Origin of the sequence: Hymenobacter metallicola, from assembly GCF_004745645.1 — a bacterium.
GTDB classification, from domain to species: Bacteria; Bacteroidota; Bacteroidia; order Cytophagales; family Hymenobacteraceae; genus Hymenobacter; species Hymenobacter metallicola.
Genome location: NZ_SRMB01000002.1, coordinates 1 through 115343, shown reverse-complemented (window position 1 = coordinate 115343; position 115343 = coordinate 1). Strand labels below are relative to the sequence as shown.

The following is a 115343-nucleotide window of genomic DNA, read 5'->3' as shown; positions in this document are numbered from 1 at the left end:
CGGCCGTTAATGCCGCGGCTCAGCCGACCGCAGTAGTTGATGGCAATGGCTGGACGCTGGTGCACACCATAGCGTTGCCCAAGCCCGGCCCGGCGTCCTTGGACCGGCGCGGCAACCTGTACGTGGCCGACAACCAGGATAATATTCATCAGTACGGGCCCGATGGACAGGCGCTGAATACATATTCGCCGCCCCAGCCGGGGCATACCGCTCAGCTTGAAGCCTGGAATACGACCAAGGTGCTCCTATTCTATGACGACCGGCAGGAAATTGTGGTGCTCGACCGATTTATGGCGCCCCTGACCCAAGTACGGCTTACCGATCTGCTTGACGGCATGGTGCGCACGGCCACGCTGGCCCCCGACGACCGGCTTTGGCTGCTGGATGAAAGTGACCTGGCCCTGCGACAGTACGACCCCTCCGGCCAGCGCATGGCGCTTTCCACCCCGCTGGATATTCTCATTGGTCGTTCCCGGCCCGACTTCCGCTTTCTGCGCCAGTACCAGAACAACCTCTACCTGGTGGACCGCACCAGCGGCATCTTCGTGTTCGACAACCTGGGCAACTACCGCAAGAAGCTGCCTTTTACCGGGCTTACCACTCTGGGTTTCCGGGGCGACGAACTGTATTACCTGGCGGACAAGACGGTGCGGTTTTTTCAGCTCTACACGATGGCCGAGCGTAGCTTGCCGCTGCCCGTCACGGCCAGCCCGGCCCAGCAAGTACTGCTGGGGGAACAATATGCTTACGTTATAACAGCAGCCGGCGTGGCCGTGTATCGGCTCTAAACAGAGCTGACTTATGCTGCCTCGCACTGGTAGGACCTTTCTGGAGTTTCTCCGGAAGGGTTTTTTTATGCCTTCCCCGCAGCTGGCAGTAGAAGTAGCGCTTACAAGAGTCGTAAGCAACGGAGCTTAAGCTCAGCGGTAGAACCCCTAAGCCCACTAGAGGTAACCCGACTGTAAAGCTGCGCGTTAGCGTAAGTCAGGGTGCTTGCCACTCTACGCCGTGCCTCATTTTCCCAACCAAACCCTATCACTATGAAAGCCTTAGTATATCATGGCATGAAGGATGTCCGCGTCGATACAGTGGATGATCCGGAAATTCAGGAATCCCGCGACGCTATTATTCGCGTCACCAGCACCGCCATTTGCGGCTCCGACCTGCATATCTACAACGGCAGTATCCCGCAGCCCCGGCCCATGGTGCTGGGGCACGAGTTTATGGGCATTGTCGAAGAAGTGGGCAAGGGCGTAACTAACCTCAAACGTGGCGACCGGGTAGTGGTGCCGTTTCCCATTGCCTGCGGTACGTGCTACTTCTGCAACCACGAGCTGCCCGGCCACTGCGAAAACTCCAACCCCGACCATTACGGCCCCGAAGGCGGGCTGCTGAGCGAGAAAGGCGGGGCCCTGTTTGGGTATACCGACATCTATGGGGGCTACAACGGCGGACAGGCCGAATTTGTGCGGGTTCCCTACGCCGACTTTGGCCCCCGCGTGATTCCCGACAGCCTCACCGACGAGCAGGCCTTGTTCCTGACCGACATCTTTCCTACCGGTTACTCTGGCATCGACTGGGGTGAAGTGAAGGGAGGAGAAACGGTAGCCATCTTCGGCGCCGGCCCGGTCGGTATTATGGCGGCTAAGTCGGCTTGGCTGCGCGGAGCGGCCCGGGTCGTTGTTGTTGATACGCTGCCTTACCGCCTCGATAAAGCCAAAGCCTCGGCCAACGTGGAAACCATCCTCTGGGAAGATGCCAAGTCGACGATAGAACAAATCAGGGCTCTGAGTGGCGGCCGGGGCGCCGATGTCTGCGTGGAGTGCGTGGGCTTCGAGCCCGACCGGGATTTGCTGGACCGGGCCAAGGCCGTTATCAACCTCGAAAAAGGCTCCGACAAGGTATTGCTGGCGTGTATGAGCGCCGTACGCCGTGGCGGTATCGTTTCGGTGCTCGGCGTGTATAGCTCCCCCTTCGACAACTTCCCCATCCATCAGTTTTTCGACAAGGGTATTACCCTGCGTGGCGGCCAAGCTCCGGCCCAGAAGCACATCGACAAGCTGCTGCAATACGTGGTGGAAGGCAAAGTCGTCCTCGACGACATCATCACCCACCGCCTGCCCTTGGCCGAGGCCGCTCACGGCTACGATATTTTCCGCAATAAGAAGGATAACTGCGTGAAGGTTGTGCTCAAGCCCTAGCCTGAACCGCTGCGTTGCAGAACGCAAAAGAGCCTGCCTGGTGCAGGCTCTTTTTTGTCCTGCTCCGCCCAGGCTTTGAAATGTTTTTAAAATAGCAGCGCCAATATTGCGAAGTATCCCGCTGCCGTCGGAATGCTGCCGCTGATTTTTCTATCTTTATCAGGACCACCTGCGTAAGGCCGGGCATTTCTTTTCGATTCCTTTAGCTTGCTTGATGCGCCACCCTGCTGAGTTGTTTTCCCGCTTATTCATTTCTCCCATAGTCATTACTGCTGCTGCTCTACTAGGTTCCTCGTTGGGAGCAGTAGCCCAGCAAGACCGGCCAGCGCCGCAAAAAATAGCCCCACTGGTGCGCCGGGCGGCTCCCGGACGTGTCCAAACTGTGCGGGTAAGCGTCCGGCAAAAAGAGGCTTTTTTAGCCTGGGCCCGGCAGACAATGCCAGCCAACATTATTAAGACGGTGCCAACGGCCGATGGGGCGGTGCTGCAGGTAGAAAACCTGACGGAGGCCCAATTACAGCAGCTTAGCGCTTCGCCCTACGTCAACTTTGTCGATGCCCCCAACCGCCGGGCCTACGAGGAGCGGCAACTCAACCAATCCGACTTGTCGGTCAACCGGATTACTACTGTCCATAGCCGGTTTCCTCAGTTGGCCGGCCAAGGACTGACACTTTCCATCAAAGAAGACTCCTTCGACCCAACCGATATTGACTTTAAGGGACGAGTAATACCCAGCAACCTGTTTAAAGAAGCAGCTTCGCCCCATGCCACGGCCATTGCCACCTTGGCCGGAGGAGCGGGCAACTCGGCCCCCTCCGGCAAAGGAGTCGCCTGGCAGGTGCGGCTCGCTACTGCCAGCTACGACAACCTACTGCCCGACAACGGGGCCATGCTGACCCAAACCGGCGTTTCGGTGCAGAACCATTCGTATGGCGTAGCCGCTATTGAAAATTACTACGGGCTGGAATCCCAGGCTTACGACCAGCAGTGCCAGCAATTCCCAAGCTTGTTGCATGTGTTTTCGTCGGGCAACGTCGGCACCCAAACCGATACGCAAGGCCGCTACGCCGGTATTCCCAACGTGGCCAACCTGACCGGACAGTTCAAGACCTCCAAAAATACGCTGAGCGTAGGCGCCACCGACTTGCTGGGCCAGGTTGCCCCGCTCAGTTCCCGCGGCCCGGCGTATGATGGTCGGATAAAGCCCGAGCTGGTAGCTTTCGGAGCGGGCGGTACCTCCGAATCGGCGGCTCTGGTATCGGGAAGCAGCGTGCTGGTGCAGCAGGCGTATCAGCTTCAGAACAACGGAGCCTTGCCGCCGTCGGCGCTGGTTAAGGCGGTGCTGCTCAACAGTGCCGATGACACCGGCCGCCCCGGTATCGACTTTGAAACCGGATTTGGGCAAGTAGATGCCGCTGGAGCCGTACAAACCGTGCGCGACCAGCATTTCTTCCAGGGCTCGGCCGCAGCAAACACGCTGCGGTCCTTTTCGCTCACGGTGCCGGCCGGGCAGCAGGAGTTGAAAGTAACCCTCGCCTGGACCGACATTGAAGCTTCGCCCACGGCGGCCCAGGCTCTGGTCAATGATTTGGACCTGGAGCTGGTGCATCTGGCTTCTGGCCGCAGCTGGAAGCCCTGGGTGCTGAGCGCCTACCCGCACGCCGACTCGCTGGAGCAGCTGCCCAAGCGCCGCGCCGACCGTCTCAACAACGTAGAGCAAGTTAGCCTAGCAGCCCCCGATGCCGGCGAATATGCGGTACGGGTACGGGGTGCGGCCGTAACCGGTAGCCAATCGTTTAGCCTAGCCTATGAATATAGTGGGGGCTTTGAATGGGTGCGCCCCGGCGCAGCCACCAACCTCCGGCCGGGGGCTACCAATCTTCTTCGCTGGCAATGGTCGGGGCCCGCTGTTACGGGCCAGTTGGAGTATCAGCCACTGGGCTCTACCAAGTGGCGCCTGCTTCAGGCTAATGTACCGCTGAAACAAGCCGCCTACGCCTGGGCCCTGCCTGATACGACTACTCTGGCCCGGGTGCGGATGCTAACCGGAAACGGTACGTTTCTCTCCGATACCTTCTCTATCAGCCAGCCGCAAATGCTGACCGTAGGCTACGCCTGCGAGGAAGAAGCGCTGCTTTTGTGGCGACGAGTGCCTGGCGCCACGCAGTACCAGGTGTACCAACTCGCTCAGGATTATCTGGAGCCTTACCTCGTAACCACCGATACGGCCTTGGTGCTCAGCAAAGCGCAAATGCCGATTCACTACTACGCCGTAGCGCCCGTGTTTGGCAAGATACTGGGCGAACGGGGCAATACGATTGAGTTTACGGAACAAGGCACGGCCTGCTACGTCAAGAGTTTTCTGCCGCGTACCGTCGTAACCGATACGGTTCTTCTTGATCTGGAAATCGGTACTACCTACGGGGTGAAAGCCATTACCCTGGAAAGACTCTCAACTCAAGGGCCCCAGGAAATCCAGACGATTTCGCCGGTACCCGACAGGCAAGTAGTCTTTGTGGATGATACTCCTGAACCAGGGCGCAATGAATACCGGGTGCGGCTTGACTTAGCCAACGGCCAGGTTGTATACAGTCAGGTCGAAGCCGTCCAGTTTACGCGCTCTGGGGAAGTACAAGCGTATCCCAACCCAATTGTGGCCGGCAACCTGCTTCAAGTACTAGTAACCGAGAGCGGTCCGGCACGGGTACAGCTCTATGATATGACGGGCCGCATCGTTCGTGAAACTACCGATGAAGGCACCGTGCGCACGTTATCGACGAATGGGTTGGCAAAGGGAATGTATCTGTTACGCGTGCAAACAGCAAGCAACGCTGCCTTAACAACCCGGGTAGTAGTACTCTAACAGGCGCCGGCCCCGGCGGAGAACAGCCACTGCTACTGTCGTGTTTGGCCGGGGTCGGTGCCTGTTCAGGGTATTGTCTGATTGATTAGTACAGACTTGGCGCTGTGTTGGGCCCCTGCTGCCTGTTCAGCAAAGTGCTGCCTACCCCCAAGTCCACAAGTAGAAGGCGAGATACCAGCCGGGCAGAGGTGGGATGCATGGGTATCAAATACCAAAAGAAAAGGCCTGGCTCCTCACGGAACCAGGCCTTTTAAGCTAGGTACTCGACCTACTAATATACGTAGCGCAGAGCCGTTACGTCGTTCGTGTTGAACGGACGGTTGCCGCCCGAGCCAATGCAAGCCAGCATCCACGAGCTTGGATCAGCCGTGGTAGGCGTGCCGGGGATGTGTACGGCGCCAACCGTGCTGGCACCTTCGTTGGTGTAAGCACCACCGCAGCTGTAAGCGCGGTTCATGTAGTCGGTGTGACGGAAGCCGATGCAGTGACCAACTTCGTGCGCCAGGATAGTGGCAATGTACGTGCTGGCGTTAGCCGTGCCGATAGCGCCTACGTTTACCAGTACTTGGCCGTAAGGATTGCCGCCCGAGGGGAAGCCAGCAGAAGCCAGGTAGCCCGAGCCCGATGGAGCAGGGTTAAAGACGATGTTGCCACCCGAGGTTACGCGGCTGAAGCGGATCAGCAGACCTTGGGCATTGTAACGACGGATCAGCTCGTCGGTAGCTGTTACATAAGCAGATGGCAGCGAGGTCGATACGCGGATGGTTACGGTACGGCCCGAGCCTACGCTCACCAAGTTGTTGGTGCGGTACTGCTCACCCTCGGCTACGCGCATCAGCTTGTAGTCAGGCTTGCTGTTCAGAGCTTCCTCAGTCAGCAGGATGTCACCTTCCACGAGGTAGCCATCTTCAACTTTTTGGGCATCCTTGGTAGTGAAGCCCAGCTGCTGAATCTTGCTCAGAGCATCTGCCGAAATTTCGTTTTTGGCAGTGACCTGCTCCGACTCTTTCGAGCATGACGACAGGGCGGCTACCGAGCAAGCGCAAATGGCTACTGCGGAAAGTACTTTGTTGATTTTCATAAAAGGTTTGGTTTGGTAGGGTTGGTGATGGAAGGATGAATTGTGGGCTTAAATAGGGGATAAAAATTATTAATGTCAACAGTATTTTAATGAAACTTTAAAATAATTGCAAAGTATGCGGGTGCGCATGGGTGTGATTCGTAATATAGAACAAGGTGTGTTTATAGCATATTAGCAATACTATGTAGGAATCAGTGGTGGTTGATGCCTACTTTCGGCAGCATGGTGCAGAGGTATTCTGGCCCGGTCTGATCGTGCGTATTTTGCGGCCATGCTTACTTCTACCCATCAATGCCTAGAGCACTTAAGCGTCAGCCGCCCCTTAAAGCATGGGGCAATACGTGGCACTAGGGGCTAGTCGGAGGTCGTCGACGTGGTCTGCGTTGCGAAAGCAAACCTTTCGGCAATAGATTGTTGTTAGGCAATCTGGCCCTAGAAAAGGCCATAAATGGGCAGAATCGGCCGTTTTTGCCTAACTCTGGGCATGGGGCCGAAATGCTTATCTTTGTTCAAAACCGATTCCGTGTGAACCCTGAGTTCACCTCACGATATAACCTTCCAAGCCGTGGCTTGCACTTCTTGTTCCTCCGGGGGCTGCTCTACCTCTGCCAAGGGCTGCGGCTCCAAAGGCAGCTGTAGCTCTGGCGGCTGCACGCGTCTGAACGTATTCGACTGGTTGCAGGACGTCGACCTGCCCGTTGATTTCAAAGAGTTTGATATAGTTGAAATCCGCTTTAAAGGCGGACGAAAAGAATTTTTCCGCAACACCAACCGGTTGCCGCTGGTAACAGGTGATGCCGTCGTGATTGAAGCCGGCGGCAATGGCTGGCACCTGGGCCACGTTTCCTTGAAAGGGGAGCTCGTGCGCCTGCAGATGCGCAAAAAGAAAGTCCCCACCGACTCCAGGGAAATCAAGAATATCCTGCGCGTGGCCACGGAGCAGGATGTGGAACGCTGGAATGCCGTGCGTGACCTTGAAACCGGCACGATGTTCCGGGCCCGCTCGGTAGTGGAGGAGCTGCGGCTGAAAATGAAGCTTTCCGACGTAGAATACCAGGCCGACCGAACCCGCGCGACTTTCTTTTACTCCGCCGACGACCGGGTCGACTTCCGGGACCTGATTAAGCGCCTAGCCGATGAGTTTCGGGTGCGCGTAGAAATGCGGCAGATTTCCCTGCGCCACGAAGCCGGCCGCCTCGGTGGCATTGGCTCCTGCGGCCGGGAGCTGTGCTGCTCCACCTGGCTCACCGATTTTAAGAGCGTGAGCACAACAGCGGCCCGCTACCAAAACCTGAGTTTGAACCCGGCCAAGCTCTCGGGCCAATGCGGCCGCCTGAAATGCTGCCTCAACTATGAGCTCGATACGTATCTGGATGCCTTAAAAGACATTCCGCAGGTATCGCGGCCTTTGCAGACGGAAAAAGGCGACGCCTTCCTGCAAAAGACCGACATCTTCAAGCGGCGCATGTGGTTTGCTTTCCGCGGTGATAACAACTGGGTGATGCTGGCCACGGATCGGGTGCGCGAGATTCAGGATATGAATAAGCGCGGCGAAAAGCCCGAGAATCTGCTAGCTCCGGTGCTGGAAGCCGAACGTGAGCCAGAAGTGTCGACCCACGTAGAAGGCAACCTCGACCGACTCGACGATAAAATTAAGGGCAGCAAGCGCTCCAAGCGGAAAAAGAAAAAGGACGGAGCCAGCAATAGCAATCAGCCGGCTACTTCGTCGCCGCCTTCCGCACCGCGTGCGGGCGTGCGCACCGATGGCGCCGCTAAGGCTCCGGCGCCCATGCCTGCTGACAGCACCACTGCCAGCGAAGCTCCGGGTAGTGAAGCGCGGCGCCCGCGCGGCGCGGCGGCGCGGCCACTAAATCGGCGTAACAACCGGGGGCGGGGCGAAGGCAGCCGAAGTGCAGACGGTGCGAAGCCGGAAGTGCGTGAAGGTCGCCGCCCCGAGGCTTCACGTCCGGAAGGAGAGGCCCGCCCGCCCCGCGGAGAAGGCCGCCCGCCCCGCCCCAATGCTGGTACGCCCGCCCCAGAGGGCGCCGCAGGCCGCCCACCCCGCGACGAGAATTCGGAGCGTGGTAGCCGGGGCGGCCGGTCGTCGCGCCGGGGCTCGCGCCCACCCCGCCAGAGTGGGAGCGAAGGAGGTAACGCCGGTTCAGCACCAGCAAATTCCTAAGCTATGCGGAAGAGCGTACAGTTGCTGGTAGCACTAGCCCTGCTTTTTATCCTGCCCGCTTGCGATGCAAACCAGGTGTATGAGAAAAACCTGGACCTCGACAAAGCTGTCTGGACAGTGCAGGAAAAGCCTACTTTCGAGTTCGAGGTGCTGGATACCACTCAGCGCTACGACATTTACTTTAATATCCGCAATGCTTCCCTGTATGGGTACTATAACCTCTACGTGAAGCATACCCTGCTCGACCCAAGCGGGAAGCGCGTCTCGCAGTTGCTACACCAGATGCTACTCATGGATCCGCAGACCGGCGAGCCACGCGGGCAGGGCTCCGGCGACATCTTTGACCACCAGTTTTTGGCCTTACCTCAACAGCAATTTCACCAAACGGGTACCTATAAGGTGGTTTTGGAACAGTACATGCGCCAAGACCAGCTGCCGGGTATTATGGCCGTTGGGGTACGAGTAGCCAAAACCGCAAAATAAGCGCTAATGCCACCATAAAAAAGACCTTCCCTGCCGTAGCAGGGAAGGTCTTTTTTATGGCTCAAGCCGGGGGCTGTAGCCAGGATACTTTAGCCAACCAAACGCACGCTAACGGCGTTCAGGCCTTTTTTACCCTGCTGTACTTCGAATTCTACGCGGTCAGCATCACGCACAGGCTGCTTCAAGCCCGTAGCATGTACGAAGATGTCCTCACCACCGCCGTCCGGCGTGATGAAGCCAAAGCCCTTGGCTTCATTGAAAAATTTGATGGTACCGGTACTCATGTTGGAAAGTGGTGAGATGAAAGAATGTGGTAAATGTAAGAGGATTTTCTGCTAATCAAAGGAAGCGCGGCAGTGAATGAATAACGGCCTGTGCCACCAACGGCGCCCAATGGCTGCTAATATCAGAAATATCAACCAAAAAAGCTGCCGCCCCATCTGATCTACAATGCAGAGGTGGCGGCAGCTTTTTAGTCCGGCAAAAAGCAGGGGGGCAACGTATTAAATACGCTCGACTTTAACGGCGTTCAATCCTTTCTTGCCTTCGATTACATCGAAAGTAACCCGGTCATTTTCACGAATTTCATGAATCAGACCGGTCTGGTGGACAAAAATATCCTGGTTGGTGTCATCCTGTACGATGAAGCCAAAGCCTTTGGACTCGTTAAAAAATTTCACTTTGCCAGTTTTCATAACTAGGGCCTGGTTGTGTGGGGAAAAGGTTGATTGTTAAAGAATGCAGTAAAACTAAGGGGATTTTTTAATCTACCGCAAGCTGTAATAAGAATATCGGGGCAGAAAATAATACGAGTTAAAAGACCTTTGCACCGGCTCAGCGCAGCTGCTTGTGCAAGCTATGCAAACCGGCCACAGCGCTACAGGGCCCGGTTTGTGGCCTTACAGTTACGTGCAAAAGGGTAGCGTTCTGTTATTTACTAGCAGGCCTTTCTGCTTTTCTGTCGTAGCATGACTCAGGCAGATAAACCCTCTACGATAGACTCGCCGCTTGCCCATCCGAGTTCATGAGGGTCACTCAAAATTTAATATTGAACACAGTTGCTGCCTCCCAGTTCGAGTTGGAAATGCCGGCCCAACACAGCGGGGCAGCCGTATTTGTGGGAAACCAGCGGTTTGCTAAAAAGGGCCCCCACCACACGGTGAAGGCCCTTTTGGGAGTTGAACTTTTGCGGAGCAACCCCTTAATTCGCTTTGAAATGCTGGCAATAGTCGTGAGCAAACTGCTCAATGGTGCGTGGGGGGCAGCCCGTAATGGCCTCTACGGCGGTGGTGATACCAGCGGCGTAGCCCGCTTTCGAAATGCCGTACAACTCCATCATTGCGTCGCGCATCCAGGCCGGCGACTGGCTCATGGCTTGCCGAGCCGCTTCTTCGGATACGTCTACGTAAGCAATCGGCCGTCCAGTGGCCTGACTCAGGGCGGTGGCTACCTCTGTCAGGCTTACTGCCTGTGGGCCCGTTAGCTCATAAGCCTTGCCGTGGTGCTCGGAACTATCGGTGGCTAATAGCTGGGCCGCCGTAGCAGCAATGTCGCGCACGTCGATATAGCTGACTTTCGCCTCTCCCAAGGGCATATACAATTTCCCTTCGCGGCAAATAGAGTCTGCATTGTAATTGACAAAGTTCTGCATAAAGCTACCCGGTCGCAGAATGCTGTAGGCCAGGCCGCTTTGCTCCAGATATCGTTCTACTTCCCGGTGCCAGCGGCCCAGCTGAATGCCAGGTTCAGCGTCGGCTCCGGCGGCCGACAGCCGCACAATGTAGTTTACGCCCACGTGCTTGGCTGCATCAAGCAGGCGTTTCCCCACCGCTACCTGATCTTCCGAAAAAGGAGTAATCATCAGCACCCGGTCGACGCCGGTAAGGGCCACGTGCAGGGTTTCGGGCTTGCTGTAGTCCATCTCAACAAGTTGAATATCGGGGTAGAGCTGCTTGAGCCGGTCGCCCTTGATGACGGAGTGCACCCCGGCCCGCACCGTCAGGCCGCGGTTGGTAAGGGCTTTTATTACTTCGGTGCCCACGTTGCCAGTGGCGCCCGTAATCAGAATGGTGTGTGGCATGATAAGAACAGTTAAGGGGAGAATAGGCTAGGCCCCGATCAACAAACGGGCTTACTGGCGGAAGGTGGCCCGGTAAATCTTGCCTTTCTCGTTGCTGAACACAAAGTCGTGGTCGTTGACGAAGACCAGGGCCTCGGCTTGCCCGCTCGCGGAAATCGGTAGGCAACTTTTGGCCCCATCGAACAATTTCCGTCCGGAAGCTACTTCGATCAGATATACGTGGCCGTAGCCCAGCAAGGCCACTGTGCGGCCGTCGGGGCTGATGTCGGCGCTGGTTATCCAGGTGTTGATCCGCACGCTGTCGACGAGGCGGGCCGTATGATTTCCGGGCCGGGCCGGTAGCACGTACTGCTTCACCCAGTCGCCTTCCCCACGGTTCTTGGTAAACAGATACAGGCTGTCTTGGTGGTAGAAGAAGGCTTCGCAGTCGAAGTTGCGGCGGGGTTTCTTCGGCGGGAACTGGTGCTGGTCGGGGTAGCGAAACCGGATGGTATCTACATCCTGCAGGTTGGGGCCCGCCAAGCGGTAGATGGCCAAGTTGCGGCGCTTGTTCTGATTGTTGCCAAAATCCCCGATGTACACGTGGTTTTGGTCGTCGCGGGTCAGGTCTTCCCAGTCAATATTGGTCAGAGGATCCAAATCCAGGGTCTGGAGCAGGTCACCCTGGGGGGTTACTTTGTAGAGCTTGGCCGTATTACCCCCGTCGCCGTGGGTCCACAGGTCGCCGGCGGAGTTGGCTAGTTCCAGGCCGGAGCTTTCCACAACCTCGTTTTTGTTCAGCCGCCCTATCTGTTTTACCTCGTAGGCCTGGCTTACTTTGTCAAAGTTACCGCGCGCCTCATCCTTGGCGCAGCCGCAGAGTACAGACTGGAGAAATACCAAAACCGGAAACAGCTTGTCGCGCAGTAGAAACAACATTACAGAAGAAAATTAGCGGGAAAACAAGCCCAGTTAAGCACAACAGGGAGTATCGTCCATACGCAGGCGGGCTTGGGAAAGGCCAGCTGCCCAGAAAAAAATATTCCTCTAGTACAAGTCTGTGTTTTTTTAAGCGTCAGATTAGCAGTATATTGCTACGATATACGCACCTCATTTCTGCTTTCTTAATGGGTTTTCGCTTCGTTTTGCTGCTGGTTGGCAGCCTGCTCAGCCTGCCAGCTGCAGCACAAACTCCAACGGCTCCTATTACGCCCGATTCCACGGTTGCAACGGCTCCTGCTCCCGCACCCCTGCAACTGCTGTATCCGGCGCGCCAACGCCCCCAACGCCTCTGGACCCAGCCAGCTACCTTGCGCGTCGCGGTGCCGCTCACCCTTGTTGGCGTAGCTTGGCTTAGCAGCCAGGACAATGCGCTGCGCCGGATGAAGCTGGAAATTCAGGAAGAAACCCAGGAGGCTTTTCCCGCTTTCAATACCCACGGGGCCGACGACTATACCCGCCATGTGCCCGTGGTGGCGGCTTATGCGTTGCAGGTAGCCGGCGTAAAAGGGGAGCGGGGCATTGTGCCGTTTTCCTTGATTTATTTGCTGGCGCACCACTTAAATATGGGCGTTACGAGCAACTTGAAGCGGCTGTGTCAGGAGCAGCGGCCCGACAACCCCACGGATTTCAGTTCTTTTCCTTCCTCTCATACCAGTGAGGCGTTTATGACGGCGACGCTCCTGCACGAGCAGTACGGCAAGGTGAGTCCCTGGATTAGCGTGGGCGGCTACGCCGTGGCTACGGCCACGGGCACCATGCGCGTACTGCGCAACCGTCATTGGGTAACGGATGTGGTAGCCGGGGCCGGTATCGGGTTCTTATCGGCCGAGGCGGTATGGCGCCTTTATCCGGCCATGACGCGGCTGTTACCTTCCAAGTTGGCCCACAAGCTGCTGCTCGTGCCCACGTATGCGCCTGGTGGTGGCCTGGGCGTATCCATGGCCATTCGGCACTAGGCAGCCGGTTTTCCTACTTCAGAATCGGAGGTAGGGCCGGAGCTTATCCAGGGTTTCCGCGTCCAGAATGCGGATTTGGCGCAGGTCGTCGGGCTGGCGAAAAGGCGGGTGCTGCTGCCGGAAAGCTACCACCACGCGTGCCAGCCGTTTGCCCAGGTACGGATGCGCCTGCAACTCTTCAAACGAGGCCGTATTGATATTAAGTAGCGCCGGGCCAAAGCCGGGAGCAACAAACGAGTACTTGCGCAGGCTGTCGACTAGGTCGGGGGCGTCGCGCAGGCTGTAGATTTCGGTGAGCTGCTCTTCCCGCAAAAAGCCGCCCAACCGCGCCCGGTATTCAATGACACGCTTCGACAAGCCGCGCCCGATGCCCCGAATCTGCATGAGCTGAGTGGTGTCGGCCGTATTCAAATCGAACGGAGCTAGGTGGGTAGGCTTGCGCGGGTATTTACTCGTTGGGCGAGCTTCACCGCCCGTATTTGCGGTGGCGTAAGCCGGGAAAGTTCGTTTCTCCCGGGGCGGCAGTTGGTCGGGCAGCTGGATATAGGGCGCCAAGCGGGCATACACGGAATCGGGCAGGCCGTAGGTCCGACGAATTTGCTCCTTGGCTTTGAACCCACCAATAACGTCACGAAAGTGCACGACGCGCTGCGCAAGGTAGTGCGAAAGCCCGCGCGCTTCCCAGTCGGGGGCCGACAGCGCGTTGGGGTCGAAAGGGGCAAGGGGTACCTGGGCCACGGCGGGGCGCCGGGGGTAGGCGCGTTTGGTAAAGCGCGGAGCATAGGTCCGGGGCTGGCGCTGGGCAGCCAGTTGCGCCGCCAAAGCATTAAGACGCTGCTGGTCGGGGGCCGGATCATAGGTGGGCAGCGCCGGGCGCAGCAGGGCTGGGCCGACGAGCAGCACGAGCAAAAGCAGCAGCAGCACCACGAAGCCAGACGTTTCCCGGCGCGAAAAGCCGAACTTGCGACGTATCCACCGCTGCCAGCCCGGACCGGCGGGTGTTTTCTTACTCTTATGTTTCACGTAGGATAGGATAATTAGCGCCGCAGTATAGATATTTTGCCGCAGAGCGCCCAGGCTTCATAGCCGTAAATTTGGGGGCGGCGACAGTTGGTACGACAAAAAAGGAAGTGCTAACCTGAACCGTAACCCCAGGGCAGAGTATACCCCTACGGCCGCGCAAATTCAGTATCTAAAGCCGCGGCAGCGCGTAATTATCAATAAACCGGCGCCAGCACGTAATATTACGTTCAGTTGCCAGCTACCCGTCTTTTCTTTGCCTGCCATGAGTAAGTCCGCCCCGCGTACTCCCGACTTTCTTGACCAACTTGCTGCCGATCTGCAAACCCTGCGGGAAATTACGGTACGCCGGTTTCGGCCGCTTTCTGATGACCAGCTCAACCGCCGCCCCGCCACCGATAAGTGGAGCGTAGGCCAGTGCCTGGAGCATCTCAACATCGTGGGCGGTCATTACCTGCCTACCATTAACCGCAAGCTTAAGCAGGCGCAGGAGCGGGGGAGCCGGCCGGCCGACGTAGTGAAATCAGGTTTTTTCGGCCGCAAGCTGATTGAGGCGATGCGGACGCCGGCCAGCGAAAAACCGTTGAAGTCGCCCCAGCAATATGCCCCTAGCGGCAGCCGCCTGCCCCGCACGGTGGTTGAGGTATTTGGCCGTCAGCTCGATGAGTTGATTAACATTGTGCAGCAGGCCCGCGGCGTCAATGCCAATGCCATCCGCATTCCCAACCCCATCATCCCGCTGCTCTACTTGCGCCTGACTGACCAGCTGGAGTTTATCGTTGCTCATCTGCAACGCCACGTGGCCCAGGCCGAGCGGGTACTAGACGGCAGCACCCGGTAGAAGCTTTCGACAGTCCATAAAAAAAGCCTCTCCTACCCAGGAGAGGCTTTTTGCTTAGCAGTCAAAGCTATTACTCGCCGAAGAAGTACGACAGGCTCAGCTGGAAAACCCGGTTCTTCACCTTGGACTCAGGCTCCTTATCATCCTCGCTGTTCGGAATCAGGTTGGAAAAGCCCAGGCCGTAGCCCAGCTGTGCCTGCACCGGGCCGGCTTTGTAGCCGACACCCGCATTCAGGCCCAAGTCCAGTGTGCGCACATATTCTGTGTCGTCGTCACCGTACTTGTTGGCAAACTTGATTTTGTCATCACCGCTCTCGTTGATGCCGCCGCCGGAGTACTCATACTTGTACTTGCCCCCGATGCCGATGCCGATGTAGGGACCCGCAAAAATCTGGAAGCCTTCGGTTTCGCCGGTGGTGTAGACGAGGTTCACTGGAATTTCAGCGTAGCTTAGGCGCAGGCTCGTTTCTGACTTGAACGTGGTGCCGCTAAACGTCTCTTCTTCTTTGGTCTGAAATCCTTTCTGCGAGAAAAGCAGCGAGGGCTGGATCGACAAGTTGCCGAACTGCGCATTCAGCGTCAGGCCAACCTGAGGGCCGAAAAGCATTTTCGTGTCTGCTTTCTCGTCGCCGTCGCCGGGGTCCTGAGCAATGTCAGCGACGTTCAGGCCCACGCGCGGACCAAAAGTAACTTGTGCTTGTGCCGTAGTGGCACCTGCCACAACTAATGCGGCGGCCAGCAGGCCATTCTGTAGATTCTTTTTCATAGTACTCTAGAAAGAGATGATGAATAATAAATGAAGCGTTGTGATTGAGCTGACAAATATAAGGTAGGCCAGGTTACGCCACCTCATCTTTAATAGGGTGCCGCGAAGAAGTGCCGCCCCTACTTTCGGCACTGAAATGCCGGCAACGCGACGCATAAAAAAAAGCCCCTCTTAAATAGGAGAGGCTTTTTTTATGTCATTGCCGGAGCTATTACTCGCCGAAGAAATACGACAGGCTGAGTTGGATAACCCGGTTCTTTATTTTGTCTTTGGGCTCTGTGTCATCCTCATCGTTCGGAATCAGGTTAGAGAAGCCCAGGCCGTAGCCCAGCTGTGCCTGCACCGGGCCGGCCTTGTAGCCGACACCCGCATTGAGGCCCAAGTCCAGCGCGCGCACGTAGTCCGTGTCGTCCTCGTCGCCGTACTTGTTGGCAAACTTGATTTTGTTTTCGCCTTCTTCGTTGATGAAGCCGGACAGCTTGTACTTGCTCTTGCCACCCAGACCGATGCCGATGTAGGGACCCGCGAAAATCTGGAAGCCTTCGGTTTCGCCGGTGGTGTAGACGAAGTTCACTGGAATTTCAGCGTAATTCATCCGCTGGGTTACTTCGTACTTGAGAGAAGCACCGCCGCTGGTTTCTTCTTCTTCAATTTTGAAGCCTTTCTGCGAGAAAAGCAGCGAGGGCTGGATCGACAAGTTGCCGAACTGCGCATTCAGCGTCAGGCCAACCTGAGGAGCCAACAAAAACTTGGTGTCAACTTCATCATCCGAGTCCTCCAAATCCTGCGAGATGTTGGCCAGGTTCAGGCCCACGCGCGGACCAAAAGTAACTTGCGCTTGTGCCGTAGTGGCACCTGCCACAAGCAAAGCGGCAGCCAGCAGGCCGCGTTGTACATTCTTTTTCATAATACTCTAGGGAGAGATGATGAAGAATAGGTGAAAAATTTGTGCGTTTAACTATGCAAATATAGGATTATGAGAAGGATTTAATTTCACACTCAGGGATAGGTTGTTGTTAAAATCTTGTAAAATTTTATATTCATTATATAAAATGCTTATAGTCAATGTAATACTAGCTGTGAAAACGAGTGTGGAATTGAGAAGCTGGGAGCATCATAACTTGGCAAACCATTCGTTGCTCTCCACATGCGTGCATTCCCCGTATTTATCTTAGCTAGCTGTATCCTTTTTTTTGCGCTGGCCGCGCCCATAATGCCTCCCAAACCGGACCCTCGAACCTGGAAGCAGATCGACGAATTGCTGGCCAAAAACCAGACAACCTCGGCTGCTAAGCTGCTCGAGCCCCTCTACCAGGCCGCTCGCCGTAAGCAGGATACGCCGGAGTACCTCCGGACCTTATTGTATAAGTTGCGGCTACTGGAAGCCAAAGAAGAAGAAGCCAACGCCAACGCCATAGCCTTGGTGGAGGCGGAGTTGAAGACTGCCAAATTTCCGACCCGCGCTATTCTTCATAGTCTGCTGGGGCAGCTCTACACGCAGTATTACGAAGAGCACCGCTACCAGCTATACGACCGTACCGTCGCTGCCGCTGCTGGCAGCGCCGATATACAGACCTGGGATGCGGCCCGACTCGGTAGCGCCATCATTGACCACTACCAAGCTTCACTGGCCGACGAGCCCGGGCGCCAGCAGCAACTACCGCTGGCCAGCCTGGGCTACGCCGTGCGGGGCGGCGACCAAACCGGCCGCGCCCAGCGCCCCACGCTCTACGACTTGCTGGCGCACCGGGCCATCGATGCGCTGGGCAACGACGAGTTCTACCTCACCACACCCGCCGCCCAGTTTGAGTTGAACTCGGCCGCGTTGTTTGGCCCGGCTGCCGACTTTGGGAAGCTCCCGCTCGAAGCGCCCCGCGCCGACTCCCTAAACGGACAGTTCTATGCGTTGCGGGTACTGCAACAGCTGACGGCATTTCGCTTGGCCGAGTCCCAGAACCCGGCCGCGCTGGCCGATGTAGACCTGAAGCGCCTGCGCTTTGTGTATGCCCACGCGGCGCTGCCCACGAAAGACTCACTCTACCAAGCGGCCCTGGCCCGGGCAGCCGAAACTTACCGCACGCTGCCTATTTCCACCGAGTTTCTGTTTGAGCAGGCTGCCAGGCTGGAAGGCCCCAATCCGGCGGCCGCCCGGGAGCTGGCCCTGCAGGCTGAAAAACGGTTTCCGAAGTCGTTGGGAGCCCAGCAGGCCCAGGCCCTGCGGCAGCGCCTGGAGGCCGTAGAGCTGAGCTTTACCACGGAAGAAGTGGTGCTGCCCGCCCAGCCCTGGCTGCTGAAACTGCAGGTGCGCAACGCGGCGCGGCTCTACGCCAAAGCCTACCGGGTCAGCAACGCCTACAACTTACGGCTTACGCAGCCCGGCCAGAGCGACGAAGCGTATAGCTTCCAGAAGACTCATGCCCAAGCCCTGGCCGCCAAGCCAGCTGCCGCCTGGGAGCTGAATACCGGTATTGCCACCGATTATCGGAGCCACCAGGTGCAGCACGCCGGCCCCGCCCTGCCGTTGGGGCACTACCTTATTATAATAAGTACCACCGCCGAGAAAGCCACCACCGAGCGTCCGGGCGTTACTACTGCTTTCGGCTTCGTGTCGGTCAGTGAGCTGAGCCACGTGCAGCGCGGTGCTACCGAGGGCACTGATGCCGAAGTATTGGTGCTGCACCGGCAAACCGGAGAGCCGCTGGCCGGGGTGAGCGTGCTGCCGCTTTACATGTATTATGATGCTAAAACCCGGACGACCAAACAACTGCGCGGGAAAACGCAGCTGACTTCGGCGGAGGGCAGTGCCCCCCTTGTGGCGCGGGGCACTGCCGAGCAAGACCGGTATTTGCAGCACGTCTTTCTCACCAAAGGCCCCGACTCTTTGGTGGTGGAGAATTTCAACCGCGTGTATTCGCCCCGCCGGAACCGCCGGGCCGAGCCCGAGCAGCCCCAGCGGCGCACCTTTCTCTACACCGACCGCGCCATTTACCGACCCGGCCAGACGCTGTACTTTAAAGGCATTCTGACGGAAACCAACGCCGGCAAGTCCCGGCTGCTGACCAAACAGCCCGTTTCGGTAAACCTGATGGATGTGAACGGCCAGACCGTGCAGACGCTGCCTTTTATAACCTCGGAGTTTGGCAGCTTCCACGGCTCGCTCGTGTTGCCAACGGGCTTACTCAACGGGGCCATGAGCCTACAAACGGAGTATGGCGTGGCCGTATTCGACGTAGAAGATTACAAGCGCCCTACTTTCCAAGTGACTTTTGAACCGGTAAAGGACACCCCGGTACTGGGGCAGGAAGTAACCGTGCGCGGGAAAGCCACTGCCTATGCCGGGCAGCCTATTGATGGAGCCGCGGTGCAGTACCGCGTGGTGCGGCGCACTTTCTGGCCCATGTTCGGGCACGGTATCTATCCTCCCGGGCCCCGGCCGGGTCGGAATGGAGAAGTAGAAATTCTCAACGGCACCGTCCAGACCGGCCCGGATGGAAGCTTTGCGGTCAAGTTTCGGGCTCAGGCAGAGGAAGCCAGCCAGAACAAGCGCGGACCCTGGCAGCCGGGCTACGTGTTTGAACTAACGGCCGACGTAACCGATGCCGCCGGCGAAACCCGCAGCGGACAGCAAAGCCTAAGCCTGGGTACCGATGCCCTGACCCTGCGCCTAACGGTGCCCGAGCTGCTAAACCGTGAAAAGCTGCCGAAGCTGCAGCTGCTGAGCACCAACGCGGCGGGCGAGGCCTTGCCCGCCCGCGGGCAGCTGCGCCTGTACCGCCTGACCCCGCCCGCCCGGGCCCTGCGCCCCCGCCCCTGGGAGCGGCCGGAGCGCGAAGCCCTGAACCAAGACGAGTTTAAGCGGCAGTTTCCGCTGGATGCCTACGGCCGGGAAGACAACGACTCTACCTGGGCCCGGACCTTGGTGCTCACCCAGGAGTTTGACACCGAAAAAAGCCCCGTGCTAACGGCATTGCCCGCCCAACTGGCCCAGCAGGCTCCCGGCCGCTACGTGCTGGAAGCTACAGCGCCGGCCGCCGGCGGCAGTACGGAGCCGGTGAAAACCGAGCAGGCCTTTACCCTCTATTCAGCTGCTGCCACGACGCTGCCTATGCCCACGCCCAGCTGGTTTGTGGCCTTACAAGACAGCGTAACGCCCGGCCAGTCGGCCCGGTTTTTGGTGGGCAGCTCGGAGGCGGGAGCCCAAATCCTGCTGGAAGCGGAAGTAAAGGGGGAAAGTCTGCGCCGGGAGCGGCTCACGCTGGCCGCCGGCGAGCAGCGGCTGGTTGAAATTGCGGTACCGGCCTCCCTCGATGGAAGTCAGCTCTACGTGCACTTGGTGCAGGTGCGCGACAACCGCCTCTATACCCGCACGGCCGTGGTGCAAGTGGCTACGCCGCCTGCTCCGCTGGTATTCAGCTTTGCCACGTTCCGCGACAAGCTGCAGCCCGGGCAAAAGGAAACCTGGCGTATCACCATCCGTCAGGCCGACGGCAAGCCCGCCGCGGCCGAGCTGCTGGCCACGCTCTACGACCAGTCGTTGGATATCTTCCATCCGCATTCTTTTACAGCGCTGGATTTTTCGCCCTCGTATTATTCGGCAACCCTGGCTTGGAACGGACGGTTTGGGACGGAAGAATCAATCATTCTAATTGAAGCTGCCACGGCTACAGATGATGCTTTGCGGCTTTATCCTCATTTGAACTGGTGGAGTTATTCGCTTGGTGATGAGGAAAGCAGCCAGGATTATCGACTCTTGCCGCCTAAATCAACTACCGTCCGGTTTACGTCGCCAGTTGTGAAGCAAGATGAAGAAATGGCCGTGGCTGGTGCAGTAGCAGCTCCGCAGATGGCTATGGCGCGCAAGATGGCGGCCCCAGCAGCTCCTTCCGCAGCCGGAGCTGCTGATTCAGCCGAACGACCAGCAGTGCCGGACCAGCCCCGCAACATTGACCTCTCCGCCGTGCAGGCCCGCAAGGACTTCCGCGAAACTGCCTTCTGGCTGCCCGAGCTGCGCACCAACGCCCAGGGCGAAACCGTACTGGAGTTTCAAATGCCCGAAGCCGTGACCCGCTGGCAGCTGCTGGCCCTGGCCCACGACCAGCAGCTGCACAGCGGCCTGCTGCGGCGGGAGCTGGTTACGCAAAAGCAGCTGCAGGTGACGCCCAATGCCCCGCGTTTCTTCCGGGAAGGCGACCAGCTGCGCTTCTCGGCCAAAATCAGCAACCTCACCGACCAGCCCATGCGCGGCACAGCCCAGCTGTTCTTGCTGGATGCCCGCACCCAGCAGCCCCTGGAAGGCCGCCTGTTGAAAGGGGCGGCCCAACAAGGATTTCAGCTTGCGGCCAAGCAGAGCAGTGCCCTGGAGTGGGAGCTGACTATCCCCGAAACGGCCGAAGGCCAGCTGCCCCTCGAAGCCGTGACCTACCGGGTGGTGGCCCAGACGGAGCCCGCTCAAAAGCCCAAGCGCAAAGCCAAGACGCCGGTGGCAACTTTCTCCGACGGGGAGGAAAACACCGTGCCGGTGCTGTCCAACCGTCTGCTCATCACCGAAAGCTTGCCGCTGCCCATAGTAGGGCCGGCCACCCGGGAGTTTGAGCTGACCAAGTTGACCAGCACGACGTCGGCCACCCGGCGCAACTACTCGCTCACGCTGGAAATGACGCCCAACCCGGCCTGGTACGCCGTGCAGGCGCTGCCGTACTTAATGGAGTACCCCTACGAGTGTTCCGAGCAGGTATTCAGCCGCCTCTACGCCAACCTGCTGGCCACCCGGATTCTGCAGCAAAACCCTCGCCTGCAAACGGTGCTGGCCGAGTGGAAGCGCGCTGCCCAGGCCGGCAACCCGGCTGCGCTGAGCAGTAAGCTCGAGCAAAACCAAGAGTTAAAGGCGCTGTTGCTGCAGGAAACGCCCTGGGTGCGCGACGCCCAGAGCGAAACCGAGCGGATGCGCCGCCTCGGCGAGCTGCTCGATGCGCCCCGCCTGCAGGCTGAAACGGCAAAGGCCCTGACCAAGCTGGCCCGGATGCAGCAGCCCGATGGTGCTTTCCCCTGGTTTGAGAAAATGCCCGCCGACCGCTACATCACCCAGCTGATTGTGGCTGGTTTTGGCAAGCTGCAGAAGTTGGGGGCTTTCGATGCCAGCCAGAATGAGCAGGCCCGTCCGCTGCTGCAGAACGCCCTGCGCTACCTCGACGAGCAGCTGCAGCGCGACTATACCGAGCTGCGCAAGTTGAAAGGCGTAGACCTCAAGCAAAATCACTTGGCCGATGTGCAAGTGCAGGCCTTGTATGCGCGCAGTTTCTGGCCCCAGCCCGCCGTAGCCACCGCGGCCCAGCCCGCCCAGGCTTACTATCAGCAGCAGGCGGGCAAGTTCTGGGTGGGGCAAACCCGCTATGTGCAGGCGCAGATAGCCCTGGCTTTGCAGCGTCGAAAAGTGCAGCCGACGGCCGTAAAAGACATCCTGACGGCCCTGGTGGAAAATGCTCTGCACTCGCCCGAGCTGGGCATGTATTGGAAGGAAGTGCGCGGCGGCTACTACTGGCGCGATGCCCCCACCGAAACCCAGGCCACGATGATTGAGGCTTTTGACGAAATCCGGGACGACCAGAAAGCCGTGGACGAAATGAAGCTCTGGCTGCTCAAGCAAAAGCAGACCCAGAACTGGGAAAGCACCCGCGCCACCGCCGATGCCTGCTACGCCCTGCTGCTGCGCGGCTCCGACTGGCTCCGGCCCACCCAGGCGCTGGAGGTGCAGGTAGGAGGCGAACCGGTGCGCCCCACAGCCCAGCAAGCTGGCACGGGTTATTTCAAAACAATGTGGGCCGCAGCTGCCATCAAGCCCGCGCAAGGCAAAGTAAAGGTTCAGAAAACGGATGCCGGAGTGGCCTGGGGTGCGCTCTACTGGCAGTATTTTGAGCAACTGGACAAGGTGACCCCGGCCACGACATCCTTGAGCCTGGAACGGCAGCTATACCGGGAGCAGCGTACCACGGGTGGGCCGGTACTCGTGCCCCTCACTGCCGCTACGCCGCTACGCGTGGGCGACGTGCTGGTGGTGCGCCTGGTGCTGCGCGCCGACCGGGACCTGGAGTATGTGCACGTGAAGGATCAGCGCGCCGCTGGCCTCGAGCTAATCAGCCAAACCAGTGGCTACCGCTACCAGGGGGCGCTAGGCTACTACGAGAGTCCTCGCGACGCGGCCACCAACTTCTTTATCAGCTACTTCCCCAAAGGTACGCATACCTTTGAGTACCGACTACGGGCAGCGCAAAGCGGTAATTTCTCGGGGGGGCTGAGCCAGCTGCAGTGCTTGTATGCTCCCGAATTTACGACCCACTCGGCGGGCATCCGCCTCCACATTGACCCAGTAGCAGGGAGATAATGAGAAATTGTATTTTTTAGGATAAAATCGGGGCTGAGGCCGCTGAAAAGGGCTTTGCCATAGGTTAAAAGCGAAACAGGTTTGCTATTCGAATAGGGCAATAGTAATTTTGCCATTTCCTAGTCCTTTGCAACGATGCTTATGCGTACTCTATATGTTCTGGCTAGCCTGCTCCTGTGCAGTGCTTCAGCTTTTGCTCAAGGAGGAAAAAAGACAGCTCCTGCCGATCATAAAGGCCAAGTAGCACTACCCGTTACCGCCACTCTGCCGGGAGAAGAAAAGCTCTCAGCCCAGGAGCGAGCCGAGCGGGATTTCCTGATGCCAGTGCGCCGCAAGCAAGCAGCAGCCCTTAAAGCGGCGGCTCAGGAAGAAGCCGCTACGCAGCAGGCCGCCTCTACTGCTGAAGCCACGGCCCGCAACTTTATCGGCCCGGAGGAAGCTAAGGTGGAAGAAGCGGCGGCCCCAGCTGCTAAGCCCGCCAGCCGCCCGCACACCACTCGCCGGCGCCATACCACGCACCGTCGCTCCTCGAGCTCATCGGCCCGCAAGCATACAGCCAAAAAGAAATCCAGCTCGACCAAGAGGAAGTCTAGTTCCAGAAAGCGCCGGCGCTAAGACCGAGCGGGCACTAACCCAACAAAAAAGGAGAACCAGCTACTGGTTCTCCTTTTTTGTTGGAAAGCTACGGTGGCCGCTTGCCTAGGTGTTCTGGGGCATCAAACGTACCACCAAGCCGTCGAGGCGGTTGGTGATGCGAATCTGGCAGGAAAGGCGGCTACCCTGAGTCATAATGGGCAGACTTTCGAGCATAGCCAGTTCATCGTCGCTGGGCTCGTCGAGGGCGGGGCCGGCCAGTACTTCCACGTGGCAGGTACCGCACAAAGCCATGCCACCGCAGGTAGCCTGAATGTCGTAGCCGCTGGCTTTGAGCACCTCCATCAGGCTCAGGGCCATGTCGGTGGGGGCTACTACCTCACGCCGCTGACTGGGCGCTTCCTCTACATATACGCGTACTTCGTCGGTCATATTCTTAAGTTAGAGCTTTCTGTTTGGCGGTCTGGGCGGTTGCAGTAAGTCTACTCTGTATCAACCGCCCAGGCTGCCAAATCAAAAACTACAGCGTAGGTACCCCGTTCACAGTGGTGTATTTCAGCACGTACTTTTTATCAGGGTTGATGTATTTGAACGCGCCCTGGGCCATCAGAGCTGCTTCGTGGAAGCCGCACAGAATGAGCTTGAGCTTGCCAGGATACGTATTTATGTCGCCGATGGCGAAAATACCGGGTACGGAAGTCGAGTAATCCAGCGTGTTTACCTTCACCGCATCGTCTTCCAACTCCAGACCCCAATCCCCGATCGGGCCTAGTTTGGGCGTGAGACCAAACAACGGAATGAAGGCATCCACGGCCAGGGTTTCGGCCGTGCCGTCGTTGGCGGTAATCGTCACCGCTTCCAGGCCATCTTCGCCGTGCACGTGCGTCACGTTCGACGATAGGACCAGGCGGGCCCGGCCGGCTTCGTGCAGGTTTTTTACTTTTTCGGCCGAATCGGCCGCGCCGCGGAAGGTCGTGCCACGGTGCACCAAGGTCACTTCCTTGGCTACATCGGCCAGGAACACGGTCCAGTCGAGGGCCGAGTCGCCGCCGCCGGCAATGACGATGCGCTGGTCGCGGAAGGTTTCCGGGTCGCGCACCATGTAGTATACGCCCCGGCCGCCTTCGTAGTTTTCCAGGCTTTCAATGGCGGGCTTGCGGGGTTCAAACGAGCCCAGGCCGCCGGCAATGGCAATGGCCTTGCAGAAGATTTCGGTGCCGTCGGTGGTGAAGAGCTGAAAAGAGCCGTCTTCCAGCTTGGCCAGCCGCTCTACCCGTTCGCCCAGCGTGAAGGTGGGGTGGAAGGGCTCGATCTGCCGCATCAGATTCTGGACCAGGTCGCCAGCCAGGATGTCGGGGAAGCCGGGAATGTCATAAATCGGCTTCTTAGGATAAATCTCGGAGAGCTGCCCGCCCACTTGGGGCAGCGCGTCAACCAGATGGCAGCGCAACTTCAGCAAACCGGCCTCAAATACCGCAAATAAGCCCACCGGGCCCGCTCCGATAATGCAGATATCGGTCGAAATGGAATTGGTCATGAACAAAGCAATAAAATGAGCGGCCCAGGGCCAGCAGGTTAACAGTTAAACCCCTGGAAACGTTGGAATAAACGCCCGCTAAGCGCTAAAAAAGCGGCGCCAAACGAGCCCAGGCCTTGGTGGCTTTACGCTTCGTGCAAAAGCCTAACGGGCGGCAAAGATACAAACAAGCGGCCCGTTTTCGCAGCCTTGCTTAGGCTTTGGTCAGCCAAGCGGCGGCCTCGGATAAGTCGTTGAAGAATTGAAATTTGAGTGGCACCGCTACCTCGTCGCCTACGGCCCGGGCGGCTAGGCGACCCAAGGGCGTCTGGTTTTCGATAATAGCGCAGTGGCTGTAACCGGCTTCGCGCACGGCCTGGGGTATCCACTGCTGGGAAATCCAGTGCTGAGCTGTCAGGGGCAGGGGCTGGCGCAGGCGGTGGTCGGTGAGGAGCCGGCCGGTGCGGTGGTGCTTCAGGACTTGCAGCGTGTGGCCATAAAGTGCCTGTAGCTCATCGGCAGTAGCAGCAGCTTCCGACCAGACTAGTTGCACGTAACCGGCCTCGTAGTAAGAAATGGTGCAGAGGGCATTGCGGAAATAAATAGAGGAGGCAGCGGAGAGTAGCATGGGGTAAAGAAACAACGACTAGCTGAAGAACCCATGAGGAATCTTACGGGTTGGCTTGCCAGTTGCCAACCACCGCTTCCTATGGCGCTGCTGCCCACTCTATCCGGAAAGTTTTTGGACGCTAACCGGGGCAAATACCGCCAGCTGCCCGAAAAACTGTTAACCCTGTCAAACTGTTTCTGCCCGTCTTTTCGCTGCTACTCCTACCTTATCCGGAGTGGGGGAGGCCCGGCAGGAGCCCTGGTGGACGGGTGCCAACGCTGAAACAACGCCTCTCAAATTCCCTGGATGTAGCCAAGGCCTGGTCCTTGGCTACAGCTTGGCAAACATACCCACCGCGTCTTTGCTAGGCAGCGCCGATTTGCCCGTCAGCAGGGCATCGACCTTGCGGGCCACTTCCCGCCCTTCCGAAATGGCCCACACCACCAACGACTGACCCCGGCGCATATCACCGGCCACAAATACCTTCGGCACGCTGGTCGAGTAGGCTCCTTTCTGGGTTCGCACGTTGCCCCGGTCATCCAGTTCGACGCCCAACTGCTGGAGCATGCCCTCATATTGGGGTGCGGCAAAGCCCAACGCCAGCAGCACCATAGTGCACGGAATTTCGCGCTCCGAGCCTTCTATTTCGGTAAAGCGCAGGCGGCGGCCCAGCACGTCGGTTTCCCAGGTAATATCCGTCACCAGCAGGGCCCGGAGCCGGCCGTTTTCGTCGCCCAGAAAGGCCTTGGTGTTGATGCCCCAGTAGCGCTGGCAGCCTTCCTCGTGGGAGGTGCTGGTCCGGAAAATGGCGGGTTCCTGGGGCCAGGGCGTGTGGGCGGGCCGCTCGGTGCCGGGTTGGTGCATGAGGGCAAACTGCGTGATGGAGCGGGCCTGCTGCCGATTGGCCGTACCCACGCAGTCGGAGCCCGTGTCGCCGCTGCCGATGACTACCACGTCGTGGCCTTCTGCCCAGATGGCCTCACCGGCCACGTCCAGGTTGCTTACGCGGCGGTTGTGCTGGGTGAGGTAGTCCATGGCGAAGTGAATGCCCAGCAGCTCCCGGCCCGGCAGGCTTAGGTCGCGGGGGAGGGTAGCGCCGCCGGCCAGCACCACCGCGTCGAAGGTGCGGGTTAGCTCTTCGGCGGCTACATCTTTGCCTATTTCGGTATTGCAGCGAAACACAACTCCATCTTCTTCTAAGAGCTGAATGCGCCGGTCAATTACCCATTTATCGAGCTTGAAGTCGGGGATGCCGTAGCGCAAAAGGCCACCGGGCCGGTCGTCGCGCTCAAACACGGTGATGCTGTGGCCGGCCTTGGTAAGCTGGGCTGCCGCGGCCAAGCCGGCCGGACCAGACCCCACCACCGCCACGGTTTTGCCCGACTTGAGCACCGGAGCGGTGGGCTGCACGTAGCCCTTGCTGAAGGCAATTTCGATGATGTGCTTCTCAATTTCCTCGATGGCCACCGGGGTGCTGTGAATGCTCAGCACGCAAGCCGATTCGCAGGGCGCCGGGCAGATGCGGCCCGTAAATTCCGGGAAGTTGTTGGTCGACGACAAAATCTGGTAGGCTACCTGCCAGTCTTGCTGGTGCACCGCGTCGTTGAACTCGGGGATAATATTGCCCAAGGGGCAGCCGGCGTGGCAAAACGGAATGCCACAGTTCATGCAGCGGGCCGCCTGCTGGTTGAGCTGGGGCTCGGTATACATAGCCACAAACTCGTGGTTGTGCTGCACCCGTTCCTGGGGAGCCGCCTTGGCGGGCAACTCACGGCTGAATTCCTTGAAACCGGTAATGTGTCCCATGTGCTGGTATATTGTGGCTGTCATGCTGAGCGCAGCGGCGCACCTTGCTTTCGGTCGTTGCAGCAACCGAAATTCAGCTTCGCCCGAAGGGTACCACCGCTGCGCTCAACATGACGTTCTTGTTGCTGTGAGGTATAACTTAGCTGGCCGTGGCGTACTGCGCCTGCTGGAGCACTTTCTTGTATTCGGAAGGGAATACTTTCACGAAGCGCCCGGCTTCCTCCGGCCAGTTGCCGAGCAGGTAGTCTGCCAGTTGGCTGCCCGTAAGCTGCTGGTGCTTGCGCAGCAGGGCCTGAATCTGGGATTCGTCGGCGGCATCGAGTGGGTCGAGTTCCACCATTTCCTGGTTGCAGTTGTCGGGAAACGTGCCGTCGGGGTCGTAGACCCAGGCAATGCCCCCGCTCATGCCGGCGGCGAAGTTGCGGCCCGTGCGGCCCAGAATCAGGGCCCGGCCGCCGGTCATGTACTCGCAGCCATGGTCCCCGACGCCCTCCACCACGGCGGTGGCCCCGGAGTTGCGCACGGCAAACCGTTCCCCGGCCTGCCCGCGCACAAACAGCTCGCCGGAGGTGGCTCCGTACAGGGCCACGTTGCCGATGATGATGTTGTGCTCGGGCACAAACTTGCCGTCGGCGGCCGGGAAAATAGCCAGCTGGGCCCCGGACAGGCCTTTACCTACGTAGTCGTTGGCTTCACCCTCCAGGGCAAACGACAAGCCCTTCACGCTGAAAGCCCCGAAGCTCTGGCCCGCCGAACCGTGGAAACGGTAGTTGATGGTATTTTCGGGTAGGCCGGCGGCGTGGTAGCGCTTGGCAATTTCGTTGGAGAGCAACGTGCCAATGGTCCGGTCGGTGTTGCGCACCGGGAATTCGGCAAACACGGGAATTCGCTCCTGCAGGGCCGGCTGGGCGTGCGCCAGCAGTTGCCAGTCCAGGATGTTGTCGAGGCCGTGGTCCTGGTTTTCGCTGTGGTAAAGCGTGCCACCGGAGGGGTTGGCGGCCGGTTGGAGCACCCCCGACAAATCGAGGTGGCGGGCTTTCCAGTGCGTGATTCCTTCGCACACCTTCAAAAACTGCGCGCGGCCCACCATTTCGTGAATGGTGCGAAAGCCCAGTTCAGCCATGATTTCGCGCAATTCCTCGGCCAGAAAGCGGAACAGATTCACGATGTGCTCGGGCTGCCCGCTGAAGAGCTTGCGTAACTCCGGGTCCTGGGTGGCTACGCCTACTGGGCAGGTGTTGAGGTGGCATTTGCGCATCATCACGCAGCCGCCCGCTACCAAGGCTGCCGTGGCTACGCCCCATTCTTCGGCCCCTAGCAAAGCGGCTACGGCCAAGTCGCGGCCGGTTTTGAGCTGCCCGTCGGCCTGCAGCACTACCCGGCTGCGGAGCTGGTTGCGCAAGAGTGTCTGGTGGGCTTCGGCCAGGCCCAGTTCCCAGGGCAGGCCGGCGTGCTTGATGGAGCTGATGGGCGAGGCGCCGGTGCCCCCGTCGTAGCCGGCAATGAGAATCACGTCGGCGTGGGCTTTGGCCACCCCGGCGGCAATGGTGCCCACGCCCGCCTTGCTCACCAGCTTCACGTTGATGCGGGCGGCGCGGTTGGCGTTTTTCAAATCGAAGATGAGCTGGGCCAGGTCCTCAATGGAGTAGATGTCGTGGTGGGGCGGGGGCGAAATCAGGCCTACGCCGGGCGTGGCGTGGCGGGTTTTGGCAATCCAGGCGTCGACCTTGTGGCCCGGCAGTTGCCCGCCTTCCCCCGGCTTGGCGCCCTGAGCCATCTTGATTTGCAGCTCGTCGGCGTTGGTCAGGTAGTGGGCCGTGACGCCGAAGCGGGCGGAGGCAATTTGCTTAATGGCCGAGCGCATGGAGTCGCCGTTGGGCAGCTGCTCGTAGCGCATGGGGTCCTCGCCGCCTTCGCCCGTGTTGCTTTTGCCCCCGATGCGGTTCATGGCAATGGCCAGGGTGCTGTGGGCCTCGTGCGAAATCGAGCCAAACGACATGGCCCCGGTGGCAAAGCGCTTCATGATGTTTTCGGCCGGCTCTACCTCATCCAAAGAAATGGCGGGCCGGTGATGGGCAAAGTCGAGCAGGCCGCGCAGGGTAAACATCCGTTCGGGCTGCTCATTGACCAGCTTGGCGTAGCGGCGGTAGGTGTCGTAGTTGCCGGTGCGGGTAGCCAGCTGCAGCAAGTGCACCGTTTCGGGGTTGAACATGTGGGCCTCGCCCCGGCGCCGCCACTGGTACACGCCGCCGTCGGGCAGGAGCTGCTGCTCCTCGGGCGTGCTGCTCTTGAACCCCTGAAAGTGCTTGTAGAGCGTTTCGCGGGCAATTTCATCCAGGCCCAGGCCACCAATGCGGGTCACGGCCCCGGTGAAGTAGTGGTCTACCACTTGCTGGTTCAAGCCCAGAATCTCGAACACCTGAGCCCCGTGGTAGCTTTGCAGGGTGCTGATGCCCATTTTGGAGAAGATCTTCAACAGGCCGTCGCACACGGCCTTCACGTAGTTTTTGACCAGCTGCGGCGCATCCTGACTGGTGTTGAAGCTGCCGTCCTGCTGCATGGTCTGGATGGTGGCCAGGGCCAGATACGGGTTGATGGCCGTGGCCCCGAAGGAAAGCAGGCAGGCAAAGTGGTGCACTTCCCAAATATCCCCGGCTTCCACGACCAACCCCACCGAGCCCCGGTGTCCTTTGCGGATCAGATGGTGATGCACGGCCGACACGGCCAGAAGCGACGGAATCGGGGCGTGCTTGGAGTCCAGGCCCCGGTCCGAGAGAATCAGCACTTCGAATCCGTCGTTTACGGCGTCTTCGGCGTAGCGGCACAGGCGCGACAGACCATCCTGCAACGAGCCCGGCTTGCCGTCGGCCTTGAAGTAGGAGAGCAGCGTCTTGGCGTTGAACATCCCCGTGTCGATGCTGCGCAGCTTTTCCAGCTCGTGGTTGGTTAAAATGGGCTGGCGCAACGCCACGCAGTGGCAGTGCATCTTGTTCTCGTCGAGGATGTTGCCGTTGTTGCCGATAAAGGTGGCCAGGCTCATCACCAGCCGCTCCCGAATGGGGTCAATCGGCGGGTTGGTGACCTGGGCAAAGAACTGCTTGAAGTAGCTGCTTAGATGCTGGGGCTGGTCGGAGAGAATAGCCAGGGGCACGTCCACGCCCATCGAGCCGATGGGTTCCTTGCCCTCCAGGGCCATGGGCGTAATAATCGTGTCGATATCCTCCCGGGTGTAGCCAAATACCTGGTGGTACTTAAACACCGAATCGGTGGCCAGGTCGGTAAACACCTGCCGGGGCTCGGGCAGCTCTTCCAGTCGAATCTGGTAGTCGGTGAGCCACTCGCCGTAGGGCTGCCGGGCCGCCGCCTGGGCCTTGATGCCCTGGTCGGTGATAATCTGGCCGGCCACGGTATCAATCAGCAGCATTTTGCCCGGCTGCAAACGGCCTTTCTGCAGCACGGTCGACTCCGGAATGGTCAGCACGCCGGCCTCGGAGGCCACCATTACCCGGCCGTCGTCGGTGACAACATAGCGCAACGGGCGCAGCCCGTTGCGGTCCAGCATGGCCCCGATCTGCTGGCCGTCGGTAAAAATCAGCGCCGCTGGGCCATCCCAGGGGGCCATAAAGGTGGCGTGAAACTCGTAAAAGGCCTTTTTCCACGGGTCCATCTGGGTGTTGCCGTCCCAGGCTTCGGGTACCAGCATCATCATCACGTGCGGCAACGACCGGCCCGAGTGCAGCAGAATCTCCACGATGTTGTCGAGGCAGGCCGAGTCCGACTGCCCCTCGTCGATGACGGGCAGCAGCATGTCCATTTCCTCGGCCGAGAAGTACGGCGACGCGTAGCTGCGCATGCCGGCGTAAAACCAGTTCAGGTTGCCCCGCAGCGTGTTGATTTCGCCGTTGTGGGCCAGCAGCCGAAAGGGCTGAGCCAGCTTCCACGACGGAAACGTGTTGGTTGAGAAGCGGGAGTGCACCATGCCAAAGGCCGAGGTGACCCGCTCGTCGCTCAAGTCGGGGAAGTAGCCCCGCACCTGATAGGTGGTAAGCTGACCCTTGTAGACGATGGTTTTGCAGGACAGGGAGGCCACGTAAAAGTCGGCGCCGGCCTTGAGGTTGGCTTCCAACACCAGTTTGCTGATGTAGCGGCGCAGCACGTAAAGCTTCCGCTCGAAATCCTCGGGGCTCGAAACGCCTGCGGGCCGGCCGATAAAGACTTGCTCCATGTCGGGCTCGGCGGCCAGGGCCGTGGGGCCAATGCCACTGGGGTTGACGGGCACCGGCCGGAAGCCCAGCACGGCCATGCCCAGCTTGCTGGCCGCCTCGTGTATCAGCTGGCGGCAGGCTTCTTTGGTGGAGTGCTTTTTGGGCAGAAACACCAGGCCCACCCCGTAGCTGCCCGGCTCGGGCAAGCGGATGCTCAGGGCGGTGCATTCTTCCAGGAAAAACCAGTGGGGCACCTGCAACAGAATGCCGGCTCCGTCGCCGGAATCGGAGTCGCAGCCACAGGCACCGCGGTGCTCCATGTTTTCCAGCATGGTCAGGGCGTCGGCAATAATCTGGTGCGACTTTCGACCGTTCAGATAGGTTAGAAAGCCGGTGCCACAGGCGTCGTGCTCAAACTCGGGACGATACAGACCCTGCGCGCTAGTTTCGGGATTCATCGTAAATCGGTGTCGTGGGGAGTCTGTCGGCCTTGCGGACAAGGCCGAAATGGCAAGATATTCCCCTGCCCGACCCAGACGCGCCACGCTTGCCCGTTTCTACGATTTCCAAACCGGGAATACGAGGCCCCTGAGGCTTGTGAAAAGCTTGTTCCTGGCCCGTTAAGCTGGTTTTGCGAAGGTGCCTCGTTACGACGGCCGATGCGGCCTGCCGGCTGTAGGAGCCCTGCGTCGCAGCAGCTGCCGTTGGGTAGGGCCGCAAAAGCGTCAGCCCGTAGCTCCGTCGTGAAAGCAACCGGGTTTGCAGCCCCGAATTGCGCAACGACGAAGGCTACGGGCTGAAATCCGCGCCACAAGTCACTAACTATAGCGTCTGTATAAATCTATTATCAAACCGCCCGGTCCTCGAGAATGTAGCCGATACCGTTGAGGGTATGAATCAGCTTGGGCGTAAACTCCCGGTCAATCTTTTTGCGCAGATAGTTGACGTACACGTCTACCACGTTGGTGCCGGTGTTAAAGGACAGGTCCCAGACCTTGTGCACGATTTCTTGGCGGGTTACGGCCCGGCCCTGGTTGTGCATGAAGTATTCGAGCAAGGCCAGCTCCCGGCCCGTGAGGTCGATGCGCTTGTCGCCCCGCTTCACAATCTTGCTGCTGCCGTGCAGTTCGAGGTCGGCCACCTTCAGCACTTTTTCCGTGTGCACAACGGGGTAGCGCCGGTGCAACGCCCGCAGGCGGGCCAGCAACTCGCCAAACTCGAAAGGCTGAACCAGGTAGTCATCGGCGCCGGCCTCGAAGCCCTGAAGCTTGTAGTCCGTCGAGGTATTGGCTGTAAACATCAGCACCGACAGTTTTTCCGAGTGTTGCCGAATAAAACGGCACAGCTCAAACCCGCTGCTTTCGGGCAGGTCCACTTTCAGAAGCACGGCCGTGTAGGTGGCCGAGGTCAGCATCTGCTGGGCGGAGGGCACGTTCAGGGCCACGGCTACTTCCAGGCCCTCTTGCTCGAGGCGGCCCTTCAGCAGAGCCGCCGCCATCAAGTCATCTTCTACTAGCAATAATTTCATCCTCGCGTAAGCCGTTGGGGTTGCGGCTGCCAGTAGCCAAAGTGGCCGGTCGGCAGCCGCAACGGGGTTAAGAGTGGGTACTTAGGGTGGGATGGGGTGGGTGGGGCAGAAAGGAGAGCGTCGCTATGGCACACCCAGAGCCGCGTCGCCGTCGAAGGGCGGAATGGCAATGATGGGGCCGCGCCCGGCGCCGGTACTAACCGAGTAAATCGAGGGCGCCTGCGTTAGGTTGCCGGCCAGGCGGCGCAGTCCGTCGGGCGCTACTTGGTAGCGGAAAATAGTGTCGTATTCGGCGAAGTCGCGGCGCACATCCACTTCCAGGTCCCGGATGACCCCGCCGTGGATATCGTACACCCAGCCGTGGAGGTGCAGCGGCCCGGCGGCGTTCTGTACCGTGGTGGTTTGCTGCAGATTGTAAACCTGCTCAATGACGTTGAGCTCAACCAGGCGGCGGTACCGTTCGTCTTCCGTTTCCAACTCGCCCAGCTCGTGGTTGTGCTTCTGCATTACCTCGCGCACCGTGTTCAGCCAGCTGCTCACTACCCCCTCGTCCTCGTTCTGCATGGCCGCTTTCACGCCCCGGCAGCCGTAGTGCCCACACACGATGATGTGCTGGATCTGAAGCTGCTCGACGGCGTATTCCAGTACCGAGGCCAGGTTCAGGTCGGTGCTGACGACCAGGTTGGCCACGTTGCGGTGCACAAATACTTCCCCGGGCGCCGTGCCGGTCATCTCACTTACGGATACGTGGTTGTCGGAGCAGCCGATGAAGAGGAACTTGGGCGTCTGCTGGGCGGCGGCTTCGAAAAAGCGGGGGTTGCGGCGCAGCTTTTCGGCTACCCAGTTACGGTTGTTCTCGAAGAGCTTGTAGTAGGCTTCGAAGTCGGCCTCCTTGCTGCTGACGTGGGGCTGCCCGGCAATGTTTTGGGCGTAGTCGTCGCCTTTGCGCAGGAAAATCAGCCGGATGTTGCGCTGCCGGGCCGTTTCGCGGAAGTTCTCAATGGCACCCAGCACGTCCCGGTCGATGTAGGCCGAGTTGGTACCATCAATTTCCACGGTCGTATTCACCGGAATGTCCTTGAGCACAGTCATGATGCTGGCCTTGTTCAGAAACGAGACATGCTCGCCCAGGCTGATGCGCAGGTGCTCTTCGCCCTGCACTGTGTAGGTCTGGAAAAAGTGGGCATTCTTGTAGGTTTCGCGCAGCACGAAGAACAGGCCCACGGCCGCCCCGATGCCGATGCCGATGAGCAGGTCCGTGACTAGAATGGCGGCAATGGTCACGATGAAGGGCAGAAACTCGGTAATACCGGCCTGGAAATGCTGCTTAAAGATGCTGATACGGGCCAGCTTGTAGCCCGTCACGAGCAGAATACCGGCCAGGGCCGCCCACGGAATCAGGTTGAGCAGGCTCGGAAACAGCACCACGCTCAGCAGCAGCAAGCTGCCGTGCACCAGGGCCGCCAGCTTGGTACGGCCCCCGGCATTGATACTCACCGAGCTGCGCACAATCACCGACGTCAGGGGCAGGCCGCCCACCAACCCACTCACCATATTGCCCACACCTTGGGCTTTGAGTTCGTGGTTGGTAGGGGTTTTGCGCTTCAGCGGGTCCAGCTCGTCGGTGGCTTCCACGGCCAGCAAGGCTTCCAAGCTAGCCACCAGCGCAATGGAAAAAGCCGCCGAGTACACCTTCAGATTAGCCAGCTGGGAGAAGTCGGGCAGGGTAAAGAGGCCTACAAAATCGGCGGCGCTCTTGGGTACGGGCAGCTGCACCAAGTGGGTGCCGCCCAGGGCGTAAGCCGGGCTCAGCAGGCCCGCCAGGAAATTCAGCGTGATGCCCACGATAATGACAATCAGGGCGGCGGGCACGGACGATAATACCGGGTTGCGTTTGAAAGCAGGCTGTTCCCAGGCAATCAGGATGCTCAGGCTGACTAGGGCAATAACCAGGGCAGTGGCGTTGAACTCGCGCAGGGCGTGTTCCAACAAGGTTTCCAGGTTGCCGCCGTTCCAGGAGAACAGGGCCAGGGACTCCACCGCGTCGGCATCGTAGCCCAGTACGTGGGGCAGCTGCTTTAGAATCAGAATGATGCCAATGGCCGCCAGCATGCCTTTGATGACCGATGAAGGAAAGAAATTGCTGATAATGCCGGCTTTGGCCAGGCCCATAATCACCTGCAGTACGCCCGCCACGCAGATAGCCAGCTGCAGGGTCTTAAAGGAGCCCAAAGACTCCAGGGAGCTAACCACGACCAGAATCAGGCCGGCTTCGGGCCCGGAAATACTCACGGCCGAGCGGCTCAGCGCCCCTACTACCAAGCCCCCAACGATGCCAGCAATGATGCCCGAAAACAGGGGGGCTCCCGAGGCCAGCGCAATGCCCAGACACAGCGGCACCGCTACCAGAAACGACACAAGGCCCCCTTGCAAGTCGCTTTTGAAGTAGGAAAAGTCCCAGGTTTTGGAACCAACGGATGGAATAGACATAGGCTTACGAAAAGGCATGACGGGTCTGGCACTGCTCAAAAGCAGCGAAGCGCAGGACTAGAAAAAGGCACTAAAAAGCAGAGCTGGTACTGAGGCCAGTTGCGCGTAGAGCAGAACTAAAAAGGAGTTGTTAGAAGGGTTGGTCTGCTAAAGGGATGCGGGAATCAGATGCTTAAATGTTCATTGCAAAAGTATAGTCCTTGTACGGGCACTGAATTAAAGGAATATTATAAGGTGATTAGATCTTTATTAAAAGCGTATTAGAAAACGATAAGAAATTTATAGCGAGGTTATAAGGCTAAATATCGGGATAAGATAAATTTAAGGGTAATTTAACCTCAACAATAAAGTAATGTAATGATTTTATAATCAATGTGTTGAAAATGTATTGCGTTGGTCTGTTACACAAGTGCAACGTGTTTGTAAAGTGTTTATAGTAATATATGAAAGCGTTTTAATCAGGTCGTTTTGCCAATTAATGCTGGCTTTTGGCTCTAATTATCGTGCTGGTTTTTGGTGAGAATAGCTGCTGATTAGAGAAAAATTAATTTGTGGTAGGGCCACGGGTAGTAGCTTTTTTGTCTTTGAAGGATTGCTTAACAGCTGGCTTGTAAATAGGTTTGCTATAGTCATAAAAAAACACCCCGCTACACTTTTTTAAAAGTGGCGGGGTGTTTTGCGAAGCGAAGCTGCCTAAACCTGCTGCTTACGGCGACCTTCCAGAATACGGAAGAAAGAGCGGGTGTGAATCTCTTCCAAAGTGAGGCCGGTAGCTAACACTTCCTCTTCGGTAATGGCCCCGCAGTTCATGGCTTTGAGGAAGAAGTTGAGCAGGCCCTGGCCCGTGGCGGCATCGTCGAAAATGTCGCCGGTGAGGGTAGAAATGGCGGCCCGCTCCACGAAGGTCTTCAGGCGGTGCACCGCGTCGTCGTAGGCGCTGAGGAAGAAGTTGTAGGTGGCCGCGTAGCGCATCGGCAGCTGGGCCGGATTCAGGTCCCAGCCCTGGTAGAGGCCGTTGATAAGGGAGTGGGTGGTGTGGTGGAAGCCCTGGCGCCAGGCGTTGTGCACCGAGTCGCGGTTTTCCTTGAGCTGCTCAAACGTGAGGTTGTCGCCGCGGTGCGGGCCGATGGGCATTACGTTGGTAGCCCCGTCGGAGAGGAAGATACCGGTGCCGCCCAGCGCTACCTTGGTCATGTGGTGGGCAAAGTCGCAGACGGGGTGGGCCATGGTCTGGTACTTGGCCGTAATGCCGGCCGAGGCCGTGTAATCGTAGGTGCCGAAGTGGGCGGCTACGCAGCGGCCCTCACTGGCCCGGATAATGCGCATCAGGGGGTTGCGGCCTTCCTCATCCATAATGATCTGGGTGGCTTCCACCATGGTTTCCATCTTCAGGGTGCCGGGCGCCAGGTTGTTGGCTTGCTCAATCAGCTCAAACAAGCGTACCAGGGTGGTCATCTGCTCCGGAATCGTCACCTTGGGCAGCATCACCACGAAGTTGTCGGGCAGCTTGCCGCCGGTAGCTTCGAGCAGGGTCGTCAGGAAGATGTCGAGGGTGCGCACGCCCCGGGCCTTCAGATCTTCGGTGAAGGGCTTGATGCGGATGCCGATGAAAGGCGACAAAGTGCCGTTCTGCATACCCTTGGCTACTTCCTGGGCGGCGCGCACGGCGGTTTCGTCTTCTTCCGCATCGGGGCGGTTGCCGAAGCCGTCTTCGAAATCGACCCGGAAGTCTTCCACGGCTTCGCGCTGCAGCTTCTTGATAATCTTGTTGTAGACGGAATAGGCCAGCCAGGCGTGTTCCTGCTTGCGCTCGGCCTCGCTCATGGTATCGAGGCGCTCGGTCAGGGCCTGGATGTCTTTTTCGAGCGTGGGCAGGTGCTCGTAGCCCTTGAGCTGCAGCACGCGGGCCAGCTCGGTGAAGTTGGGAGCGTAGGTTTTGAGGTTGTTGAGGGCGATTTCGCCCATGCGCACGCAGGTATCTGCCTTAAACAGGTTGGCGCCGCCGTACACGGTGTGCACCGGCTGCCGGTCGGGCTTGTCGCCAGGGTATGTTTGCTGGAAGTGGCGGTTGGCCACGCCGAGCTGCTCGAGCAGCTGGCTTTTGTCGGTGTCTTGTAAGCTGAGTTTCATATGGGAAGAGAAGGCGGGAATTCTGAAGAGTGGGGAGAGTGTTTTGCCCGTGATGCTGAGCCCAAGCCAGGCATGACGTAGTTATGGATAACGCTGGTTAAGAATCATGAGCCGCGGTAGGTGCTGTAGCCGAAGGGGTTGAGCAGCAAAGGGATGTGGTAATGCTCGGCGGCCAGCACGTTGAAGACGATTTCCACGAAAGGGTAGAAGATGGTGGTGCCGTGCTGCTCGAAGTATTCCTGGGTGAAAAACTTCATTTTGTAGGTGCCCAGCGGCAGCTGCTGGTCCTTGGCCAGCAAGTCGGGGATGCGGCCATCCTGATTGGTGCGGCCCCGGGCCAGCTCCTGCCAGGTGTCGCCTTCGAGCAAGCCGGCAAGGGCAATGGTGACGCCCTGGGCCGGGCGGCCCAGGGTAGTGTCCAGGATATGGGTGGTAATCTGGCTCATGCGGCTAAGAGTTTTTCGAGGCGGATACGGGTAATTTTGTCCTGTTCGGCCATGGCCACGTGGATTTCCTGCGTGGGCGAATTTGGCAGGCGGGCCTGCAGCAAAGCCAGCATTTCGTCGGCCGACTTGCCCGTGGCGCAGACGATAAAGATGTAGCCGAACTTTTGCTCGTACGCGTCATTGCCGGCCGCCAGGGCTTCTAAGGTTGCCTGGGAAGCCTGCTTCACTGCTCCTTGTTCCCCCTCGGCCCAGGTGCTGGTGCTGGCAAACTTTTCCTTGAGCGAATTTACATCCCCGATTTTGGGGTGGTGGGTAAACGCCTCGCGCCAGTCGGCTTCCGCGAGGCGGTACCAGATGTCGTGGGCCTGCTGAAACAGTGTGTCGGCGTCGGCTACCGGGAAGGCGGCGTTCAGCTGCTGCACCCAGGCCGTGGCCCCGCAGCACTTGCCCAGGGCTTCGGCCCGGGAGGGGGTAGGGAGAGAGTTGAGTTCGGAAAGAGTCATGAATAGTTATTCCAGCAAACAGAGCGCTAAAAAACGTCTGTCATCCTGAGCAACGCGAAGGACCTTATGCTAGTTGAACGACTTGTGCCAGCGTAGTAAGGTCCTTCGCGTTGCTCAGGATGACCACTTTACTATAAGAAACGCCAACTCACTGCACCGTAGGGAAGCGGTTCACGTTTTTGTAGTAGATGTACACCGAGGGCTCCTTGCCCAGGGTAGTGGCCCACTGCTGGCAGTAGGGCGCCATCCAGATAGAGTCGCCCTTTTTGACTGGGTACCACTGCTGGTCGAGCACGTAGATGGCCTGGCCTTCCAGATACAGCAGGCCGTGCTCCATGATGTGGGTTTCGACCATGGGCAGGTGGCCACCTAGGTCGTAGGTGAAGATGTTGACGGCCATATCGAAGCCCAGCTCATTGGGCAGCAGCTCCTGAATCCGCAGGGCCTCGTCGTTCATGTAGATGGGCGCCTTGGCCAGGTCGCGGGCCCCGAACAGCACCCCGGGCGTTTCGTACCCCGCCAGCGGCTCGTACACTTTGTGGAAAGTCAGCACCTGCGTGCCTTCCGAGGGATTGTGAAACAGGTAGGTCTTCTCCACCGGCACGTACACGTAGTCGCCCTTGCGCAGGGTTTTTTCCTGGCCGTCGATGCTGACTTGCAACTGGCCTTCCACCACGTAGAAGAAAATCTGGGCAGCCTGGGTCTGGCCTTTCAGCTCCCCGCCTTCGCGCAGCGTAATCAGCGTCTGGGCCAGGCGGGCACCCATCTGCTCGTTGATGATGACGTTGACCGTGCAGCCCGTCCAGCCGGGCACGTTGCTGTTGATATAGCCGTCGGGGGCAATAATGGCGTGGTTGTGCTTAACCACGGAGCGGGTCAGGGCAGAAATTTCCATCAGTTCTATTCGGAAGGGGTGGTTTGGTAATGAGAGAAAAGCAGCTGCAAAAACCGCTCGGCCACCTGCACGGCAGCAGCCACGTCGGCCAGCTCCACGTTTTCGAGCGGGTTGTGGCTGATGCCCTTAAAGCAGCGGATAAAGAGCATGGTAGCCGGCGAAACGGCCGAAATCGGTACCGCGTCGTGCCCGGCCCCGCTCACCAGCTTCACTACCTCGTAGCCTGAGTCACGGATAGCCTGGCCGAGCAAGGTATTCATTTCCGGGGCGCAGGCGACCGGAGCCGTGTACTGAATCAGGTTCCAGTGCAGCGTTAGGTTGCGCTTTTGGGCAATGCTGCGCGCTTTTTGCTCCAGCTCGGCGTAGGCCGAGGCCAGGCGGGCCGCGTCGGCGCTGCGCAAATCCAGGCTGCAAACCACCTCGCCGGGAATGACGTTGCTGGCCGCGTGGCGCACGTCGAGCTTGCCCACGGTGGCTACCAGCTCGTGCTTATACGTTACGCCAAACTGCTCGGCGGCCAGTACAAATTCGGCGGCCCCGGCCAGGGCATCCTGGCGCATGTGCATGGGCACGGTGCCGGCGTGGCCCGCCATGCCCTGCCAGGTGAGCTCCACGCGCTGCTGCCCGGCAATGGCTGTGACCAGAGCCACCGGAATTTGGTTTTCCCACAGCACCGGGCCCTGTTCAATATGCGTTTCGAAGTAGCCCAGCCACTGGTCGGCGGGAATAGCTTCGGCGGCCAGCAGTTGGGGCGTGCCGCCCATGGTTTCAATGGCCTGGGTTATGGAAATACCCTGAGCATCGGTTTTGGTCAGCAAGCCGGGGTCGAAAGAGCCGGCCACGACTTTGCTGCCCAGGTAGGTGGTGTGATACCGCACACCTTCCTCGTCGCTGAAGGCAATGAGCTCGACGTGAAACGGCAGCTCGGTTTGGCCCAGCACGAGCTGCTCCAGCAAATCCAGACCCATAAGCACGCCCAGGGGCCCGTCGTATTTCCCGGCGTTGACCACCGTATCGATGTGAGAAGCCATGACGAAGGTCTTGGCCGCGCTGTTGCGACTCACCAGCCGCCCCCGCACGTTGCCGACACTGTCGACGCGGGTGCTCAGCCCGGCCGCGTCCATCCAGGATTTGACTAAGGCGCTGCCCTGCAGGAAAGCCGGGGTGCCGAAGGTGCGCGTCACGGCCTGGGGGTCTTCGCTAATGGCGGCCAGCGCCTCGATACGGCGCAGAATTTTCTCGGCCCTTGAAGTGTAGTTGTCGTCCACTAGGTGGGAGTGGGTTAAGTTGTAGTGAATATTGACCGATGTAGAGACGCATACTCGCGTCTCAATTGTTGTTTGGCAGGGGCGTGAAGATGTCGTTCAAGCCGGGAACGCAAGTATGTGCCTCTACATCGGTCGGCTCAGCAGCAGCTGCCCTTGATTCAGGGCCCGAAACTCCGGCCGCTCATACACCAGCTGCCCGGCCAGCCAGGTCTGCTCCACCACGCCGCGCAGCTGCTGCCCCACGTAGGGCGACACTTTGTGCCGGTGCTGAATCAGGTCGGTTGTGACGTCAAACGTCTGCTCGGGGTCCAGCACCAGCAGGTCGGCGTCGAAGCCCGGGGCAATCTGGCCTTTTCTGGAGCTTTGCCCAATGAGCTTGGCGGGGTTGGTGCTGAGCCAAGTGGCTAAGTCGTTAAGCGAAGCGCCCCGTTGTTGGGCGGCGGTCCAGAGCACCGGCAACGCCAGCTGCAAGGAGGCAATGCCGCCCCAGGCCGTGGTGAAGTCGCCGGATTCAATCTGCTTCAGGTCGGGTGGGGCGGGGGAGTGGTCGGTGGCTACAAAGTCGATGATGCCCTGCTGCAAGGCCCGCCAGAGCTGGTCGTTATTGGCTTTTTCCCGAATCGGTGGGGCGCACTTGAACTGGGTTTGCCCGTCGGCAATGTCCTCGGCGTTGAAAAACAGGTAGTGCTGCCCGGTTTCCACCGTCAGCGGCAACCCCTGGGCCTTGGCCGCGGCAAGGGGCGCAATAGAGTTGGCCGACGATAAGTGTACGATATGTACCGGGCAGCGGAATTCCGCGCACAGCCGGATCATCAGCTTTACCGCGTCGTCTTCCCAGTGTTTGGGCCGCGAAGCCAGGTAGTTCTGGTAGGAGCGAGGGTCGCGCTGCTTCCACTCCGCGTCGTCGGTGGTCAGCTCGCAGTGCACCAGCAGGGGCAGGCCGTGACGGGCCAGAATAGGCATTATCTGCCGTAACTCGTCTTCGGTTGCGTTCGGGAAATCGTCAATGCCGGAGTGAGTCAGGAAGGCTTTGAAACCCAGCACGCCCCGGGCAATGAGGCCCTCTACTTCCGCCGCGTTGCCGGGCACAATGCCGCCCCAGAAACCTACGTTGGTGTGTAACTGCCCCTGGGTAGCGGCCAGCTTAAGCTCGAAATTGGCTACCGACGTCGTGACCGGGGCCGAGTTCAGGGGCATATCTACCAGCGTGGTGAGGCCGCCGGCCACCGCGGCGCGGGTGGCCGTATTGAAGCCTTCCCACTCGGTACGGCCCGGCTCGTTGATGTGCACGTGCGGGTCGATGACGCCGGGCAGCACGGCCCGGTTTTGCACGTTTACCACGGGGCAGTTTACCACGGCGTCAATCGGCAGAATCTCGGCAATCCGACCGTTTTCGATAAGTACCACGGCGGGCTGCTCACCCTGGGGCAACACGACACGCTGGCTTTTTATGGCTACCTCTGGCATACGGAAGGGACTTTCTCTTTAAATTGGAGGCTTTTCCAAGCCAGGTTTCCACGACTTTCCCCTCGCGGCACGGGTATTCTGCTCAAGGCCATGCGACCGGAAATCAGCTGTAGCGAGGTGCTGGAGCTGTTTTTTGCCGGAAAGCAGTCTGCTGGAAAGAAAAATCCAATTTCTCCCACTTTCTCAATGGTTTCGCCCCGGCGGCCGGCTTTCTGATTGCATGACCCAAATTTTACTGTTTTCTGCCTTCCTGCTGGGCCTCGTGCTGTTGCTGGGAGCAACGTATGCCCTGCAACGTTTCGCCAAAGTCGACAAAAGGGGCGGTAAGCTAGGAGAAAATGGCCTGACGATGCAAGGCTTCTCCTATCTTCTTATTCTGCTGACGGTTATTTACGTGCTGGCCGTGTTCTACATTCTCATCAAAGGCACCCCCTGGGAAGGCCACCTGATGGAGTGGCTCAACATTGTGGTGCGCCTGATGCACATCACCTTCGGCATCGCCTGGATTGGAGCCTCGTTCTACTTCGTCTTCCTGGAAAACGCCCTCAACCGCACCGACAACGTGCGTGAGGAGCTGGCCGGCAACCTCTGGGCCGTGCACGGCGGGGGCTTCTACTACCTCGAAAAGTACAAGCTGGCCCCCAAGGAAATCCCCCGCGACCTGCACTGGTTTAAGTACGAGGCCTACTTCACCTGGCTTTCGGGCTTCAGTCTGCTGTTTGTGGTCTATTACTTCAACGCCGGCTCCATGCTCCTCGACCCTAAGGTGCTCGACGTGGCCCCGCTCACGGGCGTAGCAATTGGCGTGGGCTCGTTTATCGTGGCCTGGCTGATTTACGACCTGCTCTGCAAGTCGCCGCTGGTGAAGAATATGACGGCCTTTTCCCTGCTGGGTTTTCTGGTGATAGTGGGCTTTGCCTTCTTTTACTGCCAGGTGTTCAGCGCCCGGGCGGCCTACATTCACTTCGGAGCCATGCTGGGCACACTGATGGTGGGCAACGTGTTCTTTACCATCATTCCGGCCCAGAAAGCCATGGTGAAGGCCGCCACCCTGGGCCAGCCCCTGGACCCGACCCTGGGCAAAAATGCCCTGACCCGCTCCCTGCACAACAACTACTTCACCCTGCCGGTGCTGTTTGTGATGGTCAGTAACCACTTCCCCAGCACCTTCGGCCACAGCCAGCCCTGGCTGATTCTGGCCGCCATTTCCCTGGGCGTGGCCGGGGTGAAGCACTGGCTCAACCTGCGCGAAAAAAAGCAGGCCACCACCTGGATTCTGCCCGCCTCAGTGGTGTTTCTGCTGGCCGTAGCCTTTGTGTCGGCCCCGCCGCAAGCTGCCTCCACGGGGGCCGCCGCCTGCACGCCCAACGTGAGCATTGCGCAGGTCAACGCCATTGTACAGAACCGCTGCGTGCGCTGCCACTCGTCTAACCCCACCGATGAGGTGTTTAAATCGGCGCCGAACGGGGTGAAATACGACACGCCCGAGGACATTATCCGCCTCCAGGACAAGATCATGCAGCGCGTAGTCGTCACCAAAACGATGCCCCAGAACAACAAAACCAATATGACCCAGGAGGAGCGCGACCTGATCCGCTGCTGGATCGAACAGGGCGCCCCAAACAAATAATGCTTTTGTCGCAGTAGCAGACGGATTTTGGTTACCCCAGATCGAGCAGCCAGCGAGGTGGCTCGGCTTCCAGCGCCAGGGCCGCCAAGTTGAGCCAGCTGCCGGCGCGGTCGAGTACGGCCGAGTCGGAGGTAACGATGATATCGGTGGTTTCGGCCAGGTTCCGGTCGGGGTTCATGACTACTTCCGCCGTCCACTCTAAGCCCAACTCCAGGCCCAACTCGCGCAGGCGGGCTGCCAGTCGGCCGCTGTTGGATACTGGCTGATCGAGAAGCCACCGCACGGGCCCGGGTGCAAGGGGCTGCAAGGCTGCTGCCGCTAGCCGGATGGCCCGGTCGGTTTCCTGCACCGCCCGGTACGTGCCGTGAATGCTCGACAGGTCGCGCAAGGCCCCGTCGCGCCCGCGCAGCACTATGCCCCCGCTCAGAGCTGTTTCAAGCGTGATGAGTAAATTAAAGCCGTCGATAGCCACGCGGCGGCCGCCCAGGCTGGTAGCCGGCCGCCGCGTGGCCGCGCGACGTGCGTACTGTTCTTCGGTACAGGCGGCGCGGCCCACCGCCCAGCGTTGGCGCTCAGTTAGCGCATACCGGTCGCCGACCAGCTTTAGGGTGGCCGCCGGTGGGTAGCCACGCGTCAGCAACCAAGACAACTCTACCACGGCGCCCCGTAGCACTGGCACCCACTCGGGCGAGAATAATCGGGTATCGTTGGGGTGGGGGCCACGGTGGCGGGTATCGGCTGGGCGCATAAGCAAGGTGGGGAAGAGTGGCGAAGGTAAACCGGGCTGTAAAAGCAGGTAACGCTAGTCGGTAGGGAGGGGCTACGGCTTCCCGGCCGCCCGGGCTGTTTGCGTGGGATGTGGATGTCACAATTAGGCCTATACTGACCTTGTTTGGTGCTGTACATAGAGTGAGTTTTGCCTATCCATTCTACTTCCTCCTTTCCACAACCTCTTAGAGAAGCCCCGACCCTCCGGCCGGGGCTTTTTCGTGCCCAGTCCAACCCAGGCATACGTATGGTTTAAACCCGTATAATGCTGAGGAAGAATACGCCACGCCCACCGCCAACGACTAATGCCGCGGCCAATGCGAAAATTCCCAATCTTTGGGTACGACTTCACTAGCGGGCTAAGCCTGACTGGCCAGGCCGCGACACCTAACCCGCTTATCCGGAAAAGAAACCCAGATTGCCAGCATGAAATTGCCAGGTGCTCCTCCGCAAAGAATTACTTTACTACGCTCAAGCCGGCGTTGGCTCGGGCTGGAGGACCAGAATAAATCAATATGAAATGGAGCACCGCGGAGGTCGCGCAGGTGCGGGGGCAAAGCCGCCTTATCACCTGCCACAACCTGCAACCCCTGAAGCTGCTGAACCCCAAGTCGCCGACCCGGGCCTGCCACGTGGTGCTGAGCAGCTACGGCGGCGGTATGGTGGCCGGCGACGCTATCCGGCTGCGCATCAACGTGGGAGCCGGGGCTCGGCTCTTCGTCAGTACCCAGGCTAATACCAAGATTTTTAAGTCAACCAGCGGGGCCGTGGCCGAGCAGCTCGTGGCCGGCACGGCGGGCGAAGGGGCGCTGGCTGTGGTGTTTCCTGACCCCGTAGTGCTGCAGGCCGCGAGTCGCTACCGGCAGCAGCAGCATTGGCAGCTGCATCCCGAAGCCACCCTGCTGCTCGTCGACTGGTTTCACTCCGGCCGCATGGACCAGGGCGAGCAGTTTGTTTTCTCCAGCCTGCACTCCGAGCTGCGGGTTAGCCGGGGCGACCAGCTGGTGCTGCTGGACCGGCTCAGCTTCGAGCCCGAGCACCACATTGCCGCCTCGCCCGCCAACTTTGCCGGCTACCAGACCTTCTTTTCCCTGTACCTGGTCGGCAACCCGGATAATGCCCTTTTCCAGCGCCTGGGCGCCTGCCTGGAGCGGCAGAGGATGCCCGGCAGCACGGGCCCCCACTTCCAGATCAGCAGCCAAAACTGTTTAGTAACCGTGTCCAGGGCCAAGAACGACGTGCACCTGCTACGGGCCGCGGCCCACAGCCGGGAAGCGTTGCAGCCGCTCTGCGAGGCTCTCCTGCAGGAACTGGCTTCGGAAGAAATGCTGGGCTACAACCCGCTGCTGCGCAAGTATTAGCCCGGGAGCAGGGTAGTACCCTCCCTACTTGTTATTCCGAGTGCTGCGCTGCCAGGCCCGGTCATCCTACTCAGCTGCCAATATTGATTTCGGTCAAAACAGAACGTCATGGTACGCGCAACGCAGCCGAGCCGAAGCATTTCTACCGCTTCATTGGAGCGCTACTCATTCACCATTGCGGTGAAGAGGCTTCGACTGCGCCCAGCAGGACGTTGGTATAGACCTTACTGCTTAGAAACACAGGTTTTAAGCCCTGAAGACATTCATGCCTTACCGCCGGTCTTCGCGCACCGAGGCCAGGGCCCGGGCTTTGGCGGCTTTAATGTGGGCAATGATGTCGTCGAGGCCGTGGCCGTCGATGGCGCGGGCGAAGAGGAAGGGACCTTCCCCGCGCATTTTGAGCGAGTCGCGCTCCATCACACCCAGGTCGGCACGCACGAGGTCTTTAAGGTCGATTTTGTTGATGACCAGCAAATCGGACTGGGTAATGCCCGGGCCGCCCTTGCGGGGAATTTTGTCGCCGCCCGATACGTCGATGACGTAGATGGAGTAGTCGACCAGCTCCCGGCTGAAGTGGGCGGCCAGGTTGTCGCCCCCACTTTCGACAAACAAAAAGTCCAGTTTGTTGTCGAAGCGGGCCATGAGGCCTTCCAGGGCGTCCATGTTCAGGGAAATATCCTCCCGAATGGCCGCGTGGGGGCAGCCCCCGGTTTCGACGCCCACAATCCGGTCTTCGCTCAGGGCGCTGTGGCGGATCAGAAAGTCGGCGTCTTCGCGGGTGAAAATGTCGTTGGTGACCACGCCCAGCTCGTGCTCGTGGCGCATCCGCTCGCAGAGGGCCTTGAGCAGGGCCGTTTTGCCCGTGCCCACCGGCCCGCCGATGCCCACGGTAAAGGCCCGCTGGCGGAAGTTGCGGTAGGAGGGCAGGCGGCGGGTTTCGCGCTGGGCAAAGTCGCCCGGCGACTCGTAGGCTTCGTGGGTGTGCCCGTGCAGCAGCAGGGCCAGCTTATCGACAAAGGCCATTTTGGTTTTTAGTTGTTGGTTTTTAGTTGTTGGTTGTTCGTTGGCAGTTGTGTGTCAGTGAGAACGACCTAACAACGAACAACTGACAACTAATTCTGAAACAGTTTGGAGTAGATGTCGTCGTGCAGGACCTGGGCCGCGTCGAGGACGAAGGCCGAGCGGGTAGCTTGCAGGTAGGTTTTGCCGGCCTGGGCCGAGAGGATGTGTTCGAAGACGGCGTAGAAATCGTGCTGAAGCTGGTGCCCTTCCAGGGGGCCGAGGAAGCCCAGGCGAATGGCGGCGCTGAGCTGGTCGCGCAGGAGCATGTGCAGAAACATGGTCTGGACCTCGGCCAGGGCAAAGCCCACCTGCTGCAAGCCCAGGGCGAACACCAGGGTGAAATGCAGCGGTACTTGCTGCTCGGCGAACCACGTCTGGATTTGGGACAGGGTGGCTTCCGGGTAAAAGGAGACGAGCAGCTTGAGCCAGTTGCGGCCTTGTACCGTGCTGGCCTTGTGCATAGCCGGCACCAGCAGCAGGGCCTCGTATTCCTGGGCTACGGGTTGCAGCTCAGGACTCAAGCCTAATTCGAAGCAGGAGCGCATAAACGGCAATTCCAGGCTGCCGATTTGCTGTAAATGAGAGTACAGAAAGTTGCGCAGCCCACTTTGCGACTGAATCAGCCCGAACGTAATACTGCTTTCCAGCCCGTAAGAATAGGCAAAGGCCCCCGTCGGGATGGACGAGTCGACGAGGTGGAGCAGGCGGGCAAATTGCATTTGGGTTGGTCGTAGAGACGCATAGTTGCGTCGCACTCGTTGCTGAAGTTGTTTATTACAGGAATGCCGGCCGTTCAACGACGAGACGCAAGTATGCGTCTCTACATCTTGCTAGAACAGGCTATACAGCTGGGCCAGGGGCAGTTTCGTGGCCGGCTCACAGGTCAGGTGCACGCCGTCGACGGTGACGCGGTAGGTTTCGGGGTCCACCTGAATGTTGGGCAGGTAGTCGTTCAGGGCCATGTCTTTCTTGCCCACGGTGCGGCAGCCCTGCACGGCTACCACCTGCTTTTGCAGGCCGTAGGTGGTGCGCACTTTTTCGACTGAAGCCTGGGACACAAACACCATCGAGGCCTTGCCGATGGCCGCGCCCAGGGAGCCGAACATAGGCCGGGAAAAGGAGGGCTGGGGCGTGGGAATGGAGGCGTTGGCGTCGCCCATCTGGCTTTGCACGATGATGCCGCCCTTAAGAATCATTTCGGCCCGCACCCCGAAAAACTGCGGTTTCCAGAGCACCAGGTCAGCCAGCTTGCCTACTTCAATGGAGCCGATTTCGTGGGAGATGCCGTGGGCCCGGGCCGGGTTGATGGTGTACTTGGCCACGTAGCGCCGGGCCCGGAAGTTGTCGGCAGTACCGGCGGCGTCTTCGGGCAAAGCGCCGCGCTGCTGCTTCATCTTGTGGGCCGTTTGCCAGGTGCGGGTAATGACCTCGCCCACCCGGCCCATGGCCTGGGAGTCGGAGCTGATGATGCTCAGCGCGCCCATATCGTGCAGGATGTCTTCGGCGGCAATGGTTTCCTGCCGGATGCGGCTTTCGGCAAAGGCCACGTCCTCGGGAATGTTCTTATCCAGGTGGTGGCACACCATGAGCATGTCCAGGTGCTCGTCGATGGTGTTCACCGTGAAGGGCCGCGTGGGGTTGGTGCTGGAGGGAATAACGTTGGGCTCCCCGCAGATTTTGATGATGTCGGGGGCGTGGCCACCGCCGGCGCCTTCGGTGTGGTAAGAGTGAATGGTGCGCCCCTTGAACGCCGCCGTGGAGGTTTCCACAAAGCCACTTTCGTTGAGCGTATCGGTGTGGATGCAGACCTGCACGTCGTATTCCTCGGCAATGGTCAGGCACTGGTCGATGGCCGCGGGCGTGGTGCCCCAGTCCTCGTGCAGCTTAAAGCCCAGGGCCCCGGCCTCGACCTGCTCGCGCAGGCCCTCGGGCTTGGAGGTGTTGCCCTTGCCCAGAAAGCCGAAGTTCAACGGGTAGGCCTCGGTGGCCTTGAGCATCATTTCCAGGTAAAACGCGCCGGGCGTGCAAGTGGTGGCCGTGGTACCGGCCGCCGGGCCCGTGCCCCCGCCGATCATCGTGGTCAGGCCCGAGGCCAGGGCTTCGGGAATCTGCTGGGGGCTGATGAAGTGAATGTGGCAGTCGATGCCGCCGGCCGTCAGAATCTGGCCTTCCCCGGCTATGACTTCGGTGGTCACGCCCACGGTCAGGCCGGGCGTTACGCCGGGCATAATGTGGGGGTTGCCGGCCTTGCCGATGCCGCTGATGCGCCCGTTTTTGATACCGATGTCGGCCTTGTAGATGCCGGTGTAGTCGAGCACCAGGGCGTTGGTGATGACCAGGTCCAAGGCCTCGTCCTGCCCGATGCCGGCGGCCTGGCCCATGCCGTCGCGCAGCACCTTGCCGCCCCCGAACTTGCATTCCTCGCCGTAGACGGTGTAGTCCTGCTCAACCTGAATCAGCAGGTCCGTGTCGCCCAGGCGGACTTTGTCGCCGGTGGTGGGGCCGTACATATCGGCGTAAGCGCGGCGGGAAATGGGGAGGGACATAAGCTGTATTTAGTCTTGACCGAGGTAAAGAAAGGCACCGGTTTTCTTGCTGATAAGGCCGAATACCGTGTTGTTATAAGCTACGCTGATGACTTCGTCGCCTTTGCGAAATGCTGGCTTTTCATCGTGGTCTGATTTGCTGAGCGAGAAGTGCACAATTATCGGCCTTTGCACTCGATAAGCTTCCACTTTGGCAGCAGTGTAAGGATCGGTACGCCAGAGCTTCTTTCCGTTCTTATCAATTGCGGTGATATACACTCTAGATGAGTCCAGTAAGAATCGGGTGCCGGTTTCTTCATCAACGAGCGTGTGACTCTTAAGGCGACTTTTTAGTGTGTAATGACCAACGTATTGGGCCTGTGCACGGCAAGCACCGACGCTCATAGCAAAAATGATGAGTACACTAGCTGATAGGTGCTGCATGAGGTTGCGCTTAAATAGAGGCAATTGTACCCTAGGTTAGGGCCGAACCCCTGCCGCCTTCTCTATAGCAGCACTTCGCCTAGAATCCTCACTCAACCGCCCATCAATCCACCCATTCCCCCCGTACACGATTCTCTCGCCGCCCAGGGCTACCAGCATCACCCGTTTCCGTTCGCCGGGCTCGAAGCGTACCGCCGTGCCGGCCGGGATGTTGAGCCGGAAGCCGTAGGCCTTGGCGCGGTCGAACTGCAGGGCGGCGTTGGTTTCGGAGAAGGGGTAGTGGGAGCCCACCTGCACGGGCCGGTCGCCCATATTCACGACGTCCACTTCCACCGTGTCGCGGTTTTCGTTCAGGATCAGCTCGCCGTCGGTTAGCTGGTACTCGCCGGGCGTGTCGTTGATGTGGTTGTCGGGCTGAGTTACGGCGGCCACGCGCGTCATGCCGGAGCCGTAGAGGGCCAGGGCCGGGTCGCCGGTTTCGCGGCAGATGGGGTGGTGCACCGTCACGAGCTTGGTGCCGTCGGGGAAAGTGCCTTCTACCTGCACCTCGTGAATCATTTCGGCCACGCCGGGCATCACGTCCTGCAAACCTAGCAGCAGTTTGCCCTTGTTCATGAGCGTCGTCACCGATTCCCCGTCGCGGATAAACTCCAACAGCTGGGTCGCCAGCAGGGCCAGGGCTTCAGGGTAGTTCAGCAGCAGGCCGCGGGCGTAGCGCTTCTGGGCCACGAAGCCAGCCTGGTGCAGCACCAGTTTGTCGAGGTCTTTCGGAGTTAGGTGCATGGGTCGTTGTCAGTTGCTAACTGTTTGCGTTGGGATAAAAGTTGTTCGGCGCCTATTTAAACCGCCGACAATCAGCAGTCACCAGCTTACATTCTCATAAATCATCCAGGTGCCGTAGCCCACGCACAGCCCCGAGGATAGCAGGATGCTGGTGAACTTGAGGGCCCGGTTGATTTTCATGCGCCGGGTAAAGGGAATGCTGCATAAGCCGGCCACCACAAACATGCCCAGAATAGAGCCCACGCCAAACACCAGAATATAGAGGATACTGGGCAACGGGCGCCGGATTTCGCTCATTACCAGCAAGACCAGGGCGCCGCTACCGGCCAGCCCGTGCAAGAGCCCCACCGTGTACGCAAAGCTGTGCTGATACCGCGAAGGCCGCACTTGAACGGGTTTGTTCCACTTCGCCAGCCGGCTCAGGCCCATGGCAATCAGCAGTACCCCCACGGCCGCCTCAAAGTAGCCGGAAGTCAGAAACGTGGCTCGACTCAGAATAATAACCGAGCCCACCAGCACGAGCATGGTCGTGTGGCCCAGGCCCCAGTAGAGTCCGTCGCGTAGGGCCAGGGCCGTACTGTCGCGGCGCGACACCATGTTGCCCACGGCCAGCAGATGATCCGGCTCGAACGCATGGCCCATGCCCGCCACGGAGGCAAACATAATTGGAACTAAAGCTTCCATTTCAGCAGGCGCATAAGTCAGGCTTGAGGGCTCAATATAGAAGGTAGCCCGGTTTTTCAAGAATAATGAAGCTGTTTTTCCCGTCCTAAGCAGGCTGGCAGGGCAAACCAACTGTCTATATAGCGGACTATCAATGCCCTGACGGTCGGGCAAGCCTAAGTTGCGGCGGCGTTCAACCAGCCTTGGCCGTCGTTGGCACGGTGCCAGGACGCATTCAGCCAAAAATCCCCTTTGCTGTCTGTAAACTCTATTTCTTGCATAGTTGCCCCATGTCCAGTGCCCATCATGTCCGAATTATCTTCTCGCGCCGCTACCCCTTCCCTCACCGATTTTACCCAGGCCCAGGCGCGTATTGCGCAGCTGGAAGAGGAGCTAAATCGAGCCCATGCTGCCAAGCGTGTTGCCGATGAGCGCATGGCTTACTACGCCGACTATCTGACCGAAGGCGTGGTGTTGCTTAATTCGGCAGGGAAGATTCTACTGCTGAACGAACCCTACTGCCGCTTCTTTGGCGTACCGCTGCCCGCCAGCCAGTGGCTGCAGCGCCCCGTCACGGAGTTGAGTGCCGCCATTACTCTGTGCAGCGACGACACTCAGCAGCTGGCCCAGGAGTTTGCGCAGGCTGTGCTGCAGGGGCAGCCCTCGCACAACGTGCAGATATGCCTGACCAGTGGCCGGGTCCTGGACCGCGACGTAGTGCCCCTGCAGGCTTTGGAAGTAGGCTCTACCAATGTGCTGCTGCGCTACCGCGACGTGACTGCCCAGCACCAGGCCGCCGCCGAGTTGCAGACGATGTCCCGCATTCCGGAGCAAAATCCCAACCCGGTGCTGCGCTTCAAAAAATCGGGCGAAACGCTGTTTGCCAACGCTGTTATACGCGAGTTGCGGGATGGGCTGCCCGCCGCCGAGCAGGAGCAGGTGTGGGCCACCATGCGGGAGGCCGCCTTGTCGGCCCTGACGCACAACCAGCCCCAGAAGCTGGAAGTGACCTTTGGGGAGCGTTTATTTCGGGTGGCCGTAATGCCTTTCCCGACGGAGGAATACGCCAACCTCTACCTGCAGGAAATTACCGAGCAACGCCAGGTAGAAGCCCAGCTGGCCAGCCAGCGGCAGTTTTATGAAACCATCCTGGATGAGCTGCCGGTGGAGGTTGTGGTGCTCGACGAAGACCAGCGCTACCTCTACGCCAATCCTAGCGCCGTACCCGACGCCGAAGCCCGAGCCTGGCTGCTGGGCCATACGATTACCGAGTTCTGCCAGCGCTACAACTACCCGCTGGCGTTGGCCGAGGCCCGCCACCGCATGTTCGAGCGGGCCCGGCAGCAGACGGGCCTGGTCATATGGGATGATATTACGCCCTATCCTGAAGGCCAGCGCTGTCATCAGCGCCATTTCAAAGCTATTGCCGGCTCAGACGGAGCTTTGCAGTTTATGCTGGGCTACGGCCTCGATATTACGGACCGGGTGCAGGCCGAGCAGCAACTTCTGGATCAGCAAAAGTTCACGCAGCAGGTGCTCGACACGGCCCCCAGCCTGATTTATGTGCGCAATGCGGCGGGCCAGCTGGTCTTCACCAACCACGCCATGCAGCAGCTGCAAGAATTCAGGCAGTACCGGTCGCGGGCGGCCCAGGAGCCGGGCAGCATTATTGCCCGCGAAGAGCAGGAGTATACCGCCGCCGATGCTCACGTGCTGGCAACCGGCGAGGAAATCAAAAAGGAGGACCCCTACACGCTACCTACCGGCGACGTGCTGTGGTTTCAGACCATCAAACGGCCCTTGCGCCGGCCCGATGGCTCCGTCGAAGTACTGGGCGTGAGCACCGACATTACGGACTTGAAGAAAGCCACCGAGGCCGCTCAGGCTGCTGCCACGGCCCGGGAAAACTTCCTGTCCAACATGAGCCACGAGATTCGCACTCCGCTCAACGGGGTGCTGGGCATGGCCGGGCAGCTGGCCAAAACCCGTTTGGATGCGCGGCAGCAGGACTTACTGAAAGTGATTCGCTCCTCGGGCCAGCATTTGCTGGGAGTACTCAACGATGTGCTGGATATGGCCAAAATCACCTCGGGCAAGCTGGAATTCGAGCAAACGGCCTTTAATCTGTGCGACTCGATGGGACAGGCCGTGGAACCGCTGGCCTTGCTGGCGGCTGAAAAAGGCTTGGCCTTCTCCGGTACGCCGCTCCGGGAAAGCTGCCCCAACTCCTGGGTTGTTGGCGACCCATTCCGGCTCAATCAGATCCTGATCAACTTAGTTTCCAACGCCATTAAGTTTACCGAGCGCGGCAGTATCAAAGTGGGTGGCTACTACGTTGGCGAAACCGATACGCACCTGACCACCGAGTTCCGCGTGACCGACACTGGCATCGGCATCGCCCCCGATAAAATTGCGCGCATTTTTGAGGGTTTCACCCAAGCCTACGCCGATACCACCCGCCGGTTTGGCGGCACAGGCCTGGGCTTAAGCATCAGCCGGGCCCTGGTCGAAAAACTGGGTGGTATGCTGAAAGTAGAAAGTGAAGTAGGCCGTGGCAGTACCTTCTCGTTCACGCTCACACTGCCCAAAGCCGAGGCACCGCGTACAAAAAAAGAAGACGTGATTGATAATGGCTCCCTGGCCGGTCGTCGGGTGCTGCTGGTCGAAGACAACGAAATCAACCGCGAGGTAGCCCGCCTGATGCTGGAAGAGTGGCAGGTGGAGGTCGACGAGGCGGCCGATGGGCTGGAGGCTGTGCAGTTGCACGCTGAAAAGCCCTACGACGTGATTCTGATGGACATTCAGATGCCCAACATGAACGGCCTAGAGGCCACGGCCCGCATTCGGCAGCATCCGGAGTGGCAGCGCGCCCAGGTGCCCATCCTGGCCCTAACCGCCAATGCCTTTCGGGCCGACAACGAGCTGTACTTGGCGGCCGGTATGAACGACTGTCTGGCTAAGCCCTTCGAGGAGGATATGTTGTACCAGAAGTTGGCAAACCTGGTGGCTTCGGCCTCGGCCGGAGCTGCGCGCAGCTACAACCTGACCAGCCTGCGGGAGCTGGCCCGGGGCAAGCAAGCCTTTATCGACAAGATTATCCGTTCCTTCCTGCGCAATATTCCCGACTCTGTGCAGGAAATTCGAGTGGCGGCGGCCGAGGGTCACTGGGCCCGCGTAGCCGAACTGGTGCACCACATCAAGCCCAATCTGGTGCAGTTAGGGGTGGAGGGCGTCGATGAAGCCGTGAAGCAGTTGGAACAGGCGCGGCAGGGCATTGGCTCCTCCGAAACGCGCACGGCGGCCGTAGCTCATCTCACCACCTGCCTCGACCGGGTAGTGCAGGAGCTTCCCCAGGAACTGTCGCTGGAATCGGAATAAGCGGCGCTACAAGCTGCGGAGCTTGCGGAAGAAGTCATCCTGGTAGGATTTGCCTACCGGGACTTCATATTCGCCCAGAAGCAGCTGATTATCTTCCACGGCCTCGATACGCTTGGTATTTACAATGAAAGAGCGGTGTACCCGCACAAAGTGCGCAAACGGCAACCGCTCTTCCAGGGCCTTGAGTGTGATATAGACAATGTGCTTGTGTTTGGCGGTTACAAACACGGAATACGTCGACATGGCCTCGATGTATAGCACATCATTGAAATCAAGCTTCACCAGCTTGTTATTCACCTTTACGAAGAGCTCCGAACCCTCCACGGCCGTAGTGGTGTCGGCTGCGGCTGGCGCGGGCTCGGGGCGTTGGGCCAGTACCCGGGCGACGGCCTTGCTGAAGCGGGCAAAATCGACGGGCTTCACTAAGTAGTCGGCAACGGCTAGTTCGAAGGCCGCCACAGCAAAATCCGCGTGGGTGGTAACTAAAATCACCTGGGGCTGGGGTTGGGGCAGGGCCCGCACCAGATCCAAACCACTGAGTCGGGGCATCTCAATGTCCAGAAACAGCAAGTCGACGGCCGTGTCGTTGCGCAGCAGATTCAGGGCCTGAACCGCATCGGGCAACGAAGCCACCAGCTCCAGGGCATCAGTCATTTCCACGAAATGCTCAAGCGTCAGACGATTGATTTCATTGTCGTCAATGATCAGACAGCGCAGGCGAGCAGCAGGGGCGGGCATAATAAGAGCAAGAAAAGAGAATACGGAACAGGGCAAAAAAGTCCGTTGGCATAGCCAAGGCTACTGTTCAGAAAGCCAGGGGTTGGGTTGGGCTAAAAATGCCAACTTCAAGATTTGGTACAATTTACGTTTGTGCAGTTTAGTTACGCAACAACTTCTCGCTAACCTCTTTCTGCCACCCGATGAAAAACGTATTGCACCTGTTGATTGGATTTACCTGCACTGTATTTAGTGGAAACCAGGCCCAGGCCGCTACGTGCGCAGTGCCGGATACAGACGAGCAAACTAGCCCGGCGCCCAGTGCTGAATGCTGGGCCCGTTCCCTGAAGCTGACCTGCTACTACACAGACGCCTTACGCCTGAACAGCATCCAGGCCGCGGCCGTGAAGCAGGCCACTCTACAGGAACTGCAGCAACTGGAGCAATTAAGCCAAGCTGTTCTGGCACCCTCCGACTTAAGCAAGTCGCTGGCCTTTACCGAGTCGCAGGTAGTTGCCCAGTACGATGCGGCGATGCTGCGGATTCTTACCCCGGGTCAGTACAACACATTTCATCTGTTGCAAGAGCGCCAGGCAGGCCTGAAGCTACAGCCGACCGACCATATCGCCCGAAAGTAAACACCTGTCCAGGTTGGGTCTTCATGGGGGTGAGCAAGAGGGATAGCACCGGCCGCTACCATTTTTTACCTCTGCCCAGTCAGAGACAGGCTTGGGAGCTGAGCTACAGCTCTTAAGAATAGAGAAAATAGTTTTTATTATTATTTTTTCTTAATCTTAAGGGCCGCTTTCTTCAACCCGCGCCCATGAAATACCTGGCTGTATTCTCGCTTCTGCTGGCCCTGGCCGGACCCGCCAGTGCTGCCACTGGCAAACAACCCAGCCGCATTCTGGAGCAGCGCCAAGCCGCTTTGGGCACGGATATCCGCAAATTCCGGCATTTGGTGCCCGAGCGGGTAGAACCCAGCACCCAAACGGTATACTACACCAACAAGCGGGAAAACCTGCGAGTAGGCGCCTACACCGTTACCGGAATTAGCTATGGTTTCTACAAAGACAAGCTTTGCTCGATTGAGTTGCGCGTCATGGGCGACGGAAATTGCAAAGGCATTCATAACCTTTTGCTGGCCGAGTACGGCCCCAGCCAGCGCGTAGCGGCCAAAAGCGAGAACTGGACCGATCCGCAGGTAACGTTGCGCTACACGGAAGTTCCTCAGGGCTTTGCCACCATTGTGCTGGCCAGCAAGACCCTGATGGAACAACGCCTAGCTGAAAGCAAGCTGCCCGCCTTTCACAGCGCCTAAGCAAACCGGATTTTCAGCCTTTACCAAAAAAGCAGGAGCTCCTTTCGGGGCTCCTGCTTGCGTTTTTAACGCTGGGCTTACTTCAGGTGACGAAACTTGCGTTGCATGATTTCCTGCACCGAGACATTCTCAATCTTGCTTTCCAGCCAGGAAATAATGTCCAGGTACAGAAAAGGGCGCCGCTCGAATGGCTGACTGGCAATGCTGATGAGCTTCTCTTTGAGCTTGATAAACGCCTCTTTCAATTCGTCGGGGGCAATGTCGCCGACGCTGCGCAGAAACTGGAAAATGGCCACTTGCATCTGCTGCTGGTCGTTCATTTTGCCCAAGAAGCGGTACACCGATTTAATCTGGTATTCGAGGGCTTCGTCGCGGCCGGCTTCGTAGTGGGCAATCAGGTTCAGAATCCGGGCGAAGCACTGGATGTCCTCGCGCAGGCTTACATCCCGAAACTGGATAATCTTGGTCAGATACTCAATGGCCTTGTCGTTGTTGCCGCTGCCAAAGTAGAGGCTGGCAATCTTGTAGTAAAACACCAGCCGTCGGTGCGAATCGAGCTGTATCTGAAACCGGTCGAGGTTATGGAGCAAATCGGGAATCAGGGTGAGGCCGGCCGTGAAACGGCCCTGCAGGAAGTAGGCATTGATGCGGTTGGTGTAGATGTACAGAAACAGCAGCATCTCCGTGTTGGGGTTGGTGCGGCGCTCCGGGTCGGCGGCAAAGGCTTCCAGGGTTTCCAGTACTTCAATAAACTTGCTGAAATAGAGCAGGTTGTAGAGTGAAATCAGCAGGTTGTGCAGGCCTTTTAGGTAGAGCATGGTTTGCTGCTCTTTCATGACTGGGTTCTGCTCAAACAAGTCGACCCACTTTTGGGCATACCGGAAGCAGGCCGGGAAATTCTGGGTGATAGTATGGTACCACACGTGGGCCTGGTAGTAGTAGAGCTGCTCGTAGAAACCAGCCTGCTGCAAGGCTACTACCGGCAGCGCCGCCTGGAAGTAAGCGGTAATAGTGTCGTAGTCTTCCTGGTTGCGCACGTGCCCGATTTTCAAATACAGGCCGTACATGCGCAGGGCCACGTTCGACAGCTCATGCATCTGAGCGACGTGAGCGGCCGTATCCGATGCTTCAGCTGATAATACTTCGGCCCGGTCGCGCAGGCTGCGAGTGATGTACTGGGCTTCAATCAGCTTCTCAAAATCCAGGGCCAGCAGGGCAATGTGGGGCATTTCGGCCTGCTGCGCCGTTTGCTTTACTTTTTCCAGCATTCTGAGGCTTTGCTGGTAGAGGCCCCGGTTGTAGAGCACCCGGGCGTAGTCGAGCTGTTCGTGGAGCTGAATGTCCAGGTTCTGGCCCGAATGGTACATGCGCAGGCTGGCCAGTAGCTGCTTATAGAGGTTCGCCTTGAGATTGGCCACTTGCACTTTTTTGATGGCCGGCACCTGGGCCAGCACCCGCTCCTCGTCGTAGGCCATTTGGCCGTCGAGGGCATCGAACAGCTGCAGGAACTTCAGGCCCTCGTTGGAGCCCTGGCGGTTGGTAAACAGCCGGAAGTGGCGCTTTTCGGAGCGGGTTAGGGACTTAATTAACTGAAAAACAGGGTCAATGCTTTCGTTAGGCATTGTAGAAGCAGGTTTGGTAAAAATCTGTATTTCAGTGACTTGTGGAATGTGTTACCACAATTGGAAATAGTGATTAAAAGAGATATTGTTTTTCATGGGGCAAAGCAAGGTCACTACTTGCGTGCAGCTTCGGGCAATAACCAGTTGCTTCCAGGCAAGTTACAACTACTTCTGATTTTGGCTGCCGACCGGCAAAAAGTTCTTTAGCAGCGGTACCACCTGCACTGAAAGCCGCCCCTGGATATTGTCAGCAAGTGGGAGTAGCTGACTGCCAATTTATACGAAACCAAGTGGATTGTTGGGCTTCTGAAATTTGTAAACATTCATTTTGTCGTCGACCAACCCGTTTTCATGTTTTCTACTTCGCTACTCGTCATTCAGGTCATTATTCCGCCGCCGCTGGGCTGAAGGAACTGCTTCTGTTTGCCAAAACAAGCCTTTCTAAGCCCCGCGCTCAGGAAGGCTTTTTACTACCCACTACTTGCATCTGCTTCCACTTAACGCCACCGTTCTATGTATTTTAACAGTAATACCGTCGCCTTCCTGGATGGTGAATTCGTGCAGGCCAGTGAAGCTACCTGCGGCGTGTATGCCCAGTCGCTGCACTACGGGTACGCGGTTTTTGAAGGCATCCGGGCCTACAATACGCCCCAGGGCTCCCAGATATTCAAAGCTGAGGAGCACTTCGAACGGCTCCACTACTCCTGTAAAGCCGTTGGCTTGCCTTTGGACTACTCGGTGGCCGAGCTAACGCAGATCAGCTACCAGCTGCTGGAAAAAAACGGATTGACCGACGCCTACCTCCGACCCCTGGTGTACGCGGCCACGCCCAACATGAGCCTGAAGCATGCCGCGAGTAGCAACCTGCTGATGGCCGTGTGGGAATGGGGCAAATACCTCGGCGACCAAAGCCTGCGCCTGACCATCTCGCCCTACGAGCGGCCCAACCCCAAGGCTGTGCCGATTGAAGCCAAAGTAGCTGGGCACTACGTTAACTCCATCATTGCCAGCTCCGAAGCGAAAGGCCGGGGGTACGATGAGGCTTTGCTGCTGGATATGCACGGCTACGTGGCTGAAGGGCCTGGCGCCAACTTTTTCTTCGAGAAGAACGGGGAGCTGTATACGGCCCCGGCCGGCAGCATTCTGCGCGGTATCACCCGCAATACCATCATCGATTTGGCCCGGGAAGCCGGTATCACCGTGCACGAGCAATTCTTTACCCCAGCCGAGCTGCAAGGGGCCGAAGGAGCTTTCATGACGGGCACCGCCGCTGAGGTTATCGGCGTGTCGTCGGTAGATGAGCTGGTGTTCGAAAAACCCTTCGCCGAAACCATCGGCGCCCAGTTGGCCAGCCGCTACCACGCCCTCGTAACCGGGCAGCCAGCTAGAGCGCAGAGCTTAGAACTCAGAGCTTAGCTCGTTCTACGTTGGCCTGAGCCCCCCATTCCATTCACTTCTAAGCTCTGAGTTCTCAACTCTGAGCTCTTTACAACCATGGCGCTGAACCCGTATAGCCGCATTTACACCCAGGACGACAGCCTGCCGGCCTCCCAAGCCATGCTCATTGGCTCGGGTTTGTCGGAAGCCGATTTGCGCAAGCCCTTCGTGGGTATCTGCTCCACGGGCTTCGACGGCAACACCTGCAACATGCACCTCAACGGCCTAGCCGACCATGTGAAGGAAGGCGTGCAGACGGCTGGCTTGGTGGGGCTGCGGTTCAACACGATTGGCATTTCGGATGGTATTACCAACGGCACGCCGGGCATGCGCTACTCGTTGGTGTCGCGCGAAATCATTGCCGACTCTATCGAGGCCATGGCCGGGGCCCACAACTACGACGCCCTGGCCTGCGTGGTGGGCTGCGACAAAAACATGCCCGGTTCGCTCATGGCCCTGGCCCGCCTCAACCGGCCCGGGCTGATGGTGTACGGCGGCACAATCAAGGGCGGCTCGTTTAAGGGGCAGCAGCTCAATATCGTGTCGTGCTTCGAGGCCTACGGCAAAAAGCTGCAGAACGCCATTTCCGACGAAGACTACCGTGGCATCATTCAGCACGCCTGCCCGGGGCCCGGGGCCTGCGGAGGCATGTACACGGCCAACACCATGGCTTCGGCAGCTGAGGTGCTGGGCATGTCGGTGCCGTTTTCGTCCTCGGCCCCCGCGGTGAGTGAGCAGAAGCGCGAAGAGTGCCTGCGGACCGGCGAGTACCTGCTGCGCCTGCTGGAAAAAGACCTCAAGCCCCGCGACATCATGGTGCGCGAAGCCTTCGAAAACGCCCTGGTGCTCATCACCGTGCTGGGCGGCTCCACCAACGCCGTCATTCACCTAATGGCCATTGCCGACGCGGCCGGGGTGAAACTCACGCTCCAGGACTTCCAGGCCGTGAGCAACCGGGTGCCCCTGCTGGCCGACCTCAAGCCCAGCGGCAAGTACCTAATGGAGGACTTGTCGGCCCTGGGCGGGGTGCCCGCGGTAATGAAAACCCTGCTCAATGAGGGGTTACTAACCGGCAACCTACCCACCGTGACGGGCAAAACCCTGGCCGAAAACCTGGCTGGCATTGCCGCCTTGGGTGAGGAGCAAGACCTGCTACGGCCGTTCTCCAATCCCATCAAAGCCGATGGCCACATCCAGATTCTCTACGGCAACCTCGCTCCGGAAGGCGCGGTGGCCAAAATCACCGGCAAGGAAGGCTCCCGCTTCGAAGGCCCGGCCAGCGTGTTCGACTCGGAAGAAGAGCTGAACGAAGGCCTGAGCCGCATTGAACCGGGGCAGGTAGTCATCATCCGCTACGTGGGGCCCAAGGGCGGACCGGGCATGCCCGAAATGCTCAAGCCCACCTCGGCTATCATCGGGGCCGGGCTGGGCGACAAAGTGGCGCTGGTCACCGACGGGCGCTTTTCGGGCGGTACCCACGGCTTCGTTATCGGCCACGTGAGCCCCGAGGCCTACGACGGCGGCCCCATTGCCCTGGTCCGCAACGGCGACCAGGTGGTACTCGACGCGGCCAACAACACGATGAGCGTGCTGGTGGACGAGGCCGAGCTGGCCGCCCGCCGGGCCCAGTGGACGCCGCCGGCCGTGAAGGCACCCCGGGGCGTGCTACGCAAATACATCCGCACCGTGGGCTCGGCCAGTGCCGGGTGCATCACCGATTCTTGAGCCAAAGAAAACGCACGAGTATGCTGACCCAGGAAAAAACAACCCCGCTGGCGCCCGATACGGCTCGGCAGACCCTTTCGGGGGCGGAAATGACCCTGCGGGCCCTGCTGGCCGAAGGCGTGGACACGATTTTCGGCTACCCCGGCGGGGCCATCATTCCGATCTACGACGCCCTGTACGACTTCGAAGGGCAGCTCAACCACGTGCTGGTGCGCCATGAGCAGGGCGGTATTCACGCCGCCCAGGGCTACGCCCGGGCCTCGGGCAAAGTCGGCGTCGTGTTTGCCACCAGCGGGCCGGGCGCTACCAACCTGGTCACGGGCCTGGCTGACGCCCAGATTGACAGCACCCCGCTGGTGTGCATCACGGGCCAGGTGTTTGCCCACCTGCTCGGTACCGATGCCTTCCAGGAAACCGACATCATCAACATTACCACGCCGGTAACCAAATGGAATTTTCAAGTCACCGAGGCCAGTCAGCTGCCCGAGGCTCTAGCTAAGGCCTTTTACCTGGCCCGCAGCGGCCGGCCCGGCCCCGTGCTGATTGACATTACCAAGAACGCCCAGCTGCAGCAGTTCAACTTTGCGGAGTACCAGCCGTGCACCCACATCCGCAGCTACCGGCCCGCGCCCATCGTGCGGCCCGAGTACGTGCGGCAGGCAGCTGAACTAATAAACCAGGCCCGGCGCCCCTTCGTGCTCTGGGGGCAGGGCGTGACGCTGGGTCAGGCCGAAGCAGAATTCCGGGCTTTCATCGAGAAAAGCGGCATTCCGGCGGCCTGGACGATTCTCGGCGCTGGTGCTTTGCCCACCGACCACCCGCTGAACGTGGGCATGCTGGGCATGCACGGCAACTACGGTCCCAACGTGCTGACCAACGAGTGCGACGTGCTCATTGCCGTCGGCATGCGCTTCGACGACCGGGTCACGGGCCGCCTCGACAAGTACGCCAAGCAGGCCCAAGTCATTCACCTCGACATCGACCCCACGGAAATTGACAAGAACGTGGCCACCACCGTGCCGGTGTGGGGCGACTGCAAGCAAACCCTGCCGCTGCTCACGGCGCTGGTCGAGGCCAAAACTCACCCGGAATGGCGGCAGCGTTTCGAGCAGTTTCAGGCCGAGGAAGTGGCTGCCGTTATCCAGGACGAGCTGTTTCCGACCTCCGACGAGCTGACCATGGGCGAGGTCATTCAGCAGCTCAACGAGCTAACCCAGGGCGAGGCCATTGTGGTGACCGACGTGGGTCAGCACCAGATGGTAGCCTGCCGCTACGCCCGGTTCAACCACTCGCGCAGCAATATTACCAGCGGGGGCCTGGGCACCATGGGCTTTGCCCTGCCCGCGGCCATCGGCGCCAAGTTCGGCCGCCCCGACCGGCCCGTGGTAGCCATCATCGGCGACGGGGGCATGCAGATGACGATTCAGGAGCTGGGCACTATCATGCAAACCGGCGTCGAGGTGAAAATTATCATTCTCAACAACCAGTACCTGGGCATGGTGCGGCAGTGGCAGGAGTTGTTTCACGAGCGGCGTTACTCCTTCGTCAACATTGCCAGCCCCGACTACGTGACCGTGGCCAGTGGCTACAGCATTGCCGGCCGGCGGGTTTCGGAGCGGCAGGAACTGCAAAACAGCCTACGGGAAATGCTGGACCACCCCGGCTCTTTTCTGCTGGAAGTCATGGTGACCAAGGAAAACAACATCTTCCCCATGGTGCCCCAGGGCTGCAGCGTGAGCGAAATCCGACTGCGGTAGCGGTGAGATAGTGAGATGGTGAAATACTGAGTTGTCGTTCGGCTGACCTAAGCTGTGCGGAACCGCGCCACCAGAACATCAAACTCACCAATTCACCATCTCACCATTTCACTATCTCAGCTATGACCCGGCAGGAATACAACATCACGGCCTATACCGAAAACCAGATTGGCTTGCTCAACCGCATTGCCATCATCTTCTCGCGCCGCAAAATCAACATCGAAAGTCTGAACACCTCGCCCTCGGAAATCGACGGAATTCACCGCTTCAACATCGTGATGCACGAAACGGAAGAGGTGGTGCGCAAGATTGCCAAGCAGATCGAGAAGCAGGTGGAAGTGCTCAAGGTCTACTACAACACCAACCAGGAAGTTATCTGGCAGGAAATGGCCCTCTACAAAGTGCCCACCGACATCATTGCCGAAAAAGCCTCCGTGGAGCGCCTGCTGCGGGAGCACGGGGCCCGGGCCGTGGTCATCCGCAAGGACTACACCGTGTTTGAAACCACCGGGCACCGCGAGGAAACCGATACGCTCATCAAGGTTTTGCAGCCTTACGGCCTCATTGAGTTCGTGCGCTCGGCCCGCATTGCCATCATCAAGCACAGCGACGGGTTCAACCGCAAGCTGCGCGAGTTTGAGCGTACCGAGCCCGGCTCGGAAGTCGTGGAAAACGAGTTTCTCAACCGCCGCGACGAGGTGTTTGAGATGTAGGTCGGTGTCAGAATACACCATGGGAACGTCATGCTTCGCCAGGCCCAGCATGAGGGCCTTTTCCCAACAACGTCAGCACGCGAGATTCCTCGGCAAGCTCGGAATGACGTGCTGATTAGCAAGAAACATTCACCTCTCATCATTCACCCTTTACCCATTTCCATTATGGCAACCATCAACTTTGGCGGCGTAGAAGAAACTGTAATCACCCGCGACGAGTATCCGCTATTTAAGGCCCAGGCCTACCTGAAGGACGAAGTCATTGCCGTGATTGGGTACGGGGTGCAGGGGCCGGGGCAGGCGCTCAATCTGCGCGACAACGGCTTCCACGTCATCATCGGCCAGCGCCAGGACTCGCCTTCCTGGGAAAAGGCCCTGCAGGACGGCTGGGTGGAAGGTGAAACCTTGTTCTCTATCGAGGAAGCCGCCGCCCGGGGCACTATCATTGCCAACCTGCTCTCCGACGCCGGCCAGATTGCGCTGTGGCCCACGCTGAAAGCTCACCTGACGCCGGGCAAAACGCTGTACTTTTCCCACGGCTTCGGCATCACCTTCAACGACCAGACCAACATCATTCCCCCCGCCGACGTGGACGTGATTCTGGTAGCGCCCAAGGGCAGCGGCACCAGCTTGCGCCGGCTATATCTGCAGGGGGGCGGGTTGAACTCGTCGTACGCCGTATTTCAGGATGCTACCGGCGAGGCCCTGGAAAAGGCCATTGCCCTGGGCATCGGCGTGGGCTCGGGCTACCTGTTCGAAACCGATTTCAAGCGCGAAGTATACTCCGACCTCACCGGGGAGCGGGGCGTGCTGATGGGGGCCTTGGCCGGCATCATCGAGGCCCAGTATCAGGTGCTGCGCCAGCGCGGCCATTCGCCCTCCGAGGCCTTCAACGAAACCGTAGAGGAGTTGACCCAGAGCCTCGTGCCGCTAGTGGGCGAAAACGGCATGGACTGGATGTTCAGCAACTGCTCCGTCACGGCCCAGCGCGGCGCCCTCGACTGGAAAGGCCGTTTCCGGGAAGCTACGCTACCGGTGCTCAATGAGCTCTACGACAGCGTGGCCTCGGGCAAGGAAGCCGAGCGCACCATTCAGCGCGGCTCTACGCCGAATTACCGGAAAGAATTGGAAGCTGAGTTAAAAGAAGTGCGCGAGTCGGAGCTGTGGCAAACGGGCGCCACCGTGCGCCAGCTTCGCTCCCTGAAGAAAACTGCCGAAGCCGATGCCTAGCGAAACTATAGCCCCAGCGGCCCCCGTCGTGCGGCTCGCCAACGTGGAGCAGGCCGCCCGCACTCTGCAAGGCGTGATTTACGAAACATTGCTTCAGCAGAATCTGGGCCTCTCGGCTGCCTATGGCGCGTCGGTTTACTTGAAGCGGGAAGACTTGCAGGTAGTGCGCTCCTACAAAATCCGGGGTGCCTACCACAAGATTTCCCAGCTGGCAGAGGAGCAGCAGGTGCCGGAAGTAGTGTGCGCCAGTGCCGGCAACCACGCCCAGGGCGTGGCCTACGCCTGCCAGCTGCTGGGGCTGAAAGGCTATATTTTCATGCCGGCCAACACGCCCGCCCAAAAGGTGAGCAAAGTGCGGCTGTTTGGTAAAGAGCAGATCGACGTTATCCTGACCGGCGCCACCTTCGACGACACGTTTCAGGCCGCCAAGCTGTTCTGCGACGAGCGAGGCAGCGCCTTTGTGCATCCGTTCGACGACCTCGCTATTGTGGAAGGCCAGGCAACCGTCGGGCTGGAAATCCTAAAGGCCGCCCCCCAGGCTATTGACTACGTGTTTATGCCTATCGGCGGGGGCGGTTTGGCCTCGGGCGTGGGCAGCGTGTTCCGGCAGCTCAGTCCCCAGACCAAGCTGATTGGCGTCCAGCCTTTGGGCGCGCCCTCCATGCAGCAGGCCATTCGGGCCGGCCGGCGGCAGGCCTTGGAGCACATCGAAAGCTTCGTGGACGGCGCCGCCGTGAAGTGCCCCGGCGCCCTGACTTTCGAGCTGTGCCGCGAACTACTCGACGACGTGGTGCTCGTACCGGAAGGCCAGGTCTGCGAGGATCTGCTGCGCATGTACAACGAGGAAGGCATTGTGCTGGAGCCGGCCGGTACGCTCAGCATCTCGGCCCTGCGGCAGTTTGCCGACGAAATCCGGGGTAAGACAGTAGTCTGCGTGCTCAGCGGCAGCAACAACGACATCACCCGCATGGAGGATATCAAGGAGCGGGCCATGCGCCACCAGGGCCTCAAGCATTACTTCATGGTGACCTTCAACCAGCGTCCCGGGGCCCTGCGCCGCTTCGTTAACAACGTGCTGCACCCCGACGACGACATCATTCACTTCCAGTATATCAAGAAGAACAACAAGGAAAAAGGCCCGGTCTTCGTCGGTATTGAAGTTAAAAAGCCGCACGAAATCATGGGAATCCAGCAGCGCATGCAGGATGAGGGCTTCGCGTACGAGTACCTGAATGAGAAGCAGGATTTTTTGAGCTTGCTGGTGTAGGAATTGCTTAACAGAACCGCAAGCCGAGCCCGCACAAGCACTGCGCAGGTCAGCTTGTCGACTATCCCAAGCCACAGAACGTCATGCTGAGCTTGTCGAAGCATCTCTACCGCAGTAATAAGCATGATTACTACTGCAGGCGTGATGACTCGCCGGGCTCGGCTTGGCGTTCTGTTTTTGCAATGAAGTAGTAGAGTTGTTTCGGTCGGCTCAGCATGAAGTCCTTTGTGCAAGCGCATACGCAACAATTTATCCGTTAGCCGTTGTATTTCAGTAAATAATAACTAACTGTTTATTAATAACTTATGAATTAAAAACCCATTATTGGAAATAGTAGGCGTGCCGAGAAGTTGTTTTCCTGACCACGTTTTGCCGGTGTTCTTGCGGGCAGCAATTCGCTGAAAGTACTCCGACAACATGGCTGCTCAGAAAATTCAGATCTTCGATACCACCCTGCGCGACGGGGAGCAGGTGCCCGGCTGCAAGCTCAACCAGGACGAGAAACTGGTAATTGCCCGACAGCTGGAGCTACTCGGCGTCGACGTGATTGAAGCGGGCTTTCCCGTATCGAGCCCCGGCGACTTTGCGGCCGTGGCGGCCATTGCGGCCCAAACCCGGGAAGCCACGGTCTGTGGCCTGTCGCGGGCCGTGGAAAACGACATTCGGGTGGCCGCCGAATCCTTGCGGCACGCCCGTTACCCGCGGATTCATACCGGTATTGGCACCTCCGAGTCCCATATCAAGTTCAAGCTCAACTCCACGCCCGAGCAGGTTATTGAGCGGGCCGTGGCGGCCGTAAAGCTGGCCAAGTCGTTTGTGGAAGACGTGGAGTTCTACGCCGAAGACGCCGGCCGCACCGACAACGAGTACCTCGCCCGCGTCTGCGAAGCCGCTATTCGGGCCGGGGCTACGGTGCTCAACATTCCGGATACTACGGGCTACTGCCTGCCCCAGGAGTACGGGGCCAAAATCAAGTACCTCTACGAAAACGTGCAGGGCGTGCACAACGTCACGCTTTCCACGCATTGTCATAACGACTTGGGCTTGGCTACGGCCAATTCCATTGCCGGCGTCATGAACGGCGCCCGGCAGATTGAGTGCACCATAAATGGGGTAGGGGAGCGGGCCGGCAACACGGCGTTAGAGGAGGTCGTGATGATTCTGCGCCAGCACCCTTACCTCAATTTGGGCACCAACATCACCACGCAACTGCTGGCCGAAACCTCGGCCATGGTGTCGCATATGATGGCCATGCCGGTGCAGCCCAACAAGGCCATTGTGGGAGCGAATGCCTTTTCGCATTCGAGTGGGATACACCAGGACGGCGTAATCAAGCACCGCGAGACGTACGAAATCATTGATCCGCGCGAGGTGGGCGTGGCGGATTCGTCGATTGTACTAACTGCTCGCTCGGGGCGCGCCGCCCTGGCGTACCGCCTGCAAAAAATTGGCTACGACTTCGATAAAACCGCGCTGAACAAGGCCTACGCCTCCTTCCTGCAACTGGCCGACCGCCAGAAGGAAGTAGTCGACACGGACCTGCACATTCTGGTGGAACAGGAAAACCTGGTCGCCGCCACTTAATACGCTTCCGCTTATGAACATGCCCTTGCAACACAGCCAGGTTACGCCTCGAACCATGGTTCGTTCGTCCCGCTGCCCTGATTGGATTACCTACGCTACCGAGCAGCTGCGCCAAACCAGCCAGCAACCGGCCCCTGACCAGCCTAAGGCCTTAAAGTAAGCATCATGGCTAAGTCCTTATTCGACAAAATCTGGGATGCCCACGTGGTGAAAGCCATTCCGGGTGGGCTGGAGGTCTTTTACATCGACCGGCACCTGATTCACGAAGTCACCAGCCCGCAGGCCTTCGATGAGCTGCAGGAGCGGGGCTTGCCCTTGAGTCGGCCGAAGCAGATCCTGGCCACGGCCGACCACAACGTGCCGACCCGCAACCAGCACTTGCCGATTCAGGACCCGCTGAGCCGCTCCCAGGTCGATAAGCTGACCGAAAACTGCGCGAAGTTCGGGGTCGAGCTGTTCGGGCTGGGCCACCAATATCAGGGTATCGTGCACGTCATCGGGCCGGAACTGGGTGTGACCCAGCCGGGCATGACCATTGTGTGCGGCGACAGTCACACCTCAACCCACGGCGCGTTTGGGGCCATTGCTTTCGGTATCGGCACCAGCCAAGTAACGCAGGTCATGGCTTCGCAATGCCTGCTCATCAGCCGGCCCAAGCGCATGCGCATCACTGTGGACGGCGAATTGCGGCCGGGCGTCACGGCCAAGGACATTATTCTTTACATCATTGCGCAGCTTGGCACGGGCGGGGCCACCGGCTACTTCGTGGAATACGCCGGCAGCGCCATTCGCAGCCTGAGCATGGAAGGCCGCATGACGGTCTGCAACATGAGCATCGAAATGGGCGCCCGCGGCGGCCTTATTGCCCCGGACGCTACCACGTTCAACTACCTCAAGGGCCGGCCCTACGCCCCCCAGGGGGAGCGGTGGGAGCAGGCTGTAGCATACTGGCAGACGCTGTATTCGGAGGAAGGCGCCGAGTTTGAATCAGAACTGACCTTCGATGCCGCCGCTATTGCCCCGATGATAACCTACGGGACCAACCCCGGTATGGGCATCGCACTGAACAGCTCTATTCCGGTGCTCGGTACCGACGGAGAAGCCGCCAGCTTCAACAAGTCGTTGGCTTACATGGGCTTCAAGCCGGGCGAGTCGTTGCTCGGCAAGGAAATAAACTACGTCTTTATCGGTAGCTGCACCAATTCCCGTATCGAGGACCTGCGGGCCGTGGCAGCCTACGTGAAAGGCAAGCACAAGGCCCAGCACGTGGAGGCCATCATCGTGCCCGGCTCCAAGCTGGTCGAGAAGCAGGCCATTGAGGAAGGCCTCGACCAAGTGCTGGCCGAAGCCGGCTTCGAGCTGCGCGAACCGGGCTGCTCGGCCTGCCTGGCCATGAACGACGACAAGATTCCGGCGGGTGCCTACTGCGTCTCGACCTCCAACCGCAACTTCGAGGGCCGGCAGGGTCCCGGCGCCCGCACCTTGCTGGCCAGCCCGCTGGTGGCGGCTATTACCGCCGTGGAAGGCCGCATCGTCGACATCACCCAGTATGTAAACTAACTGCCACTTTGCCGCGACAAATACGTCGCCCGGCACGCAAGCGAGAGGAGGAATCGGTTAGGGAGCTGGCCTCGGGCCCGCCGGACCAGCCCGCTACCGGAAACTGGTTTCTCCTTTCACTTGACGCAGGCTAGCCTCTCACTTCCATTACGTCCCACCCATGGAAAAATTCCAAACGCTCCGCTCGGGCGTCGTTCCGCTGCCCATCGAAAACGTCGATACGGACCAGATTATCCCGGCCCGTTTCCTGAAGTCCACGACCCGGGAGGGGTTTGGCCAAAACCTGTTTGCCGACTGGCGCTACCAGCCCGACGGGCAACCCAAGGCCGACTTTGTGCTCAACAACCCGCGCTACCAGGGGCAGATTCTGCTGGCGGGCAAGAACTTCGGCTGCGGCTCGAGCCGGGAACACGCCGCCTGGGCTCTGTATGACGCCGGCTTCAAAGTGGTTATTTCGAGCTATTTCGCCGATATCTTCCGCGGCAACGCCCTGAACACGGGCCTGCTGCCGCTACAGGTTTCCGACGAAGTGTTGCAGGGCCTTTTCCGGCAGATTGAGCTGGAGCCTGAAACCCAGCTGGTGGTGGATTTGCCCAGTCAGACGCTGTCTATTCCGGTCTGGGACGCGGCCATCGGCTTCGAGCTGGACGCCTACAAGAAAGAGTGCCTCATCAACGGCTACGACGATATTGATTACCTGGTGAGCCAACGGGACGCCATTACCACCTACGAACAGCTGCGCAAATGGGTATTTTAAGCAAACGAATCGTGGTGCTGTCCGGCGACGGTATCGGGCCGGAAGTGTGTCAGGAGGCGGTACGGGCCCTGAAGGCGGTGGCCGATAAGTTCGGGCACGAGTTCGTCTTCGACTACCAGCTCATGGGCGCCTGCGCCATCGACGCCACCGGTGACCCGCTCCCGGAAGCTACCCTCGAGGCCTGCCGCCGCGCCGATGCCGTGTTGCTCGGGGCCATCGGCGACCCGAAATACGACAACAACCCCAGCGCCAAGGTGCGCCCCGAGCAAGGGCTGCTGCGCCTGCGCAAGTCACTGGGTCTGTACGCCAACATTCGGCCCGTTACGGCCTACGACCGGCTGCTGGAACACTCGCCGCTGAAGAAAGACCGGATTCAGGGCGCCGACATGCTCATCTTCCGCGAGCTGACGGGCGGCATCTACTTCGGCGAAAAAGGCCGCCGCGAGGATGGCTCGGCCTACGACAACTGCACCTACAGCCGCTATGAAATTGAGCGGGTGGCGCACCGGGCCTTCCAGGCTGCCGAAGCCCGCCGCGGCAAGCTGACCTTGGTCGATAAAGCCAACGTGCTGGAAACCTCCCGCCTGTGGCGGGAAGTAGTGCAGGACCTGGCCCTGCAGTACCCCAAGGTGCTGGTCGATTACCTGTTCGTCGATAACGCGGCCATGCAGATGATTTTGAGCCCGAAGCAGTTCGATGTGATTCTGACCGAGAACATGTTCGGCGACATTATCTCGGACGAGGCCTCAGTTATTGCCGGCTCGCTAGGATTGCTGCCCTCGGCTTCCGTTGGTGATGACGCCGCGCTGTTCGAGCCCATCCACGGGTCGTATCCGCAGGCAAAGGGCAAAGGCATTGCCAACCCGATTGCTACGATTCTGTCGGCGGCCATGCTGCTGGAGCACTTCGGGTTGCAGGAAGAAGCCAACTCGGTGAAGAAAGCCGTGGACAATGCGCTGGAGCAGGGGGTACTGACGCCGGAGCTCAACGCCCGTTCCCCCTACACCACCGAGCAGGTTGGGAGCTTCATTGCGTATGGCATCCTCGATATTCTGGACTGCCAGCTGCACAAGAACAACATTGCCTTGGGTTTGAGTACGATTATTTAGGTTTGGTTTATAATCGTAAAAAGGCCGCTACCAGTCTGGTAGCGGCCTTTTTGCGTGTTTAAGAAAATAATGGTGACTGTCCTGCTTTAACTCTGCGGACGCCAGATCAGGCAGGACTTTCTAATTACTCCGCTTCTTTAACAAAGCGGCGGGTTACAGTGGCTTGGCCTTCAGGGGAAAGCCGCAGCGTGTAGACTCCCGCCTTCAACGAAGAAACGTCCAGGTCAGGGGCCGAGAGCTGCCCGTTTAGCACGGTACGGCCGGTTACGTCCACGACCTGGTATGGGCTGCCGAGGAGGCCGGCTTCGGTCCGGAAATGCAGGGTGCGGCCAGCCGGGTTGGGGTACACTTCCAACAGGTGGTCAAGCTTGGGGGCCGTGGCCAGCGTGGTACCGGCCGAGCGGGCGGCCCCGGCTTTGGTGATGCGCAACCAGTTGAAATTCCAGCCCCCGGCCTGGGCGTACACGCCAAAGCTGTAGGTGCCCGCATTCACGTTCACCGTTTGCGACACCGTCGTCCAGGTTTGCCAGCCGCCCGTAGCCGGAATGGCCACGTTGCCCAGTTGAATCGAGCCAGCATTCAAATCGGAGGACAGGGTGCTGCCGCTAGGGCTGGCCACGCGGTATTCGATGGTGTAGGTGCCCGAGGTGGGGAAGTTGACGTTGGCGTAGGCCAGCCAGTCGGTGGCGTCGATGTAGCCCACATTTTGCCCGCCGCCCGCATCCGTGGTAGCTTCGACCTGCACACCCTGCATGCTGGTAAAGGCTTCGGCCTGAATGGTGGTTGAGCTAGGCGGGGGCGGCGTGGCGCTAGCAAAGTTGAGCCAGTTGACATTGCAGCCGGTAGAGGCCGCCGCGTACAGGCGCAGGGTTTGGCGGCCAGCGGGTAGGGTTACGGTGGCGTTGATGGTCTGCCAGTTCTGCCAGCCGCCCGTATTGCCCACGTTGACGCTGCCCAGCACCGCGCCGCCGCTGTTGCGCAGCTGCAGGGTAGCTCCGCCGTAGGCCGACGACACCCGGAAGCCGACCGTGTAGGAACCCGCCGAAGCCACGTTTACGCTGTAGTCGAGCCAGTCGCCGGTTTCGTACCAGGCTACGTTCAATCCGCCGCCGGTGTCGGTTGTGGTTTCGGTTTGGGTGCCCGATTGTGCCGAAGATCTTTCGGCCTCAATTCGCCCCGGAATGGCCTGGGCGGGGGGCGGAGTCACGCCGTTGCGCTGCACGACCACCTGGTTGATGGCCGTGAGCAGGGAGTTGGCACCGGTAGCATCCTGGGAGAGTTCCCAAATCATGATGCCGCTGCCCTGGTCGAAGGCTAGGTTGGTTTTGCTTTTGATGGTCGGGATGCCGTTATAGCCTACGCCGTTGAACACGTCGGCATTGGGGCTGGCGCCGCGGGCCAGCAGCTGGGCGTACGATTCCCAGGTGGGCCGGCCGTAGAAAGGCACGCCGAGCACGGTTTTGTTGGCCGGCAGGCCCCGCCCTTTCCAGTAGTTGATGGACTGCACCGCGTAGTCGTAGGTGGAGTGGTCGAAGTTGTTGAAGTCGTAGGCCATCAGGTTCAGAAAGTCTACCGACGTGAAGACGCTGTTCAGGATGCTGGCCCCGTTGGTGCCCACCACGGCGGCCGTAAGCAGCTTGCCGCGGTTGTGCATTTCAGTGGAGAGCTGCTGCATCAACAGGGCGTGGTTGTTGGCCGAAGCCCCGGCGTCGGGGTATTCCCAGTCGATGTCCACGCCGTCGAGGTTGTACTGGTTGGCGAAGTTGACCAGATTCGTCACGAACGTGTTGCGGTACGTGGCGTTGGCGCCGATACTCTCGAAGCCGCTGTCATTACCGTCGTTCCAGCCACCCACCGAAATCAGCACTTTTACCCCGTTGGCATGGGCCAGCGACACTAGGCTTTGCAGCTTGGCGGGGTTTTCGATGGGCTGCAGGCCGCCCGTAGCCGTAGGCAACAGAAAGGCGTAGTTGATATGAGTGAGCTTGGTGTACTGTACGCTGTTCACGTCGCCGGCCCAGGAGGGCACGTAGCCAATAACCCGAAACTGGGCCAGGCCCGGCACGGCGGCAACTAGCAGCAGCAGAAGCAGCAGAATCCGCTGGAGGGGAAGGTTTGTTTTCATAGTAGTAGGAGTAGAGTGAAACAGAACTCGTCAGGATGCGGCCCCACAGCAGTTTGCCAGTGAAAGCCGGCCGCAATGCAGGATTGCCTGGGCTTCCACTGGCAACGCTTTAGGGTGCCGCTGGGCTTATTTCAGGAAGCGTTTGGCCGGCTGTGCTTTGCCCTCAATGACTAACCGCAGCGTGTACATACCGGGCTGCAGGTGGCTCACGTTCAGGCGGCCACTGGCGGCCGAGCCCGTGGCCACCGTTTTGCCCCAGGCGTCCAGGATCTGATAGTCGCTGCCGGCCAGGCTGGCATCCGAGCGGATCTGGAGCTGGTCGGTCACTGGGTTCGGGTAGATTTCCAGCGTCGGCGCAGTTTCCGGCGCGGCTACTTCCGAGGCCAGCATCGTGCGGGCTGCTCCAGCCTTGCTGATGCGGACCCAGTTGATGTTCCAGCCGCCGGTTTGGGCGTAGATGCCGAAGTTGTAAGTACCCGCGTTGATGGTCACCGTGCGCGACACCGTGGTCCAGTTCTGCCAGCCGCCCGTGCCAGGAATAGCCGAGTTGCCCAGTTGAATAGCACCGGCGTTCAGGTCCGAAGAAATAGTGCCCCCGCTGCCCCCGCTGGCCACGCGGTACTCGATGGTGTAGCTGCCCGAGGTGGGGAAGTTGATGCCATTCCAGACCAGGTAGTCGCCCGCGTCCACGTAGCCCATGTTCTGGCCGCCGCCCGCGTCGGTGCAAGTTTCCACCGTCATGCCGTTGTTGACGCTGGCCGCCTCGGCCTGTAGTGTCACGCTGAAGGAGGAAGCGGCGGGCTGTACCCGCAGCGAAGTAGCCTTGTCGTTCCAGTTGCCGGTGCCCAGCGGGTTGTTTACCAGGCAGGAGTTGCTGGCCGTCAGCGTTAGGGCCGCCCCCGTAAAGTTGTCATTTTCGTAGAGTACCACCTGGTAGCCCCCGTTCACGGTGAGCGAAGACACGTCGTCGTTGAGGATACCGCGGCTTTGCAGGGCGGCCAAGTTGTAGTCGCCCACGGGCAAAGCCACAGCGGCGCCGGTGTAGTTGCAGTCCTTGAACACAGTGGCCACGCCGGCCGTGGTTCCGCCCGCCGGCACGGTTCCCGAAATCGAGAAGGTGCCCAGGGAGCCGTAGTCGGAGTAGCCTTCGGTAGTTGGGTTGCCGTAGCTGGTGCCGTCTATCTGTAGGTAGTAAGTGCCCGCCGCCAGGTTGGCCGATACGGTCGTGCTCAGGCTGCCCTGGGTATCGTAGGTGCCGATGAGGCCGCCGCTGCTGTTGAACAGGCGCCCCACGATGTCCAGGTCGCCGTGCCGACCTACTGTGTTCAGGTTCAGATTGACGGTGCCGGCGCCGCAGGTAAACGTGAAGTAGTCTTGGTCGGCAGTACGCTCAATAATGCCCGAGCCCGATACGCTGGTGCCGTTGCGGCCCAGGGCCGTAGCGCCGCTGATGCCGTTGGCGTGGTCGTCGTTGCGGTAGCCTACATTATAGGTGGCCCCGGCCATGATGGCCAAGTCGTCCTGGGTCTGGCTGGCGTAGGCGTACTCGCCGCGGCTCCAGTGCGTGACGGGTTTGTAGTAGCCCGCGCCCATAATCGGGGCCCAGTTGCCGGCCGAAGTGCGGGCGTCGTAGTACTCTTCCTTGGGGTTAGTACGGCCGTCGTGGCTCAGGCCCAGGGTGTGGCCCACCTCGTGGGAGGCAGCTTCGCCGCCGGCTTTGGGCGAGGTCATGAACACCCAGCAGGGCGTATCGTCGTTCCAGTTGAAGGACGTCAGGTAGGCCACGCCACCCGCGCCGGGAGCCGCCGTGTTGGTCGGCGTGATGATGCAGCGCATGCGCATCGTCTTTGGGTAGGAGTTGAACACGGCCTCGTCGGTGGTCACGTTCATGTTGAAGGGCCGGAAATCCTCACTGACCAGCTCCCAGAACTCCTGGATGGCGGCATCGGTCATACCGGCCGGGGCGGCGTTGATAGGGTTGCCATTGTTCCAGGGCGTGCCCGACACGTACTGTCCGTCGAAGTCGAGCATGATGCAGCCCCGGGCCCCGGGGTAGCTCTGCAGGGAAACCACCGCGGCGCGGCTGGCCGTGTTATCCCCCCGCAGCGTGGGCGTTGCCAGCCCCACGGGCTCGTTGTAGTCGATGCAGATAACCTTGTTGATGTCGGCGGGCTGAATCCGGACAATTCCCCGGGCATCAGCCGAGTACTGGTAGGCTTGCCGGGTCTGCCGGAAAATAATGTTGCCCTGCACTGTGCTGCCTTCAATGCGCAGCAAAAACGACGAGCCCGGCACATTCTGAATTTCCCCGATGAGATATTCCCCGTCAGTCGACAGATCCTGGCGGAAATTCACCTTGCCGGTAAAGGCTTTCGTGGCCGACACGCGGAGCGTGACGGTAGGCGTACTGCGCTGGGCGGCGTCGGGGGCCACCTGCGCTTCCAGTTGCCGCACCAGGTCCTGGGTAGAGCCCAGGGAGAAGGACGCTTTGGCATCCTGGGCTCGGGCCCGGCCGGGGGCCGCAAGTCCGCCCAGAAGCAACAGACCGCTAAGCCCGTACCGATACACTTGTTTCATAGTGGTTGGAGAAAGAAAGGGGGATTGTGGAAAGGATGGAAGACTAAAAAGCCGGAATCGAACGGCAATAGGGTAGCAGGCCGCCTCTGCGGGCCGCCTGCTACGCCAAGAAAGAGCTGGGTTATTTGCTGAAGCGCCGGGTCAGCTTCTGGTTGTCTTTGGTGACGATAACCAGGGTGTAGAGCCCGTTTTTCAGGCTTTCCACGCTCAGGCGGCCGTTGCGAGGCGTGCCCGAAGCCACCACCTTGCCGCGCCCGTCGACAATCTGGTACTGGCTGCCGCTCAAGTCCAGCTCGGTCTGAATGTTGAGTTGAGTTGTAGCCGGGTTCGGGTACACATCCAAGGATTTCGAGGGCGCCGCCGTCACTTCGGCCGCCTCCGGAGCCGCCGTGCGCGCCGCTCCCGACTTCGTAATGCGGATCCAGTTCAGGTTCCAGCCCCCGGCTTGGGCAAACACGCCGAAATTGTAGGTGCCCGCATTCACGTTCACCGTTTGCGACACGGTCGTCCAGTTCTGCCAGCCGCCGGTAGCCGGGATGGCCACACTGCCGAGCTGAATTGAGCCAGCATTCAAATCGGCCGACACCCGGCCCCCGCTGGCGCCGCTGGCCACGCGGTACTCAATCGTGTAAGTGCCCGAGGTCGGGAAGTTGATGCTGTTGTAGGCCATCCAGTCGTTGGTGTCAATCCACCCGACGTCCTGGCCGCCGCCCGTATCCGAGCACCCTTCCAGCTGCACGCCGCTCATGGCGCTGTAGTTTTCCGCCTGAATGGTAATAGAGGAAGTGGGGGGCGGGGTGCTGGTTTTCTGGTACACCCGCACGTAATCCACGAACATGGTGGCCGGCAGCTTGCTTTCGTCTACCGTCTGGCCAGGCCAGTTGCCGGCTACGGCCAGGTTCAGCAGCAGGAAAAAGGGCCGCTGAAACTCCTCGGTGCTGCCCGTGCCGCCGCTGATGTTGATTTCGTGGTACTTCACCCCATCCACAAACCAGCGGATATAGGCCGGCTCCCATTCTACGGTGTAGACGTGGTAATTTTCGGGCGAGGTGATGATGTTGCCGCCGTATTCGGCGTGGCCGTTGCTGTCCCAGTGTACCGTGCCGTACACCTTATTTTCGGCGTTGATGTGCTCCATTACGTCGATTTCGCCGCAGGCCGGCCAGCCGACTTGCCCGATGTTGGCGCCCAGCATCCAGAAGGCGGGCCACAACCCCTGGCCCAGGGGCAGTTTCATGCGGGCCTCAATCTTGCCGTAGGTAAACTGCTTCAGCCCCTGGGTTTTCATGCGGGATGAGGTGTAGGGCATGCCTCCCACGTTTTCCCGGCGGGCCGTAATCATCAGGTCCGTGCTGTTCACGGTAGCGTTGGCCCGCTGGTAATACTGCTTCTCGTTGTTGCCCCAGCCGCCGCCGCCGGTTTCGAACACCCAGTTGGAGCTGATGCTACCGTTAAATTCATCGGCCCAGACTTGCTGGTAGGTTTGGGCTTTGGCCGGAACGTTGCACAATGCCAGGAAGGCCGCGGCCCGCCAAAGCGTAGTAAGAGTTTTTTTCATGATTGGTGGGATTGGTTGGAAAGAAAAAAGGACGCACACGCAAGTCTCCGCTGGGCGAAGGCCAGGAAGAAGGGTAAACTCAGGAAGCGTGATAAGGATGGCTAAACGACAGGGCGAGCGGCTAAGACAGCCAGGCAGCAGGGCGGATAAGTCGGTAGCAGTAGGGGTGGTGTAGCCAAATATACCCTTTTTAGGGAGTCAAAAGCAAGCCGCTAAATAGGTTTAGCAATCCTTGCAAGCTGTGCCAAGCAAGCCGCTACACGCTTAGGACACACCTTGTTGCCAAGCGTTAACCTAGAAAAACGGCCAGATCTGGCCTTTTAAGGCACAAGGGCCTACGTTTAAAAAACAAGCAAAAAACTTCGTCGAATGGATTGCCTTATTGCTATAATTTTAAAAGAGGCGTTTAAATAGTATAAATACGGTAATACGTGTCGGCCGGGTATGAACGCTGCTACGAGGGGGACCAGAGGCGGCCAAACGCCAACGAGGCTGGCCCGCGCACAGACCAGCCTCGTTGGCTTAATAGGCTCCGGGCATGGCCCGCACCGGGCGGGAATTAGGCCTGCTCCTGGTACTTCGACTTGATGAAGTCCAGCATTTCCTGGATCTGCTCGTCGGTTTTCTGTGCCTGAATTTTCCACAGGGCGTCGATGAGCAGCAGCAGCAGACTGACTTCCTTGTCGGCCTCGGCGTAGCCCAGCTTCTGGAAGGCGCGGTGCAGCAGGGCTGGCACCGGCTGCAAAAACCGCTCGTGCTGCTTCTGGGCCACTTCGCTGTTGGTCAGGCGCGATTGTAGCTTCCAGAAATGGGGCTCTTCCTTTACCAGCTTATAGGGCAGCTCGATTACGCTGTGAATCAGGCCCAGCGGGTCGCGCTCTTCCAGCCACCCCCGGTTCGACTCAATAATCCGCTTATAGCCGTTCTTAATGATAAATTCCAGGAGCTGTTCCTTGGAACCGAAGTACTTGAAAATAAGAGCTTCCGAAACGCCCGCCTCTTTTGCAATCAATTGCGTGGGCGTGTGCTCGAAGCCCTTGTCGCCGAATAGCTGCAATGCTACCTGGGCAATATGCTGCTTACGGTTCGTCATGGGCGCGTGTGGGTTTGGCCGGGCGAAACCCGGCGGGTGCTGTTAGTCAGCAAAAAGGGCGGATGGAATGTGCAGAAGTAACCAAACAACTGCGGTGGCGCTGGCGGCGCTACCGCACGCCCCAGACAACCTTGCAAATCTATCAATCTGCAGCTTGCCAACCACAACCATAAGCCGGCAAACTACAATAGTTTTACCATCGGCCGCCAGTGGCGGTTTGCCTACAAGACAAAAAAAGCCCCTGCATGGTTTTGCAGGGGCTTTCGGTAAGCGGGCTGCGGGCAGCCAAGCCGTTATCTAGGGCCGGCGGTTCAGGGCGTTCAGGTCTTCGAAGGCCTGCTTCAGACGGGCCACGAAGGTGTCTTCGCCTTTGCGCAGCCACACGCGCGGGTCGTAGTACTTCTTGTTGGGCGAATCGGCGCCGCTGGGGTTGCCGATCTGGCCCTGCAGGAAGGCTTCGTTCTGCACGTAGTAGTCCTTGATGCCTTCCCAAAACGCCCACTGCAGGTCGGTGTCGATGTTCATCTTGATGGCTCCGTAGCTGATGGCTTCACGGATTTCCTCCTGTGAGGAGCCCGAGCCGCCGTGGAATACGAAGTCGATGGGCAGGGCTTCGGTGATGTTATGCTTTTGGCGCAGGAACTCCTGGGAGTTGTGCAGAATCTTGGGCTGCAGCTTCACGTTACCGGGCTTATACACGCCGTGCACGTTGCCAAAGGCGGCAGCAATGGTGAAGCGGTTGCTTACTTCGCTTAGCTGCTCGTAGGCGTAGGCCACTTCCTCGGGCTGGGTGTAGAGCTTGCTCGAGTCCACGTCGGAGTTGTCGACGCCATCTTCCTCGCCGCCGGTTACGCCCAGCTCGATTTCCAGCGTCATGCCGATTTTGGCCATGCGCTCGAGGTAGCGCTTGCAGATTTCAATGTTTTCCTCAATTGGCTCTTCCGACAAGTCCAGCATGTGGGAGCTGTAGAGGGGCTGGCCATACTGGGCGAAGTGCTTTTCGCCGGCGGCGAGCAGGCCATCAATCCAGGGCAGGAGCTTCTTGGCGGCGTGGTCGGTGTGCAGTACCACGGGCACGTCGTAGAGCTCGGCCATCAGGTGCACGTGCTGGGCGCCCGAAATAGCGCCGGCAATGCTGGCGCGCTGGTCGCCGTTGGGCACCGATTTGCCCGCGAAGAACTGCGCGCCCCCGTTCGAGAACTGGATAATAACCGGCGAGTTGACGGCCTTGGCCGTTTCCAGCACGGCATTCACCGTGTTGCTGCCCGTTACGTTGACGGCCGGCAGGGCGAAAGACTGAGCCTTGGCTACTTGAAACAGGGACTGAACTTCGTCGCCGTGGAGCACGCCGGCGCGCAAGCCGGTAAGCGTTGATTCTGCCATTGAGGGAGAGAAATTAGGGTGCAAAACAGAAGTGGAGAGTGGAAAGCTACGGCAAGGCGGGCTAACGTCAGCGGGGAAAAACCGGGCAGGAATGCAGCATTCCGGCCCGAAAGTCAACCGCTGGGGTCGGCCCTAAGAGTAAGGCAACTACGCGGGTACTTCTCAGAAAGCCTCTAAAAAAGCACCCCAATGTTCCGGGGCTGCTGAGCCCCGGAACTGGGCTAAAGATAAGGCAGATTTCAAACAAGCGTGGATTTAGATAGGAAATTGGCTCTATCTTCAGCCCCGGCATCTGTCCACCCAACTTTTCTGTGCATGGCAAACCGTCGGGCCTCCATTACTGATTTAGCAAAAGCCCTTAACCTGTCGGCTTCTACCGTATCCCGGGCCCTGGCCGACCACAACGACGTTAGCGAGACAACCAAGGAGCGGGTACGGCAGCTGGCCAAGGAAATGCACTACCAGCCCAACCAACTGGCGGCCGCCCTGCGCCGGGGCCGCAGCAAAACCCTGGGTGTGCTGGTGCCCCACATTACCGGCAATTTCTTCCCGCACGTGGTGCACGGCATTGCCACCGAAGCCAGCAAGTCGGGCTACAACGTGCTGATTTGCCAGTCGGATGAGGACGTGCAGCAGGAGAAGAAAAACATTGACCTGTTTATGCATGCCCAGGTTGAAGGCGTGCTGGTGTCGTTGGCCAATACCACCCAGGATTTCACCCATTTCGACGCCGTAAAGGACCAGCGTCTGCCCCTGGTGTTTTTCGACCGGATCATCGAAGGCTTTCAGGGTCCCAACGTGAGTGCCGTGGTGCTCAACGACTATCTGGGCGCCTACCAGGCCGTGTCGCACCTGATTGAGCAAGGCTGCACCCGCATTGCCATTTTCAGCGGGCCGCTGCATGTAAATATCAACAAGAACCGCTACCAGGGCTACCTCGATGCCCTAGAAGCCCACGGCCTGCCTCTGCGCCCGGAGTACGTGTCGCACCACGCCGATATTAACCTGAAAAGCGGTACTCAGGCCATGCGCAAGCTGCTCCGCCTGTCGCAGCGCCCCGACGCGGTGTTTGCTTCCAACGACCTAGCTATTGTGGGGGCTATGCAGGTGGTCAAAGAGCAGGGGCTGCGCGTGCCCGAGGATCTGGCCCTAGTGGGCTTTAGCAACGAGGCCTTCACCGAGCTTACCGAGCCTACTCTAACGTCAGTCGACCAGCGTAGCGAGCAAATGGGCCGCACCGCCGTGCGCCTCTTGCTCAAGCTGCTAAACCGCCCCGCTACGGCGGCCCCGCTCAAGCCCGTCGTGCTGGAGCCCAAGCTCATTATTCGGGATTCATCGGTGCGGCTGCGTAAGAAATAACCCAGCTCCCAACGGCTAGTGTAGCCAAATGGATTCCACGTCGACGTGCAGCGGCGCGGCGCCCGGGGCCACGGCCTCGACCAGCAGTTGCAGCACTTCGGTATCGGGCAGGCGTAAGGCGGCAGCGGGAGCCTGGAAATGCAGCGGCAAAAAGCCGGGGTAGGGCCGGGGGCTCAGCAGCAAGGCGCTGGGCTGAAAAGCCCGCAGCGGAATTCGTACTTCCTGCCACTCTGTCGTCAGCGCCACCGGGGCGGCAAATGCGGCGGCATCTTTGGTAGCTAGTACGAGGTGCACCCCCACGGGCTGGCTGGCCCGCGCCTTCACAACCACTGCCTGAAAGTCCCCTACGTCCGGCTGGCGCCCCAGCAGCTTGTCGGCGTAGTAGACGCGTAAGCTAGCCGCGGGCCCTGTTTCCACGGGCTTCGGTTCTTCCGCTTTGGAAGCGTTCTGCACAAAACGCAGGGCCAGGGCTCCGGTAGCTTCGGTGGTGATATACTCAGTCCAGGTAGTGCGGTGCAGGCCGCGGGCTTCGATTTGTTCTTTGTCGGCAGCGGCGCTGAACAAGTAAAGCGGCGTTTTGGCTCCTACCAGGGGCACTTCCCAATGGTCCCGGGGAAAATAGTCCCAGTCGCGCGGGGAGCCGGCAAAACCGCCGGGAAACGTGAGCTGCGCCCCGGTGGCTTTCTTGAGCACAATCCAGTAGCATAGCAGCCCCGCATACGTCAGCTCGGCTGGCACGGTCGCCTCCACCGTAGCATAGCCCGGGCGCCGCATAGGCAGCCGCAGCGTGCGGCCGTAGTAATGCTGCGCCAGCAGAAAAACGCTGTCGGCCGCTCCCAGGCCCGTGAGCGTGGCCCGAATAAGTAGTGGCTGCCCGGCCGTGGCCTGGGCTACGGCCGTGTGCCGCACCTGCGGGCCTAGCGTGGTGGGAGCCGGGGCCGCAAACTCGCCCAGGCGCAGGTTGCCAAATACAGATTGGGAAGTCCAGGCTCCGGTGCTCTTACCCGAGGCGGCCAGCAAATACACGCCGGGCCGCACGCTCACCCAGCCAGCCGTAGCTTGAGCGGCGGCATTGTTGCCCTCATTGAGTCCGCGTAGGCGAAAGCGGCTGCCCAGCTCGGCCAAGGAAAGGCGCAACCGCTGCTCATTCCACAGAATCTGAGTGACTGGCTTTTGCAGAGAAGCGGTTTCGAATGGGTCCCGGATGGGCACCGCGTCGGGCAGCACTTCCAGGCGCCAGATGCCCGGGGCCAGTCGGTCGAGGAAATAGGCGCCGCTGCCTTCGTACTGCGCTACCGGTGAGCTGCCCACGCCCGCGAGGTGCCGCAGGCGGTTGGCGCGCCGGGGCTGGGTTGTAGTAGAAGCCGTGTAGTAGAACTCCTCGTCGGTGTTCATCTCGCTCAGCCCCTGGCGGTAGCTCACCCGAAAGGCGTCGAACACGGAGTCGACCGGGTAGCGGCCGAAAGTCTGGCCCCGGCCCACTTGCCGAAACACCTTACCCGCAATGAGCAGGCTCAGGGCTTTGGCCGGGGTGTAAGCCAGGTTCAGGTAGTGGGTCTGGTACTCGGTGTTGGCAAAGGCAATGGCCATGGGGTCGTAGGCAAACTGGGTGGCCCACTGGAAGCCCGCCTCCCGAAAGCTGCGGGCCATAAACGGATACATGACCGGCTGGATAATGTCGCCCGACTCAAACTCGTAGACCATCTTGGCCCGGCGCTGAAACCGCGGGTCGGTGCGGTACGGGATGGGGTACTGGTCTACGTAGGGCAAAAAGTTGCCGCGCAGGGTATGCCCGCTCACCAGTCCGGACGGGTACCACTGAAACGTCAGCCCGTCCACGTTGGCGGCCAAAATAGCTTCCGCTACTTCCGGGTTTTCGGCAATGTTGTAGAAAATGGGTTTGCGGTAGCCCGTAGCTCGCATGGCCGCTACCATCTTGTTGGCAAAGGCCGTTACCGCGGCTTCGGGCTGGTGGTAGCGGGGCTCGTTGCAAACCTCGTAGGCAATGATGTCGGGGTCTTCGCGGTTGAGCTGCTGGGTGTAGGGGTTGCGGTGGTTCAGGAACTGGGTCAGGTAATTCTCCTGGGCCCGGATGGCCCGCGGGTTGGTATAGGCCTGCACCTTGGAGTACACGCTGGAAAAGCCCGTGCCCGAGTCCTGCTCCGGGTAGCCGTTGTTCCAGTAGGCAATAGGGGTAAGGATAATCTTGATGCCCCGCTGCTTGAGCTGAGCCACTAAATGGTCGAGCAGGCGCAGGTGCTCATTCTGCTGCAAGTTGCCCAGCGTGTCGGTTATTTCCACGTCCCAGACGTGGACGCGGAAGGCATCGACGCCCAGCCGGGCAAGGTGGTACACATCCTGGGTTATGGCTTTTTCGGCCTCGGCTCCCACGGCGCGGCTGGCCCGGTAGGCGTGGGCAAACGGGGCGGTGTAGTTTACCCCGAACAGGGCGACTTCCCGCTTGTTCTGCTGCCAGCGCAGCACGCCCTGCGGGTCGACGAAGACGTCACCGGCGGGCAGGCGGGCCGCGGCCGGGGTTTGTGCCGATACCAGCTGCGTAGTTCCGAGCAGAACTACCAGCCACAACAAACGGGTCAGAGACGAAGCCATAGAATAAAAAAGGCCCTCAGTGTAGTACTGAGGGCCTTTTTTGGTGGTCGTATAAGGACTTATCAAGTGCCTTTCGTTTCCCTCCATAGCCATCAGATACCACGCTGGGGCGGTGTAAACGGCTTTTTTCATGCATCGGATGGAATCTGTTGGAAACCAATTGCGTGAAATCTGCCACTGATTTATGCCACTGACCGCTGCATGCCCGGTGACCGGCGTGCATACTCCTGCAGGAGCTTCATCGTGTCGACACCCACATAGTGGTTGAAGCTGCTCTCAGTGGTGTGGCCAGTAGACTGCATCACCAAACGTGAAGGTACACCCTGATAGAGCTTCAAGGTTACAAAGGTTTTTCGGCCCAGCTTTGTTGTAAGGGGAAGTCGGGTCAGGCCGGCCAGCTGCTGCACAAATTTCAGGAACTCATTCACCCGGTAACAGGTCGGCAGCAGCAGGTCGCCTGGTGCCCGGCCTTCGTACTTGCCAGCCAGCTCTACCATGTGGAATAAGTCGTCGTCGTAGAAGGGGATGTAGCACTCGTGCTGGTTTTTGCCGGCTTTGATGTGAATCATCTGGCCTTTTACGTGCTGCCAGGCCAGTTGCTCTGCGTCGCTGATGCGCAGGCCTGTGTAAGCACATTCCAGAAACTTGTCGCGGGCTAGCTCGACGTGCGCGGCCCAGGCCTGGTAGCGCTGCAGCTCGGGCGAGTGCATCGTGCTGTAGTGCTGTTCATGGATCTTGAGCAGTTGCTCCTTCACCTGCTCCGAGGTGAAGTCAATTTTGATTAGGCGCCGCAGCTCATGCTCCGTCAACGCATCCACCCCCACGTATTGGGAAGGCGACTGGAACTTGCGGTACTTCTTATTCACGTCCAGTTCCTGCTCCTCCTCGCACCAGGCCAGGAAGGTTTTGAGTCGGCTGATGTGCTTGCCAAAGGTGTTGATTTCCTGATCCAGCTCATCGAGCATATACGCCCGGAAGTCAGCGTAGAAGTCATTCGTCATTTCCTGCAGGCTGAGCTCTACCTGCCGGGCCTGCGCATACCCTTCGAATCGGGAGCGGGTAGCACCTAGGCCGTCCAGCGTGCTCTTCGCAATTTTGCGGTAGGTGTTCGGGTTCAGCTTCTTTTCATATGCCTGGATCCACTGGTCCATGAGCTGGAAGAACTGTGGCCGCGACTCATCGATGTCGGGCTCGGCTGCCGGCGCTACAAAGGCTTGCACGGATGGTGCCGGCTGCAGCAGGTTCTTCAGGATGCCATCCAGTTCGGCCTTATCCAGTCGGCGTCGCTCTTGCTCGGCCGTATACAGAGCCTGCTCCGCCGCTTCGGAGATGCTGTTGAGCACCGGGTTGATGTGGTTATAGTGGCTGCCCTTTTTGGGGAGCACCTTTGACTCGGCTTCATCCCAGAACTCGGGCCGGCACAGCTGACCGGAGCTGATGCGCAGGCGGTTGCCCTGCCAGCAGATCGTGACCTGGATGGGAGCAAAGCCCGTTTGGTTCAGCAAATCCTTACGGAGTTGACGAGTAATTTTCATTGGTGGTGCTTGCTTTTTCGAAGCACTCCGCTGTAAACAGAGGAGATAACTATAACCTTATCTTGTATTTGCACACATCAACATTCTAGGTTCCTAATTGGGTGTTGACTTATTTATAGGTTATGTTGCCTTTGGCTTGCTACTGTGCTGGAGTAGTCGCAAAAGAAAAGGTGTAAAGTTTACTTAAAAAGCTATTCCTTGCTGTTAAAATGGATGTTATAAGAGACTTGTGCTGAGTTATATAGTCTTCATCAGTAAAGACTGCCAATGTATCTATCAGGGTATCACGCAATTCATCGAAAATCGCTTTATTCTCATTCGCGACATCGTGATCGATACTGTCAAAATAGGTAAGAAAGCGGCGTTCGAACTCATTGAGGAGTCGATGAGTCGCTTCTACCGCTCGCTTACGTGAAACTGGCAGGACAGGAGTAGCATTCATCACTGCCATGGCTTCCTCCAAATCAGTAAAGAAGCTAAGAATGTATTCACGATTAGGTTCGATTAGCAGCAGTCTCACCCATTCCTGTTTAGCAATGCGTTCTTGTTGTTGAGCTGCTCGCACTTGCTCCTGTGTTTGAATATGGGCTGCCCGCTCTTGTTCTTCTTGTTTGATTAACGCTGCTCGATGCTGCTCCAAGCGTTGCTGCTCATAGTCCCGTTTGTCCTTATCCTGCTGATATCGATAAACAAAAAACGCTATCAACACACTCATCAAGGCGATGATTGAGTTGATAGCGTCGCTTAGTTTAAACTCCCAAAAGCCAGGTTCAGGAACTGGAGCTGGGGGAATGTAAAAGACGATATGCATTGAGCCAGTAAACTATCGGCTCAATGCGCTGCTCTTCCGCAGAATGCGTTCAATAGCTAGCTGTAAGTTGTCTTTGACCTGATATTCTCCTTTGTTGTCAAAGCTAAACTTCTGCCAGAAGGCAGATGCACCCATTTTCTTCACGATATTACGGAAGAACTCCTCCAGAAAGGAAGGGTTGATTGAGAAAGTATCCTCGGGGATTCGAACAATTACATGATCAGCTGATTCTGCCAGCTCATCAACGCGGGATTTCTTACGCACTTCTTCTCCACGGTCACGACCAGTGTAGACGAGGGCGCCAGCAGTGCGGTAATCGGCTAAATCAATTAAAACGTCCTCTTTCATACTGTTAGTGCGGTTTGAGGTGATCGGCAGTAACGTAGACGTCAGCATAAAGTAAGGTGCCAGGAAAATACTGGGATGCAAAGGTAACAAATTTCTCGTCAGGCTTTTCTTCTAGAGAACCAGCCTTGTTGAAGGTTATTACAGTGTGTGTATCGCCTTTATCGTTGAGCTTATCTTGCAGATGGTGAGTGCCATCGAATTGGATACGGGTGTGTCCTGATATTAACGTCATCACAGACCTTTTGTTTGACTCCTTGCTACGAAGATCTAAGAAGTCCCGAATGAACTGGATTGTGCCGTTCCCTCTATGAGGGGCGACACTGCTCACCCCGTCTTGGAGAGCATATAGGGTCCAAAGGGTCTCTTCCTCGAAAGGAGCATCTTTAACCCCAAACCAGCTTTTCTCGGTGTAGCGTTTTGATAAACGCTGCATTTCAGGAAGAATATCCTTGTTTTTACAATCATTCGGGTCTTTCAACCGCTCATAGATCGTTTTGCCGAAGTTTAAGATTACACACTGGAAACGCCCAGAATGTTCCCCATTACCGTTGAGTTCATTGAAATGGCCTATTGAATAGTTGTACGGTAGGGAAGAGTGGTCTTCAGCATTGGCAAGTACCTCACCAATGATGTCGCTGAACCGCTCTCTATCCTTCGCATTCAGCTTCTTATCGAATCGAGCTAGGCAAGCTTGCAAATACTGCACGAGCTCAGTAGTTGTGATCTCTTTTGTACCCTTCCGGTGGGGAGATTTGTAGCGAGTTCTTAGGGGGCAAGAAATGATGTCTGGGAATGTAGCATTTATTCCTTGGATAACCTGGCCTGATCCGGTGCTTTGTAAAAACTTTCTTACTTCTCTACTATGCAGCATTATTGCATCAATGATGCGAATGCGCTTAAGATCAGCTCCAAGCTTACGGGTGCGTTTATAATGGGCAATAAACCGGGTCAAAAGGACGTCCATACAGACAGACGCATCCAAGTCTATCCTAAGACATTGCCCATAATCCAGTACAAGGTGCGTATCATCGGCCTTGTGTAGGGCATAGAAAAGCTTGCGCAGGAAGGCAAAGCTTTCTACTGGATAATGAGTTAGAGAAAAAAACATGGGGACACGTAGAGGTTTGCCGTCCAGCTTCTTATCAACGATCCCTGGAGAAAGCTTTCGATAGTGTTTCAAAAGATGCTCCAGGGTGCTGTCGTAGCGGGGGAGGTTTCGCTTTGTACGTGCCCACCTCGTCGCCTTAAGTGGATCAGGAAGGGTGTCCTGATATACTTTATCCTGGCGTCGAACACTGTTTAAAAAACGTTTTTGCCCTCGAGCAGTTGCCCTTACTTGTTTTTGATGTGATCCCTTACTCATAGAAAAGATAACCAAAGGTGCTTATAGCGGTAGTCGGGCTACTCCACGCTTAGCTTTTGCTGGAGCGAATGTGCTAGAACAGCGTCCTTCGTAGTGTTGGGGTGGACAATTGTTAAAAAAGTATGAGGATACCGTGCAGCTTCGCAATTTTCTGTATGAAACCCACCACAGACTATAGCCTGTAGCGAAGATACCGGCAAATATGTCAACAGCCTTCACTACTTCTTAATTGATCATGATCTTCCCACCGCCACGGCGGGCCCTGGATAAGCGGGTCAGTGGGTACAAATAAGTTAGTTCAGTCGGTTATCGCCGCCACCCGCAACCCCAGCATCTGGGGCCTCTTCGGCAACTTGTTGCGCTGTAAAGGCTTCCATTGATACTCTGTCGCTGATGCCGAAGCCCTTGAAGATGACCACCACGGCCCACAGGGAAAGCAAGAATTCAGTGCCGAGCAGGAAAGCTTTGAGTGGAGTATCGTAGTTCCTGTCGAAGGGTAGCGGGGTAGGGCTGAACACGCTTACAAGGTAGACCAAGGCCATGATGAGCGTAGTGGTCAGGAAGATAACTTTGACCCACATGAGTCCCCTGCGCAGGCCAAGACCGAACAAATACTGAATGCCTATGTAGAGCACGAGCAAGAAGGCTAGTGCCATAAGTAGCGCTTCCGTGTCAGTTTTGGTAATAGCGAACTTCAGAACTATCCGAGTATAGAGTGTTACTGCCACCCGGATGACGGCAAACACACAGCTTGCGAAGTAGAGGTTGGAGGCTAGAACGTTGTTCTGGCGAATAGCTGGATGCATCAGTTCGGCCGGTTATAGCCGCCCCCCGCAACCCCAGCATCTGGCGCTTCGTCAGTGTCTGGAAGGTCAGTAGGCGTTTCCTGCGATATGTGATGCATTTTTTTTAGAGCATCAACCTCTCCAAATACAAAGGTTGCTAACGCCACGGTATTTTCATTTTGGTGCTCAGGAGTCTTAAGCATAACCGCAAAAGATTCTATCATAGCGTCAATCTCAGTGTGGTCTCCATCTTTATACTTTTCGATGGCTTTTTCGAACTGCTTGTAAAATTCGCTGTCTTTGATCCGCTCACGAACTTCGTTTGCCTTCTCTTTAGCGGATTTACATGCTTGAGCAGGCCTTGTTTCACCTAGTCTAGTTACCAGACGTGTCGATAAAGTGCGTCCTGCTCGAATGAATAAAAATCTGAGAAACTCTGGCTGACGTGTTGGAATTTCGGCACTAGGGTAGAATAGTTTAGCGAAGGCAATGACTTGATCGGCAGTAGCAGTCGAATCGAAGAGTACATCAAATCCACGTCCTGAGCGGTCAAAGTGAGCCGCTTTGTTCCGTATTCGCTGAACTATGCGAAGAGCATCTACTTCTTCATCATGTATTAGTCCGAATGCATGTGCTATAAGTATTCTGGAGTCAAAATCACCAGCAGGTTGGCGATGAGCTAGGATTTTGTCAGCCTGTTCTGGGCTTGTGCAACCAGCATTTATAATCAGACCAAGCAGCTCCTCATAATAGGTAGCTAGTATTAGAATCACCCCTCGGTCTGATTCCTTCTCTAGTAATTCTGTAATTTTTTTAGGCAACCCTGCAAAAGCTGCTATTCTAGGAGGTTTATCATTTGCCCCTCCTGGCGACTTCTTGCTCATGATATTCTACTTGCTGAGTTTCTCTTTCTTCACTGCTAGACATGCAGTGGAAGAACCAATTTAATTCGGCCGGTTATACCCCCCACGCAGCAGCACGAGCATCTCGTCCTTAGCCGCAATCAGTGCATCCTTCAGAGCCAGCTGCTCCCGGAGCGACTGGGCCTCCTGGCGTGCTAGGTCACGCTCGGCCCGGTAGGTATCGCGCTCCTTCTCACAGTCGGTGATACTGTAGTTGTTCTGGGTGGCTTTGCCTCCAGCTATGTTCACTGCGTTCTTTTTGCCCGAAACGTTAGTCTGGGTTTGCAAGTCACCAGCTTCTTCCTTGAAGGGTTTGCCTTCCCCAGTCACAAGCCAGTATGCATCTACGTTGCTAAAATGCTTAAGCACTTTAGCTAAGTATTCATGCTTTGGAGCTAATTGCCTTGACCCGATATAATTGTTTGTGTTGCCTGTGCTTTCGCCGATTTGCTCGCTAAACGCCCTTACGCTTTCTGAGAGCGTCTCTATCAAAAATTTAAGTCGCTGATTAATAGTGGTTTGTTGCACTAGTGTATATTTTATTCAAAAGTGATTACGCACTTGTGCGTATCAATCGTATGTTTGTGTGGTGTACAGTACTCAGCAACTGCAAGAAAGCAATTGCGCGGTGAATTGTGCCAAACACAAACATGACTGAGCGTCAGAAATACCTTCGGCTCCTGTCGATCGTCATCGAAGACCTGCCCACCAGCGCCATCGACACGGCCGTGCGGGCGGGCTACGAAGCTACCACTACCATGCTGGCCAACGTGCGCATCGGGCGCGTGATGAACCTGGAGCACCTGGTGGCGCTCATCGGCTTCGGCCTGCCCGATTTTCAGATTCCCGAAGAACTGCTGCCGGTGGCCCCGGCCCGGGTCAGTGTGCCCCTGCCGCTCAACTTATAACCGCTATTTCCTCACTCTTTATCGCTCAATCCTATGCGCCTCAACACCGACGCCCCGGCCGGGCCGCGTAAGCCCTGCCTCCGCGACATGGCCACGCTCGTCAACGAGCACCTGCCACCCGCCGTGGTACAGCTCACGCCCCTGAAGCAGCTCAAGCGCCGCCTGCGCGAAATCGACGCCACCCACCCGCAGTACCAGGAAGAAACTCCGCTGGTGCTGGCCTACGAACAGCGCCGCCGCGCCCAGCTGGGTGGGCAGCTCCAGGTAGTCACCTCCCAACGGGCGTCGCAGGCATGAAAAAGACCTTTACAACCCCCGTTTCGCTCACCGATGCCCGCACCGGCAAGCGGGTGCGCGTGCAGGAGCTGCCCGCCGGCAGCGCCCTGGTCGCCGCCCCCGAGCCCATCCTGGGTTACTGCTACCGGCAGGGCCACCTGACCGTGTACGTGAGTGGCCCCATGCCCGCGGCCCTACGCTCGGCCCAGGAAGAAGGTCGCACCCAGGACGAGGTGCTACTGGTGGACGCGCTGCCCGCCGGCATCCGCGAGATTGACCTCACCGACTGCCGCCGCGAGTTCCGGCTGCTCTTACCCCAGGCCGCCTGATGGAAACCCTGCCCGGCCCCCGCAACCTCTACGCCTCCGTCGCGGCGCTGCTGCGCGGGCTTGGCTTCACCGTCTGGGAGCAGGCCGCGCCCACGCCCAGCCTTTCGCTGGTCACCGGCACCTGGACCGGCCTCACCGGCGAGCAGTTCCACTTCCAGTACGCCCACCATCACCCCGCCGGCGGCCCCGTGCACTGGGCCGGGTGCAGCATGGGCGTGCTGCCGGCCGGGGCCACGCAGCCCACGGTCTGCTTTGCCACCACTCAGGTGCGCCGCCTGCGCGAGGTGCGCCTGCTCTTACTGGCCAACGACCAGTTCGATGCCGCCCGCCAGCGCCTACTGGCCACCCATCCGCTACCCCATTCATCCACTTCCTCGACTGCCCTGCCATGTCCGTCGATGCCAACCAAATAGCCACCAAGGGCGACCTGGAACAGCTCCTGCTCAAGCTGGAGCAGCGCCTGGCCGCCGCTCAGCCCGCAACCCCAGCCGCCGACGAGTACCTCACCCTGGACGAAGTGGCCAAGGCCACGCGCACCAGCGTGCGCACCGTCAAGAAATGGATTACCGAGGGCAAGTATGACCTGAAGGGCAAGCGCATCACCCTCTTCGCCCTGGAGTTCTCCGACGGCTACTACCGCGTGCCCCGCGCCGCACTGGTGGCCTACGGCTCCAAGATGGGCTTCACGGCCGCTGATCTGACCACTATTCCGCCCCTGCGTCTGGCCTCGTAGGGCGCGCCACTGCTATGCACTTTCAGACCATCACCCTCTATACCTCCGACCCCACACTGCCCCAGGCCCTGACGGCGGCCGAGCTGCTGCGCCTCAAGACCGGCCTGCCCGTGCAGCTGCTCTCGCTCAAGCACCTGCCCGTGGCCGACCCACGCCAGCGCCAGCGCGCCCGCCTCGAGCACGAGGCAGTCGCCCTGCGCGGCCAGCTCCAGGCCGTGGAGTTCGTCCTGGAGCAGGGCCGGCAGAATCCCGTGCGCTACGCCACCGACCTGTGCCTGGCTCAGGAAGACAAGCAGCGCTACGAGCGCCGCCTGCACCAGGTGCAGGGCGAGCTACTGCTGCTGCAAGTCAAAGCAGGAGAGGGGTAGGCCCGGCGTGGGTCCAACTGGACCCACCACTCCTGCATATGCTTTTCCCTGCCTGTAGAAGAGCTACCACTTGGGTAGAGCTGGCATCGTGGCCAGTCAGGGAACCACAGGGCCTGCCGCAACGCAGCTCGGCGATGGTGCCACCAGAGGAATACCCGCCTCGGTTGCTTCTCCATCGCCTTTTTCAGACCCCGACCAACATCGGGGAAATCCTATATACCTGCTCTAATACCAATGCTCCCCTCGCTCCGAACCCTGGCCGCTTCCCGTCTGGATGTGCATAAGCGCATCAAGCAGCTCAACGCGAACCGCTCTGTTCGCACCCACACGCGTACCTACAAAGACGGCAGCACCAAGCTAGTGAAGCGCTATGGTCCCCGCGTTATCTGCGACGGGGCGAAGACGCTGTTCGTGGAAATCCTGCTCCCGCGTGCCCGGGCCGAGGCCCAGAAGATGCTGGCCACCCCGCTGCTCTGGGATCAGCTCGTGACGGATACGGGCTACACGAGCCCGCGCATCGAGGCCAACGGCCGCGAGCTAGGGGAGGCCCGCGACATGTGTGCCCGCACCACGCGCAACCACCTGCAGCAGCTCAAGAAGCACGGCTTCGTGGTGGACTATAAATTCCGCGGCAGGACCCACAGCTACTGGTTGTGGGTAAACCCTGCCCTGGTGTGGGAAACGCCGGTGGAAAGCCTAAAAACGACCCTGACGGGCCGTTCTAAAACATCCTCACAGCCCCTTTCTTTATCCACAAACGGTAAATATTTTCCACCTAATGAGGTTCTTGAAACACTAGAAACTCAGATAAGGAAAGTCGTTCCAGTGGATAAAATGCCACTCCAACCCGCGCAGGAACGGACTGGAACCCCCTTACTGGAACCACAGGGCCACCGCGAAGGGGCAGGCGACGCCGGCCAGGCGTCGAAATCTCGGTACAGGGGGCGCGCCGTGGCTCGGGCGGCCCGAACTACCACCGCGCCGCAGCCCTCGCCAGAAGCCACAGGAACGGCCCGTGTGGACCGCTTCGTCGTCGAATTCTGGGCCATGGCCAAGCAGCTGCTCTACCCAACCCACCAATTCACCGAGCAGGAAACCCGCAAGATCCTGCGCGCCATCTGGCTGGGCCAGTACAAGCCGGCCCTGATGGCCGCGGCGCCGGCGAAGTGGGACCAGGTGCACCGCATGCTGCTCGACCGCGTCGAGCTGGTGCGCCACCACCTGCAGCTGCACCCGGAAGTGTACCTGCCCTTGCCCTACGCCATGGTGCAGGCTGGCGCCGGCTACTTCGACCAGGAGAATACGCATGGCTTTGCTGGCACGCGCTTGTGGCTGGCCCGCAAGATGAACCGCCCCAAAGGGGGCCTTACGCCCCTGGACCGCGCCCTGCAGCTGGCCGAAACCGAACTGCGCCAGCGCCAGAGCCTGGACCGGGGCGAGAAGGTGCCCGCCTCAGACCGGGCCAAACGCAAAGACCTGCTGGCCCTGCACTGGTACCACCGCACCGAAGTCAAGCGCCTCGGTGGCGCCGAAGGCCTTACCCTCTACCATGCCCGCCTAAGCATGCTCGGCCTGGCCACGTCGCTGGCCGCCAGCGCGCAGGCTTAACCTAGATTTTTTCACCTCACATCTTTTCCACGATGAATACCCAGCAAGCCCGCTCGTCTGCTCCCCCTATCAACATGCGCCAGAATGCCCTTACCCGCGTTTGGGTGGTGTGGAAGGACGGCAATAAGAAGCACTTCACCTCCTTCGATTCCAGCGGCCGCTACCAAGTAGAGTCTCCCCGCGAATACGGCATCCGTGGCCTGCGTAAAATGGTCGAGAAAATGGGCTCCACGGTCAAGGAAGCCATCCTCTACGACAACCAGACCGGCAAGCAGGAGGAGGTGTGGGTGAAAGACGGCGTCTGGAAATGAACCTGCGTCAATACGACCAGGTGCTACAGCTGCACCAGGATGAAGCCGTGGCCTTATGCCACTCGCTCCGGATGTACCACCAGGTGCTGACCTACTACAGTGGCCACCGGCGGCTCTACGTGCTGGAGTTGCTCAGCGTCGAGCCTACGGCCCGGCTGCTGCGCCAGCTGGAGCGACTCACTGCCGGCACGTGGCCACGTGATAAGATGCGCCGGCTAAAGCCCCGGAAGTGGCGCCTGCAGGTGCACGAGGTGGTACTCCTGAACTCGCTCTATATCCAGACCTGGATTTTCTCGGCCCAGGATGCTCATGATGTGCCTTTTATGAACCTGCTGGCCAAGGTGAACTCGGCCGCCCACAATGTCAAACAGTTCTTCGAAATCGTCTGATGAAAGCGAGAATGCCCACCTCCGCTGGCCAGGATCCGCGCCGGCAGCTGCAGCCCAGCACCAGTGGCCCGCTGCTGCTCGAGCACCTGAGCGACGAGGAGGGCTGGGCGGTGCTCACCGAGCAGGGCCGCCAACTCAACCCCTTCCTGCGCACGGCGCCGGCGCTGGCTTACTACCTGGCCCGGGAGAAGCTCGGAGCCCATGTGACCAACCTGGAAGCCCTGGGTGCAGAGGTGCTGCAGCGGATTGCCCGTGGCGAAAAACGCTCAGCCATCTGGCAGTAGGATAGTTGTACTCTGATGCTAAAAATATATAGCCTCATGCTGGCTCAGCATGCGGCTGTTTTTGTTCGCGGGCGCTGCTGTAAACACCAATTTGAACCTTTGGCATAGCGTTGGAGATTGGCTATATTGTTCGGCTGCGAACACTGTATAATTCTAAGATCTATGAAGAGACAAATACCCCCTCCAGTACCCGTTTGGGTAGCTGGCCTGGAGTCCTTTGGGCCGGTGTGCGCACGCGCTACGTTTGCTTACTCTAATCCTCCGATCCTGTGAAAAGCCTCCAGATTCCCGTTAAACCGCATGTGTTAAAATATCTGCAGTTCTTCCTCGGTGAGGAGTACAGCTTATCGGAGAGTGACCCCTACGGCCTGATGCTGTTCAACCTGCTGCGCCGGCCTGTATCCGACAGCCGTAAGGACGAGGTAGTGGCCAAGTACACGGGCCGCTTCGCCGTGCACTACGGCAGCTACAGCCCCCAGCAGTTTGGGTTGAAAAACCTCACGGGCAAGACCGTGTATCAATTTAACAACTTCGTGCATAGCCTGATCAAGCTGGATCTGCACTGCTACGTTGACCTGATGACCGACCACGGCAATCAGGTCAAGTACTCCATCGAGTGCTTCATGCGCAAGTATGGCTTCGAGGAAAGTGACATTGCCTATGATACCCTGCTCAAGAGCTACCAGCGCTTTGTCGAGGAGCGCAAGGCGTCAAAAAAAAAGGCCGCGGCCGTGACTCCCCGCAAGGCACTTAAGGACCTGCAGAAGAAACTCACGACGATGGTGGCCACCACCCACCTGTCGGCCGCGGCACCGCTCCACGTGAGCCTCTAACAATCGCTCAAGCGTTTGTCCATTTCACTAAAGCGTTTGTCCAGAATTTTTTACCATTTGTCCAGTGCCTGAAATCACCTCTGATCCGTTCGGTCTGCGCAACATCGACCAGGTGGTCGACGAAAACGTCGCCGGCATCGAGTCGGCCTGGTACACGGAGGCCGGCAACATCCTGAACTGGTCGGACCTGGGGCCGCTGCTCATCGAGCAGGACTTGGCCATGAAGCAAGGCACGGTATGGTACCAGCTCGTGAGCGTGCGCCGCTCGGTGCGCTACAAGCAAAGCGGCAAAGACCTGGGCAAGCACGGCTCCATCTGGGTGCACAAGCTCACCGGGGCGCTGGCTCGACACACCGAGGGCCTGGCCGGCGGCCTGGAGACGCTGGAGGGCCGCAAGCTCGTGTGCCTCTACCGCGACCAGAACGGGCAGGTGCAGCTGGTGGGTACGCCGGAGCACCCGCTGACTTTCGCCGACGTGTTCGACAGTGGGGCTGAGCCCTTCGGCTCGCGCAACGGCTTCGACTGGACCCTGCAGGGCGAAACGGCCCGCCGGGCCCGGCCCTACCGCGGTACCTGGACCGTGTGCGGCCGCGGCCTGCAGTACGCCGTGGTGCTGCAGCAGGGTGGCAATGGCTCGGTGCAGCTGCGCACGGCCGGCGGCCGGCTGCTGGCCACCGTGGCCGCCGGCAAGACGGTGGTGCTCAAATCCGGTTTCAAACTTACCTACACCATTGCCTGATGGCCCTTCTGACGCCCGACGCCTTTCTCAACAAGTGGAAGGACCGCTTTGCCGACAACGACACGTTCGAGATTGACGAGGCCGACCTGCGCGAATTCTCGGCTGATATCAAGGACTCCTTCGTGTTCCTGCGCGACCTGCACACCAACAAGGTGCGCGGCTCCCTGAAAATCGTGCGCGACCTGGACTTCCGGGCTGCCCTGCCCCTGAGCGTGCTCACCATCGGCACGCCCTGCACCGTACTTAACGCCGTGACCGGCGAGGAGGATGATGCCGGCAAGGTGGTCGGCATCAAGAACTACGTGCTCGTCACGGCCAGCAGTGATGATCCGGACCGCCTGCTGCTGCCGGCCGACCCGATCATCAACCTGGGCATCAACGCCGTGAAGTGGGTGCTGGCCGACAGCAAGGAGGCTGCGCTGCCCAACGTGTCGTACTTCGACCCGAACCGGGCCAAGTACGAGCTGGGTGAAACGGTGAAGTTCAGCCTGAACGGCTACGTCGATTTCTACGAGCCCAAACTGCAGCTGGTCAAGCCGGCCGGCGGCACCATCCCGGCCCCGATCAGCGGCCTGGACAACGACGCGAACTGGCGCCTGGTGGGCGGGCTCTCGCCCTCGCCGCTTTACAGCAACGTGACCTGGGCGCAGCTGTATCAGCTGCAGGGTGAGGAAGCCTTTGGCCCGGGCCGGGTGTATTTCAAGTATGACCCGACCGGGGCTATGCCCGTAGTGCGCCTCGAGGCCTTGGACGGGGCCCGGCTCGATTTGAAGAACGCCCGGCAGTTCAATGCCGACTACGGCACCTGGGACCGGGGCACCTTCGATCTGTATAACGACCAGTTTGTCCCGGATCCCATAGGGGAGGTGTCGAACACCCAGGCCCGGCGCATCCGGCCGCTGGAGCCCGCGGTGTCCTACACCAGCGTGGAGCTGGCCAACGAGGAGGCCGATTACGGGGATACGGTAGAGGCCGTCGGCACGGGTCAGGTGCCCACGCTGGTGCTGCGCGGGGGCGTAACCTACGCCACCAAGGGACTGATGGTGAACTGGAACCTGCTCACCGATAACGGCAATAAGGTCATTACCTGCAAGGTGGTCGGTAACAGTCCCGAGGGCCGCTATGGGGGCGGGGCTATTTCGGTTACCGGGGTAGATTCCGACATCATCGTCGAGAAAGACCTGTTTCCGGACTTTGGCAATGCTGTATATCAGACCAACGGCACGCTGACCCACCGGGGCAAGCTGCGGGGTAATGGTTCCTCGCAAACCATGCTCTACAGCCGGGGCGGGGTGTTCCGGCACCTGGCCGGCCCGGTGCGACTGGGTGGCTCCGTTGGCTTTGACGTAGCTGGTACGGCCGACGTGCTGATCAAGGCCGACACGGAAATCCTGCAGGCCTTTCACCGGCTGGTGGACTGCAGCGGGGCCGCGGCCAAGATCCGGATTGAGGGCGGCAGCCGCTACACGGGCCCTTCCTATGCCGCTGGCTACGTGGTGGTGCTCACGGCCGGCGAAGTGACGCTGGCCAACGGCACCTACGACAACACGCTCTCCAATACCGCCGGGGCCCAGCTCAGCGGCGGCACGCTGATCCTGGACAAGGGCACGCTGGTGGGCAACATCGTCGGCTCGGGCGGCACGGTGATGCTGCGCAATGGCGGCAAGTGCCTGGGCGCTATTTCGGCCGATATCGTCGTGGTGAATCAGAACGGCGACAGTGGCGAGCCCGTGGACCTGAGCGACTACTACACCAAGGTGCAGGTCGATGGCAAGGTGGCCACCGTGCGCACGACCATTGCCCAAAGCACGCTGAAGGCGGCCGACTATACGTTGGACCTGGCGGATGCCGGCAACATTGTGCCGGTGAATGCTGGTGCAGCTGTAACTGTATGGGTACCGACGGATGCGGCCGCAAACTTTCCAGTCGGCACCGTGCTCGAAATCGAGCAGCAGGGAGCTGGGCAGGTCACGGTGGCCGCCGGAGCTGGCGTAACGCTCAACGGCTACGGGGGGCTGAAAACGGCCGGCCAGTATGCCTCGGTGGGCCTGCGCAAGGTGGCGGCCAATACCTGGATTCTGAAAGGAGGCGTCGCATAATGGCCGCGCATAGTTTATATCGGCGCACGCTGCTGGCAGCGCTATCGGCTGGGCCTCCACCTCCACCTCCAGTTACCGTTGCCGGAGACACTGAATATGAGGCCTACCGCCAGCGCGTTGAAGCCGATGGGGGAACCATCATCGACCCGACCTACACGCGGGGCTGGTTCCGGCTCACGGTGCCGCGCGGGCTGTATGCCAAGTGCGCCACCTGGTACGACGCGCTGATGGGCATCAAAGTCGTAGGCGGCGTAGTGGTGAAGCTCTATTGTGTGCAGAACAGGACCAATATGACCGGCTGGGACTACGTGTCGCACGTCCCCCCCGTCGGCAGCCAAGGCCCGGCCCCGCTCTGGGTTAGCTCAGGGCTGAATTCGCGGCCTGAAATCCGCTACCGTTCCGGCGAATTGAGCCGTCAGGAAGTCGATTTGAGTGGTTCCAACAACGTGCATTGGTTTACCCTGAGCCAGGTTAATCAGACCTATGGCTTTATCGTTGAGCACTCGAATAACTACGCCATCAATGGCACGATAACCACGCTGCGGGAAGGTGACTTGATATCGGGCATTCAGCAGCTCGATAGCGGCAATGCGTGTCTGGTCTACGACGCTCGGCCTCAGGGTGTGCCATACCTGATTAGCTCCTCGGCCAACCGCAACCGCACCAGCCAACAAGTGCGTCAGCGCGTGAATGGGACGCTAAGCACGGTGTATCCCTTCAACGGTAGGAGCACTGGCAACTTCCCTAGTTCTTACCTGGCTATCGGTGGGCGTTCGGACATTGCCAGCTACCGCCTCGACAATAATTCATTTGTCAATGTGGCTGGGGCCTTCACGGCCGAGCTGTCGGAAACCCACGAACAGGAAATAGAAGCATTCATCCGCGCCGGGTATGGCTATACCGGCATTTAAACTTGCGCACCATGCCTTTACTGAAACCTGAAGTACCCATCATTGAGATGCCCGTATCCGACCGCATTTCCGGCGACACGCGTATCAAGCAAAAAGCCCGCTTTGTGTCTTTCAATCACTTGCAGGACCTCAATGGCCGCTGTGAGGCCCGGATCACGGTCAACGTGACGCTGCACGCGGCCGATGGGGACGGTTTTGGTCAGCCCCTGACCGGATTAGGCTTTATGTCCTACAACGCCGACTTGGTGGCGGACAACAACACCGTCGTGGATGCCTACGTGCCTACAACCTATTTCCGCTGACGCCCCTGAGTACGTTGGAGCACCAACTGCTCCAAGTAATGTCAGCCCTGGAGTTAGAGCTGGATAAGTACGAGCCTCGAAACGAGGAATAAAAGCATAGCCCTGGCTGCCCTCCGCATACTGGGAGGTAGTGTCCCCCATCGCTCTTTTTAACGAAAACGACCCTTTCAGTGAACGGTGCGCAGGTGGCTAACTGTAAGTGAGGGGGTGTATCTTCCGGCCTTATGCGTGCTTCTTTCTTCCTACTAGCTGCACTAGGTGCGTGCACCACCCAGCGCGTTTCGGTTCCGGCGGCGTCCACGTGCCATGTGATGTGGGAAAAGGAGCCCATCGAGTACGCCGCGGCAGACACCACGTCAGCCGCCTATGCAGCCGTGCAGGACTTTACCCAGCACCTGGGCGCCCCGTATGCGCTGCTCTACATGGTGACTGTGTCAGGACGCCCCAACCAGAGCCGTTGCCTACGCATCATGCAGCGCGGCCCAGACCGGTTTACGGTCTACACCTACCGGCGACCAGGGCAGGTGGATAGTACCGACTTTTCCAGTTCAGCCCTGGGAAAGCTTGTACCCATCCCTTCTGGGCACTTTACCACCCTGTGCCTGGACTATCGTTCCGCGGTCCGGCAGGAGATGCTCTGGGTAAAGCAAGGCGCCGTCACCACCTGCAGCTTAGCGGGCGAATTTGCTGATGTGCAGGTGCCCCATCCGCCTGGTCCATCCTTGGAACCCCTGGCCGGGGCCCGCACCAGGGAAGGAGTGCCCTTTTTACTACCGGCGGACAGCGTCGTATTGCAACCGGCCTTGAACCTATTGCACGAGGTGAAGGACTTGAAGTGGTAATCAATATCTCTTCCTTTCACTATTCGGACCGTTTTAATGAACACAATGCGGATTTATGCGACAGGGTAATCCTAGCGAATTTTTCGGGGGCGTACCCATAGTTGGGTAATGGAATCCCCTCGGATGAGATAATAATTTTCGTTTGTCCCGAAGCGCGGAATGGCTAACGCTTCTATACCCATAGAATCCTGCCGCAGGATGCAGATAGCGTTCGCGAAAAAAGGCTCTCGTGCGAAAAGGGAGTCCAGACGAGGCTCTTGCCGCAGCTTATGGCGAAAGATGACTGCATTGGTATAGGTGGCCTCATACTCTACGCTGCCCCTTTCAGGGATTTCTCTTACGGTGCCGGTAGGTGCTCCTTGCCGGTAGGTCGCTAGGCCAAATCCTGCTACTAGGCCTAGCAGGAGAGCCCCAATAATCCGCCAGGCAGTTGCTGAAATAGTCATTTTTCACGGTAAGTCCTTAGCAGGCAAAGCTAGTGTGAAGCATAAGCCTAAATAACGCTCGTTTTTCTGAACCGCCACCCAGGTGTACCTATTAGAGCGGCAAAGTAGCGCTACAGCCCAGATTGAGTTTAAGAAACTGGTTCACTTTTCAAAGTTCACGAAACTCAAATTGTCGATGAGTTTCGTGAACTGTTCGCGCTACAGGAATCTTAGGTAAGCCCCACCCGCAACGGTGGGGCTTTTTTGTGTCCTTTTTGCCCGAGGTAGGCGGTGGCAGTTTTGCTGCATGACTACTCTACAGATCTGGGGCACAAGCTACCGAGTGCCCACTACCTGGAACGAACTCACCCGGCCCCAGTTACTGGCCGTGGTACGAATTCTCTACGGACCAGAAGGCCAGCTGCCGCGGCCGCTGTGCCTGCTCAGTGTGCTCAGCGGCGTGTCGCTGGCCCAGCTGCTGCAGCTGCCGGCCGTGCAGTGCGTGCAGCTCTATAGCGTCACCGATTTTGTCTTCGACGAGGAGCAGTGGCTAACTCAGCAGCTGCTGCCGGTGCTCAAGGTTGGCGTCAACAAGTACGCCGGCCCGCGCAGCGTGCTGGGCAACGTGCTCTTTGGTGAGTTCATTTTCGCCGACACCTACTTCCGGGCCTGGGCCACGGGCCGCTCCGCGCAGGCCCTGCACTTGTTCCTGGCCACCTTGTACCGGCCCGTGGTGCCCGGGCTGAGCCCCAGCGACCCCCGCTGGCAGGGCGACCAGCGCCAGCCCTTCAATGAGCACCGCCTGGAGTACTTCGCCGCCAAGCTCCAGCACCTGCCCGACGACCAAAAGCTGGCCATCACCACCTGGTACCGCGGCTGCCGGGCCCAGCTCGAGCAGGAATTCCCGGAAGTCTTCGACGTGCAGCAGCAGGAAGCCGGCGCCCGCCAGGATGGGGGCGACTGGGGCCGGGTGCTACGCAAGCTCAGTGGTGGCGCCTTCGGTACGCTCGAGCAAACCGCCCGCCAGCACGTGCGCACGCTGCTGGCCGAGATGCAGGACGCGGCCCGCGACTACCAAAAAGCCCTCAAGAACTCCAAACGCTAAGAAGTATGCTTCTCCGTCACTCGCACTACATCGGCCTGCTGCGCACGCTGGCCACCACCCACAAAAAGATTCAGCATACCGAGGCCTTGCCCCGCTTCGTGCGCATTGTCGTCTCCCAGGACCCGACCATGCGCCAGGTCGACATGCACGAGCTGATCAGCAAAATCACCGGCCGCCCCAGCAAGTCCCGAATTCCGGTGGGCAGCCAGGTGCTCGTGGCCGAGTCGCTGGTCACCGACTACCTCGATAACGGCGGCGACAACCGGCAGCGGGTGCGCTTCGGCGCCTTCCTGGTGCTAGTGCAGGTGCCCAGCGCTACCGACCACGACGCCATCGAGCAGGCCCTGGACGCCACCGAGCAGACGGCCGAGGAGCTGATGGGTGCTATTGAGCACGCCCTGCAGGGCCAGGTGAAGGTGCGCATCACCCCGGGCAGCCTGGGCGGCGAGTCCATCGGCCCGCTGGGCGACGGCACCTGGTACGGCACCCGCCTGGACTTTCAATTCACCACGCCGGCTTCGGCCGCGCTGACTTACAACCCCGACGCTTTTACGGCTTAACCCATGGCTATTAAACTGCTAAAACTAAAGTGGTTCGGCGCCGGCGTCTTCCAGGACCCGGATACGCCCCAGGACTACGGCAACCTCTACGAGGCCGAGCGCTACGAATTCGATACGGCCACCAGGAAAGTCACCTTCACCAACGCCAGCGGGCCTGACGTCGGGCGTAATACCTACCGGCAGAACCTGGGAAACAACGACCCAGACCCGGTGGACGTCAGCTGGCCCCTGAACGTGCCCTTCTACTCCGAGTTTGCCGGCGCGATCTGGTCCGGCTACTACCACGATGGGGAAGGGGGCTTTACCATTACCGAAGTCGTGCTCCAGGCCACGGCCGTGGCCACGTCGGCCACATGCTTCGGCTTTGCCGATGGCAGCATCGTGGTCACGCCGGCCGGCGGCACCGGCGTGTGGAGCTACGAGTGGGCCGATGGTCCCATTACCAAGGACCGGGCCGGCATCAAGGCGGGCATCTATAGGGTAACCGTGCGCGACGCTAACTTCACCCAGGTCGAGGTAGAAGTAGAGGTCAAGCAGAGCCCCCAGCTGCAGGTGCTGCTTAAGAAAACGCCCGACTCGGTCATGCTGGAGGTCTCCGGCGGCGTGCCGCCCTATAGCTTCCTGTGGGACGACGGTCCCACCACGCCCGGGCGTACCAAGCTGGGCACTGGTTCCTACGCCTGCGTGGTGACCGACGCCCAGCTTTGTCAGGCCGAAACAGTGGTCTTCGAGGTCATCGAGAACAACTTCTTCTGGTCGGGCAACCCCATCACGCTGCCGCTCGATGCCGGCGACGACTACCGGGCCGACCCCTCGACCAAGCCCAACCTGAGCTTTATCTGTGAGGTCTGGATCGAGCTGGAGTACGGCAGCGACGTGTTCGTGCAGGTTGGCAGCACGCTGGAGCAGCCGGCCGACCGCCACGGTCGCACCACCTTCCAGGTGCAGCAGCTGCTGGCCCGCTTCCTACAGCACCACGTGCCGGCCGTGGGGCAAACCGCCATTACCCGGGCCGATGGCCTGTTCAAGCGCTTCTACCTCAAGCACGCCGAGGTGTACGGCACCCCGCCCGTGCGCAGCGGCACGACCAGCCTGGTGCAGAACTACGTGGCCCTGGGGGGACTGAACTTCCACGAGCAGCAGACCCGCACCTGGTTTAACTACTTCACAGAGGCCAAACCCTTCCTGACCTGGGAGGTAAACCCTAAGCCGGCCGCCGCCGACCAGCCCGAGTTTCTCTACTACCTGGTGCCCTCGCTGCAGGTGACCAGCTTTGCGCCGCGGGTGGCGGTAACCTTCAGTGACGGCAGCCAGGAGGCCTTCCTGCTCGACACCGTCTTCGGCGCCGGCCTGTTTGAAATCTACTGCATCCCCGCCGGCTTTCAGCAGCTGGGACTTTCGGACCGGGCCGCCAAGCAGGTCGTCAGCTGGGAAGTATCCGTTGTCGACGAGGACGGCGTGCTATTAAGTGAAAAACGGCACTACGTGCTGGATCGGCGGCCCGTAGCTCAGCGTCGGTACCTGCTCTACGCCAACTCGCTGGGCGGCATGAACACTTATGTGGCCACGGGCGAGGCCGATCAGGAAGCCGAGGTCACTGGGGAAGAAGCCCAGCTGGACCTGGCCCTGGACTACGACCCCCTGCGCGGCGACACAGCCGTGCAGGAGCGGCAGCTGCGCCCCGTGCTCAAGCTGGCCAGCGGCAAGCACCTGACCCGGGTCACGATGTACGGACTGCAGGACTTGCTGCTCAGCCGGCGCGTGCTGCTGCGCAACGGCCTGCGCTGGGTGCCGGGCTTTCTGAAAACCAAGCAGGTGCCCATCGTCAGTGAGGGCAAAGCCATCCAGACCCTGGATCTGGAGTTCTACCTGCCCCGGGAGAGTTTCTTCACCCCGTACCTGCCCCCGGTACCGGCCAATCAGCCGGTGCTGCCCGTGGGCCCAGAGAGTGGCGCGCTATGATCCGGCTGAAAACCCGTGCCGGCGGTCTGGACCTGACCGCCGGCAGCATTAATATCGAGCTGGCTAATCCGTACTTCAGCTTCGACTCAGTGCCGGGCACGACGACTTACCCGTTCTCGATCCCGCTGACGGACAACAACGCCGTGAAGCTGAACTTCCCGCACCTGCGGGCGGAGCAGGGGCAGAAGCCCGCGCCCGAGCCGGTGCGGTTCATTATTGAAAACCTGCTCTGGCGCCTGGGCAGCCTGGTGTACCGCGACTTCGACGAGGAAAAGCAAACTCTGCAATACCACTTCGTGGCTGATGCCACGGACCTGCAGACCAAAATCGACGGCTTGTCGCTGGCCACCATGGACCTGGGCTGGGTGCCCTGGACGGTGACGCCCACCGCGGCCGACTATGCCCTGCCCGTGGTGCAGAACACGGCCTTCTTTGGCGACAAGAATCCGGGCTATAAGGGCTACCTGAACTACTATACAAACGGGGAGTATAGCGCCGTCAGTAGCCCGAATGAGCACTTTCTGACCCCGTTTCCGCGGCTGATTCCCTTGCTGCGGCGCGTGCTGGCCGCGCTGGGCTACACCGTGAGCGGCTCCTGGTTGGAGGATCCAGAAGCCCAGAAGCTGGTCGTCTACTCCGACCGGGTGGCTCAGCCCTCGGCCGATGGCCTGCTCCAGCTCAACCGCCACGTGCCTGACATGGGCCCGGGTGAGTTCCTGATTGCCCTACAGAAAGTGCTGGGCCTGGGCTACGACTTCAACCCGGTGCGCAACGAGCTGCTCATTACCCGCCTGAAGGACGTGGTGGCCGACCAGGCCTACATCGAGCGGACCGGCGGCGCGGCCCGCAACACGCCGGCCGAGCAGCTGGGCTTTACCCTGCAGTTGCAGCTGCTCGACGACGAGCTGAACAAAACCCTGGACACGAGCTGGAGCCAGTTCAAGGTCGGCGCCGGTAAAACGGTCATCGACTGCAATGCCGGCACGCTGCACATGGTCCGGGCCAAGGACCTGCTGGAGCCCGACGCCCGCCAGTGGCTCACGCCGGCGGTGTCGGCTAAGGGTGCCGCGCACGTGTTCGAACTCGGCGACGACAGCCGGGCCGGCCTGGCCCTGCTCTTTGACCGCGGCCTGCAGCCCGACTCCACCGGGGCCCTGTACCCGCTGGCCACCAGCGGGGCCCAGACCTGGCTGGGCAGCAGCATCGGTACCGACACGCTGCACTGGGCTGGCCCTAAGGGTCTCTACGAGCGGCATCACAAGCCCTGGCTCACCTTCCTGGATAGCGCTGGCACGTCGGAGCGGGTGATGCAGTTCGACGTGGCCGACCTGCTCACGCTCTCGCCGGCGCGCAAGGAGATGGTGGGCATGCGCAAGTTCCTCTGGCAGAAAGTCTCGCTGAGCATTCCCACCACCAAGCGGCTGGAAACGGCCCGCTTTACCTATCGCACGACCCTGTTATGAGCGAAACCCTCAACCTGCAGGCCTCCGAGAAGGAGCTGGCCCTGCGCTGGCTCGACATCACCGTCGAGCGGTTCCAGGCCAACATGCGCCAGCTGCGCATCAAGGACACCGGCGCGCTGCTGGCCAGCTTTAAAAAGCAGGTCATCGGCTCGGCCGAGGGGCGCCTGCAGCTGCAACTTTCCTACGCCCTGTATGGCAAGTTCGTCGACATGGGCGTGGGCCGGGGCATGGGCGCCAGCGTGAAAAAGGGCGACGATGGCTATGACCGAATCCGCACCAGCCGCGGCCGGCTGAAGCGCTATGAGCGCAAGGCCCGCAAGTGGTACTCGAAGGAGCTGGCCTACCAGACCAAGCGCCTGGCTGAGCTGATGAGCGAGTTGCACGGCACCATCCTGATCAGCGCCGTGGCCGATGCCCTGCCCGAAACCGTGGAAATTACCTTTTAAGTGCATGCGACAGAACCCACAACCCGAGTCGCTCCGCAGCCTGCAGATCCAGCAGACGGTGCTGACGAAGAATCTGGCTGCTCAGCCAGCAGATTCCCCCGAGTTCCTGGCGTGTGCCCAGGAAGTGCAGCAAGTCGCTGCCACAATTATCACCCTGCAGCAAGGCCGGAACGGCCGCTAACCCCATGGCAGAGAATAGCGAAGAACGAAAGATAAAAATCCTGCTCGATGCGGTGCAGCCCAACGCATCGATTAAGGAAATGACCGCCGGTGCCAGCCTGATGAACAATCAGTTGGCGAAAATGAGTGCGGACGACCCGGGCCGGGCCAAGCTCCAGGATGATTTTGCGCGGCTCACGGCCCGCATCAACGAGGCCCGGGTGGCACAGCGCACCATCCTCAAAACCACGGAGGAACTGGCCGAGGAGCAGCGCCAGCTGCAGGCCACCACCGAGAAGGTCAACCAGGAAAACCGCGAGGTAATTCTCAACGGCCAGCGCGTGTCGGCCACCTTCACCGAAATGAAATCGGCCGGCCAGCTGCTGGAGAAGCAGCTGCACGACCTGGCCCAGGATGACCCGGGCCGGGCCAAGCTGCTGCAGGACTACCATGCCCTGCAGGACCGCATCGGCGCCGTTAAGCAGGAACTGAACGGCATGAAAAAGGGCCTGGGCGACGCGACGGAGAGTGGCGGCTTCTTGAAGCAGACCATGGCCAGTGCCCTGGGCGTGTTCACGGGTATCGGGCTGGCGGAAGTGGCCCAAACCGTGGGCGGCTTTTTGAAGGACTCGCGCGAGGAGTTCCAGGCCAGTGCCCGCATCACAGCCGACCTGCAGGCCACGCTGGAGAGCACCAAGATGGTGGCCGGGCTGACGGCCGACGAAATCACGCGCATCGGCGAGGCCCGGGCCAAGGTCACCTTGTTCGACGACGACGAGACCAACCGGGCGTCGTCGCTGCTGCTCACGTTTACCAACATCAAAAAGGGCGTTTTCGAGGAGGCCGTACCCGCCATTCAGGACCTGGCCCAGAAGATGGCCGGCGACGGTCCGGCCGACCTGAAGGGTGCCAGCATTCAAGTGGGCAAGGCCCTGAACGACCCGGTGAAGGGCATCACGGCCCTGACCCGGGTAGGGGTGACCTTCACGGAGCAGCAGAAGGAGCAGATTACAGCCATGGTAAAAGCCGGCGACACGGCCGGGGCCCAGAAGCTGATCTTGGCCGAGCTGAACAAGGAGTTCGGCGGCTCGGCCGAGGCCGCCCGCAAAGCCGCCGGCGGCATGGCCACGCTCTCGATGCGCTGGGGCGAGTTCAAGGAGCAGGTCGGCGAGAAGGTGTCGGCCGCCCTGGACGTGGCCAGCCAGTGGCTGGGCCGCTTCCTAGACAAAGCCGAGCCCATTGTGGAGGTGTTCAGCGACTTGTATGACGAGGCTGCCAAGTACGTCGGCACGCTGTGGGATATTGCCGAGAGCCTGGGCCTAGTATCGGAGAAAGGTGACTCGGCCGGCTTCGTGGTCAAGCTGCTCACGTTTCTGTTCACGTTGCTGCTGGCCCCGGTGAAGGCAGGCTACGTGGCCCTGAATGCGCTGGCCAACGGCTTTATTGACCTCTATAATACGAGTGAGGTGTTCCGGGGCGGTGTGGGCGGTCTGGTGGAAGTCTTCAAGCAGGTGGCCCTGTCGGCCTGGAACTTCCTGGGCGGCGTGGGCGACCTGCTCGTGGGCATCTTCACGCTCGATACCAATAAAATCAAGGCCGGCCTGAGAGCCACCTTCTATGGGGTGGCCGATCTGACTTATAAGTCCGGCATCAATGCCGCGGAAAACTTCGCCAAGGGCTACGCCGACTCGAAGGACAAGCGCATCGTGCGCAAGGCCTCGGCCACGACCAATGAAAGCGAGGGCATGGGCGGGGGCACCACAGCCGCTCCAGACGGAGCACCGGCTGGGCCTTCGCAGAAGGAGCTGGAGAAAGCGGCCAAGGAGCGCAAAAAGCTACAGGACGCCGCCGACAAGGCCCGGCTGGAGGATATCAAGCAGTGGGTGAAAGAGGAGGGCGACCTGATGAGCGGCCGCAATGCGCTGCTCACCCAACTCGGGGAGCAGGCGATGAATGATGAGATGCAGCGCCGGGAACTGCAGCGCCAAAAGCTCTTTGACGACGCCACTAAGAAAGTCGAGCAGCTCACGGGTCTGGAGCTGGACCACACCGAGCAAGTCATAGCTATCGTCGCGGAGCGGGACTTGGCCTTGCGCGAGTTATCGGCCAAGTACGCGGCTGAGGAGGAGCAGCGGCGTGTTGCCGGCATCGAGCAGAAGCGGGTGCTACTGGAGGCGGAGAAACAGGAGAAGTTGGCCGAGCTGGAACTGAAGCTGGCCGATGGCACGCTGAGCCAGGAGCTGTATGAGGCTGCCATTTTTGCCGTCAAACAGTCAGCCGCCGAACGGGATCTGGCCCTGCTTAAGGAGAAAGCCGGCGTAGAAACGGCCGAGTATAAGAAGGCCAACGCCGAGAAGCTGCGCGACCAGGCGGACTTTGCCAGCAAGAAAAAAGGCATCGATGCGGGCCTGGCCAAAGAGGAAGCTGCCCTGAACAAGCTGCGCAAGGTGCTGGCCTCGGAGGAGGTGAACATGCTGGTGGAATTCTTCGGTAAGAAGTCCGCTATTGGCAAACTGGCCATGGCCGCCCAGAAGGCCCTGGCCATTTCGGAGATTCAGATCAGCCTGACCAAGCAGATGATGGCCAACGGCGAAACCGGCGCCAAGATATCGGCTTATGCCCCGCCGGTGACTGTGCCCCTGGGCGCAGCCTACACCATCGGCGCCAACATCCTGGCCGGCGGCGTCGCGGCCGCCTCGATATCTAAGGTGCTGGGGTTCCGCTCCGGTGGTCGTACCAGCGCTGGGGGTGGCAGCCCCTTGGATATGGCCGGCCTGCAGATAGCGCCCAACGGGGAGCTTCTCGATCAGGATGGTTTTGCCGTGGCCGGCCTAGTGCACAAGAATGAGTACGTCATTCCGGAGTGGATGCGGTCGGATCCGAAAGTGGTGCAGGTTGAGCAGTGGCTGGAGACCCGGCGCCTGCAGGGACGGAACACGGGCTTTGTTGAAGGCGGCCGCACCAGTGACGACGGCAGTGTGGTGGATCCGGTAGAGGAACTGCCTGGCTCGGGCGACGTGGTAGGGTTGCTCCAGCAACTGGTCGACGGCCAACGCCGGCAGGATGAGCGCATCAACACCTGGGCCAGCGAGCTGCGTGTGGTGCAGGATACCATCGGGCTGAGCAAGGAGCTCGACGTGGTCAAGGAGGTGCAGCAGAATAACGGCATCACCGGCTAAGAAGGTGTTCGAATTAGAACTCTTTTCCGAACGCTTGAACCACCCCGCCGGAAGGTCCCGAAAACGCTGTTTTTTGGGACCTTTTTTGGTAGGGTAATACGAACACCCTCGAATTCTCAGAAAAGTCTCATGTATGAGGAGTGTAGGCAGTTGAAAGTTCATAGATTTGAAAACCCTCAACTCTATACTAGCAGCCCCTATGGATGATTTTAGCATCAGACAACTTCTTAGCCATGTAAAAGATGGTTTGCTCAGAATTCCAACATTTCAGCGAGGGTTTGTGTGGGACGCAGAAAAGGTTGCTTTCTTGATGGACAGTATATATAAAGGCTACCCTATCGGCTCCCTGTTAATATGGAGAACACGGGAGCAGTTAGATTATGATCGAAAACTGGGGCCTTTTGTATTGCCTACGCCAAAAAAGGAATATCCTATAGATTATCTATTGGACGGCCAACAGCGTGTTACTTCAATTTTTGGTGTTTTTCAAACTGAGATTCAACAAGACGAGCGAGATAGCTCAGATTGGATGAATATATATTTTGATCTATATGCAAAATCAGATGCTCAAGAATCTCAATTTGTAGCACTTGCACCCGATCAAGTAGAGTCTCCAAGGCACTTTCCACTCAAGCTGTTTTTCAATGTAGGTGGCTTTGGCAAGGCTATGAGAGGGTTACCTGAGGATTTAGCATTACAAATTGATGCTGTTCAAACAAAGTTCACAGAGGCAAGGATACCCGCTGAGCTACTAACTACAGACGATAAAACAACAGTTGCAATTGTCTTTGAACGGGTCAATCGCAGAGGAGTACCTTTGGATACTCTTCAACTTCTTACAGCATGGACTTGGAGCCAAGAATTTCACCTGCAGAAACAATTTGAGAATCTGACTTTAGACTTAAAACCATTTGGTTTTCAAGATGTCGGTGATGATAGCAACCTCTTGATCAGATGCTGTTCAGCGGTACTAGCTGGAAATGCGTCAACCGATACATTAATGAAGTTGAATGGTGCTTCTGTTAGAAGTAGGTTCAATGAGGTTGAGAGTGGCTTGAAGGGAGCGGTAGATTTTTTGAGGAACAATTTACATGTCTATTCCTTGGAAAATTTGCCATCACCATCCATTCTGATACCTCTAGCAGTATTCTTTGCTACACCTAATGAGTCCCAGCTTCGAGTAAATCATACGCAGAAGTCAGCTATCATACGTTGGTTCTGGCGAACATGCTTTAACAGGAGGTATAATAGTCAGCCAGCAAAGACTATACAAAGCGATATCGAGAGCATGCTCAAATTAAAAGCGAATGAGCCATCTAATCTTGGCATTTTTCCATATAACCAAGCTACACCAGAGTGGTTTAAGTTGGAGCAATTCCGAGTGGGTACTGTATTCACGAAGACATTCGTTTTACTTCTGGCCCAAAAAAAGCCATTGACGTTCATTAGTGGTAGCCCTATATCATTAGCTTCGACATTGAAGAGCTATAATAAAAATGAGTTTCACCATCTATATCCGAAATCCTTTGTAAAAACTCTGTCTAATCCCAGTTATGATGTTAACTGTTTAGCGAACATCTCATTCATGTCTCGCGTGGACAATAATACCTTAGGAGGGGTTGCACCTAGTGTTTACAGGGCTAAAATGGAGCCAAAGCCTGAAGTTCAGTTCAAGATTCTGAGTCATGCATTCTGTTATCCTACGATATTTAATGACGATTTTAATGCCTTCATTGATGAGCGAGCAACGCTTTTAGCAAATGAAGCAAATCGATTAATGAATTAGTATAACGATATTTTAAATATTGTCAAATATCGAGGCTGTGTCTAGATGAATATTAAAAAATTACCATTAGTAATAGTAGGGGCTAGTCTTTTGCTTATTGGTATATCAATTTGGTGTGTCTATTCACTTCACGATGAGGCTAAAACTGTTTTTGGCGACACAGGAACAGTAGGGGATACAATAGGTGGTATAGCTGGACCTATTCTAAATCTAGCAGGAATGATCATTGTTTACTTTTCTCTGCTAGAGCAGTTTAGGGCAAATAATGATCAAAATGAAGCAATCCGAGTTGAAATCAAAAGATCTAATGACGAAGTGGTTTTAAAATCTACCCAACAAGTGATTGAAGCCGCAAGTCAAGAGTTAGGCATTCAAAAACATAATCTGGATTCTTTGTTGGAAAAGGTTGCATCCTTTGATGAGGACTTAGATAGACGAAGAATTTTGGATCATGTTGATGCTACTAGTGAACTAAAAGATAAACTACAAAAGCTGGATGCAGAACTTGTAGTTGCGGCTTCTATTCTTACCCTAGCCTATAATAGAATAGTTGTAAATTCATTTCCGCAAGAATATAGAACTTATACATTTTATCTTTTCAAACGCATTTGCTTTGAAGGTGTTCCTAATATTATAATATGGGGGCGCTCAACCAAGATGAACAATGATTGGATACCTAACTTTATGAGAATACAAAGGATCCTTATAGCCACAAGATTGATACAGGATGAGATATATAGTGAGGCTTTTGCACTAGGAATTCCTATTCAATGAAGGTAGTCCTTTACGCCCGGGTGTCAACACTCGATAAGGATCAGGACCCAGAAAACCAACTGCTGGTGCTGCGTCGGGTAGCGGAAGCCGCCGGCGATGTGGTGGTGAAGGAGTACGTCGATCAGGACTCGGGCCGCAAATCGAGCCGAAAGGCCTTCCAGCAACTGCTGACCGACGCCGGCAAGCGCAAGTTCGACCTGGTGCGCGTGTGGGATCTAAGCCGCTTCAGCCGGGAAGGCATCCAAGCCGTGTTCGAGCACACCTCGCAGCTGGAGCAGTGTGGTGTGAGCTTCTGGAGCTACTGTGAGCCGATGCTGAATACGGCCGGCCCGATGAAGGACTTCATGAAGGCGGTGCTCAGCTGGGCCGCCGGCTACTACAGTGAGCGGCTGAGCGAAAACGTGAAGCAAGGCCTGGCCCGCAAGAAGCTCAAGGCTGCTGAGAAAGGGGAGGCCTACGTGCACGGCCGCCGGGCCCTGGCTCCGGAGCTGGTCGCTCGGATCCGGGAACTGCAGGCCGAGGGCCTGAGCGTCCGCAAAATCAGCGCGGCCGTCAGCGTGCCGGTGGGCACGCTACACAAGTACCTGGTGAAAGAAGAAAGCCCTGCCAAATAGCTTGTCCTTACCCAAAAACGTCTGGAGCGCGAGGAGTTCACAAAACTCATCCCGAATCCGAGTTTTATGAACTTTGAAAAATGAACCAGTTTCTTGAACTCAAACTGGGCCGTAGGGCTACTTTGCCACGCCAATAGCCCTACTTGGGCAGCAGTTCAGGAAAAGGAGCTTTCCGCTGTAATGTGAAATCTACTTGTAGCGAAACATTATTACCTGCGTGTCAGCCGTGGTAAGTTTCATTGGCACACAACCGCGGGCCCGGAATTGGTCTCTGCGCTCCAGCATTGCCTTTACCTGCCGCCAGTTTTTTACAAGCACCAGGGGGCCGTCGTGGCCGGTGGGACGTACGTAACTTACCATATTATCGAAAGAGAGCTCCTCGGCGTAGTGCGGCGTGGTCGTACGGACAATGGCCCGGGAAGGCAGCCCCTGTTTGTTTCGCTCATACTGCACTTCCTGGACCCACAGCAATTCCCGCACGGCCTGTTCGCCGTCGGGGAGGGATAGGGCCTCCCGCTGGCGCTGTTCGCAGTCAGGAATAGGAACCACAGGGTGGACGCTGCCGAAATACAGCGTGTCGCCGTAGCGGTGGGGCAAGTGCATAAAATAGGCTTCCACGCGCTGCGGCTGGCCCTGCCCATCGTAGCGGTAGCGCCAGACGGTGCCGTCGCCAAGCATGCGGGCCAGTAGCAGCTGCCCGGTGGGACCAAAGAAGCTCGTAATGCCATAACTGGCTTCCGATGTGAAGTAGTCGCCATAATCGTAGTCGGGGCGCCGGGGCCGGCCAACATAGGGGTCATTCGGGGGCAGATGCTGCAGCCGGAGCCCCGGCGTCTGGGCCGTGGGCACACGCGGTTGCCACCACCGCCCGGGCTGGTAGAGCCACGCGGTGTCGGCCGCCCCGGCCAGCGTGTCGGGCGTAGCCAAGTGCCAGTCCCGCCGCGGGTCCAACGGCACGGTGTCGGCCCAGACCACCGGCCTGTCGGGGTTGCTGGTGGTGTGGCTGGTGAAGGCCACCACGGCTCGGGGCAGTTGAGCCCGGCCGGCCGCGTCGTAGTCACAGGTGATCGACCGCAACTGCCAGGTATCAGGGAAGAATTCCCGAAACTCGTTCCAGGGCGGCAGGCGGTGCCGCGCCCGAAAGGAAGCGTCAGGCTTGCGCCAGCGGGCGTACGCTTTGCTACTGAACAGGTCGGCCACCGCCTGCAGGGCGGTGGTCCCGTTTATCTGAATCTCGCGCACGCGGTGCTGGGCGTCGTAGCGGAACTGGTTGCCCAGAACGGGCCCCGAACGGCCGAGTTTGCGGGGCCGCAAGGCGTAGCTATAACGCACCAGGTACCCGTGGGTGTCGTAGCTCAGTACCTCCCGCACCGATTGCCCTGGTTGAGCCGCTTGATGTCGGTTGCCCAGCAGCTGCAGGGACTGCCTGACGTCCCGTTTAAACGTGCGCGTCACCTGGCAGACGCGGACGGCCGCCAAGTCGGGGCGGTACCAATCAGATCGTGGCGCCAAAACCTGGTCGGTGAACCAGCACGCGGGTGCTTGGGGATGCACTTCCTGAGCCTTGGCCGCAACAAGGGCAGCCAGAACGAGCAGGAACACCCGAAAAAGGCGCAAAACCAACATGAGAGTCTCCGGAAAAAATCTAGACGTTCAGCTAAACGGTGGTTCTAGCGAAAGGAGGATAGAGTAGTACCTGTAGTGGACACCCAAGATGAACTCTGCTAGGCAGCGTTGGCGAGCGGCCGCACGCTTACTTGATTTTCAATTCTGGAATCAGCGGGTC

Annotated in this window: 95 protein-coding genes (1 of these 95 running past the window's edge); 51 read left to right on the top strand and 44 right to left on the bottom strand. The window is 58.9% G+C overall.

Annotated features, from left to right (window positions below):
- From E5K02_RS11245 to E5K02_RS11235, 3 genes are all read left to right on the top strand, one after another.
- A protein-coding gene (locus E5K02_RS11245; protein WP_135394909.1) for an NHL repeat-containing protein crosses the window boundary here: on the top strand, window positions 1-788 show its 3' portion. Its footprint begins 151 nt before the window's first position; the window shows 788 of its 939 coding nt (coding positions 152-939); its start codon lies off the left edge, out of view; it ends in the stop codon at window positions 786-788.
- 252 nt (window positions 789-1040) lie between these two features.
- Window positions 1041-2201 carry a zinc-dependent alcohol dehydrogenase gene (locus E5K02_RS11240; RefSeq protein ID WP_135394908.1) on the top strand — a complete coding sequence of 387 codons (1161 nt, stop codon included), beginning with the start codon at window positions 1041-1043 and terminating at the stop codon, window positions 2199-2201.
- A 436-nt stretch (window positions 2202-2637) separates the two neighbouring features.
- Complete coding sequence (locus E5K02_RS11235; RefSeq protein ID WP_167856370.1) at window positions 2638-5064, top strand: S8 family serine peptidase; 2427 nt, start codon at window positions 2638-2640, stop codon at window positions 5062-5064.
- A 271-nt stretch (window positions 5065-5335) separates the two neighbouring features.
- Here the strand turns inward: E5K02_RS11235 and E5K02_RS11230 are convergent, their stop codons facing one another.
- On the bottom strand, window positions 5336-6145 hold the full coding sequence (locus E5K02_RS11230; RefSeq protein ID WP_135394906.1) for a M57 family metalloprotease: 810 nt from the start codon (window positions 6143-6145) through the stop codon (window positions 5336-5338).
- Between the two features lie 565 nt (window positions 6146-6710).
- Here E5K02_RS11230 and ricT point away from each other — a divergent pair.
- Complete coding sequence (gene ricT, locus E5K02_RS11225) at window positions 6711-8327, top strand: regulatory iron-sulfur-containing complex subunit RicT (protein WP_167856369.1); 1617 nt, start codon at window positions 6711-6713, stop codon at window positions 8325-8327.
- A gap of 3 nt (window positions 8328-8330) precedes the next feature.
- Window positions 8331-8810: a gliding motility lipoprotein GldH gene (locus E5K02_RS11220; protein WP_135394905.1), complete on the top strand. Its 480-nt coding sequence runs from the start codon at window positions 8331-8333 to the stop codon at window positions 8808-8810.
- A gap of 89 nt (window positions 8811-8899) precedes the next feature.
- Here the strand turns inward: E5K02_RS11220 and E5K02_RS11215 are convergent, their stop codons facing one another.
- The 4 genes from E5K02_RS11215 to E5K02_RS11200 form a co-directional block, all read right to left on the bottom strand.
- Complete coding sequence (locus E5K02_RS11215) at window positions 8900-9094, bottom strand: cold-shock protein (protein WP_135394904.1); 195 nt, start codon at window positions 9092-9094, stop codon at window positions 8900-8902.
- Window positions 9095-9313: 219 nt separating this feature from the next.
- Entirely contained in the window at window positions 9314-9505 is a 192-nt protein-coding gene (locus tag E5K02_RS11210; RefSeq protein WP_100337463.1) for a cold-shock protein, read from the bottom strand.
- A gap of 506 nt (window positions 9506-10011) precedes the next feature.
- Window positions 10012-10890 carry an SDR family oxidoreductase gene (locus E5K02_RS11205; protein ID WP_135394903.1) on the bottom strand — a complete coding sequence of 293 codons (879 nt, stop codon included), beginning with the start codon at window positions 10888-10890 and terminating at the stop codon, window positions 10012-10014.
- A gap of 51 nt (window positions 10891-10941) precedes the next feature.
- Window positions 10942-11808, bottom strand: a complete 867-nt coding sequence (locus E5K02_RS11200; RefSeq protein ID WP_135394902.1) for a hypothetical protein — start codon at window positions 11806-11808, stop codon at window positions 10942-10944.
- Between the two features lie 188 nt (window positions 11809-11996).
- On the opposite strand from E5K02_RS11200, the gene E5K02_RS11195 reads away from it, so the two are divergent.
- Window positions 11997-12827: a phosphatase PAP2 family protein gene (locus E5K02_RS11195; RefSeq protein WP_135394901.1), complete on the top strand. Its 831-nt coding sequence runs from the start codon at window positions 11997-11999 to the stop codon at window positions 12825-12827.
- A gap of 18 nt (window positions 12828-12845) precedes the next feature.
- On the opposite strand, the gene E5K02_RS11190 is transcribed toward E5K02_RS11195, so the two are convergent.
- Complete coding sequence (locus tag E5K02_RS11190; RefSeq protein WP_135394900.1) at window positions 12846-13850, bottom strand: ComEA family DNA-binding protein; 1005 nt, start codon at window positions 13848-13850, stop codon at window positions 12846-12848.
- Window positions 13851-14112: 262 nt separating this feature from the next.
- On the opposite strand from E5K02_RS11190, the gene E5K02_RS11185 reads away from it, so the two are divergent.
- The gene (locus tag E5K02_RS11185) at window positions 14113-14688 is read left to right on the top strand and encodes a DinB family protein (protein ID WP_135394899.1); all 576 of its coding nucleotides are present in this window, start codon (window positions 14113-14115) and stop codon (window positions 14686-14688) included.
- 70 nt (window positions 14689-14758) lie between these two features.
- Here E5K02_RS11185 and E5K02_RS11180 read toward each other — a convergent pair whose 3' ends face one another.
- Window positions 14759-15454 (bottom strand): outer membrane beta-barrel protein, encoded by a 696-nt coding sequence (locus E5K02_RS11180; RefSeq protein WP_135394898.1) that lies wholly within the window; start codon window positions 15452-15454, stop codon window positions 14759-14761.
- Between the two features lie 211 nt (window positions 15455-15665).
- Window positions 15666-16361: a porin family protein gene (locus tag E5K02_RS11175; RefSeq protein ID WP_135394897.1), complete on the bottom strand. Its 696-nt coding sequence runs from the start codon at window positions 16359-16361 to the stop codon at window positions 15666-15668.
- Between the two features lie 306 nt (window positions 16362-16667).
- On the opposite strand from E5K02_RS11175, the gene E5K02_RS11170 reads away from it, so the two are divergent.
- Window positions 16668-22832 carry an alpha-2-macroglobulin family protein gene (locus E5K02_RS11170; RefSeq protein WP_167856368.1) on the top strand — a complete coding sequence of 2055 codons (6165 nt, stop codon included), beginning with the start codon at window positions 16668-16670 and terminating at the stop codon, window positions 22830-22832.
- Between the two features lie 141 nt (window positions 22833-22973).
- The gene (locus tag E5K02_RS11165; protein WP_135394895.1) at window positions 22974-23447 is read left to right on the top strand and encodes a hypothetical protein; all 474 of its coding nucleotides are present in this window, start codon (window positions 22974-22976) and stop codon (window positions 23445-23447) included.
- 84 nt (window positions 23448-23531) lie between these two features.
- Here E5K02_RS11165 and E5K02_RS11160 read toward each other — a convergent pair whose 3' ends face one another.
- From E5K02_RS11160 to allB, 13 genes are all read right to left on the bottom strand, one after another.
- A complete protein-coding gene (locus E5K02_RS11160; RefSeq protein ID WP_135394894.1) occupies window positions 23532-23858 on the bottom strand; it encodes a 2Fe-2S iron-sulfur cluster-binding protein in 327 nt (108 codons plus the stop codon).
- Window positions 23859-23946: 88 nt separating this feature from the next.
- Window positions 23947-24963 carry an NAD(P)/FAD-dependent oxidoreductase gene (locus E5K02_RS11155; RefSeq protein ID WP_135394893.1) on the bottom strand — a complete coding sequence of 339 codons (1017 nt, stop codon included), beginning with the start codon at window positions 24961-24963 and terminating at the stop codon, window positions 23947-23949.
- Window positions 24964-25156: 193 nt separating this feature from the next.
- Window positions 25157-25570, bottom strand: coding sequence for a hypothetical protein (locus E5K02_RS11150; RefSeq protein ID WP_135394892.1), 414 nt, complete (start codon window positions 25568-25570; stop codon window positions 25157-25159).
- Window positions 25571-25882: 312 nt separating this feature from the next.
- Window positions 25883-27358: a glutamate synthase subunit beta gene (locus E5K02_RS11145; RefSeq protein ID WP_135394891.1), complete on the bottom strand. Its 1476-nt coding sequence runs from the start codon at window positions 27356-27358 to the stop codon at window positions 25883-25885.
- Window positions 27359-27497: 139 nt separating this feature from the next.
- Window positions 27498-32021 carry a glutamate synthase large subunit gene (gltB, locus tag E5K02_RS11140; protein ID WP_135394890.1) on the bottom strand — a complete coding sequence of 1508 codons (4524 nt, stop codon included), beginning with the start codon at window positions 32019-32021 and terminating at the stop codon, window positions 27498-27500.
- A gap of 389 nt (window positions 32022-32410) precedes the next feature.
- On the bottom strand, window positions 32411-33091 hold the full coding sequence (locus E5K02_RS11135; RefSeq protein WP_135394889.1) for a response regulator transcription factor: 681 nt from the start codon (window positions 33089-33091) through the stop codon (window positions 32411-32413).
- A 123-nt stretch (window positions 33092-33214) separates the two neighbouring features.
- Window positions 33215-35581 (bottom strand): SulP family inorganic anion transporter, encoded by a 2367-nt coding sequence (locus tag E5K02_RS26165; protein WP_317128909.1) that lies wholly within the window; start codon window positions 35579-35581, stop codon window positions 33215-33217.
- A gap of 693 nt (window positions 35582-36274) precedes the next feature.
- Window positions 36275-37711: a DUF6986 family protein gene (locus E5K02_RS11125; RefSeq protein ID WP_135394887.1), complete on the bottom strand. Its 1437-nt coding sequence runs from the start codon at window positions 37709-37711 to the stop codon at window positions 36275-36277.
- 104 nt (window positions 37712-37815) lie between these two features.
- The gene (gene uraH, locus E5K02_RS11120; protein WP_135394886.1) at window positions 37816-38157 is read right to left on the bottom strand and encodes a hydroxyisourate hydrolase; all 342 of its coding nucleotides are present in this window, start codon (window positions 38155-38157) and stop codon (window positions 37816-37818) included.
- The gene (gene uraD / locus E5K02_RS11115; RefSeq protein ID WP_135394885.1) at window positions 38154-38660 is read right to left on the bottom strand and encodes a 2-oxo-4-hydroxy-4-carboxy-5-ureidoimidazoline decarboxylase; all 507 of its coding nucleotides are present in this window, start codon (window positions 38658-38660) and stop codon (window positions 38154-38156) included. The genes uraH and uraD overlap by 4 nt, the downstream gene beginning before the upstream one ends.
- 148 nt (window positions 38661-38808) lie before the next feature.
- A complete protein-coding gene (gene allE, locus E5K02_RS11110) occupies window positions 38809-39555 on the bottom strand; it encodes a (S)-ureidoglycine aminohydrolase (RefSeq protein ID WP_135394884.1) in 747 nt (248 codons plus the stop codon).
- A 5-nt stretch (window positions 39556-39560) separates the two neighbouring features.
- Window positions 39561-40823: an allantoate amidohydrolase gene (locus tag E5K02_RS11105; protein WP_135394883.1), complete on the bottom strand. Its 1263-nt coding sequence runs from the start codon at window positions 40821-40823 to the stop codon at window positions 39561-39563.
- 123 nt (window positions 40824-40946) lie between these two features.
- The gene (gene allB / locus E5K02_RS11100) at window positions 40947-42290 is read right to left on the bottom strand and encodes an allantoinase AllB (RefSeq protein ID WP_135394882.1); all 1344 of its coding nucleotides are present in this window, start codon (window positions 42288-42290) and stop codon (window positions 40947-40949) included.
- A 220-nt stretch (window positions 42291-42510) separates the two neighbouring features.
- On the opposite strand from allB, the gene E5K02_RS11095 reads away from it, so the two are divergent.
- Window positions 42511-43920, top strand: a complete 1410-nt coding sequence (locus tag E5K02_RS11095; RefSeq protein ID WP_206025950.1) for a urate hydroxylase PuuD — start codon at window positions 42511-42513, stop codon at window positions 43918-43920.
- A 31-nt stretch (window positions 43921-43951) separates the two neighbouring features.
- Here the strand turns inward: E5K02_RS11095 and E5K02_RS11090 are convergent, their stop codons facing one another.
- Window positions 43952-44668 carry a DUF434 domain-containing protein gene (locus E5K02_RS11090; protein WP_135394881.1) on the bottom strand — a complete coding sequence of 239 codons (717 nt, stop codon included), beginning with the start codon at window positions 44666-44668 and terminating at the stop codon, window positions 43952-43954.
- Between the two features lie 535 nt (window positions 44669-45203).
- On the opposite strand from E5K02_RS11090, the gene E5K02_RS11085 reads away from it, so the two are divergent.
- Window positions 45204-46049 carry an urease accessory protein UreD gene (locus tag E5K02_RS11085; protein ID WP_135394880.1) on the top strand — a complete coding sequence of 282 codons (846 nt, stop codon included), beginning with the start codon at window positions 45204-45206 and terminating at the stop codon, window positions 46047-46049.
- Window positions 46050-46319: 270 nt separating this feature from the next.
- Here the strand turns inward: E5K02_RS11085 and ureG are convergent, their stop codons facing one another.
- The 6 genes from ureG to E5K02_RS11055 all read right to left on the bottom strand — a co-directional run bounded on the left by ureG (window position 46320) and on the right by E5K02_RS11055 (window position 51526).
- A complete protein-coding gene (ureG, locus tag E5K02_RS11080) occupies window positions 46320-47072 on the bottom strand; it encodes an urease accessory protein UreG (protein WP_135394879.1) in 753 nt (250 codons plus the stop codon).
- An 89-nt stretch (window positions 47073-47161) separates the two neighbouring features.
- A complete protein-coding gene (locus E5K02_RS11075; protein WP_135394878.1) occupies window positions 47162-47830 on the bottom strand; it encodes an urease accessory protein UreF in 669 nt (222 codons plus the stop codon).
- A gap of 111 nt (window positions 47831-47941) precedes the next feature.
- The gene (gene ureC, locus E5K02_RS11070; protein WP_135394877.1) at window positions 47942-49657 is read right to left on the bottom strand and encodes an urease subunit alpha; all 1716 of its coding nucleotides are present in this window, start codon (window positions 49655-49657) and stop codon (window positions 47942-47944) included.
- Window positions 49658-49666: 9 nt separating this feature from the next.
- A complete protein-coding gene (locus E5K02_RS11065) occupies window positions 49667-50080 on the bottom strand; it encodes a hypothetical protein (RefSeq protein WP_167856367.1) in 414 nt (137 codons plus the stop codon).
- Between the two features lie 36 nt (window positions 50081-50116).
- Complete coding sequence (locus tag E5K02_RS11060) at window positions 50117-50863, bottom strand: urease subunit beta (protein ID WP_135394875.1); 747 nt, start codon at window positions 50861-50863, stop codon at window positions 50117-50119.
- A gap of 78 nt (window positions 50864-50941) precedes the next feature.
- Window positions 50942-51526: an urease accessory protein gene (locus E5K02_RS11055; protein WP_167856366.1), complete on the bottom strand. Its 585-nt coding sequence runs from the start codon at window positions 51524-51526 to the stop codon at window positions 50942-50944.
- Between the two features lie 306 nt (window positions 51527-51832).
- Between E5K02_RS11055 and E5K02_RS11050 the strand changes: the two genes are divergently transcribed.
- Window positions 51833-54904, top strand: coding sequence for a response regulator (locus E5K02_RS11050; RefSeq protein ID WP_135394873.1), 3072 nt, complete (start codon window positions 51833-51835; stop codon window positions 54902-54904).
- A 6-nt stretch (window positions 54905-54910) separates the two neighbouring features.
- On the opposite strand, the gene E5K02_RS11045 is transcribed toward E5K02_RS11050, so the two are convergent.
- Complete coding sequence (locus E5K02_RS11045; protein WP_135394872.1) at window positions 54911-55642, bottom strand: LytR/AlgR family response regulator transcription factor; 732 nt, start codon at window positions 55640-55642, stop codon at window positions 54911-54913.
- A 182-nt stretch (window positions 55643-55824) separates the two neighbouring features.
- Between E5K02_RS11045 and E5K02_RS11040 the strand changes: the two genes are divergently transcribed.
- Together E5K02_RS11040 and E5K02_RS11035 are read left to right on the top strand one after the other, a co-directional pair.
- Window positions 55825-56259 carry a hypothetical protein gene (locus E5K02_RS11040; protein ID WP_135394871.1) on the top strand — a complete coding sequence of 145 codons (435 nt, stop codon included), beginning with the start codon at window positions 55825-55827 and terminating at the stop codon, window positions 56257-56259.
- Window positions 56260-56444: 185 nt separating this feature from the next.
- Window positions 56445-56942 (top strand): hypothetical protein, encoded by a 498-nt coding sequence (locus E5K02_RS11035; RefSeq protein ID WP_135394870.1) that lies wholly within the window; start codon window positions 56445-56447, stop codon window positions 56940-56942.
- A gap of 77 nt (window positions 56943-57019) precedes the next feature.
- Here E5K02_RS11035 and E5K02_RS11030 read toward each other — a convergent pair whose 3' ends face one another.
- On the bottom strand, window positions 57020-58564 hold the full coding sequence (locus tag E5K02_RS11030) for a hypothetical protein (protein ID WP_135394869.1): 1545 nt from the start codon (window positions 58562-58564) through the stop codon (window positions 57020-57022).
- Window positions 58565-59077: 513 nt separating this feature from the next.
- On the opposite strand from E5K02_RS11030, the gene E5K02_RS11025 reads away from it, so the two are divergent.
- From E5K02_RS11025 to leuB, 10 genes are all read left to right on the top strand, one after another.
- Window positions 59078-59980, top strand: a complete 903-nt coding sequence (locus tag E5K02_RS11025; protein ID WP_135394868.1) for a branched-chain amino acid transaminase — start codon at window positions 59078-59080, stop codon at window positions 59978-59980.
- Window positions 59981-60058: 78 nt separating this feature from the next.
- Window positions 60059-61726 (top strand): dihydroxy-acid dehydratase, encoded by a 1668-nt coding sequence (gene ilvD / locus E5K02_RS11020; protein ID WP_135394867.1) that lies wholly within the window; start codon window positions 60059-60061, stop codon window positions 61724-61726.
- A 20-nt stretch (window positions 61727-61746) separates the two neighbouring features.
- Window positions 61747-63483, top strand: coding sequence for a biosynthetic-type acetolactate synthase large subunit (ilvB, locus tag E5K02_RS11015; protein WP_135394866.1), 1737 nt, complete (start codon window positions 61747-61749; stop codon window positions 63481-63483).
- 122 nt (window positions 63484-63605) lie between these two features.
- Window positions 63606-64196: an acetolactate synthase small subunit gene (gene ilvN, locus E5K02_RS11010; protein WP_135394865.1), complete on the top strand. Its 591-nt coding sequence runs from the start codon at window positions 63606-63608 to the stop codon at window positions 64194-64196.
- A gap of 165 nt (window positions 64197-64361) precedes the next feature.
- A complete protein-coding gene (ilvC, locus tag E5K02_RS11005) occupies window positions 64362-65426 on the top strand; it encodes a ketol-acid reductoisomerase (RefSeq protein WP_135394864.1) in 1065 nt (354 codons plus the stop codon).
- On the top strand, window positions 65419-66693 hold the full coding sequence (gene ilvA / locus E5K02_RS11000) for a threonine ammonia-lyase IlvA (protein WP_135394863.1): 1275 nt from the start codon (window positions 65419-65421) through the stop codon (window positions 66691-66693). Before ilvC ends, ilvA begins: the two co-directional genes overlap by 8 nt.
- Window positions 66694-67110: 417 nt before the next feature.
- Complete coding sequence (locus tag E5K02_RS10995) at window positions 67111-68277, top strand: 2-isopropylmalate synthase (RefSeq protein WP_135394862.1); 1167 nt, start codon at window positions 67111-67113, stop codon at window positions 68275-68277.
- A 165-nt stretch (window positions 68278-68442) separates the two neighbouring features.
- Window positions 68443-69837, top strand: coding sequence for a 3-isopropylmalate dehydratase large subunit (gene leuC / locus E5K02_RS10990; protein WP_135394861.1), 1395 nt, complete (start codon window positions 68443-68445; stop codon window positions 69835-69837).
- Window positions 69838-69997: 160 nt separating this feature from the next.
- Window positions 69998-70594 carry a 3-isopropylmalate dehydratase small subunit gene (gene leuD / locus E5K02_RS10985; protein ID WP_135394860.1) on the top strand — a complete coding sequence of 199 codons (597 nt, stop codon included), beginning with the start codon at window positions 69998-70000 and terminating at the stop codon, window positions 70592-70594.
- The gene (leuB, locus tag E5K02_RS10980; RefSeq protein ID WP_135394859.1) at window positions 70582-71703 is read left to right on the top strand and encodes a 3-isopropylmalate dehydrogenase; all 1122 of its coding nucleotides are present in this window, start codon (window positions 70582-70584) and stop codon (window positions 71701-71703) included. The genes leuD and leuB overlap by 13 nt, the downstream gene beginning before the upstream one ends.
- A gap of 124 nt (window positions 71704-71827) precedes the next feature.
- Here the strand turns inward: leuB and E5K02_RS10975 are convergent, their stop codons facing one another.
- From E5K02_RS10975 to fbaA, 5 genes are all read right to left on the bottom strand, one after another.
- Window positions 71828-73828, bottom strand: coding sequence for a carbohydrate-binding protein (locus E5K02_RS10975; RefSeq protein WP_135394858.1), 2001 nt, complete (start codon window positions 73826-73828; stop codon window positions 71828-71830).
- A 126-nt stretch (window positions 73829-73954) separates the two neighbouring features.
- Window positions 73955-76405, bottom strand: coding sequence for a carbohydrate-binding protein (locus tag E5K02_RS10970; protein WP_135394857.1), 2451 nt, complete (start codon window positions 76403-76405; stop codon window positions 73955-73957).
- Between the two features lie 121 nt (window positions 76406-76526).
- Window positions 76527-77963, bottom strand: coding sequence for a carbohydrate-binding protein (locus E5K02_RS10965; protein ID WP_135394856.1), 1437 nt, complete (start codon window positions 77961-77963; stop codon window positions 76527-76529).
- Between the two features lie 559 nt (window positions 77964-78522).
- Complete coding sequence (locus tag E5K02_RS10960; protein WP_135394855.1) at window positions 78523-79056, bottom strand: TetR/AcrR family transcriptional regulator; 534 nt, start codon at window positions 79054-79056, stop codon at window positions 78523-78525.
- 297 nt (window positions 79057-79353) lie between these two features.
- Window positions 79354-80439: a class II fructose-bisphosphate aldolase gene (fbaA, locus tag E5K02_RS10955; protein WP_135394854.1), complete on the bottom strand. Its 1086-nt coding sequence runs from the start codon at window positions 80437-80439 to the stop codon at window positions 79354-79356.
- Between the two features lie 315 nt (window positions 80440-80754).
- Between fbaA and E5K02_RS10950 the strand changes: the two genes are divergently transcribed.
- On the top strand, window positions 80755-81798 hold the full coding sequence (locus E5K02_RS10950; protein ID WP_135394853.1) for a LacI family DNA-binding transcriptional regulator: 1044 nt from the start codon (window positions 80755-80757) through the stop codon (window positions 81796-81798).
- A 15-nt stretch (window positions 81799-81813) separates the two neighbouring features.
- On the opposite strand, the gene E5K02_RS10945 is transcribed toward E5K02_RS10950, so the two are convergent.
- The 8 genes from E5K02_RS10945 to E5K02_RS10910 all read right to left on the bottom strand — a co-directional run bounded on the left by E5K02_RS10945 (window position 81814) and on the right by E5K02_RS10910 (window position 90521).
- Entirely contained in the window at window positions 81814-84408 is a 2595-nt protein-coding gene (locus E5K02_RS10945; protein ID WP_167856365.1) for a cellulase family glycosylhydrolase, read from the bottom strand.
- A 182-nt stretch (window positions 84409-84590) separates the two neighbouring features.
- Window positions 84591-85943, bottom strand: coding sequence for a tyrosine-type recombinase/integrase (locus tag E5K02_RS10940; RefSeq protein WP_135394851.1), 1353 nt, complete (start codon window positions 85941-85943; stop codon window positions 84591-84593).
- 139 nt (window positions 85944-86082) lie between these two features.
- Window positions 86083-86754, bottom strand: coding sequence for a hypothetical protein (locus E5K02_RS10935; RefSeq protein WP_135394850.1), 672 nt, complete (start codon window positions 86752-86754; stop codon window positions 86083-86085).
- A 12-nt stretch (window positions 86755-86766) separates the two neighbouring features.
- Window positions 86767-87102 carry a DUF4325 domain-containing protein gene (locus E5K02_RS10930; RefSeq protein ID WP_135394849.1) on the bottom strand — a complete coding sequence of 112 codons (336 nt, stop codon included), beginning with the start codon at window positions 87100-87102 and terminating at the stop codon, window positions 86767-86769.
- Between the two features lie 4 nt (window positions 87103-87106).
- On the bottom strand, window positions 87107-88465 hold the full coding sequence (locus tag E5K02_RS10925; protein ID WP_135394848.1) for a hypothetical protein: 1359 nt from the start codon (window positions 88463-88465) through the stop codon (window positions 87107-87109).
- 293 nt (window positions 88466-88758) lie between these two features.
- The gene (locus tag E5K02_RS10920; RefSeq protein WP_135394847.1) at window positions 88759-89271 is read right to left on the bottom strand and encodes a hypothetical protein; all 513 of its coding nucleotides are present in this window, start codon (window positions 89269-89271) and stop codon (window positions 88759-88761) included.
- Window positions 89271-90134, bottom strand: coding sequence for a hypothetical protein (locus E5K02_RS10915; RefSeq protein WP_135394846.1), 864 nt, complete (start codon window positions 90132-90134; stop codon window positions 89271-89273). The genes E5K02_RS10920 and E5K02_RS10915 overlap by 1 nt, the downstream gene beginning before the upstream one ends.
- Before the next feature lie 60 nt (window positions 90135-90194).
- Complete coding sequence (locus E5K02_RS10910; RefSeq protein ID WP_135394845.1) at window positions 90195-90521, bottom strand: hypothetical protein; 327 nt, start codon at window positions 90519-90521, stop codon at window positions 90195-90197.
- Between the two features lie 281 nt (window positions 90522-90802).
- Between E5K02_RS10910 and E5K02_RS10905 the strand changes: the two genes are divergently transcribed.
- The 26 genes from E5K02_RS10905 (at window position 90803) to E5K02_RS10785 (ending at window position 113557) form a co-directional block, all read left to right on the top strand.
- Window positions 90803-91060 carry a hypothetical protein gene (locus E5K02_RS10905; protein ID WP_135394844.1) on the top strand — a complete coding sequence of 86 codons (258 nt, stop codon included), beginning with the start codon at window positions 90803-90805 and terminating at the stop codon, window positions 91058-91060.
- A gap of 33 nt (window positions 91061-91093) precedes the next feature.
- The gene (locus E5K02_RS10900; protein ID WP_135394843.1) at window positions 91094-91357 is read left to right on the top strand and encodes a hypothetical protein; all 264 of its coding nucleotides are present in this window, start codon (window positions 91094-91096) and stop codon (window positions 91355-91357) included.
- Entirely contained in the window at window positions 91354-91665 is a 312-nt protein-coding gene (locus tag E5K02_RS10895) for a hypothetical protein (RefSeq protein WP_135394842.1), read from the top strand. Before E5K02_RS10900 ends, E5K02_RS10895 begins: the two co-directional genes overlap by 4 nt.
- Window positions 91665-92078: a hypothetical protein gene (locus E5K02_RS10890; RefSeq protein WP_135394841.1), complete on the top strand. Its 414-nt coding sequence runs from the start codon at window positions 91665-91667 to the stop codon at window positions 92076-92078. Before E5K02_RS10895 ends, E5K02_RS10890 begins: the two co-directional genes overlap by 1 nt.
- A complete protein-coding gene (locus E5K02_RS10885) occupies window positions 92054-92398 on the top strand; it encodes a helix-turn-helix domain-containing protein (RefSeq protein WP_135394840.1) in 345 nt (114 codons plus the stop codon). The genes E5K02_RS10890 and E5K02_RS10885 overlap by 25 nt, the downstream gene beginning before the upstream one ends.
- Before the next feature lie 14 nt (window positions 92399-92412).
- Window positions 92413-92766 (top strand): hypothetical protein, encoded by a 354-nt coding sequence (locus E5K02_RS10880; RefSeq protein ID WP_135394839.1) that lies wholly within the window; start codon window positions 92413-92415, stop codon window positions 92764-92766.
- 234 nt (window positions 92767-93000) lie between these two features.
- Entirely contained in the window at window positions 93001-94374 is a 1374-nt protein-coding gene (locus E5K02_RS10875) for a hypothetical protein (RefSeq protein ID WP_135394838.1), read from the top strand.
- A 32-nt stretch (window positions 94375-94406) separates the two neighbouring features.
- A complete protein-coding gene (locus tag E5K02_RS10870; protein ID WP_135394837.1) occupies window positions 94407-94685 on the top strand; it encodes a hypothetical protein in 279 nt (92 codons plus the stop codon).
- A complete protein-coding gene (locus E5K02_RS10865; protein ID WP_135394836.1) occupies window positions 94682-95074 on the top strand; it encodes a hypothetical protein in 393 nt (130 codons plus the stop codon). The genes E5K02_RS10870 and E5K02_RS10865 overlap by 4 nt, the downstream gene beginning before the upstream one ends.
- An 11-nt stretch (window positions 95075-95085) precedes the next feature.
- The gene (locus tag E5K02_RS10860; RefSeq protein ID WP_135394835.1) at window positions 95086-95358 is read left to right on the top strand and encodes a hypothetical protein; all 273 of its coding nucleotides are present in this window, start codon (window positions 95086-95088) and stop codon (window positions 95356-95358) included.
- 302 nt (window positions 95359-95660) lie between these two features.
- The gene (locus tag E5K02_RS10855) at window positions 95661-96191 is read left to right on the top strand and encodes a hypothetical protein (RefSeq protein ID WP_135394834.1); all 531 of its coding nucleotides are present in this window, start codon (window positions 95661-95663) and stop codon (window positions 96189-96191) included.
- 64 nt (window positions 96192-96255) lie between these two features.
- Window positions 96256-96930: a hypothetical protein gene (locus E5K02_RS10850; RefSeq protein WP_135394833.1), complete on the top strand. Its 675-nt coding sequence runs from the start codon at window positions 96256-96258 to the stop codon at window positions 96928-96930.
- Window positions 96930-99029: a hypothetical protein gene (locus E5K02_RS10845; RefSeq protein ID WP_135394832.1), complete on the top strand. Its 2100-nt coding sequence runs from the start codon at window positions 96930-96932 to the stop codon at window positions 99027-99029. The genes E5K02_RS10850 and E5K02_RS10845 overlap by 1 nt, the downstream gene beginning before the upstream one ends.
- The gene (locus E5K02_RS10840) at window positions 99029-99940 is read left to right on the top strand and encodes a hypothetical protein (protein ID WP_135394831.1); all 912 of its coding nucleotides are present in this window, start codon (window positions 99029-99031) and stop codon (window positions 99938-99940) included. Before E5K02_RS10845 ends, E5K02_RS10840 begins: the two co-directional genes overlap by 1 nt.
- 11 nt (window positions 99941-99951) lie before the next feature.
- Window positions 99952-100242, top strand: a complete 291-nt coding sequence (locus tag E5K02_RS10835; RefSeq protein ID WP_135394830.1) for a hypothetical protein — start codon at window positions 99952-99954, stop codon at window positions 100240-100242.
- A gap of 224 nt (window positions 100243-100466) precedes the next feature.
- On the top strand, window positions 100467-101084 hold the full coding sequence (locus tag E5K02_RS10830; RefSeq protein WP_135394829.1) for a hypothetical protein: 618 nt from the start codon (window positions 100467-100469) through the stop codon (window positions 101082-101084).
- A gap of 732 nt (window positions 101085-101816) precedes the next feature.
- Window positions 101817-102614, top strand: a complete 798-nt coding sequence (locus E5K02_RS10825) for a hypothetical protein (RefSeq protein ID WP_135394828.1) — start codon at window positions 101817-101819, stop codon at window positions 102612-102614.
- A gap of 5 nt (window positions 102615-102619) precedes the next feature.
- On the top strand, window positions 102620-103174 hold the full coding sequence (locus E5K02_RS10820; RefSeq protein ID WP_135394827.1) for a hypothetical protein: 555 nt from the start codon (window positions 102620-102622) through the stop codon (window positions 103172-103174).
- Window positions 103175-103177: 3 nt separating this feature from the next.
- Complete coding sequence (locus E5K02_RS10815; protein ID WP_135394826.1) at window positions 103178-105136, top strand: SprB repeat-containing protein; 1959 nt, start codon at window positions 103178-103180, stop codon at window positions 105134-105136.
- Entirely contained in the window at window positions 105133-106599 is a 1467-nt protein-coding gene (locus E5K02_RS10810) for a hypothetical protein (RefSeq protein ID WP_135394825.1), read from the top strand. The genes E5K02_RS10815 and E5K02_RS10810 overlap by 4 nt, the downstream gene beginning before the upstream one ends.
- The gene (locus E5K02_RS10805; protein WP_135394824.1) at window positions 106596-107045 is read left to right on the top strand and encodes a hypothetical protein; all 450 of its coding nucleotides are present in this window, start codon (window positions 106596-106598) and stop codon (window positions 107043-107045) included. The genes E5K02_RS10810 and E5K02_RS10805 overlap by 4 nt, the downstream gene beginning before the upstream one ends.
- A 4-nt stretch (window positions 107046-107049) precedes the next feature.
- Entirely contained in the window at window positions 107050-107226 is a 177-nt protein-coding gene (locus E5K02_RS25540; RefSeq protein ID WP_167856364.1) for a hypothetical protein, read from the top strand.
- Window positions 107227-107230: 4 nt separating this feature from the next.
- A complete protein-coding gene (locus E5K02_RS10800; RefSeq protein WP_135394823.1) occupies window positions 107231-110383 on the top strand; it encodes a hypothetical protein in 3153 nt (1050 codons plus the stop codon).
- A gap of 166 nt (window positions 110384-110549) precedes the next feature.
- Window positions 110550-112169, top strand: a complete 1620-nt coding sequence (locus tag E5K02_RS10795) for a GmrSD restriction endonuclease domain-containing protein (protein WP_206025949.1) — start codon at window positions 110550-110552, stop codon at window positions 112167-112169.
- 45 nt (window positions 112170-112214) lie between these two features.
- Complete coding sequence (locus E5K02_RS10790) at window positions 112215-112943, top strand: hypothetical protein (protein WP_135394821.1); 729 nt, start codon at window positions 112215-112217, stop codon at window positions 112941-112943.
- Window positions 112940-113557 (top strand): recombinase family protein, encoded by a 618-nt coding sequence (locus tag E5K02_RS10785; RefSeq protein WP_135394820.1) that lies wholly within the window; start codon window positions 112940-112942, stop codon window positions 113555-113557. Before E5K02_RS10790 ends, E5K02_RS10785 begins: the two co-directional genes overlap by 4 nt.
- A gap of 189 nt (window positions 113558-113746) precedes the next feature.
- Here the strand turns inward: E5K02_RS10785 and E5K02_RS10780 are convergent, their stop codons facing one another.
- The gene (locus tag E5K02_RS10780; RefSeq protein ID WP_135394819.1) at window positions 113747-115183 is read right to left on the bottom strand and encodes a hypothetical protein; all 1437 of its coding nucleotides are present in this window, start codon (window positions 115181-115183) and stop codon (window positions 113747-113749) included.
- Between the last annotated feature and the right edge of the window lie 160 nt (window positions 115184-115343).

What these genes read in the sequence shown, in the direction of transcription:
- E5K02_RS11215 (WP_135394904.1), bottom strand. Translation starts at nt 9,094, where the DNA reads ATGAGTACCGGTACCATCAAATTTTTCAATGAAGCCAAGGGCTTTGGC.
- E5K02_RS10920 (WP_135394847.1), bottom strand. Translation starts at nt 89,271, where the DNA reads ATGCATCCAGCTATTCGCCAGAACAACGTTCTAGCCTCCAACCTCTAC.
- E5K02_RS11195 (WP_135394901.1), top strand. Translation starts at nt 11,997, where the DNA reads ATGGGTTTTCGCTTCGTTTTGCTGCTGGTTGGCAGCCTGCTCAGCCTG.
- E5K02_RS11095 (WP_206025950.1), top strand. Translation starts at nt 42,511, where the DNA reads ATGACCCAAATTTTACTGTTTTCTGCCTTCCTGCTGGGCCTCGTGCTG.
- ilvC (WP_135394864.1), top strand. Translation starts at nt 64,362, where the DNA reads ATGGCAACCATCAACTTTGGCGGCGTAGAAGAAACTGTAATCACCCGC.
- E5K02_RS11035 (WP_135394870.1), top strand. Translation starts at nt 56,445, where the DNA reads ATGAAATACCTGGCTGTATTCTCGCTTCTGCTGGCCCTGGCCGGACCC.
- E5K02_RS11045 (WP_135394872.1), bottom strand. Translation starts at nt 55,642, where the DNA reads ATGCCCGCCCCTGCTGCTCGCCTGCGCTGTCTGATCATTGACGACAAT.
- ilvB (WP_135394866.1), top strand. Translation starts at nt 61,747, where the DNA reads ATGCTGACCCAGGAAAAAACAACCCCGCTGGCGCCCGATACGGCTCGG.
- E5K02_RS10845 (WP_135394832.1), top strand. Translation starts at nt 96,930, where the DNA reads ATGGCCCTTCTGACGCCCGACGCCTTTCTCAACAAGTGGAAGGACCGC.
- E5K02_RS11200 (WP_135394902.1), bottom strand. Translation starts at nt 11,808, where the DNA reads ATGTTGTTTCTACTGCGCGACAAGCTGTTTCCGGTTTTGGTATTTCTC.
- E5K02_RS11180 (WP_135394898.1), bottom strand. Translation starts at nt 15,454, where the DNA reads ATGAAAAAGAATCTACAGAATGGCCTGCTGGCCGCCGCATTAGTTGTG.
- E5K02_RS10935 (WP_135394850.1), bottom strand. Translation starts at nt 86,754, where the DNA reads ATGCATATCGTCTTTTACATTCCCCCAGCTCCAGTTCCTGAACCTGGC.
- E5K02_RS11185 (WP_135394899.1), top strand. Translation starts at nt 14,113, where the DNA reads ATGAGTAAGTCCGCCCCGCGTACTCCCGACTTTCTTGACCAACTTGCT.
- E5K02_RS10785 (WP_135394820.1), top strand. Translation starts at nt 112,940, where the DNA reads ATGAAGGTAGTCCTTTACGCCCGGGTGTCAACACTCGATAAGGATCAG.
- E5K02_RS10960 (WP_135394855.1), bottom strand. Translation starts at nt 79,056, where the DNA reads ATGACGAACCGTAAGCAGCATATTGCCCAGGTAGCATTGCAGCTATTC.
- E5K02_RS11025 (WP_135394868.1), top strand. Translation starts at nt 59,078, where the DNA reads ATGTATTTTAACAGTAATACCGTCGCCTTCCTGGATGGTGAATTCGTG.
- E5K02_RS10945 (WP_167856365.1), bottom strand. Translation starts at nt 84,408, where the DNA reads ATGGCTTCGTCTCTGACCCGTTTGTTGTGGCTGGTAGTTCTGCTCGGA.
- E5K02_RS10805 (WP_135394824.1), top strand. Translation starts at nt 106,596, where the DNA reads ATGAGCGAAACCCTCAACCTGCAGGCCTCCGAGAAGGAGCTGGCCCTG.
- allE (WP_135394884.1), bottom strand. Translation starts at nt 39,555, where the DNA reads ATGGAAATTTCTGCCCTGACCCGCTCCGTGGTTAAGCACAACCACGCC.
- fbaA (WP_135394854.1), bottom strand. Translation starts at nt 80,439, where the DNA reads ATGGCAGAATCAACGCTTACCGGCTTGCGCGCCGGCGTGCTCCACGGC.
- E5K02_RS10840 (WP_135394831.1), top strand. Translation starts at nt 99,029, where the DNA reads ATGGCCGCGCATAGTTTATATCGGCGCACGCTGCTGGCAGCGCTATCG.
- E5K02_RS10925 (WP_135394848.1), bottom strand. Translation starts at nt 88,465, where the DNA reads ATGAGTAAGGGATCACATCAAAAACAAGTAAGGGCAACTGCTCGAGGG.
- E5K02_RS10870 (WP_135394837.1), top strand. Translation starts at nt 94,407, where the DNA reads ATGAATACCCAGCAAGCCCGCTCGTCTGCTCCCCCTATCAACATGCGC.
- E5K02_RS11135 (WP_135394889.1), bottom strand. Translation starts at nt 33,091, where the DNA reads ATGAAATTATTGCTAGTAGAAGATGACTTGATGGCGGCGGCTCTGCTG.
- E5K02_RS11090 (WP_135394881.1), bottom strand. Translation starts at nt 44,668, where the DNA reads ATGCGCCCAGCCGATACCCGCCACCGTGGCCCCCACCCCAACGATACC.
- E5K02_RS11085 (WP_135394880.1), top strand. Translation starts at nt 45,204, where the DNA reads ATGAAATGGAGCACCGCGGAGGTCGCGCAGGTGCGGGGGCAAAGCCGC.
- ilvD (WP_135394867.1), top strand. Translation starts at nt 60,059, where the DNA reads ATGGCGCTGAACCCGTATAGCCGCATTTACACCCAGGACGACAGCCTG.
- E5K02_RS10860 (WP_135394835.1), top strand. Translation starts at nt 95,086, where the DNA reads ATGCCCACCTCCGCTGGCCAGGATCCGCGCCGGCAGCTGCAGCCCAGC.
- E5K02_RS11160 (WP_135394894.1), bottom strand. Translation starts at nt 23,858, where the DNA reads ATGACCGACGAAGTACGCGTATATGTAGAGGAAGCGCCCAGTCAGCGG.
- E5K02_RS11240 (WP_135394908.1), top strand. Translation starts at nt 1,041, where the DNA reads ATGAAAGCCTTAGTATATCATGGCATGAAGGATGTCCGCGTCGATACA.
- E5K02_RS10780 (WP_135394819.1), bottom strand. Translation starts at nt 115,183, where the DNA reads ATGTTGGTTTTGCGCCTTTTTCGGGTGTTCCTGCTCGTTCTGGCTGCC.
- E5K02_RS10800 (WP_135394823.1), top strand. Translation starts at nt 107,231, where the DNA reads ATGGCAGAGAATAGCGAAGAACGAAAGATAAAAATCCTGCTCGATGCG.
- E5K02_RS10890 (WP_135394841.1), top strand. Translation starts at nt 91,665, where the DNA reads ATGGAAACCCTGCCCGGCCCCCGCAACCTCTACGCCTCCGTCGCGGCG.
- E5K02_RS11230 (WP_135394906.1), bottom strand. Translation starts at nt 6,145, where the DNA reads ATGAAAATCAACAAAGTACTTTCCGCAGTAGCCATTTGCGCTTGCTCG.
- E5K02_RS11210 (WP_100337463.1), bottom strand. Translation starts at nt 9,505, where the DNA reads ATGAAAACTGGCAAAGTGAAATTTTTTAACGAGTCCAAAGGCTTTGGC.
- uraH (WP_135394886.1), bottom strand. Translation starts at nt 38,157, where the DNA reads ATGAGCCAGATTACCACCCATATCCTGGACACTACCCTGGGCCGCCCG.
- gltB (WP_135394890.1), bottom strand. Translation starts at nt 32,021, where the DNA reads ATGAATCCCGAAACTAGCGCGCAGGGTCTGTATCGTCCCGAGTTTGAG.
- E5K02_RS10915 (WP_135394846.1), bottom strand. Translation starts at nt 90,134, where the DNA reads ATGAGCAAGAAGTCGCCAGGAGGGGCAAATGATAAACCTCCTAGAATA.
- E5K02_RS11235 (WP_167856370.1), top strand. Translation starts at nt 2,638, where the DNA reads ATGCCAGCCAACATTATTAAGACGGTGCCAACGGCCGATGGGGCGGTG.
- E5K02_RS10790 (WP_135394821.1), top strand. Translation starts at nt 112,215, where the DNA reads ATGAATATTAAAAAATTACCATTAGTAATAGTAGGGGCTAGTCTTTTG.
- ureC (WP_135394877.1), bottom strand. Translation starts at nt 49,657, where the DNA reads ATGTCCCTCCCCATTTCCCGCCGCGCTTACGCCGATATGTACGGCCCC.
- E5K02_RS11145 (WP_135394891.1), bottom strand. Translation starts at nt 27,358, where the DNA reads ATGGGACACATTACCGGTTTCAAGGAATTCAGCCGTGAGTTGCCCGCC.
- ureG (WP_135394879.1), bottom strand. Translation starts at nt 47,072, where the DNA reads ATGGCCTTTGTCGATAAGCTGGCCCTGCTGCTGCACGGGCACACCCAC.
- E5K02_RS11155 (WP_135394893.1), bottom strand. Translation starts at nt 24,963, where the DNA reads ATGACCAATTCCATTTCGACCGATATCTGCATTATCGGAGCGGGCCCG.
- E5K02_RS10895 (WP_135394842.1), top strand. Translation starts at nt 91,354, where the DNA reads ATGAAAAAGACCTTTACAACCCCCGTTTCGCTCACCGATGCCCGCACC.
- E5K02_RS11150 (WP_135394892.1), bottom strand. Translation starts at nt 25,570, where the DNA reads ATGCTACTCTCCGCTGCCTCCTCTATTTATTTCCGCAATGCCCTCTGC.
- E5K02_RS10825 (WP_135394828.1), top strand. Translation starts at nt 101,817, where the DNA reads ATGACTACTCTACAGATCTGGGGCACAAGCTACCGAGTGCCCACTACC.
- E5K02_RS10880 (WP_135394839.1), top strand. Translation starts at nt 92,413, where the DNA reads ATGCACTTTCAGACCATCACCCTCTATACCTCCGACCCCACACTGCCC.
- E5K02_RS11050 (WP_135394873.1), top strand. Translation starts at nt 51,833, where the DNA reads ATGTCCGAATTATCTTCTCGCGCCGCTACCCCTTCCCTCACCGATTTT.
- E5K02_RS10835 (WP_135394830.1), top strand. Translation starts at nt 99,952, where the DNA reads ATGCCTTTACTGAAACCTGAAGTACCCATCATTGAGATGCCCGTATCC.
- E5K02_RS10950 (WP_135394853.1), top strand. Translation starts at nt 80,755, where the DNA reads ATGGCAAACCGTCGGGCCTCCATTACTGATTTAGCAAAAGCCCTTAAC.
- E5K02_RS10930 (WP_135394849.1), bottom strand. Translation starts at nt 87,102, where the DNA reads ATGAAAGAGGACGTTTTAATTGATTTAGCCGATTACCGCACTGCTGGC.
- E5K02_RS10940 (WP_135394851.1), bottom strand. Translation starts at nt 85,943, where the DNA reads ATGAAAATTACTCGTCAACTCCGTAAGGATTTGCTGAACCAAACGGGC.
- E5K02_RS26165 (WP_317128909.1), bottom strand. Translation starts at nt 35,581, where the DNA reads ATGTCTATTCCATCCGTTGGTTCCAAAACCTGGGACTTTTCCTACTTC.
- E5K02_RS10875 (WP_135394838.1), top strand. Translation starts at nt 93,001, where the DNA reads ATGCTCCCCTCGCTCCGAACCCTGGCCGCTTCCCGTCTGGATGTGCAT.
- E5K02_RS11060 (WP_135394875.1), bottom strand. Translation starts at nt 50,863, where the DNA reads ATGCACCTAACTCCGAAAGACCTCGACAAACTGGTGCTGCACCAGGCT.
- E5K02_RS10995 (WP_135394862.1), top strand. Translation starts at nt 67,111, where the DNA reads ATGGCTGCTCAGAAAATTCAGATCTTCGATACCACCCTGCGCGACGGG.
- E5K02_RS11065 (WP_167856367.1), bottom strand. Translation starts at nt 50,080, where the DNA reads ATGCAGCACCTATCAGCTAGTGTACTCATCATTTTTGCTATGAGCGTC.
- ilvA (WP_135394863.1), top strand. Translation starts at nt 65,419, where the DNA reads ATGCCTAGCGAAACTATAGCCCCAGCGGCCCCCGTCGTGCGGCTCGCC.
- E5K02_RS11175 (WP_135394897.1), bottom strand. Translation starts at nt 16,361, where the DNA reads ATGAAAAAGAATGTACAACGCGGCCTGCTGGCTGCCGCTTTGCTTGTG.
- E5K02_RS10810 (WP_135394825.1), top strand. Translation starts at nt 105,133, where the DNA reads ATGATCCGGCTGAAAACCCGTGCCGGCGGTCTGGACCTGACCGCCGGC.
- allB (WP_135394882.1), bottom strand. Translation starts at nt 42,290, where the DNA reads ATGCCAGAGGTAGCCATAAAAAGCCAGCGTGTCGTGTTGCCCCAGGGT.
- E5K02_RS10865 (WP_135394836.1), top strand. Translation starts at nt 94,682, where the DNA reads ATGAACCTGCGTCAATACGACCAGGTGCTACAGCTGCACCAGGATGAA.
- E5K02_RS11220 (WP_135394905.1), top strand. Translation starts at nt 8,331, where the DNA reads ATGCGGAAGAGCGTACAGTTGCTGGTAGCACTAGCCCTGCTTTTTATC.
- leuC (WP_135394861.1), top strand. Translation starts at nt 68,443, where the DNA reads ATGGCTAAGTCCTTATTCGACAAAATCTGGGATGCCCACGTGGTGAAA.
- uraD (WP_135394885.1), bottom strand. Translation starts at nt 38,660, where the DNA reads ATGACTCTTTCCGAACTCAACTCTCTCCCTACCCCCTCCCGGGCCGAA.
- E5K02_RS10965 (WP_135394856.1), bottom strand. Translation starts at nt 77,963, where the DNA reads ATGAAAAAAACTCTTACTACGCTTTGGCGGGCCGCGGCCTTCCTGGCA.
- E5K02_RS11040 (WP_135394871.1), top strand. Translation starts at nt 55,825, where the DNA reads ATGAAAAACGTATTGCACCTGTTGATTGGATTTACCTGCACTGTATTT.
- E5K02_RS10905 (WP_135394844.1), top strand. Translation starts at nt 90,803, where the DNA reads ATGACTGAGCGTCAGAAATACCTTCGGCTCCTGTCGATCGTCATCGAA.
- leuD (WP_135394860.1), top strand. Translation starts at nt 69,998, where the DNA reads ATGGAAAAATTCCAAACGCTCCGCTCGGGCGTCGTTCCGCTGCCCATC.
- E5K02_RS11125 (WP_135394887.1), bottom strand. Translation starts at nt 37,711, where the DNA reads ATGAAACTCAGCTTACAAGACACCGACAAAAGCCAGCTGCTCGAGCAG.
- E5K02_RS11170 (WP_167856368.1), top strand. Translation starts at nt 16,668, where the DNA reads ATGCCTCCCAAACCGGACCCTCGAACCTGGAAGCAGATCGACGAATTG.
- E5K02_RS10900 (WP_135394843.1), top strand. Translation starts at nt 91,094, where the DNA reads ATGCGCCTCAACACCGACGCCCCGGCCGGGCCGCGTAAGCCCTGCCTC.
- ilvN (WP_135394865.1), top strand. Translation starts at nt 63,606, where the DNA reads ATGACCCGGCAGGAATACAACATCACGGCCTATACCGAAAACCAGATT.
- E5K02_RS10975 (WP_135394858.1), bottom strand. Translation starts at nt 73,828, where the DNA reads ATGAAAACAAACCTTCCCCTCCAGCGGATTCTGCTGCTTCTGCTGCTG.
- E5K02_RS11075 (WP_135394878.1), bottom strand. Translation starts at nt 47,830, where the DNA reads ATGCAATTTGCCCGCCTGCTCCACCTCGTCGACTCGTCCATCCCGACG.
- E5K02_RS11030 (WP_135394869.1), bottom strand. Translation starts at nt 58,564, where the DNA reads ATGCCTAACGAAAGCATTGACCCTGTTTTTCAGTTAATTAAGTCCCTA.
- E5K02_RS10815 (WP_135394826.1), top strand. Translation starts at nt 103,178, where the DNA reads ATGGCTATTAAACTGCTAAAACTAAAGTGGTTCGGCGCCGGCGTCTTC.
- E5K02_RS11205 (WP_135394903.1), bottom strand. Translation starts at nt 10,890, where the DNA reads ATGCCACACACCATTCTGATTACGGGCGCCACTGGCAACGTGGGCACC.
- E5K02_RS11165 (WP_135394895.1), top strand. Translation starts at nt 22,974, where the DNA reads ATGCGTACTCTATATGTTCTGGCTAGCCTGCTCCTGTGCAGTGCTTCA.
- E5K02_RS10885 (WP_135394840.1), top strand. Translation starts at nt 92,054, where the DNA reads ATGTCCGTCGATGCCAACCAAATAGCCACCAAGGGCGACCTGGAACAG.
- E5K02_RS10970 (WP_135394857.1), bottom strand. Translation starts at nt 76,405, where the DNA reads ATGAAACAAGTGTATCGGTACGGGCTTAGCGGTCTGTTGCTTCTGGGC.
- E5K02_RS10820 (WP_135394827.1), top strand. Translation starts at nt 102,620, where the DNA reads ATGCTTCTCCGTCACTCGCACTACATCGGCCTGCTGCGCACGCTGGCC.
- E5K02_RS11055 (WP_167856366.1), bottom strand. Translation starts at nt 51,526, where the DNA reads ATGTTTGCCTCCGTGGCGGGCATGGGCCATGCGTTCGAGCCGGATCAT.
- E5K02_RS10830 (WP_135394829.1), top strand. Translation starts at nt 100,467, where the DNA reads ATGCGTGCTTCTTTCTTCCTACTAGCTGCACTAGGTGCGTGCACCACC.
- leuB (WP_135394859.1), top strand. Translation starts at nt 70,582, where the DNA reads ATGGGTATTTTAAGCAAACGAATCGTGGTGCTGTCCGGCGACGGTATC.
- E5K02_RS25540 (WP_167856364.1), top strand. Translation starts at nt 107,050, where the DNA reads ATGCGACAGAACCCACAACCCGAGTCGCTCCGCAGCCTGCAGATCCAG.